94 protein-coding genes and 1 riboswitch (2 of these 95 running past the window's edge) are annotated in these 113,928 nt (G+C 73.4%); of the genes, 59 read left to right on the top strand and 35 right to left on the bottom strand.

Annotated elements, in window-relative coordinates; translation table 11 throughout:
• Positions 1–839, top strand: partial view of a carbohydrate ABC transporter permease gene (locus tag ACFYT9_RS26455; RefSeq protein ID WP_389167877.1) — the 3' portion only. The gene continues 70 nt to the left of window position 1, outside the view; only the last 839 of its 909 coding nucleotides appear in the window; its start codon lies beyond the left edge, outside the window; the stop codon is at positions 837–839.
• Positions 840–916: 77 nt separating this feature from the next.
• Here ACFYT9_RS26455 and ACFYT9_RS26450 read toward each other — a convergent pair whose 3' ends face one another.
• Positions 917–1,930 (bottom strand): NEW3 domain-containing protein, encoded by a 1,014-nt coding sequence (locus ACFYT9_RS26450; RefSeq protein WP_389167875.1) that lies wholly within the window; start codon positions 1,928–1,930, stop codon positions 917–919.
• 41 nt (positions 1,931–1,971) lie between these two features.
• Positions 1,972–3,402, bottom strand: coding sequence for a Gfo/Idh/MocA family protein (locus tag ACFYT9_RS26445; protein ID WP_389167872.1), 1,431 nt, complete (start codon positions 3,400–3,402; stop codon positions 1,972–1,974).
• Positions 3,403–3,667: 265 nt separating this feature from the next.
• Here ACFYT9_RS26445 and ACFYT9_RS26440 point away from each other — a divergent pair, with 265 nt between their 5' ends.
• The 3 genes from ACFYT9_RS26440 to ACFYT9_RS26430 are packed head-to-tail and all read left to right on the top strand — an operon-like array spanning position 3,668 to position 6,605.
• Positions 3,668–4,435, top strand: a complete 768-nt coding sequence (locus ACFYT9_RS26440) for a (Fe-S)-binding protein (protein ID WP_389167869.1) — start codon at positions 3,668–3,670, stop codon at positions 4,433–4,435.
• On the top strand, positions 4,432–5,979 hold the full coding sequence (locus ACFYT9_RS26435) for a LutB/LldF family L-lactate oxidation iron-sulfur protein (protein WP_387274060.1): 1,548 nt from the start codon (positions 4,432–4,434) through the stop codon (positions 5,977–5,979). The genes ACFYT9_RS26440 and ACFYT9_RS26435 overlap by 4 nt, the downstream gene beginning before the upstream one ends.
• Positions 5,976–6,605, top strand: a complete 630-nt coding sequence (locus ACFYT9_RS26430) for a lactate utilization protein C (protein ID WP_389167866.1) — start codon at positions 5,976–5,978, stop codon at positions 6,603–6,605. The genes ACFYT9_RS26435 and ACFYT9_RS26430 overlap by 4 nt, the downstream gene beginning before the upstream one ends.
• Before the next feature lie 130 nt (positions 6,606–6,735).
• Here the strand turns inward: ACFYT9_RS26430 and ACFYT9_RS26425 are convergent, their stop codons facing one another.
• The 3 genes from ACFYT9_RS26425 to ACFYT9_RS26415 form a co-directional block, all read right to left on the bottom strand.
• A complete protein-coding gene (locus tag ACFYT9_RS26425; protein ID WP_376601560.1) occupies positions 6,736–7,227 on the bottom strand; it encodes a GNAT family N-acetyltransferase in 492 nt (163 codons plus the stop codon).
• 142 nt (positions 7,228–7,369) lie between these two features.
• Positions 7,370–8,611, bottom strand: a complete 1,242-nt coding sequence (locus tag ACFYT9_RS26420) for an ATP-binding protein (RefSeq protein ID WP_389167863.1) — start codon at positions 8,609–8,611, stop codon at positions 7,370–7,372.
• A gap of 206 nt (positions 8,612–8,817) precedes the next feature.
• Positions 8,818–9,477: a response regulator transcription factor gene (locus ACFYT9_RS26415; protein WP_376601564.1), complete on the bottom strand. Its 660-nt coding sequence runs from the start codon at positions 9,475–9,477 to the stop codon at positions 8,818–8,820.
• A gap of 89 nt (positions 9,478–9,566) precedes the next feature.
• On the opposite strand from ACFYT9_RS26415, the gene ACFYT9_RS26410 reads away from it, so the two are divergent.
• Genes ACFYT9_RS26410 through ACFYT9_RS26395 form a run of 4 tightly spaced genes read left to right on the top strand, consistent with a single transcriptional unit; the run spans position 9,567 to position 13,316 of the window.
• Positions 9,567–10,064, top strand: a complete 498-nt coding sequence (locus tag ACFYT9_RS26410) for a hypothetical protein (RefSeq protein ID WP_376601566.1) — start codon at positions 9,567–9,569, stop codon at positions 10,062–10,064.
• The gene (locus tag ACFYT9_RS26405; RefSeq protein WP_389167861.1) at positions 10,061–11,254 is read left to right on the top strand and encodes a peptidoglycan-binding protein; all 1,194 of its coding nucleotides are present in this window, start codon (positions 10,061–10,063) and stop codon (positions 11,252–11,254) included. Before ACFYT9_RS26410 ends, ACFYT9_RS26405 begins: the two co-directional genes overlap by 4 nt.
• The gene (locus ACFYT9_RS26400; protein WP_389167859.1) at positions 11,254–12,072 is read left to right on the top strand and encodes an ABC transporter ATP-binding protein; all 819 of its coding nucleotides are present in this window, start codon (positions 11,254–11,256) and stop codon (positions 12,070–12,072) included. Before ACFYT9_RS26405 ends, ACFYT9_RS26400 begins: the two co-directional genes overlap by 1 nt.
• Complete coding sequence (locus ACFYT9_RS26395; RefSeq protein ID WP_387274051.1) at positions 12,072–13,316, top strand: ABC transporter permease; 1,245 nt, start codon at positions 12,072–12,074, stop codon at positions 13,314–13,316. Before ACFYT9_RS26400 ends, ACFYT9_RS26395 begins: the two co-directional genes overlap by 1 nt.
• A gap of 227 nt (positions 13,317–13,543) precedes the next feature.
• Here the strand turns inward: ACFYT9_RS26395 and ACFYT9_RS26390 are convergent, their stop codons facing one another.
• Together ACFYT9_RS26390 and ACFYT9_RS26385 are read right to left on the bottom strand one after the other, a co-directional pair.
• Positions 13,544–13,975 carry a VOC family protein gene (locus ACFYT9_RS26390; RefSeq protein WP_389167856.1) on the bottom strand — a complete coding sequence of 144 codons (432 nt, stop codon included), beginning with the start codon at positions 13,973–13,975 and terminating at the stop codon, positions 13,544–13,546.
• A gap of 29 nt (positions 13,976–14,004) precedes the next feature.
• Complete coding sequence (locus tag ACFYT9_RS26385) at positions 14,005–14,526, bottom strand: DUF427 domain-containing protein (protein WP_389167854.1); 522 nt, start codon at positions 14,524–14,526, stop codon at positions 14,005–14,007.
• Between the two features lie 232 nt (positions 14,527–14,758).
• Here ACFYT9_RS26385 and ACFYT9_RS26380 point away from each other — a divergent pair, with 232 nt between their 5' ends.
• The 5 genes from ACFYT9_RS26380 to ACFYT9_RS26360 all read left to right on the top strand — a co-directional run bounded on the left by ACFYT9_RS26380 (position 14,759) and on the right by ACFYT9_RS26360 (position 22,119).
• Positions 14,759–16,273, top strand: coding sequence for an APC family permease (locus tag ACFYT9_RS26380; RefSeq protein WP_389167851.1), 1,515 nt, complete (start codon positions 14,759–14,761; stop codon positions 16,271–16,273).
• A gap of 1 nt (position 16,274) precedes the next feature.
• Positions 16,275–16,691 (top strand): universal stress protein, encoded by a 417-nt coding sequence (locus ACFYT9_RS26375; RefSeq protein ID WP_376602757.1) that lies wholly within the window; start codon positions 16,275–16,277, stop codon positions 16,689–16,691.
• Positions 16,692–16,922: 231 nt separating this feature from the next.
• Positions 16,923–18,212, top strand: a complete 1,290-nt coding sequence (locus ACFYT9_RS26370; RefSeq protein WP_389167848.1) for a sensor histidine kinase — start codon at positions 16,923–16,925, stop codon at positions 18,210–18,212.
• Positions 18,209–18,832 (top strand): response regulator transcription factor, encoded by a 624-nt coding sequence (locus ACFYT9_RS26365; RefSeq protein ID WP_389167845.1) that lies wholly within the window; start codon positions 18,209–18,211, stop codon positions 18,830–18,832. Before ACFYT9_RS26370 ends, ACFYT9_RS26365 begins: the two co-directional genes overlap by 4 nt.
• 152 nt (positions 18,833–18,984) lie before the next feature.
• Positions 18,985–22,119 carry an AAA family ATPase gene (locus ACFYT9_RS26360; protein WP_389167843.1) on the top strand — a complete coding sequence of 1,045 codons (3,135 nt, stop codon included), beginning with the start codon at positions 18,985–18,987 and terminating at the stop codon, positions 22,117–22,119.
• 399 nt (positions 22,120–22,518) lie between these two features.
• On the opposite strand, the gene ACFYT9_RS26355 is transcribed toward ACFYT9_RS26360, so the two are convergent.
• The 10 genes from ACFYT9_RS26355 to ACFYT9_RS26310 all read right to left on the bottom strand — a co-directional run bounded on the left by ACFYT9_RS26355 (position 22,519) and on the right by ACFYT9_RS26310 (position 33,895).
• Positions 22,519–24,039 (bottom strand): ATP-binding cassette domain-containing protein, encoded by a 1,521-nt coding sequence (locus ACFYT9_RS26355; protein WP_389167840.1) that lies wholly within the window; start codon positions 24,037–24,039, stop codon positions 22,519–22,521.
• On the bottom strand, positions 24,036–26,819 hold the full coding sequence (lanKC, locus tag ACFYT9_RS26350) for a class III lanthionine synthetase LanKC (RefSeq protein WP_389167837.1): 2,784 nt from the start codon (positions 26,817–26,819) through the stop codon (positions 24,036–24,038). The genes ACFYT9_RS26355 and lanKC overlap by 4 nt, the downstream gene beginning before the upstream one ends.
• 226 nt (positions 26,820–27,045) lie before the next feature.
• On the bottom strand, positions 27,046–27,156 hold the full coding sequence (locus tag ACFYT9_RS26345; RefSeq protein WP_376605565.1) for a class III lanthipeptide: 111 nt from the start codon (positions 27,154–27,156) through the stop codon (positions 27,046–27,048).
• A 29-nt stretch (positions 27,157–27,185) separates the two neighbouring features.
• Complete coding sequence (locus ACFYT9_RS26340; protein WP_376605563.1) at positions 27,186–27,296, bottom strand: class III lanthipeptide; 111 nt, start codon at positions 27,294–27,296, stop codon at positions 27,186–27,188.
• Between the two features lie 43 nt (positions 27,297–27,339).
• Positions 27,340–27,450, bottom strand: coding sequence for a class III lanthipeptide (locus tag ACFYT9_RS26335; RefSeq protein WP_376605561.1), 111 nt, complete (start codon positions 27,448–27,450; stop codon positions 27,340–27,342).
• A gap of 150 nt (positions 27,451–27,600) precedes the next feature.
• Positions 27,601–28,752, bottom strand: coding sequence for a phosphoribosylaminoimidazolecarboxamide formyltransferase (locus ACFYT9_RS26330; protein WP_389167932.1), 1,152 nt, complete (start codon positions 28,750–28,752; stop codon positions 27,601–27,603).
• A gap of 37 nt (positions 28,753–28,789) precedes the next feature.
• Positions 28,790–28,874: riboswitch (ZMP/ZTP riboswitch) on the bottom strand.
• A 215-nt stretch (positions 28,875–29,089) separates the two neighbouring features.
• Positions 29,090–29,734 carry a LysE family translocator gene (locus ACFYT9_RS26325; protein ID WP_387274033.1) on the bottom strand — a complete coding sequence of 215 codons (645 nt, stop codon included), beginning with the start codon at positions 29,732–29,734 and terminating at the stop codon, positions 29,090–29,092.
• 214 nt (positions 29,735–29,948) lie between these two features.
• Positions 29,949–30,596 (bottom strand): fasciclin domain-containing protein, encoded by a 648-nt coding sequence (locus ACFYT9_RS26320; RefSeq protein WP_389167834.1) that lies wholly within the window; start codon positions 30,594–30,596, stop codon positions 29,949–29,951.
• A gap of 83 nt (positions 30,597–30,679) precedes the next feature.
• The gene (locus ACFYT9_RS26315; protein ID WP_389167929.1) at positions 30,680–32,263 is read right to left on the bottom strand and encodes a molybdopterin-dependent oxidoreductase; all 1,584 of its coding nucleotides are present in this window, start codon (positions 32,261–32,263) and stop codon (positions 30,680–30,682) included.
• A 123-nt stretch (positions 32,264–32,386) separates the two neighbouring features.
• Entirely contained in the window at positions 32,387–33,895 is a 1,509-nt protein-coding gene (locus ACFYT9_RS26310; RefSeq protein ID WP_389167832.1) for a glutamate synthase subunit beta, read from the bottom strand.
• Between the two features lie 444 nt (positions 33,896–34,339).
• Between ACFYT9_RS26310 and ACFYT9_RS26305 the strand changes: the two genes are divergently transcribed.
• The 18 genes from ACFYT9_RS26305 to ACFYT9_RS26220 all read left to right on the top strand — a co-directional run bounded on the left by ACFYT9_RS26305 (position 34,340) and on the right by ACFYT9_RS26220 (position 61,433).
• A complete protein-coding gene (locus tag ACFYT9_RS26305; RefSeq protein WP_389167829.1) occupies positions 34,340–36,922 on the top strand; it encodes a Pls/PosA family non-ribosomal peptide synthetase in 2,583 nt (860 codons plus the stop codon).
• Positions 36,919–39,387 carry an amino acid adenylation domain-containing protein gene (locus tag ACFYT9_RS26300; protein WP_389167827.1) on the top strand — a complete coding sequence of 823 codons (2,469 nt, stop codon included), beginning with the start codon at positions 36,919–36,921 and terminating at the stop codon, positions 39,385–39,387. The genes ACFYT9_RS26305 and ACFYT9_RS26300 overlap by 4 nt, the downstream gene beginning before the upstream one ends.
• Before the next feature lie 48 nt (positions 39,388–39,435).
• Positions 39,436–40,437: a TauD/TfdA family dioxygenase gene (locus ACFYT9_RS26295; protein ID WP_389167825.1), complete on the top strand. Its 1,002-nt coding sequence runs from the start codon at positions 39,436–39,438 to the stop codon at positions 40,435–40,437.
• Entirely contained in the window at positions 40,434–41,504 is a 1,071-nt protein-coding gene (gene sbnB / locus ACFYT9_RS26290; RefSeq protein ID WP_387274021.1) for a 2,3-diaminopropionate biosynthesis protein SbnB, read from the top strand. The genes ACFYT9_RS26295 and sbnB overlap by 4 nt, the downstream gene beginning before the upstream one ends.
• 48 nt (positions 41,505–41,552) lie before the next feature.
• Positions 41,553–42,572 (top strand): 2,3-diaminopropionate biosynthesis protein SbnA, encoded by a 1,020-nt coding sequence (gene sbnA / locus ACFYT9_RS26285; protein WP_387274019.1) that lies wholly within the window; start codon positions 41,553–41,555, stop codon positions 42,570–42,572.
• A gap of 174 nt (positions 42,573–42,746) precedes the next feature.
• Positions 42,747–43,616: a DUF4394 domain-containing protein gene (locus ACFYT9_RS26280; RefSeq protein WP_389167822.1), complete on the top strand. Its 870-nt coding sequence runs from the start codon at positions 42,747–42,749 to the stop codon at positions 43,614–43,616.
• 174 nt (positions 43,617–43,790) lie between these two features.
• Positions 43,791–44,075 carry a hypothetical protein gene (locus ACFYT9_RS26275; protein ID WP_389167820.1) on the top strand — a complete coding sequence of 95 codons (285 nt, stop codon included), beginning with the start codon at positions 43,791–43,793 and terminating at the stop codon, positions 44,073–44,075.
• Between the two features lie 450 nt (positions 44,076–44,525).
• Entirely contained in the window at positions 44,526–46,559 is a 2,034-nt protein-coding gene (locus ACFYT9_RS26270; protein ID WP_389167817.1) for an SPFH domain-containing protein, read from the top strand.
• Between the two features lie 100 nt (positions 46,560–46,659).
• A complete protein-coding gene (locus tag ACFYT9_RS26265; protein WP_389167816.1) occupies positions 46,660–51,522 on the top strand; it encodes a DNA repair ATPase in 4,863 nt (1,620 codons plus the stop codon).
• 344 nt (positions 51,523–51,866) lie between these two features.
• A complete protein-coding gene (locus ACFYT9_RS26260; protein ID WP_389167813.1) occupies positions 51,867–53,414 on the top strand; it encodes an alanine/glycine:cation symporter family protein in 1,548 nt (515 codons plus the stop codon).
• Positions 53,415–53,645: 231 nt separating this feature from the next.
• Positions 53,646–54,947, top strand: a complete 1,302-nt coding sequence (gene nhaA / locus ACFYT9_RS26255) for a Na+/H+ antiporter NhaA (RefSeq protein WP_389167810.1) — start codon at positions 53,646–53,648, stop codon at positions 54,945–54,947.
• Entirely contained in the window at positions 54,944–55,213 is a 270-nt protein-coding gene (locus tag ACFYT9_RS26250) for a hypothetical protein (RefSeq protein ID WP_389167807.1), read from the top strand. The genes nhaA and ACFYT9_RS26250 overlap by 4 nt, the downstream gene beginning before the upstream one ends.
• Before the next feature lie 229 nt (positions 55,214–55,442).
• The gene (locus ACFYT9_RS26245; protein ID WP_389167804.1) at positions 55,443–57,191 is read left to right on the top strand and encodes a DUF262 domain-containing protein; all 1,749 of its coding nucleotides are present in this window, start codon (positions 55,443–55,445) and stop codon (positions 57,189–57,191) included.
• A 34-nt stretch (positions 57,192–57,225) separates the two neighbouring features.
• Positions 57,226–58,506 carry a type II toxin-antitoxin system HipA family toxin gene (locus ACFYT9_RS26240; RefSeq protein ID WP_389167801.1) on the top strand — a complete coding sequence of 427 codons (1,281 nt, stop codon included), beginning with the start codon at positions 57,226–57,228 and terminating at the stop codon, positions 58,504–58,506.
• A 245-nt stretch (positions 58,507–58,751) separates the two neighbouring features.
• On the top strand, positions 58,752–59,177 hold the full coding sequence (gene panD, locus ACFYT9_RS26235) for an aspartate 1-decarboxylase (protein ID WP_376599912.1): 426 nt from the start codon (positions 58,752–58,754) through the stop codon (positions 59,175–59,177).
• Positions 59,178–59,194: 17 nt separating this feature from the next.
• A complete protein-coding gene (locus tag ACFYT9_RS26230) occupies positions 59,195–59,557 on the top strand; it encodes a GNAT family N-acetyltransferase (RefSeq protein ID WP_389167797.1) in 363 nt (120 codons plus the stop codon).
• Positions 59,558–59,675: 118 nt separating this feature from the next.
• Positions 59,676–59,870, top strand: coding sequence for a hypothetical protein (locus tag ACFYT9_RS26225; RefSeq protein WP_376599916.1), 195 nt, complete (start codon positions 59,676–59,678; stop codon positions 59,868–59,870).
• A gap of 126 nt (positions 59,871–59,996) precedes the next feature.
• Positions 59,997–61,433, top strand: coding sequence for a transglycosylase family protein (locus ACFYT9_RS26220; protein WP_389167794.1), 1,437 nt, complete (start codon positions 59,997–59,999; stop codon positions 61,431–61,433).
• On the opposite strand, the gene ACFYT9_RS26215 is transcribed toward ACFYT9_RS26220, so the two are convergent.
• Complete coding sequence (locus ACFYT9_RS26215; RefSeq protein ID WP_376599919.1) at positions 61,314–62,279, bottom strand: DMT family transporter; 966 nt, start codon at positions 62,277–62,279, stop codon at positions 61,314–61,316. The genes ACFYT9_RS26220 and ACFYT9_RS26215 overlap by 120 nt on opposite strands.
• 337 nt (positions 62,280–62,616) lie before the next feature.
• Between ACFYT9_RS26215 and ACFYT9_RS26210 the strand changes: the two genes are divergently transcribed.
• From ACFYT9_RS26210 to ACFYT9_RS26200, 3 genes are all read left to right on the top strand, one after another.
• Complete coding sequence (locus ACFYT9_RS26210) at positions 62,617–63,390, top strand: IucA/IucC family C-terminal-domain containing protein (protein ID WP_389167791.1); 774 nt, start codon at positions 62,617–62,619, stop codon at positions 63,388–63,390.
• Between the two features lie 63 nt (positions 63,391–63,453).
• Positions 63,454–64,929, top strand: coding sequence for an SDR family NAD(P)-dependent oxidoreductase (locus ACFYT9_RS26205; RefSeq protein WP_376605759.1), 1,476 nt, complete (start codon positions 63,454–63,456; stop codon positions 64,927–64,929).
• Between the two features lie 414 nt (positions 64,930–65,343).
• The gene (locus tag ACFYT9_RS26200; protein WP_387273998.1) at positions 65,344–65,511 is read left to right on the top strand and encodes a hypothetical protein; all 168 of its coding nucleotides are present in this window, start codon (positions 65,344–65,346) and stop codon (positions 65,509–65,511) included.
• A gap of 110 nt (positions 65,512–65,621) precedes the next feature.
• Here the strand turns inward: ACFYT9_RS26200 and ACFYT9_RS26195 are convergent, their stop codons facing one another.
• The 3 genes from ACFYT9_RS26195 to ACFYT9_RS26185 all read right to left on the bottom strand — a co-directional run bounded on the left by ACFYT9_RS26195 (position 65,622) and on the right by ACFYT9_RS26185 (position 68,556).
• Positions 65,622–67,031: a lipase maturation factor family protein gene (locus tag ACFYT9_RS26195; protein WP_387273996.1), complete on the bottom strand. Its 1,410-nt coding sequence runs from the start codon at positions 67,029–67,031 to the stop codon at positions 65,622–65,624.
• Between the two features lie 110 nt (positions 67,032–67,141).
• Entirely contained in the window at positions 67,142–67,681 is a 540-nt protein-coding gene (locus ACFYT9_RS26190) for a DUF1990 family protein (protein WP_389167788.1), read from the bottom strand.
• The gene (locus ACFYT9_RS26185) at positions 67,678–68,556 is read right to left on the bottom strand and encodes a YndJ family protein (RefSeq protein ID WP_389167785.1); all 879 of its coding nucleotides are present in this window, start codon (positions 68,554–68,556) and stop codon (positions 67,678–67,680) included. Before ACFYT9_RS26185 ends, ACFYT9_RS26190 begins: the two co-directional genes overlap by 4 nt.
• A 185-nt stretch (positions 68,557–68,741) precedes the next feature.
• Here ACFYT9_RS26185 and ACFYT9_RS26180 point away from each other — a divergent pair, with 185 nt between their 5' ends.
• The 7 genes from ACFYT9_RS26180 (at position 68,742) to ACFYT9_RS26150 (ending at position 77,285) form a co-directional block, all read left to right on the top strand.
• On the top strand, positions 68,742–69,971 hold the full coding sequence (locus tag ACFYT9_RS26180; protein WP_389167783.1) for a DUF6777 domain-containing protein: 1,230 nt from the start codon (positions 68,742–68,744) through the stop codon (positions 69,969–69,971).
• 172 nt (positions 69,972–70,143) lie between these two features.
• Positions 70,144–72,120: a SpoIIE family protein phosphatase gene (locus tag ACFYT9_RS26175; RefSeq protein ID WP_389167926.1), complete on the top strand. Its 1,977-nt coding sequence runs from the start codon at positions 70,144–70,146 to the stop codon at positions 72,118–72,120.
• Positions 72,121–72,177: 57 nt separating this feature from the next.
• Positions 72,178–73,050, top strand: coding sequence for an Fpg/Nei family DNA glycosylase (locus ACFYT9_RS26170; protein ID WP_389167780.1), 873 nt, complete (start codon positions 72,178–72,180; stop codon positions 73,048–73,050).
• A gap of 46 nt (positions 73,051–73,096) precedes the next feature.
• On the top strand, positions 73,097–73,858 hold the full coding sequence (locus tag ACFYT9_RS26165; protein WP_389167778.1) for a LytR/AlgR family response regulator transcription factor: 762 nt from the start codon (positions 73,097–73,099) through the stop codon (positions 73,856–73,858).
• Between the two features lie 76 nt (positions 73,859–73,934).
• Entirely contained in the window at positions 73,935–74,306 is a 372-nt protein-coding gene (locus ACFYT9_RS26160; protein ID WP_376599059.1) for a hypothetical protein, read from the top strand.
• Positions 74,307–74,325: 19 nt separating this feature from the next.
• Positions 74,326–76,077: a cation acetate symporter gene (locus tag ACFYT9_RS26155; protein WP_389167776.1), complete on the top strand. Its 1,752-nt coding sequence runs from the start codon at positions 74,326–74,328 to the stop codon at positions 76,075–76,077.
• Positions 76,074–77,285, top strand: a complete 1,212-nt coding sequence (locus ACFYT9_RS26150) for a histidine kinase (protein WP_387273013.1) — start codon at positions 76,074–76,076, stop codon at positions 77,283–77,285. The genes ACFYT9_RS26155 and ACFYT9_RS26150 overlap by 4 nt, the downstream gene beginning before the upstream one ends.
• Positions 77,286–77,289: 4 nt before the next feature.
• Here the strand turns inward: ACFYT9_RS26150 and ACFYT9_RS26145 are convergent, their stop codons facing one another.
• The 4 genes from ACFYT9_RS26145 to ACFYT9_RS26130 form a co-directional block, all read right to left on the bottom strand.
• Positions 77,290–77,763 (bottom strand): hypothetical protein, encoded by a 474-nt coding sequence (locus tag ACFYT9_RS26145; protein WP_376599065.1) that lies wholly within the window; start codon positions 77,761–77,763, stop codon positions 77,290–77,292.
• 93 nt (positions 77,764–77,856) lie between these two features.
• Positions 77,857–78,360, bottom strand: a complete 504-nt coding sequence (locus ACFYT9_RS26140) for a hypothetical protein (protein ID WP_389167774.1) — start codon at positions 78,358–78,360, stop codon at positions 77,857–77,859.
• 99 nt (positions 78,361–78,459) lie between these two features.
• A complete protein-coding gene (locus ACFYT9_RS26135; RefSeq protein ID WP_376599083.1) occupies positions 78,460–78,873 on the bottom strand; it encodes a PaaI family thioesterase in 414 nt (137 codons plus the stop codon).
• A 22-nt stretch (positions 78,874–78,895) separates the two neighbouring features.
• Positions 78,896–79,471 (bottom strand): sigma-70 family RNA polymerase sigma factor, encoded by a 576-nt coding sequence (locus ACFYT9_RS26130; protein WP_387273017.1) that lies wholly within the window; start codon positions 79,469–79,471, stop codon positions 78,896–78,898.
• Positions 79,472–79,752: 281 nt separating this feature from the next.
• On the opposite strand from ACFYT9_RS26130, the gene ACFYT9_RS26125 reads away from it, so the two are divergent.
• The 3 genes from ACFYT9_RS26125 (at position 79,753) to ACFYT9_RS26115 (ending at position 83,568) form a co-directional block, all read left to right on the top strand.
• Positions 79,753–80,964 (top strand): CapA family protein, encoded by a 1,212-nt coding sequence (locus tag ACFYT9_RS26125; RefSeq protein WP_389167771.1) that lies wholly within the window; start codon positions 79,753–79,755, stop codon positions 80,962–80,964.
• A gap of 130 nt (positions 80,965–81,094) precedes the next feature.
• Positions 81,095–81,970 carry a polysaccharide deacetylase family protein gene (locus tag ACFYT9_RS26120; protein WP_389167769.1) on the top strand — a complete coding sequence of 292 codons (876 nt, stop codon included), beginning with the start codon at positions 81,095–81,097 and terminating at the stop codon, positions 81,968–81,970.
• 323 nt (positions 81,971–82,293) lie between these two features.
• The gene (locus tag ACFYT9_RS26115; RefSeq protein WP_389167766.1) at positions 82,294–83,568 is read left to right on the top strand and encodes an extracellular solute-binding protein; all 1,275 of its coding nucleotides are present in this window, start codon (positions 82,294–82,296) and stop codon (positions 83,566–83,568) included.
• A gap of 22 nt (positions 83,569–83,590) precedes the next feature.
• On the opposite strand, the gene ACFYT9_RS26110 is transcribed toward ACFYT9_RS26115, so the two are convergent.
• Together ACFYT9_RS26110 and ACFYT9_RS26105 are read right to left on the bottom strand one after the other, a co-directional pair.
• On the bottom strand, positions 83,591–84,421 hold the full coding sequence (locus tag ACFYT9_RS26110; protein WP_389167764.1) for a DUF1206 domain-containing protein: 831 nt from the start codon (positions 84,419–84,421) through the stop codon (positions 83,591–83,593).
• Positions 84,422–84,546: 125 nt separating this feature from the next.
• Complete coding sequence (locus ACFYT9_RS26105; RefSeq protein WP_376599078.1) at positions 84,547–85,209, bottom strand: class F sortase; 663 nt, start codon at positions 85,207–85,209, stop codon at positions 84,547–84,549.
• 491 nt (positions 85,210–85,700) lie between these two features.
• Between ACFYT9_RS26105 and ACFYT9_RS26100 the strand changes: the two genes are divergently transcribed.
• On the top strand, positions 85,701–86,186 hold the full coding sequence (locus ACFYT9_RS26100) for a hypothetical protein (RefSeq protein WP_376599080.1): 486 nt from the start codon (positions 85,701–85,703) through the stop codon (positions 86,184–86,186).
• 100 nt (positions 86,187–86,286) lie between these two features.
• Here the strand turns inward: ACFYT9_RS26100 and ACFYT9_RS26095 are convergent, their stop codons facing one another.
• The 3 genes from ACFYT9_RS26095 to ACFYT9_RS26085 form a co-directional block, all read right to left on the bottom strand.
• Positions 86,287–86,847 carry a hypothetical protein gene (locus ACFYT9_RS26095; protein WP_376606052.1) on the bottom strand — a complete coding sequence of 187 codons (561 nt, stop codon included), beginning with the start codon at positions 86,845–86,847 and terminating at the stop codon, positions 86,287–86,289.
• Positions 86,848–87,011: 164 nt separating this feature from the next.
• Positions 87,012–87,776 (bottom strand): hypothetical protein, encoded by a 765-nt coding sequence (locus ACFYT9_RS26090; protein WP_387277735.1) that lies wholly within the window; start codon positions 87,774–87,776, stop codon positions 87,012–87,014.
• 69 nt (positions 87,777–87,845) lie between these two features.
• Positions 87,846–88,514, bottom strand: coding sequence for a hypothetical protein (locus ACFYT9_RS26085; protein WP_389167760.1), 669 nt, complete (start codon positions 88,512–88,514; stop codon positions 87,846–87,848).
• 521 nt (positions 88,515–89,035) lie between these two features.
• Here ACFYT9_RS26085 and ACFYT9_RS26080 point away from each other — a divergent pair.
• Complete coding sequence (locus ACFYT9_RS26080; RefSeq protein WP_376605004.1) at positions 89,036–89,848, top strand: SAM-dependent methyltransferase; 813 nt, start codon at positions 89,036–89,038, stop codon at positions 89,846–89,848.
• Complete coding sequence (locus ACFYT9_RS26075; protein ID WP_376605002.1) at positions 89,845–92,028, top strand: putative bifunctional diguanylate cyclase/phosphodiesterase; 2,184 nt, start codon at positions 89,845–89,847, stop codon at positions 92,026–92,028. Before ACFYT9_RS26080 ends, ACFYT9_RS26075 begins: the two co-directional genes overlap by 4 nt.
• A 160-nt stretch (positions 92,029–92,188) precedes the next feature.
• Here the strand turns inward: ACFYT9_RS26075 and ACFYT9_RS26070 are convergent, their stop codons facing one another.
• The 3 genes from ACFYT9_RS26070 to ACFYT9_RS26060 all read right to left on the bottom strand — a co-directional run bounded on the left by ACFYT9_RS26070 (position 92,189) and on the right by ACFYT9_RS26060 (position 96,244).
• The gene (locus ACFYT9_RS26070; RefSeq protein WP_389167758.1) at positions 92,189–94,363 is read right to left on the bottom strand and encodes a hypothetical protein; all 2,175 of its coding nucleotides are present in this window, start codon (positions 94,361–94,363) and stop codon (positions 92,189–92,191) included.
• Positions 94,364–94,525: 162 nt separating this feature from the next.
• Positions 94,526–95,770, bottom strand: a complete 1,245-nt coding sequence (locus tag ACFYT9_RS26065) for a cation:proton antiporter (protein WP_389167756.1) — start codon at positions 95,768–95,770, stop codon at positions 94,526–94,528.
• Positions 95,771–95,773: 3 nt separating this feature from the next.
• Positions 95,774–96,244: a cation:proton antiporter regulatory subunit gene (locus ACFYT9_RS26060; protein WP_376597062.1), complete on the bottom strand. Its 471-nt coding sequence runs from the start codon at positions 96,242–96,244 to the stop codon at positions 95,774–95,776.
• Positions 96,245–96,491: 247 nt separating this feature from the next.
• Between ACFYT9_RS26060 and ACFYT9_RS26055 the strand changes: the two genes are divergently transcribed.
• Both ACFYT9_RS26055 and ACFYT9_RS26050 read left to right on the top strand, forming a co-directional pair.
• On the top strand, positions 96,492–97,610 hold the full coding sequence (locus ACFYT9_RS26055) for a HAMP domain-containing sensor histidine kinase (protein WP_389167754.1): 1,119 nt from the start codon (positions 96,492–96,494) through the stop codon (positions 97,608–97,610).
• Complete coding sequence (locus tag ACFYT9_RS26050; RefSeq protein ID WP_387277747.1) at positions 97,610–98,278, top strand: response regulator; 669 nt, start codon at positions 97,610–97,612, stop codon at positions 98,276–98,278. Before ACFYT9_RS26055 ends, ACFYT9_RS26050 begins: the two co-directional genes overlap by 1 nt.
• Positions 98,279–98,288: 10 nt before the next feature.
• Here ACFYT9_RS26050 and ACFYT9_RS26045 read toward each other — a convergent pair whose 3' ends face one another.
• Positions 98,289–99,194, bottom strand: coding sequence for a LysR family transcriptional regulator (locus ACFYT9_RS26045; RefSeq protein WP_376597036.1), 906 nt, complete (start codon positions 99,192–99,194; stop codon positions 98,289–98,291).
• Between the two features lie 97 nt (positions 99,195–99,291).
• On the opposite strand from ACFYT9_RS26045, the gene ACFYT9_RS26040 reads away from it, so the two are divergent.
• From ACFYT9_RS26040 to ACFYT9_RS26020, 5 genes are all read left to right on the top strand, one after another.
• Complete coding sequence (locus tag ACFYT9_RS26040) at positions 99,292–100,020, top strand: succinate dehydrogenase (RefSeq protein ID WP_376597037.1); 729 nt, start codon at positions 99,292–99,294, stop codon at positions 100,018–100,020.
• Positions 100,021–100,022: 2 nt separating this feature from the next.
• On the top strand, positions 100,023–101,963 hold the full coding sequence (locus ACFYT9_RS26035) for a fumarate reductase/succinate dehydrogenase flavoprotein subunit (protein WP_387277750.1): 1,941 nt from the start codon (positions 100,023–100,025) through the stop codon (positions 101,961–101,963).
• Positions 101,960–102,703: a succinate dehydrogenase/fumarate reductase iron-sulfur subunit gene (locus ACFYT9_RS26030; protein WP_376597041.1), complete on the top strand. Its 744-nt coding sequence runs from the start codon at positions 101,960–101,962 to the stop codon at positions 102,701–102,703. Before ACFYT9_RS26035 ends, ACFYT9_RS26030 begins: the two co-directional genes overlap by 4 nt.
• 178 nt (positions 102,704–102,881) lie before the next feature.
• On the top strand, positions 102,882–103,541 hold the full coding sequence (locus ACFYT9_RS26025; protein WP_389167922.1) for a DUF5701 family protein: 660 nt from the start codon (positions 102,882–102,884) through the stop codon (positions 103,539–103,541).
• Between the two features lie 72 nt (positions 103,542–103,613).
• Complete coding sequence (locus ACFYT9_RS26020; RefSeq protein WP_389167751.1) at positions 103,614–105,125, top strand: NYN domain-containing protein; 1,512 nt, start codon at positions 103,614–103,616, stop codon at positions 105,123–105,125.
• A gap of 15 nt (positions 105,126–105,140) precedes the next feature.
• Here the strand turns inward: ACFYT9_RS26020 and ACFYT9_RS26015 are convergent, their stop codons facing one another.
• Positions 105,141–107,507, bottom strand: a complete 2,367-nt coding sequence (locus tag ACFYT9_RS26015; protein ID WP_389167750.1) for an ATP-binding cassette domain-containing protein — start codon at positions 107,505–107,507, stop codon at positions 105,141–105,143.
• A gap of 247 nt (positions 107,508–107,754) precedes the next feature.
• On the opposite strand from ACFYT9_RS26015, the gene ACFYT9_RS26010 reads away from it, so the two are divergent.
• The 5 genes from ACFYT9_RS26010 to ACFYT9_RS25990 all read left to right on the top strand — a co-directional run.
• On the top strand, positions 107,755–108,333 hold the full coding sequence (locus ACFYT9_RS26010) for a fasciclin domain-containing protein (RefSeq protein ID WP_389167747.1): 579 nt from the start codon (positions 107,755–107,757) through the stop codon (positions 108,331–108,333).
• Positions 108,334–108,400: 67 nt separating this feature from the next.
• The gene (locus ACFYT9_RS26005) at positions 108,401–109,957 is read left to right on the top strand and encodes an SDR family oxidoreductase (RefSeq protein ID WP_389167745.1); all 1,557 of its coding nucleotides are present in this window, start codon (positions 108,401–108,403) and stop codon (positions 109,955–109,957) included.
• A gap of 92 nt (positions 109,958–110,049) precedes the next feature.
• Positions 110,050–112,125 carry an MMPL family transporter gene (locus tag ACFYT9_RS26000; RefSeq protein ID WP_389167742.1) on the top strand — a complete coding sequence of 692 codons (2,076 nt, stop codon included), beginning with the start codon at positions 110,050–110,052 and terminating at the stop codon, positions 112,123–112,125.
• A 164-nt stretch (positions 112,126–112,289) separates the two neighbouring features.
• Positions 112,290–113,666: a cryptochrome/photolyase family protein gene (locus ACFYT9_RS25995; RefSeq protein ID WP_389167739.1), complete on the top strand. Its 1,377-nt coding sequence runs from the start codon at positions 112,290–112,292 to the stop codon at positions 113,664–113,666.
• Between the two features lie 163 nt (positions 113,667–113,829).
• Positions 113,830–113,928, top strand: partial view of a sigma-70 family RNA polymerase sigma factor gene (locus ACFYT9_RS25990; RefSeq protein WP_389167737.1) — the start only. The gene runs 576 nt beyond the window's last position; only the first 99 of its 675 coding nucleotides appear in the window; the start codon lies at positions 113,830–113,832; the stop codon falls past the right edge of the window.

Genomic DNA, 113,928 nt, shown 5'->3' with positions numbered 1-113,928 from the left:
GGCGATCCCCCCGGGTCCCGCGCCTGCCGCGCCCGCGCGTACTGCTCGTCGCGGCCGTCGCGTGGATGCTCGCCGCCGTGTTCCTGCTCCCGTACGTGGAGATGGTGGTCACCGCGCTCCGGCCGGCGGACGAACTCCGCGACGCCGGCTACCTGCCGAGCGCCTTCGCGTGGGGCAACTTCGTCGACGTCTGGCGCGAGTCGCACCTCGGGGACAACCTGCGCGTCACGCTGCTCGTCTCCGCCGGATCCACCCTGCTCGTCCTGCTGGTCGCGATCCCCGCCGCGTACTACACCGCGCGGATCAGGTTCCGCGGCCGGGGGCTCTTCCTGCTCCTGGTGCTCGTCACCCAGATGTTCCAGCCGACGTCCCTGCTGGTCGGTCTCTACCGCGAGTTCTACCAGCTCGGCATGCTCAACTCCGTCTGGACCCTGATCCTCTGCAACGCGGCCTTCAACCTGGCCTTCGCGATCTGGATCCTCACCGCGTACTTCTCCTCCATCCCCGAGGCGCTGGAGGAGGCGGCCATGATCGACGGCCTGGGCCGGGGCGGCGCCCTGCTGCGCGTCACCCTTCCGCTGGCGATGCCCGGAGTCGTGACCGCGATGATCTTCACCTTCATCGCCGCGTGGAACGAGTTCGTGATGGGCCTGACGCTCTCGACCGTTCCCGAGAGCCAGCCGCTGACCGTCGGCATCAACAGCTTCATCGGCAACTACACCGTCCAGTGGAACTACCTGTTCGCCGGCTCGGTCATCGCCATCGTCCCCGTCGTGATCCTCTTCGCCCTCATCGAGCGCAAGGTCGTCTCCGGACTGACCGCGGGATCCGTCAAGTAACCCGCCCGCACGGACGAGGGCCCCGGGGTGTCCCCGGGGCCCTCGTCCGCGTCAGGCGGTGGTCGGTGCCGTGCGCGTCACGGCGCGAGCGCCATGGCGAAGAGGTGGATGTTCGCGTTGGCCGGCAGGACCACGAACGAGACCTCCTTGGCGGGGTCGAGGGCGATCGCGTGGGCGAAGACGCGGTACGCGATGCCGGCGTTGCCGTAGCCGCTCGGCCGGTTGCGGCCGTCGCTCGACGCCACCAGGGTCGCCCCGTGGGCGTTCGCGGGGTCGAAGGACCAGTTCGGGAAGCCGAAGGTGCCCGAGGCGGTGGTGCCGTCCGTGTAGTGCACGGTGGCGCTGCCGGTGGCGCCGCTGCCCACGCCCGATCCCAGGAAGACGAGCTTGCCGCCCGAACCGGTGAGGGTCACGGCCTGGCCGGAGGAGGCGACGTTGTCCTTGCTGCCGGGAGCGACGTCCGGCCAGGTCAGACGGGCGCCGAGGGCGTCGACGGTGCCGCCCCGGGTGAGGCCGGCTGCGGCCAGCTTCTGCGCGGAGAAGCTGTTGCCCTCCCCGTCGTAGTCGCCCGGCGCGGTGTCGGCCTCGTCCGTGACCGCGACGTTGTTGTACGCGGCGGCGAGGGAGGCCACCGGCGTGCCGCTGAGCTCGGTGCGGGTGCCCGTGGCGGTGCCCAGGCCGTCGCCGCCCCGGTAGGTCGCCGTCGCGGTGAAGGTGCGGACGGTGAAGCCGGGGCGGCGCTCGGGCACCTGGACGCGGAAGGTGGCCCGGGCCGTGGCGCCGGTCGCGAACGTGCCGTCCACGGTCTGCGACGAGGGCTGTACCGCCCAGCCCACCGGCCCGGCGAAGGACACCTTCAGCGACCGCAGCCGGTCGGGTCCGGCGTTCCTGACCGTGACCTGCACGGTCGAGATGGCGGGGCCGTCGAGGTCGACGGCGGAGAGGGCGACCTCCGTCCTCGGCGCCGCCGGGCCGGCCGGCGCCGAGGACGCCGCCCGCGCGGAGGCGGAGGCGGGGGAGAGGGCCACGACGGCGGTCACGGCCGCGGCCAGGGTCCTGAGGGCGGTGCCCCAGTGGCGGGGATGTCTCATGTCTTCTGCTCCTGGTGAGGGGGAACGACCGGGTCGGCGCGTCAGGCGACGGGGGGCATGTCGGAGGGGCGGGAGTCGAGGCCCAGGCGCAGGTTGACCCAGTCGCCGCGGGTGAAGTCCGGTACGGCCACCGGCCGGCCCTCCTTCGCCAGGGACATGACACTCAGGGGTACCGGTGCGCACCAGGCGGCGGAGTCGTAGACGTCGATGTCGGGGACGATCCCGGCCCGCATCTGCTGGACGGTGCGCCACTGGAGGACGTAGTCCATGCCCCCGTGGCCGCCGTTGTTCGCGGCGTCGTCGCCGATCTTCTTCCACAGCCAGTGGTCGAACTCCTTGCGGTACGAACCGAAGTCCCGCCAGGAGTGGCCGCCGTGGTCGGGCTCCACGTAGATGCGTCCCCCGCTGGACGAGACCACGCCCGCGTAGTCCTCGAAGATGCCCCGGCTGCCGGCGAGGGTGTTGATGCGGCTGTACGGCCGGGGCGAGCTGACGTCGTGCTCGGCCCGGATGACGCGGCCCTGGGCCGTGTCGATGAGACACGTGACGAGGTCGCCGTTGACGTAGGTCTCGTTCCACGAGGGGTGCGAACGGTCCACGAAGCGGGCGCGGTAGTCGGCGAGACCCTTCGCCTCGGTGGCGGTGGCGCGCAGGGTGGTCATCCGGTCCCCGCGGTTGATGTCCATGGCGGCGGCGATCGGCGCGAGGCCGTGCATGGCGTAGAAGGAGGCGGTGCTGCGGGTGTGCCAGAGCCGCCGCCAGCTGTCGGTGTAGTACGTGTCGGAGAACAGCAGCGCGCGCAGGTCGTGCAGGTAGCCGCCGTGGCCGTTGGTGACCTCTCCGAACAGGCCCTCGTGCGCCATCTTCAGCATGGCCAGCTCGTTCCGGCCGTAGCTGCAGTTCTCCGCGAGCATCAGGTGCCTGCGGGTGCGCTCGGAGGTGTCGACGAGGTCCCAGAGCTCGTCGAGCTCGGTGGCGATGGGCAGTTCGACGATGACGTGCTTGCCGGCGAGGAGCGCGGCCCTGCCCTGCTCGTAGTGGAACTCCCAGGGCGTGGCGATGTAGACGAGGTCCACGTCGTCGCGCTTCAGGAGCTGCTCGAAGGAGGCGGCAGAGCCTCCGAGTTCGGCCGGGCGGGGCTTGCCCTTGGCGACGAGCTGGTCGGCGGTCCGCTTGGCCCGGTCGGCCCGGATGTCGCACACGGCGGTCACGACGCAGCCCGGCACCGCGGCCCAGCCCGGCGTCATGCTCGCGCCCCGGTTGCCGAGGCCGATGACGCCGACCCGGACGGTGGGGTAGGTGTCGTACGCGACGTTGATCATGGTCTTCTGCCCGGGCCGGCGGCGGGGCGTGCCGCTCGACGGTGCCGCGGCCGCCACCGGCGCCGCCGCCCCGAGCCCGGCCATGGCTGCTCCGGTGGCGACCGCACCTCCCATCAGTGAACGACGCGAGAGGGAAGGGAACTTGGGCATGACGCTCCTCGGTGCGAAGGCGGCTGGTATGGGGCACGACTCTGGCGCCGACCACGCCTCATGTCAATAGATGCTCGGAATGACGCCTTCATGGATATCTTCAATCAATCAATCTGCATGAATCGCGCAAGTGTCGGGCAGTGTCGGGGCGGGAACGGAGGTGAGCGCGGGTGCGGCCCGGCAGGGCCGGTGTCCATGCGGCCGGACCGCGACCGGTCGACCCGCGTAGGGTCGGACCGCAAAGCCCCCCGGCCCGGAGGAAGTCATGCGCATCGGCCTCTTCGCCACCTGTCTCGGGGACACCCTGTTCCCCGACGCGGTCCGGGCGACCGCCCTCCTGATCACCCGCCTGGGCCACGAGCTCGTCTTCCCGCCCGACCAGACCTGCTGCGGGCAGATGCACGTCAACACCGGCTACCAGCGCGAGCCCGTCCCCCTCGTGAGGAACTTCGCGGACCGGTTCGGCGACCCCTCGATCGACGCCGTCGTCATGCCCTCCGGCTCCTGCGCGGGATCCGTCCGGCACCAGCACGCACTCGTGGCCGAACGGTACGGCGACGCCGCGCTGCGCGCCGGTGTCGCGGTCGTGAAGGCCAAGACGTACGAACTCTCCGAGTTCCTGGTCGACGTCCTCGGCGTCACCGACGTCGGCGCCTGGTTCCCGCACCGCGTCACCTACCACCCGACCTGCCACTCCCTGCGGATGCTCAGGGTGGGGGACAAGCCGCTGCGGCTGCTGCGCGCGGTGGAGGGCATCGACCTCGCCGAACTCCCCGAGGCGGACGCCTGCTGCGGCTTCGGCGGCACCTTCGCCGTCAAGAACGCCGCCACGTCCACCGCCATGCTGCGCGACAAGCTCGACCACATCGCGTCGACGGACGCGGCCGTCTGCACCGCCGGCGACTCCTCCTGCCTCCTGCACATCGGCGGCGGGCTGTCCCGGATCCGCTCCGGCACGCGCACCCTCCACCTCGCCGAGATCCTCGCCGCCACCCGTACCGCTCCGTACGCACCGCTGGAGACCACCCCATGAGCAGCACCTTCCTCGGCATGCCCGCGCCCCCGCCCCGCTCCCCGTACGGGCAGGGGAACCTACGGGGCGAGCGGACGTTCCCCGAGGCCGCCGCGCACGAGCTCGGCGACGACCAGCTGCGCGCCAACCTCCACCGGGCCACCCGCACCATCCGCGCCAAGCGGCTCGCCGTCACCGCCGAACTCCCCGACTGGGAGGAGCTGCGCAGCGCGGGCGCCGCCGTCAAGAACGAGGCGATGAGCCGGCTGCCGGAACTCCTGGAGCAGCTGGAGGCGAAGGTCACCGAGGCCGGCGGCACCGTGCACTGGGCCCGGGACGCCGCGGAGGCCAACGCCCTGGTGACCGAGCTCGTCGCGGCCACCGGCAGCCGCGAGGTGATCAAGGTCAAGTCCATGGCCACCCAGGAGATCGGGCTCAACGAGCACCTGGAGAGCCAGGGCATCACCGCCCACGAGACCGACCTCGCCGAACTCATCGTGCAACTCGCCGACGACAAGCCCTCCCACATCCTCGTCCCCGCCATCCACCGCAACCGCGAGGAGATCCGCCGGATCTTCCTCGAAGGGATCCCCGGCGTCGACCCCGGCCTCGGCTCCGTCCCCGCCGAACTGGCCGCCGCCGCGCGGGCGTACCTGCGCGAGAAGTTCATGACGGTCCCCGTCGCCGTCTCCGGCGCCAACTTCGGGATCGCCGAGACCGGCACCCTGTCGGTGGTCGAGTCCGAGGGCAACGGCCGCATGTGCCTGACCCTCCCCAGGACGCTCATCACCGTCATGGGCATCGAGAAGGTCCTGCCCCGCCACTCCGACCTGGAGGTCTTCCTCCAGCTCCTGCCCCGCTCGTCGACGGGCGAGCGGATGAACCCGTACACCACCCTGTGGACCGGCGTCACCCCGGGCGACGGACCGCAGGACTTCCACCTCGTCCTCCTCGACAACGGCCGCACCGCCGCCCTCGCCGACCCGATCGGCCGCGAGGCCCTCCACTGCATCCGCTGCTCGGCCTGTCTGAACGTCTGCCCGGTCTACGAGCGGGTCGGCGGTCACGCGTACGGCTCCACCTACCCCGGGCCCATCGGCGCCGTCCTCACCCCCCAGCTCGCCGGCACCCACGCCGCGAAGGACGACCCCAACGCCTCGCTCCCGTACGCCTCGACCCTCTGCGGCGCCTGCTACGACGCCTGCCCGGTCAAGATCGACATCCCCTCGCTGCTCGTGGAGCTCCGCCACCAGACCACCGAACGCACCGGCCGCGGCGCGGAACGGCTCGCCATGAAGGCCGCCGCCGCCGTCATGGGCCGCCCGAAGCTCTACACGACGGCCCAGCGCGCCGCCGCCCTCGGACGGATCGCGGCCGGCCGGGACGGAAAGATCTCCCACCTGCCGCCCCCGCTCTCCGGCTGGACCGACAGCCGCGACGTCCCCGCCCCGCCCCGCCGGACCTTCCGCGCCTGGTACGCCTCCGAGGAGGGCCGGAGCGCCCTCGCGGCAGCCGCCGCCGAACACCGCGCGGCCACCGACGCCACCCCGGAGGAGGAGCGATGAACGCCCGCGAGACCGTCCTCGGCCGGGTACGCGACGCGCTCGCGCTCGCCCCCCGCCCCGCCGGCACCGTCCCCCGCGACTACCGCCGAGGACGCGAGCTGCCCGACGCGAACCGCCTGGCCCTCCTCGTCGACCGCCTCGCCGACTACAAGGCCCGGGTGCGGACCTGCACGGCGGCCGAGACCGCCGCGACCCTCGCCGAGGTGCTCACCGGCCTCGGCGCCGCCCGGGTCGGCGTCCCCCCGGGCCTCGACCCCGCCTGGCTCGCCGACTGGAGCGGCGCCCTCGTCGAGGACCGCCCCGACGTGCCGGCCCCGTCCCTGGCGGAGCTCGACGCGGTGGTGACGGCCTCGGCGGTGACCTGCGCGGAGACCGGCACGATCTTCCTCGACGGCTCCTCCGGCCAGGGCCGGCGCGCGCTCACCCTCGTCCCCGACGTCCACGTCTGCGTCGTGGACCTCTCCCAGGTCACCCCGGGCATCCCGGAAGCCCTGGCCCGCCTGGTGCCCGGGCGCCCGACGACCCTGATCAGCGGCCCCTCGGCCACCTCCGACATCGAACTCGAACGCGTGGAGGGCGTCCACGGCCCCCGCACCCTCGCCGTCGTCATCCGCACCGACCGCTGACCGGACCGGTGCGGAGGGGCTCTGACCGCCACCGGGAAGCCCGTCAGGCACCGGGGCGGGCCCGACGGTGCCGACGCGCCGGTCCGCACCCCGGCGGGCCGGTGGGTCACGTACCGCGGACGAGCCGGGTTCACGCCCCCGGCGAGAGGTCCTTGAAGTAGCGGGCCACCGGCCAGCGTTCGTAGCCGGCCGCCTCGTACGTGGCCCGTGAAGGGGCATGGCCCGGATCGCCGCCGGTCTCCACCATCATCATCGCCATGCCCGCCCGCTCCGCCCGCCCGGCGGCGTGCGCCATCAGCGCCGATGCCACGCCCCGCCGCTGGTGGGACGGGTCGACCGCGAGGACGTACACCTCGCCCATCCGGTCCTCCTCGTGCAGACGCGTGCAGACCCAGCCCAGGAGCTCGTCGCCGTCGACGGCCACGTCCACGGTGCCGGGTTCGCCGTCCAGGAGGGCGAGGATGTCGTCCGTCTGCCTCTTCTCCCAGCCGTCCGGATAGAAGTTGCCGTAGACGAACTCCGGCACCGCGGACCGCATCCGGTCGAAGACGGGCTGCCAGGCGCGCAGCGACAGCGCGAGCACCTGGCTCCTCAGCCCCTCGTCGTACGGCTCGATGAGCATGGCGTACCCCTTCCGGGTCCGGAGGGCGAAGGTCCGCCCGCCCGCGGTCGCCCGCGCGGCCATTGTGCACCGCACCCCCCGCCACGACCGCGCGGGCGCCGAGGCGGAACCAGGCCAAGACGCAGGTCGCGGTCGCGGTCGGTCAGAACACCACCCGCACCGTCAGGCCCCCGCCCTCGTCCTCCGGATGCGCCGTCGCCGTCGCGGTGGCGCCGTGCGCGCGGGCGATCGCGTCGACGATCGACAGACCGAGGCCGGCGCCCTCTCCCGGCGCGTGGGCGCGCTCGTTCAGCCGGCGGAAGGGCTCGAAGAGCAGGTCGACGGTGTCGGGCGGGACGACCGGGCCGGTGTTGGCCACCTCGATCCCGGTGCCCGGGCCGGTACGCACCTCGACCCGGCCGTGCGGCACGTTGTGCCGTACGGCGTTCGCCACCAGGTTGTGCAGCAGACGCTCCAGGAGCACCGGGTCCCCCTCCACGTCCAGCGGCAGCGCCCGCACGTCGAGGGTCACGCCCCGCTCCGCCGCCTCGTCCGCCAGCGCGCCCGCCGCCCGCCGCGCGAGCTCGTCCACCGCGACGGTCGCGCGTTCCCTGAGGCCCTGCTCGGAGGCGGCCAGGAGCAGCAGGCCCTCGATGATCCGCTCGCTGCCGTCCGAGACCTCGATCAGCTTCGCCCGCATCCGCGCCACCCGCTCGGGAGACGGATCGCCCGCGAGCCCGATCTCGGCGGCCGCCCGCTGAACGGCCAGCGGAGTGCGCAGCTCGTGCGCGGCGTTGGCGGCGAACCGCTGCTGGGCGGAGACCAGCCGCTCCATCCGGCCGAGCATCCCGTCGAAGGTGTCGGCGAGGCGCTTGAGCTCGCCGGGCGGCGCGTCGAGGGCGATCCTCTCGTGCAGGTTCTCCCCGGAGAGGCGGCGGGCCGTGTCGGTGATGACGGCGATCGGCCGGAGCACCCGGCCCGCCGTCCACCAGGCGAGCGCGACCGACAGGACCGCGTAGCAGAGGAGGACGGTGACGGAGACGGTGAGCAGCCGTTCGAGCGCGGCGGACTCCGCCGCGTCGCTCACCGTGCGCGTGATCGCCAGCGCCTCGCCCCGGTAGACGCCCGTCCCCGGACTGGGCAGGGGGCTCGCGGGCGCGACGCTCGACGGGCCGGTGGGGACGGCCGTCTCCCACGGGGCCGTCGGCCCGGTGAGGCGCCGCGCCGGGACGGCGGTGGTCACGGCCATGCTGATCGACGAGTACATGCCCTCCCGCACGAGCACGTACACGACGCCCGTGAGCAGCGACCCGGCGAGCACGAGCAGAGCGGCGTACAGCGCCGTCAGCCGCGCCCGCTCGCCGCGGAACGGCAGCAGGCGGGCGCCCGGCGCACCGGAAGCCACCGCCCGCGCCCACCGTGAGGCGAGCCGCCCGCGCACCCCGAGACCCGCCCCGCCCCCACCGCCCCGCACACCGCCCCGCACGTCGCGCTCCCCGGACGCGCCACCGCCACCGGCACCGCGCTCACCGCTCACGTCACCGCCGCCCGGCTCCCCGGGCGCGTCACCGTCACCGGCGCCCCGCTCCCCACGCCCGTCCCGCCGCCCCCTCATGACCCGATCCGGTAGCCCGCGCCCGGCACCGTCTCCACCACCGGTGGCTCGCCGAGCTTGGCGCGGAGCTTGCTGAGCGTCACCCGCACCGCGTTCGTGCGGTAGCTGGTGTGCTCCTCCCAGACCCGCTCGATCAGGTCCTCGCCGCTCACCACCGCGCCCTCGGCCCGCAGCAGCTCCTCCAGGACGCCGAACTCCTTGGGCGAGAGGTGGAGGTGCCGGCCGTCGCGGTCGGCCTGGCGGCGGGCGGTGTCCAGGACGATCCCGGCCCGTTCGAGGACCGGCGGCAGCGGGGGCCGGGCGCGGCGGCCGAGGGCCAGGACGCGGGCGAGCAGTTCGTCGTACGCGAAGGGCTTGGCCAGATAGTCGTCGGCGCCGAGCCCGAGGCCCTCGACCCGGTCCCGTACGGTGCCCGCCGCCGTCAGCATCAGGATCCGCGTCATCAGCCGCTGCTCGACCACCCGGCGGCACACCTCGTCACCGCGGATCCCCGGCAGGTCCCGGTCGAGGACGAGGACGTCGTACTCCCCGAGCTGGAGCTTCCGCAGGGCTTCGAGCCCGTCGGCCGCCACGTCCACGGCGAGCGCGTCCCGGCGCAGCCCTTCCGCGATCATCTCCGCGAGGAACGCCTCGTCCTCCACCACCAGTACGCGCATGACCCCTGTGTATCCGAAAGGGACCTTTCGCCGATGTAAGCGAAACCGCTGAGAGAACCGAAACACCCCCACGCGGCACCGTCATCGCCATGACGATTCGACGGATCATCCGGACGGCCGCCGCCCCCTCCCTGGCCGCGGCCCTCGCCCTCTTCGCCACCGCCTGCTCGGGCTCCGGGACCGGGGGGAAGGACGAAGGAGGCGCGAGCGACGCGGGCAAGAAGGCCGACCAGGCCTTCGAGCACCGCAAGTGCCTGCGCGAGCAGGGCCTCGACGTGCCCGAGCCGAAGCCGGGCGAGCAGGGCGTGGGACTGACCATCGGCGGCGACGGCATGTCGAAGGAGAAGATGGAGAAGGCGTTCAAGGCCTGCGCGGACAAGGCCGGCGGCGCCGGGTTCGGCAAGGAGCCGACGCAGGCCGACAAGGACAAGGCGCTCGCGTACGCGAAGTGCATGCGCGAGAACGGCTTCAACATGCCCGACCCGAGCTTCGACGGCGGGGCGCAGAAGGCCATGCCCATACCGCAGGGCGCGGAGAAGCAGAAGTTCGAGAAGGCCATGAAGGCGTGCGAAGGCGTCGCCCGATGAGCGGCGGCACGCCGGACCCCCGCACCGGCGGCACAGCGGACCCCCGTACCGGTGGCACGCCGGACCCGCGCGGCGGCGGGGCGCGGCCCCTGGGGCGCCGCAGGCTCGGGCTCGCCCTCGTGACGCTCCTCGTCCTCACCGGCGGAGGCGTCGCCGTCACCGCCCTCGCGACCCCGTCGAAGGCTCCGGCGGGCGACGCGGACGCCGAGCGGCTGCCGCCCGCCACGGCGCCGGTCACCCGCGGCGACCTCACGGACAGCTCCTCGCGCGACGGCACGCTCGGGCACCTGGGGGAGCGGAAGATCAACGCCGGCGGCCCCGGCGGCACCCTCACCTGGCTCGCCCCGGCCGGCTCCGTCGTGGAGCGTGACGAGCGGCTGTACGAGGTCGACGGCGAGGCCGTCCGGCTCATGTACGGCGAAGAGCCCATGTACAGGACCCTGAAGACCGGCGACAAGGGCAAGGACGTGCGGCAGCTGGAGGAGAACCTCGCCGCGCTCGGTTACACCGGATTCGACGTGGACGAGGAGTACACGGACAGGACCGCGGCGGCGGTCGAGCGCTGGCAGAAGTCCCACGACCTGAAGGAGACCGGCACCGTCGGCCCGGACCGGATCGCCTTCGCGGGCAGCGCCGTACGGGTCAAGGAGGCGGGCTCGGGCGCCGGCGCGGGCGACGGGGGAGGGGGCCGGATCGCCCCCGGTGACCGGCTCTCCCCCGGCACCCCCGTCCTCACCGTGACCGGCTCCGAGCGGGTCGTCACCTTCGCGGTCCCGGCCTCCGAGGCCGCGACCGCGAAGACCGGTACCAAGGTCACCGTGACGCTTCCCGACGGCACGCGGCTGCCGGGCAGGGTGTCCGCCGTCGGCAGGACCGCGACGGCGGGCGACGACCCGCAGGACAAGACCCCGAAGATCGACGTCACCGTCTCCTTCGACGACCCGGGCGAGGTCAAGGGCGTCGACCAGTCCCCGGTCACCGTCGAGCTCACCGGCGAGACCCGCCGTGACGTCCTCTCCGTGCCCGTCAACGCCCTCCTCGCCCTCCCCGACGGCGGATTCGGCGTCCAGGTCGTGGAGCACGGCACGACCCGGGACGTCAGGGTCGAACTCGGCATGTTCGCCCAGGGCCGGGTCGAGATCAGCGGCGCCGGCCTGAGCGCGGGCACGAAGGTAGGGGTGCCGTCCTGATGACCGGAACGCCCCACCCCGTCCACGGCCCCGGCCGGAACCCCGCCGCGTACGAGCAGCCGGAGCAGGCGCCGACGCCCGCCGCGTACGAGGGCCGGGAGCAGGCGCCGACGCCTCCCGCGCCCACCCCGACACCCGTCGTCGAGCTGCGGAAGGTCGTCAAGGAGTACGCGGGCGGCGTCCGCGCGCTCGACGGCGTCGACCTCACCGTGGAGGAGGGCGAGCTCGTCGGCATCGTCGGCCCCTCGGGCTCCGGCAAGTCGACCCTCCTCCACATCGTCGGCACCCTGGACCGGCCCACCACCGGCACCGTCGCGATCGCCGGCCATGACATCGCCGCGCTCACCGACCGGAAGCTGTCCGCGCTGCGCGCCCGCCACATCGGCTTCGTCTTCCAGGCCTTCCACCTGGCCCCGGGCGTCACCGCCGTGGACAACGTGGCCGAGGGGCTTCTGTACTCCGGACTGCCCCGGGCCCGCCGCCGCGCGCTCGCCGCGGAGGCGCTGGCCCGGGTCGGCCTCGCCGACCGCGCCCGGCACCGGCCGCACGAACTGTCCGGCGGACAGAAGCAGCGCGTCGCGATCGCCCGCGCGATCGTCGGGCAGCCGGACCTGCTCCTCGCCGACGAACCCACCGGAGCGCTGGACACGGCGTCCGGCGAGGCGGTCGTGGAACTGCTGCACACCCTGAACCAGGAGGGCGCCACGATCGCCGTGATCACCCACGACCTGGAGATCGCGCAGCGCCTGCCCCGGCGGGTCGGGATCCGGGACGGCCGGGTCGTCGCCGACTCGGCGCGCGGAAAGGCCGTGGTCTGATGCGCGGCAGGCGGAAGAAGGGACGCGCGCCCGCGGCGCCCGGGCGGCGCGCCGTGGCGCTCAAGGCCCGCAGGCTCGGCCCGCGCGACGTCCTGCACGTCGGCTCGGCCGGGCTGCGCAGCCGCCCCGTGCGGGTCGTCCTGTCGGCACTGGGCATCGCCATCGGCATCGCGACGATGATCGCCGTCGTCGGCATCTCGGCGTCCAGTCAGGCGCAGCTGCTCCAGCGGCTCGACGCGCTCGGCACCAACATGCTCGTCGCCGAGCCCGGCGAGGGGATGTTCAGCGGCCAGGAGGTGAAGCTGCCCAAGGACGCCGTCGGCATGGTCGGCCGCATCGAGGGCGTGGAGCGGGTCGGCGCGACCGGCGACCTCCGGCACTCGGTGCGCCGCTCGCGGCTGATCCCGGAGGAGGAGACCGGCGGCATCGCCGTGAAGGCGGCGACGGAGGGGCTCCTCGGCGTGCTGCGCGGCACGACGGCGTCCGGCACCTGGCTGAACGCCGCCAACGGCCGCTACCCGGCCGTGGTCCTCGGCCACGTCGCCGCCGAACGCCTCGGCATCGACCGGCCGGGCCGACAGGTCTGGATCGGCGACCGGTACTTCACCGTCGCCGGCATCCTCGACCCCCTCCCGCTCGCCCCCGGGATCGAGCGCTCCGCGCTCGTCGGCTGGGAGAGCGCCCAGCGGCTCCTCGGCTTCGACGGCCACCCCACGGCGGTGTACGAGCGGTCCACCGACGCCTCCGTCCGCCAGGTCCAGCGGCTCCTCGCCCCGACGATCGACCCGCGGAACCCGCAGAACGTCGCGGTGAGCGACCCGTCCGAGGCGCTGAAGGCGAAGGCGGCGACCGAGGGGGCCTTCTCCACGCTGCTCCTGGGGCTCGGCGGGATCGCCCTCCTCGTGGGGGGCGTCGGCGTCGCCAACACGATGATCATCTCGGTCCTCGAACGCCGCCACGAGATCGGCCTCCGCCGCTCGCTCGGCGCGACGAGGGGCCAGATCCGGATCCAGTTCGTCACCGAGTCCCTGATGCTCTCCGGTCTCGGGGGCGTCGCCGGGGTGGCCCTGGGCGCGGCGGCGACGGGCGTGTACGCGACCACCGGCGGCCTGCCCTGGGTGGTCCCGCCCTGGGCCGGGGGCGCGGGCTTCGCCGCGACGCTCGCGATCGGCACGGTCGCCGGCCTCTACCCGGCGGTCCGCGCCTCCCGCCAGCCACCGACCGCGGCCCTGGCGACGGGATAGCCCCCGGCCGCCGACCGCGCCCGGCCCGCCGCCGCCCGGCGGCGGCCCGGGCGGGACGCCGTCCCGGCCCGGCCCGGGCAGAACCCCCGGACGGGCGGAGCCCCTGGTCCTGCGGAGCTCCCGCCCAGGCGGAGCCTCCGCCCGGTCGGAGCTCCCGGACGGGCGGAGGCTCCGCCTGGGCGGGCCCCGGCGGGCGCACCGCACCGGCGTGTCGGCCGGTGGCGGGCTCAGCCGGGTCGGTACGTGCCGACGCTCCACTCGTGCCCCTCGGGGTCGAGGACCCGGGCGCGCCGGGCACCCCACTCCGTGTCCTCCGGCTCGATCACCGGGACCCCGCCCGCGGCCACCGCGCGGAAGTACCACTGGTCGACCGCGGCCGGGGCGGTGAGGCACAGGTACAGGCCGCTGCCCGTGCTGACACCGTGGAGCGCGGGTCTGCTGTACGCGGCGTGCGCGCCGGCCACCATCAGGACCGCGTCCCCGTACCGGATCTCGGCGTGGGCCGGCGAACCGTCCTCGTCGTCCTGGCGCCGCACGACGCGGAACCCCACCGCGGAGAGCCAGGCCAGCGCGGCCTCCGTGTCCCGGTAGCTCAGGTAGGCGTGCAGGTCCGCGCCCCCGGCCACATCGGCGTCCCGGTGGCTCCGCAGGCTGTCCATGACGATCCTCCTTCACCGCGGCGGACGGATCACCAGCCCCACGTGCCGGGACCGCCCTTGAAGGGGCCCTCGATCTCGCGGGTGATCCAACCGCCGTAGAAGTCGCCCTCCTGGGCCACCACCACCTCGCCGTCGACCGCGCAGCGCACCGCGGACGGGTAGAAGGCCAGGTGGCCGCGGAGGGCTTCGTACGGGTCGAGGGGCTCCTCGTAGCTCCAGGCGGCCCGGGGCACCACCACGTCGTCGAGGACGACGTCCCAGTAGGACGCCGTGCCCTTCCACTCGCAGTGGGTCCGGCCGGGCCGCGGGCGCAGGAACGACACGCGCACGTCGCGCCGGGGCACGTAGAAGACCGGCGGGTGGCTCGTCTCCAGGACCCGCAGGCTCGCGCGCGTGTCCGCCACCACGTGGGGACCCGCCGTGACCGTCACATGACGGTCGTCGGCGGTCAGCCCCGGGGGCCGCGGGTAGTCCCACACCGATTCCGCCGGCCGGGCCCCGGTCGGCGCGCGCCCTCGCGGGCCGCCCGCTCCGTCGTCCCTGTCGTCCATGGCCCCGTCCTCGCCCTCCCTGTGCCTGTCCGTGCCCTTCCTTCCCCCGCGGGACGGCCCACGGATGCGGGGCGGCCGCCCCGGGACGAAGGGCGGACGGGGCCTCCGCACGAGGGCGGCACCCGGCGGGCCGGACGGTGCCGGATGTCATGGCATGCGCGACCGGTCCGGCCTCCCTACGATGAAGGCGTAGGTCTCGCTGTTCTGACTGGCTCGTCGAGAGCGAGGGAACATGGCCGCCGAGGATGCCGCGCCCCCAGAGCGCCCCGTAGGTCTGAAGTCCAATGCGATCGGTTTCGTCGACGCGCTCGTCATCGGGCTCAACTCCACCTCTCCCGCGTACTCGCTCGCGGCCGTCATCGGCCCGATCGTCGCTCTCGTCGGCATCTACGCGCCGGGCGTGATGGTCGCGTCCTTCGTGCCGATGCTGCTGATCGCCTCGGCGTTCTACTACCTCAACAAGGTCGACCAGGACTGCGGCACCACCTTCTCCTGGGTCACCCGGGCCATGGGCCCCTGGGCCGGCTGGCTCGGCGGCTGGGCCATCGCGATGACCGGGGTCCTGGTCGTCGGCTCGCTCGCCGACGTGGCCGTGAGCTTCGGCCTGCTGGCCTTCGGCCTCGACAGCTGGGTGGACAACACCTTCGTACGCCAACTGCTCACCGTGCTGCTCATCCTGGTGATGACGGCCGTGTGCGTCATCGGCACCGAGCTGTCGGCCAAGGTGCAGAACGTCCTCATCCTGGCGCAGGTCGCCTGCCTGCTGATCTTCGTCGCCGTGGCGCTCTACGCCGTCTACGACGGCACGAGCAAGTACCCGTCGGCCGAACCCGAACTCAGCTGGCTCAACCCGTTCGGCGCCGGCGGCGCGGCACTGACCGGCGGGCTGCTGCTCGGTGTCTTCATCTACTGGGGCTGGGAGTCGGCGGTCAACCTCACGGAGGAGGTCAAGGACTCCGCGAGCGCGCCCGGAAAGGCGGGCCTCTGGTCGACCGTCGTCCTCCTCGTGACCTACGTGTCCGTGGGCTTCGCGGTCGTGGCGTACGCCGGTCCGGCCTTCCTGTCGGAGAACGCGGGCGAGGAGGAGTTCATCTTCGCCCAGCTCGCCGGGGACGTCCTGGGCGGCTGGGACTGGATCCTGCTGCTCGCCGTCTCCACCTCGGCCATCGCCTCCACCCAGACCACCATCATCCCGGCCTCGCGCACCGCGCTGTCCATGGCGCGCCGCCGGGCGCTCCCCGCGCACTACAGCCACATCAGCCCGCGCTTCCGCACCCCCGACGTCAGCACCTGGTGGGTGGCCGGCATCGCCATCGCCTGGTACCTCGTGGTGAGCCAGATCAGCGAGAACGCCCTGCTCGACTCCCTCACCGCGCTGTCGCTGCTGATCTCGTTCTACTACGCCCTCACCGGCCTGGCCTGCGCGGTCTACTACCGCCGCCACCTCTTCGAAAGCGTCCACAACTTCCTGCTGATCGGGCTCGGCCCCCTGGTCGGCGCCGGCCTGCTGGCCTGGCTCCTGGTGCGGTCGGTGTCCGACATGGCCGACCCGGAGAACTCGTACAGCGGCACGTCGTGGTTCGGGCTCGGTCCCCCGCTCGTCATCGGCATCGGCATCGCCGTCACCGGCGTGATCGTCATGCTCGTGTGGCGCCTGCGCTCGCCCGCGTTCTGGCGCGAGCGCCCGAGCGTGGCCGACCCCGATCTGGTCCACGGCCACGGACCCGGCCACGGCAAGGAGTCCTGAGATGTCGGTCGTTCTGGGCTATGACGAATCCCCCGGAGCCGCCCGGGCCCTGCGCATCGCGGTCGAGGTGGCCGCCGCCTTCGACGAGCGGCTCGTCCTGGTCTACGGAGCCGCGGCCCCCGGCCCGACGGGCGAGGAGTACGCCTCCCACCACGAGGCCATCCGCCAGGCGGGCCGCACCGGCCTGGAGCACGCGGTCGCGGAGGCCGACCGGGCGGGCGTGCCGACCGTCGTCGAGGTGATCGACGAGAAGCCCGCCCAGGCCCTGATCGAAGCGGCGAACCGCTACGCCGCCCGCGTCATCGTGGTCGGCAGCTGGGGCGAGAGCCCGATGCGCGGCGCCCTCCTCGGCTCGACACCCCACAAACTCCTGCACATGTCCTCGGTCCCCGTCCTCTGCGTCCCGCCCGAGGAGTGACCGCGACCGCCCCCGCTCCGCTCCGCCCCGCCGCCGCTGACCGGTCCGGCGACCGGAAGAAGTCGCGCGGAAGCCGGATCTTGGCGCAACTCGCACTGTCTGCAAGGGCGTTCCAGCGAATATACGTAGGAGCCTCGACAGATGTGGGTACCGTGGCCCGGCCCCCGCCGCGGCGCGTTCGGGACGACCACCGGGCTCCTGGCGGTGCCCCCGCGGAGGGGGGAGACGTCCATGGCGGAGACGTCCTGGTCAGTGGCGTTACGGGCGCTGCGCGGGGGCGCGCCGGGCGCCGCCGGGGCCCAGGGGGTGGGTTCCGGGCTCCAGCGCGCCCAGGCCTTCATGATCCTTGCCACCATGCTCTACCGGGCGAGCCATCTCGCCATCGGCCTCGTCGCCGTCGTCCAGCGCCATCGCGACCAGCCGGTGCAGTACGCGGCGGTGGCGGCGGCCGTCGGCCTGAGCGTCCTGGTCTACGGGACGGCCCTGCGCCGCGGCTGGTTCACCCGGCGGCACGTCTGGGCGGACGTCGTCGTCTGCGGCTGCCTGCTGCCGTTCGCGCTCTGGGCGTGGGGCGGGGCGCGGGAGTCGGCGACGCTGGGCTGGGCGATGATCCTGGGCGGTTCGGCGAGCGCGGCGGTCGCCGTGGCGCTCGACCGGGTCCAGGTCGCCGCCGCCGTCGTCCTGCTCGCCGGCACCCACGTCATCGGCTACCAGGCGGTCGGAGCGAGCCCCGCCGTCGTCCTCGGCCACCTCAACTCCCTGCTCTCGTCCGCCGTGATGGCCTGGGTGTTCTGGTGGTACCTGCGCCGCCAGGGACGGCTGCTCGACGACGCCAACGCCCGTACGCTGACCGCCGAGGCGCACCGGGCGCGCTACGAGGAACGCCTGGAGCACCACCGGGCGCTCCACGACACGGTTCTCGCCACGCTCACCACCCTCGCCGCAGGCGGCATCGACGCCAACGCGCCCGAGGTGCGCGAGCGGTGCGCCCGCGAGGCCGCGTACCTGCGCCGACTCGTCCAGCAGACCTCGGACGCGCTGCCCCGGCGCCAGATCGGCACGGCGCTGGAGGAGGCGGTCCGCGCGGCGGAGGGGCTGCGGCTGAAGGTGACGGCCCGCTACCACGCGCTGCCGCACGTCCCGCCCGAGGTGGCCACCGCGCTCGCCGACGCGGTGGCCGAGGCGCTCAACAACGTCCGTCGGCACGCCGGGACCGGCCACGCCTACCTCACCGCCGCGGTGAGCCACGAGGGCCACGAGGAGGGCCACGGCGCGGATCATGACGCGGGTCCCGGCGCGGGTTCCGGCGGGGCGGACACCGGGCCCGGCGGCGACGGGACGGGCGGCGGGGTGGTGGTGACCGTCGTCGACCGCGGGCGGGGCCTCGATCCCGAGCGGTACGCACCCGGGTTCGGGCTGCGGCGCTCCGTCCACGACCGGATGGCGGAGGTCGGCGGGCGCGCGACGGTGGACGGCGCTCCCGGCGAGGGCGTACGGGTGGAGCTGAGGTGGCCCGGGTGATCACGGTCGCCGTCGTCGACGACGACCGGATGCTCCTGGACGGGATGCGGTCCTGGCTGGGAGGGGTCCCCGAGCTCCGGCTCACGGCGACGGCGGCGACCGTGGACGGCCTCCTCCGTCCCGCCCCGCCCGCCGGCGCCCGGCCCGGACCGTACGAGCCGCCGGACGTGGTCCTGCTCGACCTGATGCTCCGGGACGGTTCCGACCCCGTCGACAACATCCGGCGGCTCGTACGGTCCGGGAGCCGGGTCCTGATGATCAGCACGGTCCCGGAGCCGGCACGGGTCATCGAGTCCCTGAGGGCCGGAGCCGAGGGGTATCTGACGAAGGACAACGAGCTGCCCGTGCTCGTGGCCGCCATCGTGGACGTCGCGGCCGGCCGGGGCGCGCACTCCCCGGAGCTCGCCTTCGCGTGGGCGTACGACACGGGCCGGGACCGGCCCCGGCTCTCGCCCCGGGAGCGACAGGTCCTGCTGGACTACGCGGCGGGCATGACGCTCAAGTCGGCCGCCCGGCGCGCCGGGTCAACACGGCCAAGGACTACCTGGACCGGGTCAAGGCGAAGTACCGCGAGGCGGGCCGGCCCGCGTACACGAAGCTGGACCTGGCGCGGCGGGTGAGCGAGGACGGCCTGGGCGGCGGCTGACGGAGCCCCGGCCGGCCCGGGGCGCAAGCCCCCCAAACGGGCGGCTACTGGGAGGCGTCGTTCCTCCCTATCGTCCATCCCGGCTGGACTCCCGCTTCCCCGCTGACCAGGAGAGGCAGACGAACGATGCTCCACGCGTGTACCAGGACGGGCGTCGAGGCCCGTCGGATCGGACGAGGGCGGCTCATCGGCCGGGAGACCGAGTGGGCGCGGGCCGCGGCGGCGCTGGGCGCGGCGCGGTCGGGGCGCGGCGGCGCGCTCTTCGTGACCGGCGAGCCAGGCGCCGGCAGGACCCGGTTCACCGAGGAGGCCGTGGCGGCCGCCACGGCGGCGGGGATGCTGACCGCCCGCGGACGGGCCGGGACGGTCGGCGCCGCCGTCCCGTACCGCCCGCTGGCCGAGGTCCTCCTCACCCTCGACCGGCAGACGCCCCGGTCGCCGGAGGGGCGATCGCACGACGGGGTGGTCGCGCGGCTGCTGAGCGGCGCCACCGTCGCGCCCCTCGCCGTCGCGGAAGCCATCCTCCAGAGACTCGCACCCCGCGCCCCCCACGACACCCTCCGCGCGGCGGGCCGGGGCGTACTCGGCGGCGGCCCGGTGGACGCTTTACGCGCGGCGGGCCGGGGTGGATTCGGCGACGGCCCCGTCGACACCCCCCGCTCCGCAGGCCGGGGCGCCCCCGCCGGCGGGCCCTCCGGTGTGCGCCTGCCCGACGCCGCCGGCCACCCGGGGACGCTCCTGGTTCTCGACGACCTCCACCACGCCGACCCGGGGACCCTGGCGGCCGTCGAGTACCTCCTCGACCATCTCGGCCGGGTCCCCGTCCTGCTCCTCCTCACCCTCGGCCCCGGCGGGCCGTCCGGTGCCGCGGCCGCGCTCCTCGCCGACCGGGCGCGCCGGCGCGGTGCCGCCACCGTGCTCGGTCTGCGCCCGCTCGGCCGGTCCGGGGTGCGCCGGCTCCTCGCGGACGGCCTGGGCGTCGAGCCGGCCGCGCTCGGCCGTGACCTCGTGGACCGGATGATGACCGCCGCCGCCGGACTTCCCTTCGTCGTGCGGGAGACGGCGCACGACCTCGCGGCCCGGTCCGCGGCGGCCGGGCGGCCCGGGCGGGTGCCCGAGGCGGACGAGGTACGGGTGCCGGCCGCCGTCGCCGACCGGGTGCGGCGCCTCGCCGCACCCCTGGGCCCCCTCGGGGCGGAGTTCCTCGGCACGGCGGCCCTCTTCGGGCACCGCTTCCCCGTGCCCGTCGTGCGGCACGCGCTCGGGCGCCTCGGTGACGCGGACGAGGAGCTGTCCGGGGTCCTGCGGGCCGCCGTCGACGCGTGCCTGATCGCGCCGGACGAGGAAGGCGGCGCGGAGCCCGGCTGGTACGCGTTCCGGTACGGCATGGCGGCGGAGGCGGTCCTCGCGGGCTTGGGCTCGTACGAACGCGCCCTGCGCGCCCGGCGGGCGGCCCGTTCGCTGGCGGCGCTGCATCCCGGTCTGCCGGGCGAGTGGCGGGCCCGGGCGGCCGCGCTCCACGTCCACGCGGGGGAGACCGGCGAGGCCGTGGACGCCTTCCGGGCGGCTGCCCGGCGAGCGGTCGCCGAGGGAGCGGTGGACCGGGCGCTCGCCCTCCTCGACCTGGCCCGCGGCTCGACCGGATCCGGTGCCGACCCCGAGCTGCGGGCCGGGGTCCTGGAGGAGCTGCTCGACACCGTGGCCCGCACCGCGCGTTTCGACCGGCTGCCCGGTCTCGTCGCGGAGGTCGAGGCGCTCGGCGGGCACGGCGTGCCGGGGCCGCGCAGGAGCGGGCTGCACGCCGGACTCGCGGGGATCGCCGCCCTGCGGGGCCGGCCCGAGGAGGCCCTGCGTCACCTGGACGTGGCCCGCTGGCTGCTCGGCGCCTCGCCCTCCGACGCGCACGCGGCCCCGGTGGACCTGGCGGCCGCCCGGCTGGCCCACGACCGCCCGGTGCGCGAACGCCACGGCTGTGCGGCGGAGTTGGCCCGCAGGGCGGAGGCGGCGGCGCGCCGCGCCGGCCTCCCGGCGGTGGCCTGCGACGCGGCCCTGCTGCTCGGAGAGCTCGCCGGGCACGACGATCCGGCCACCGCCGCCCGCCACTTCGAGGAGGCCCGCGCGCTCGCCGAGGCGCACCGCCTGCCCCTGCCGCGGCTCACCGCCGAGGTGCGGCTGGCCCGGCTCGCGGCCGCGCGGGACGGCCGTTCGGCCCGGGTCGAGCAGGCCCGCCGCGAGGCCCTGCGCACGGGCGCGGCGCCCCTGGCCCACCAGGCCGGTGTCGACCTGGCGCTCGACCACGTCCGGCGAGGCGCCTACGAGACGGCGGGGGAGCGGATCCGCGCGGACCTCGCGGACGCCGCGCGGCTCGGGCTCGGCCGCGCGCTGGCGCTGTCGCGGCTCGCGGAGGCGGTGTGCCACGCCCATCAGGGGCGACGGGCCCCGATGGAGGAGACCCTGGACCGTCTCGAACCGCTGCTCCCGGCGACGCCGGGGGTGCGGGCGATGGCGTACGGGCTCGCGCGCGGCGTCTGCGCCCTCCTGGAGGAGCGGCCGGACGAGGCACGGGACGCGTTCGCGGCGGCCCTCGCGTACGACGCGGAGGCCCCCGCCCCCGGCGACTTCGGGCGTCACGGCCCGCTCGCGCTCCTCGGCGTGGTCGGCGACTCCCACGGCCCCGGTGGGCAGCCGCCCGCGGAGCCGCCGGCGCCGACCGCGGGCGGCTCCCGCTGGGACGCGGTCTTCACCGGTCTGGCCCGGGCGGTCCTGCTGGGCCGGGCGGGCCGCCCCGCCGAGGCGACGGCCTCCGCCTCCGCCGCGCTCATGGCCGCGGAGCCGTACCCTCCGGCCCGGCACCTGGGGGTCCGGCTGGTCGCCCGCGCCGCGTACGAGGACGGCTGGGGCGATCCGGCGGGGTGGCTGTGCGAGGCGGAGGAGTACTTCCACGCGGCCGGCCTCACGGCGGTCTCCGGCGCCTGCCGGGCACTGCTGCGCGGCATGGGGGCGTCGGTCCGCCAGCGCCGCACGGGCTCCGAGCGGGTCCCGTCGGAGTTACGCCGCCAGGGCATCACGGTCCGCGAGTTCGAGGTGGCGCGGCTGCTCGCGGAGCGGATCGGGAACAAGGACATCGCGGGGCGGCTGCACATCTCGCCGCGCACGGTGGAGAAGCACGTGGCGAGCCTGCTGCAGAAGACGGGGCATCCGAACCGGGCGTCCTTCGCGACGGCCGCGCGCGACCTGATGGCCAGCGCGGCCCGGGGATAGACAGGGCCGGCCCGGACGCAGCCGCGAGCCCGCCGGGTGGGCGGGCCCGCGGCCTCCGGAGGTTCCGGACGGCAGCCGCGGGCGGCGGTGACGGACGGCAGTCGCGGGCGGCGGTGACGGACGGCAGTCGCGGAGGGCAGCCGCGGGCGGCGGTCACGGGCGGCAGCCACGGGCGGCGGTCATGGCCGGCGGTCACGGGCGGCAGCCACGGACGGCGGTCACGCACAGCGGTCACGGACGGCAGTCCCGGGCGCCAGTCCCGGACAAGAGCCGGGCGGCGCCCGAGGGACGTCCTCGGTACGGCGCTGCTCCGAGGACGTCCCTCCCTCGCTCCCGGGGCCCGCCCCGTCGTCGGGCCCCGCGTCCCGGCCGCGCGGCGGCCGGGAGTCCGACGGCGGCTCAGATCAGGGCCACCGCACCCTTCAGGGTCACCACCCGGTCGAAGCCGCGGTCCAGGTCCTCGTCGCCGTGGTGCACGACGAGCAGGGCCCGGCCCTCGGTGCGCCGGCGGAGCGCCGCGAGCACAAGGTCGCGGCCCGTCTCGTCCAGGTTCGCGAAGGGCTCGTCCGCGAGGTACGCGTCGGCGTCCTGGCTCAGCAGCGCGGCCACGCCGACCCGCTGGCGCTGGCCCGAGGAGAGTTCCGAGGGCTGGTGGCCGGCCAGGGCCGTCAGCCCCATGGCGGCCCGCAGCTCCGGGTCGGGGACCAGCTCCCGTACCGGCAGCGGGGGCAGCAGGACCGGGCTGGTGAGGCTCGCCACCCGGGGCGGGCGGGTGACCGTGCCCGCGTCGGGGGCGAGCGTGCCCGTCACGATGTGCAGGAGGGTCGTCTTGCCGCAGCCGTTGGGCCCGCGCAGCAGGACGTGCTCGCCGGCGCCGAGCGCGAAGTCCGCCAGGACGACGTCGGTGCCGTCGCCGTGCACGATCCGGGCCCCCGTGACCCGGACCGCCGGACCTTCCTCGTGGTACGGCAGCGCCTCCGCCGTGCGCAGCGCCTCGATCCGCTTGAGGACCGCCGTGCTGCGGCGGGCCTGCGGGATCATGTTGACGAGGTCGAAGATGCCGGTGACCGCCCGCCAGAGCGAGTTCACGAAGGCGAGGAAGCTGCCGAAGGACATCCGCCCGGAGAAGACGAACAGCGCGCCGACGACCATGGAGGCCGTGTCCGAGAGGTTCATGACCAGATCGCTGAGGGTCCGCTGGCGCTGCGTCAGGCGGTAGTTGACGAAGGTGAGGTCGAGGAAGCCGCGCAGCGCGCCCGCGTTCGCCTCGCGGGTGGCCGGGCGCAGCGAGGGCAGGCCGCGCAGCGCGTGGAAGGCTTCGAGGGTGCGGGTGAGACGGTTGATGTACTGCGCCTCGCCCTCGCGCTCGGGATCGGTGTTGTTCTCGATCCTCCGGGCGAGGCGGTTGCTCACGTATACCAGCGGCGGCACGATCACCAGCAGGATGAGGCTGGCCTGCCAGGAGAGGTAGAGCAGCACGCCGAGGAAGGCGAGCGAGGAGACGGACTGGCGCGCGATGCGGATGGTGACGTCGATCGCCGGCAGCACGCCCTCGTGGACGTCCTGGTGGATCCGGCTGACGTACGAGGCGTTGCCCGCCTCCGCGACCTTGCGGCCGTCGAGCCCGAGGGTGCGGTCGAGGAGCTCGGTCTCCAGACGGAGCCGGAAGTCGTTCTCGTACCGCTTGCGGCGGCAGGCGATCCCGTACGCGGCGGTGTTCAGACCGAGGCCGAGCACCAGGTAGCACCCGCCGAGGAGGAGGAAGGCCCCCAGGTCGGCGGCGAGGATCGCCTCGTCGAACAGGGCCTTGAGGAGCAGGGGGTGGAGGATCGCCTCCAGCCCCCCGGCGAGGGCGTCGGCGGCGGCGATGCCCGCGAAGCCCGCCCGGTGGCCGCGCAGGGTGTGCCAGAGGTGGCTCACCGCGCCCGACCGCCCTGGTCCGCGCCCGGGTCGGTGAGGTCCAGGGCGGTGCCCGCGCCGCCCAGCCGGCCCAGCTCGTCGAGCAGGAAGTCGGCCGTGCCCCCGTGGTGGGCGCGGTGCAGCACCCGCAGGATGCCGGCCGAGCCGGACAGGTAGTCGCAGGCGCAGCGGAGCAGCCCCTCGCCGGGCACGGCGAGCGGGACGACGCCGTCGGGGTGCGGGATCCGGAAGCGTTCCGCCGGCTCGAAGAGGAAGGTCCGGCGGACGAAGTCCAGCTGGCGCAGGGCCTGTCGGCGGTAGTCCGGGTCGCCGGTGACGGCGGTGGCGTCGAGGAGGGCGTCGGCGATGCCGCTCATCCCGAAGCCGAAGGCGGGCAGGACGGTCTGGCGGATGTCGAGCGCCCGGAGGATCGTGCGGGCGTCGTCGAGCCTGCCGTACCGCAGCAGCACCTTGGCCACCCCGGCGGAGCCGACCTCGACGTACGGCTCCATGGTGCCCTCGTGCTCGAACATGACGAGGCCCTCGTCGTCGCCGAGCGGCTCGGCGTGGGCCAGCTCCCAGTCGAGCGCCGCCCCGCCGAGCCGGAGCCACCGCGGATCTCCGGTGACCTGGTGTATCCGCAGCAGGAAGAGGGCGACGCCGGCCTGCCCGAAACCGAGGCCGGTGAGCGGGCCGTCCTTGGCGAAGTCGTTGACCCAGTGGACCAGGCCGCCGTCCCTGACGGCGGTCGCGTCGAGGGCCCGCGCGCACTCCAGGGCCGAGGCGAGATGGGCCGGGTCGCCGTCGCGCAGGTGGAAGTGGAGGTCGGTGGTGCCGAGCCCGGCGAGGCCGTAGAAGAAGGTCGGGTCGCCGGCGTGGAGGGCCCGCCGGTTGGCCGTGGCGAGCAGCTCCCGGGCCTCCGCGCGCAGCCCGAGCGCGTCGGCCGTCCAGGCCAGGCCGGCGAGGCCGCTCATGAGCCCGTCGGGGTACTCGGCCGGGTCGAGGCCGGTGAGGCGGTCGCGGAGCCAGTCCCGCCACTCGGGTCGTACGGGCCGGCCGGAGGCGTGCAGCGCCCAGAGCACGCCGGTGGCGCCGGCGCCGAGGCTGAGCGGGTTGGTGACGTGGGCGAAGGGGTCGACGGGGAAGAGCGTGGCCCGGCCGGGGTCGGCGACGGCCTCGGCGAAGGCGGCGACCCCGGCCGCGGTCTCGGCCAGGCGCAGGCTCTCCTGGACGACGGCGGGGCGCCGCGGGGCGGCCACCTCGGCGAGCAGCGTCTGCTCGTGGGCCTCGTCGAGGGCGGCGAGGACCTCGGGGAGGGTGATCCGGGCGGCGGCGAGGTCGGTGATCAGCCGGTGGAGGCGCCGGGGCCATCCGAGGTCGTCGAAGAAGCCCCGGTACAGGTCGAGGACGTCCTCCCGGAGGTAGGACATCGCGGCGATCGGGAAGACGAAGTAGGCCATCGTGGAGGCGAGGGCGAAGAGGTCGCCCTCGGTGCCGGTGAGCTCGAAGCGGGACCGGGAGAGGCTGAAGCCCGGGGTGTAGAGCTCGACGGGCCGGCCGAGACCGGCGTCCGCCGCGTCCGCGTCGCCGTCGGGCGCCTGGATGAGCCGGCAGGCCTCCAGGTCGACGATCCGCACGTCGTACGTGTCGCGGTCGACGAGCAGGTTGGAGGCGGTGAAGTCGACGAGGAGGACGTTGTTCTCGTGGGCCGCGTGGATGGCGCGGGCGAGGCCGCGGCAGACCCGGATCCAGATGCGCAGGAACTCCCGCGCGCGCTCGACGTCGTAGCCGGGGTGGGCGAGCGGGTTGTGCTCCAGGAGCACGGAGCGGATGTCGGAGCCCTCGATGAACTCCTCGACGATGTAATGGTGTTCCCACTGGCGGAACGCGGTGACGGGGGCGGGGTAGCAGCCGGTGCCGGCCAGGCGCCGGAGGAACTCCCACTCGCGGGCGAGCACGTCGACGGCGTCGTACCCCTGGCGGGGGTTGGCGTTGGTGTGCGGCCTCGCCTCCTTGACGACGACCTCGCGGTCGCCGTCGTGGGTGTCCTCGGCGGTGTACACACCGCCGCTGTTGGAGAACTGGATGGCCCCGGTGACGCGGAAGCGGCCGCCGAGCAGCCCGTCGCCGTCGTCCCCGCCCTCGTCCCCGCCGTCCGGCGTCCAGTCGGTGAACGGCCAGGGCTGCCACTCCGGCCGGAACTCACCGATGGAGCGGTCGTCGCGGACCGGACCTCCGGGGCCCTGGATGTGCGGGACGCGGCGGCCGAGGACGTCGACGGTGTGGGTGTCGAGGAGCTGGCCGTAGCGGAAGTAGAGCGCCTTGTGGTCGCGGTACCGCAGGTCGGAGAGGACGTAGGCGCCCTCGGCGCCCTTGAGGAGACGGGCCAGGTCGTCCAGGCAGCGGCGGAACTCCTCGTCGTCACGCGGGTAGACGGTGATGAGCTTGCCGCCGCTGCCGCGGGACATGCCCTTGGAGTTGAGCATCTCGTAGACGTTGAGGTCGAGCGCGATCTTGAAGTCGATCTCGTTCCCGGTGAGGTACGCGAGCGAGGTGCGGACGACCTCGCCGACGGAGGCGAAGCCCGCCGAGATATGGATCTTCCAGCCCTGGCTCGGGAGCTCGGGGTTGAGCCGGTGGCTCCACCAGATGCCGCTGCGCACGAAGCGGGCCCGGACGCGATCGTCGAGGTCGGCGATGAAGTGGTCGGGCCGGGGCTCGTAGGAGACGTCGAGGGGGTCGAAGAAGAGCGAGTCGTTCCAGGCGAAGAGGAAGCGGTTGACCCATCGTTCGTTGCGCATGTCGGCCTCTTGGGTTCGTCCGAGGGGGCTGCGGGGCGTACGAGAGCGGGAGAGACGTGCACGGGCAGGACCACGGGCACGGAACCGGGCCGGGGCCGGGGGCCGGGGGCCGGGGGCGGAGAGCGGTGACGGGAACGGTGACGGAAAACGGGCCGGGCGGGGGCGCGGAGGGCGCCCCCGCCCGGGGTGATCAGGTGACCGGCGACCAGCGACCGGCGACCGGCACTCAGACCGGCGGCTTGTTGCAACAGTGGCTGGCGCTGCTGGTACAGCTGGCGACGCCGGAACTGTTGGCGACGACGGTCGGCCGGATCGTCTGAAGGCTGAGAACGGCCATGGAGATCACCTCTTCCCCGCTCGGACGGATCAGACCGGGTCGTGGATGCAGCAGCTGCTGTTGCTGCTCGTGACGCTGACGACGGCCGCGCCGCTGGTGACGGCGGTCGGCTGCATCGTCTGAAGCTTCAGGACGGCCATGGATTCACCTCCCCCCGGTCCGGTACGGCACGGGATCCGTCGGTCAGACCGGCTTGGTCTGGCAGCAGGTGCTGCCGGAGCTGGTCACGCTGATGACGGCGGCACCGCTGGTGACGGCGGTGGGCTGGATCATCTGGAGCTTGAGAACGGCCATGGGTTTCACCTCCCTGTTCGGTCGACGTGGCCTCAGTCAACGCCCTCGGCCGGGGGCCGCACATGGGAGATCGCCCCCCATAATTCCGGGCCCGGACCCGTAGGTACGCGCCGGAGACCGGGAGGCCCGGAGCCGGGGGAGAGGCGGGCTTCAGTGGTGGAAGAGCCGCAGACCGGTCCGGGCGAGGGCGATGCCGGACTCGCGGCAGGCGTCCTCGACGTCGCCGGAGCGGATGGAACCGCCCGGTTCGGCGATGCACGTCACCCCGTGCCGGCGGGCGTGGTCGACGTTGTCCCGGAAGGGCAGCGAGCCGTCCGACACGAAGGACACGCCGGTGAGCCCCGCGAGCCAGGCGTCCCGCTCGGCCGCGTCCAGCGTCCCGGGTTCCAGCTCGACCGCCTCGCGGAAGCGGGCGCGTTCGTCGTCGGTCAGGTCGCCCTCGACGAAGCGGACCTGCCAGTTCACCCGGTCCTGGCGGCGGACGCCCGGACGGAACTCCAGCGCACGCGCCAGCGGGTGCCGGCGCAGCCACCAGGTGTCCACCTTGGCCCCGGCGAGCCGGGTGCAGTCCACCCGGGACTGCTGGCCCGCGCCGATCCCCAGGGTCTGCCCGTCCCGCACGTAGCAGACCGAGTTGGACTGCGTGTGGCGCACCACGGCCAGGCCGAGCAGCAGGTCGGAGCGGTTCTGCTCGGAGAGGGAGCCCACGCGCACGTCGGCGAGGAGCGCCCCGGAGAGCTCGACCCGGTCGCGCTCCTGGACGAGTCGCAGGCCGAAGACGTCCCGCGACTCCTCCTCCGGCGGCTCGAACGCGGGGTCGGCCTCCATCACGAGGAAGGCGCCGTTCTTCTTCCTCGCCAGGATCTCCAGCACGCCGGGGGCGTACCCGGGGGCCACGATCCCGTCCGAGACCACCCTGGTGAGGAGTTGGGCCAGCTCCACGTCCACCTGGTGCGAGACCGCGACGAAGTCGCCGTACGAGGACTTCGGGTCGGCGTCCCGGGCGCGCAGGTAGGCGCTGGTCAGCTCGCCCACGGAGGCCGCGTCCACGCCGTACGGGCGGGCGGTCGCCTCGTCGACCGGGCCCGCGAGGGCGGCACCGGCGGGGGAGACGTGCTTGAACGACGCGGCGGCGGGCCGGCCCAGGGTCCGCGCCGCCTCCCGCACCAGCTGCCAGGAGTTCAGCGCGTCCAGGAGGTTGATGGAGGAGGGGCGGCCCTGGAGCACCCGGAGCGGCACGCGCTCCGGGTCCACCGGTACGGCTCTGGCCGCCGCCTGCTGGGGATTGATTCCGTACCGCATGTCCACGCCGGGACTCCTCGGGGTGCTGGGGAGGCCGGAGGGACGCCCAGGCGGTCGGCGTCGGATCCGAGGAGAGGTCGCTTCCCTGTGGTGCTCCACGTGCGCCAGTCACGACCGGGAGGATCGTATCCACGACGGCGGACGACCGGCAACGCGCGGTCGTTTCATGGCCGTTCACCCGTGGGTCAGGATCAGCGGCAGGGCGTCCGGTTCGGGCGAGCGCACGTGCAGGATGCACCCCGCCGACGCCGACACGGCAGAGAGCGGCGGCCACGAGCAGGCCCCCGTGTCACACGGGCGACGTGCTCGATGAGGTCGCCGCGGACTCGGCGCGGGCTCAGGCCGAGGCGGGTGTACGGGACAGGGCCGTGCGGATCGCGAAGAAGCCGAGCAAGCCGCCTGCCGTGATCCGCTGGGCGGCCATCACACGGGGGCGGGCGGCCAGGAACCCGGAGACCCGTGCCGCACCCAGCATGATCAGACCGTTCACCGAGATCCCCACGATGATCTGCACCGCACCGAGCTGGAGCAGTTGAGCCCAGGCGGGACCCGCCTGCGGATCCATGAACTGGGGCAGCAGGGCGGCGTACATGAGAGCGATCTTGGGGTTGAGGAGGTTGGTCAGGAGCCCCATCGAGAACAGACGGGCGTCGGAGACGGGAGGCAGGTCCCGCGCCGGGGCGAAGGGGGAGCGGCCGCCGGGCTTGAGCATGCTCCAGGCCAGATAGGCCAGGTACGCGGCCCCGGCGAGCTTGACCACCGTGAACGCGAGGGGCACGGCGGCGAACAGCGCGGACAGGCCGGCGGCCGCGGCCAGCAGGTAGCACACGAATCCCACGGCGGTCCCGCTCAGGCTGACCAGCCCCGCCCTGCGGCCCTGGGTGATCGCGCGGGAAGCGAGGTGGATCATGTTCGGTCCCGGAGTCAAGGCCATGCCCAGTTCGACCAGGGCCACTCCTCCCGCCGCGGCCCAACTGATCACTGGTCAACTCCCCCTCGTCGGCCAGGCACTTGCTCCCGGGCGCAGGCCGGCGCTCATCGCGTCGGATGTCCACGACGCCTCCGCAGGGCCCGCGCCGTCACCTCAGGATACGTCCCCGCCGATCGGAGCCGGGGTGCACCCCGGCTCCGATCGGCAGCTCGCCCAACCGCGCTTCGGACACCGGCGGACCGCGCGGACCTGCGGAGGGATTCGGCTACTTGGGCATCAGGACCGTGTCGACGATGTAGACGTTGGCGTTGGCGGTCTTGACGTTGCCGCAGACGACCTTGGAGGAGTCGTTCACGGTGTACTCCTGGCCGGAGCCCTTGGTGGTGATCATGCCCTTCTGGAGGGTCTCGAAGGAGCCGTTCTCCAGCTGCTGGGGAGCGAGCTTCTCGCCGACGACGTGGTAGGTGAGGATCTTGGTGAGGGTGGCCTTGTCGGCGAGCACCTTGTCGAGGTCGGCCTTCGGGATCTTGGCGAAGGCGTCGTTCGTCGGCGCGAAGACGGTGATGTTCTCGGCGTTGTTGAGGGTGTCGACCAGGCCGGCCTGCTTGACCGCGGTGACGAGCGTGGACAGGGCCGGGTTGTTGGACGCGGCGGTCGCCACCGGGTCCTTCGCCATGCCGTCGAAGGAGCCCGCGCCGTCCTTCGGCACGCCGGCACACGCCGGGCCGAAGGGCTGGTCCATGGTCATGGAGTCCTCGGTGGGAGCCTCGTCGGCCGTGCTGGAGGCGGCGGCGGAGGAGGGCGCGGACGCCTTGCTCTCGTCACCGGAGTCCGAGCAGGCGGCGAGGGAGAAGGGGAGGACGGCGGCTGCGGCGACGGCGACGGCGCCACGACGGAAACGGAGAGAGTTCATGGTGTGTGCTCCTTCTATGGATGATCGGGATCTGTACGACAGGGCTGGTGGTGCTCCGTGGGCGCGGTCGCGCCGACGGTGGTCTAGGTGACGGTGACGAACACGCTGTGCCGGCCGCTCGCGCCGTCGGGGACGGTCCTGGTGCGCTGTTCGGTCTGGACCCGTCCCGTGCCGTCGGTTGCGCGGACGGTGAGGTTGTGTCCGCCGGGGGTGGCCTGCCAGCGGTAGGACCACTGGCGCCAGGTGTCGACGGTGTCCTGTGCGGCGAGGTCGGCGTCCTGCCAGGGGCCGTCGTCCACCTGGATCTCGACGCGGGTGATGCCGCGGCGCTGTGCCCAGGCGACTCCGGCGACGGTCACGGTGCCGGCGCCGGGCCGCGCGAACGGCTTCGGCGTGTCGATCCGGGACTGCGTCTTGACCGGGGCCCGGCGAGCCCACTTCCGCTTGACCCAGTAGGCGTCGTAGGCGTCGAACGTGGTGAGCTCGATGTCCTCGATCCACTTGCAGGCCGACACGTAGCCGTACAGGCCGGGGACGACCATGCGGACGGGGAAGCCGTGGTCGAAAGGCAGCGGTTCGCCGTTCATACCGACGGCGAGGATCGCGTCGCGGCCGTCCATGACGTCCTCGACCGGTGAGCCGAGCGTCATGCCGTCCACGGAACGGGCCACCAGCTGGTCGGCCCGGCCCCCCGCCGAAGGCGGTTTCACCCCGCACTCGGCCAGCAGGTCCGAGAGGCGGACCCCCAGCCATCGCGCATGGCCCGCGTAGGGGCCGCCGACCTCGTTCGAGACGCAGGTCAGCGTGATGTCCCGTTCGACGAGAGGCCGGGCCAGAAGGTCGTCGAGCGTGTAGGTCCGGGCGCGGGCGACCCCCTTGCCGTGGATCCTCAGCCGCCAGGTACCCGCGTCGACCTTGGGCACGACGAGCGCGGTGTCCACACGGTAGAAGTCGTTGTTGGGGGTCGTGAACGGAGTGATGCCGGGGACCTTGAGCTGGACTCCCTTCGGCAGCGGCCGGGCCGGCGACGCCGGCGCGGGAAGCACGAGGCCCTCGCGAGAGGCGACGGCTCCCTGTGCCTGACGGCCGGTGAGGTACCGGCCGAGCAGCCCGGCCGCCCCCGCACCGACGGCGGTGACGCCGGCCGCGACGAGAAAGCCACGCCGGTTCCAGCCCCCTCCGCCCGCGCTGCCCTCGGGGACAGCGGACCGGGAGGCCCGGCCCGCCAGTACGTAGAGGACCAGGGCGCCCGCCGACGCCCCGAGGAGCGACGGCAGGATGTCGCCGATGCCCCGGGAGTCGGGGCGACTCGCGGCAGCCGCCGCCCCGATGAGCCCGAACAGCAGGACACCGCACGAGCCCGCCCGCCGGTGCCGGACGGCGATGACACCCAGCGCGGCCGCGATCAGGGCCAGGACCGCGAGGATGCCGAGCTGGAGGACCGTCTTGTCGTCCTCGCCGAACGTGCGGATCGCGAAGTCCTTCACCGCGGCCGGAGTCCGGTCGATGACGGCGCCGCCGACGACCGTGACGGGCCCGGCCGCGGGCCGGACCAGACCCGCGACCAGCTCGGCGACGGCCAGCGCGGCGAAGCCGGCGAGAAGCCCGGCCGACGCGCCCGGCACGGTGCGGGAGAGGGTGCTGCGAAGTCTGCTCACGAGCGGTATTCGGCGAGCCCCGCCGAACGGATTGGTCTGTCACCCGGATCGGTGACCACTTGACGGTCTGTCCGACTCGGTTTCGTGCGGCGCCGGTTGCGGACACGCCCGCGCCGCCGGCCCGGGCGGGCGTCAGCGGAGCGGGCGGTCCGTGGCCCGGATCGGCGCGGGGAGCTCGGTGGCTCCGCGCAGGAAGCGGTCCGTCGCGGCGGCGGCCGCCCTGCCCTCCGCGATCGCCCACACCACGAGCGAGGGGCCACGCCCCGCGTCGCCGGCGACGAAGACGCCGACGGGCGCCCCTTCCTCCGGCCCCGGCGCGGGTGACGGCGGGAGTGCCGCGAAGGACGGAGTGCGGGCGAAGGTGCCCTCGGCGTCGGAGGCGAGCCCGAGAGGGCCGAGCAGACGGGGATCCAGACGTGGGCCACTGAACCCGAGCGCGAGCAGCACGAGTTGAGCCGGGAGTTCGCGCGCCGAATCCGGCAGGGGGTTCCTGCTGCCGGGCTCCACCTCGCTCAGGACCAGGGCCCTGACCCTTCCCGACGGATCGCCGTCGAAGCGCACCGCGACGGAGGAGAAGGCTCTGGGGTCGCTGCCGTCACGGGTCCACGCCTCCTCGTGGGCATGGGACGTCCGGAAGATCTTCGGATGGACGAGCGGCCACGGCTCCCCGGCCGTACGGTCGCGATCCGGCCGCGGGTGGACGTCCACCTGGACGACGGACGCCGCGCCCTGCCGCAGCGCGGTGCCGAGGCAGTCGGATCCCGTGTCCCCTCCGCCGATGACGACCACATCCCTGCCCCGCGCCGAGAGCGACGGGGGAACGGGGCTGGACGGTGTGGCGCGGTTGGCCGCCTCGAGGTACTCCATCGCCTGATGCACACCCGCCAACTCCCGCCCCCGGCATGACATTTCTCGCGGTACGGTCGCTCCCGTGGCGACCACCACCGCGTCGAACTCGGCCTTGACCCGGGCCGCGTCCACGGAGCCCCCGACCTCCGCGCCGGGACGGAACCGCGTGCCCTCCTGCGCCATCTGCGCGATCCTGGCGTCCAGTACGTCCTTCGACATCTTGAAGTCGGGGATGCCATAGCGAAGGAGTCCGCCGATCCGGTCCGCCCTCTCGTAGACCGTGACGGCGTGGCCGGCGCGGGTGAGCTGTTGGGCCGCCGCGAGGCCCGCCGGCCCGGAACCCACGACCGCGACCGAGCGCCCCGACGCCTGGGCCGGCCGCAGCGGACGTACGTATCCGCGTGCCCACGCCTCATCGGCGACGGTCTGTTCGATGCTCTTGATCGTCACGGGATCATCGGTGAGCGCGAGGACGCAGGATTCCTCGCACGGCGCGGGGCAGAGCCGTCCGGTGAAGTCGGGGAAGTTGTTCGTCGCGTGCAGCCTTTCCGAGGCGGTGGCCCAGTCCCCGTGGGCGGCGTACGCGTTCCATTCCGGGATGAGGTTGCCGAGCGGGCAGCCGCCGTGGCAGAAGGGCACGCCGCAGTCCATGCAGCGCCGCGCCTGCCCGGAGACCACCGGCAGCAGCGGCCTGCCGGCCCGCAGCTCGTCCCAGTCCCCGACGCGTTCGCCGGGTGGCCTGGACTGCGCGGGTCGCCGCGGTATGTGCAGAAAACCTGCGGGGTCGGTCATGGTGCCCTCGGCGGGGCTCTGGGAGATACCGGCATGAAAGACACCTCATCGTACGTCCGCCGGCCCCTTCGGACCGCCCCGGCCGACCGCCCGGCCCGCTCCTCCCCGCCGCGGCCGGAAGCGAGCACAGCGAGCACCAGGACCGCCGCCTCCGGCGACGGATCCCGGAAAGTCCCCCGTCCTGCCATCCGGCCGGGCGACGGGCCCGAACCACCTGTAGGAGGGCAGACCACCGCCCACCGGCCACCGCTCACCGGCCACCACCTAGCGGCCGGCGACCACGGGCCGGCGCTTACAGGCCACCGCTCACCGGCCACCACCTGACGGCCGGCGACCACAGGCCGGCGCTCACCGGCCACCGCTCACCGGCCGGTGCGGCTCGGGGCGGTCCACGCCCTCCGGATTCTCCGGCGCACGACAGAAACCCTTCAGGGGAGCGACCTCATGAGAGGCAATCCGCCAGAGGCAAGGGCCACCCGCCTGGACGACCGAACGCCCCCGGGCCGGACCGACACCGCCGGCGTGGAGGAGCTCCTGAGCCGCCTCCTTGCGGAGGCCGCGCGGCTGGACTCCGTGCCGCCGGACAGCGACTTCTTCCGTGAGCTGGGCGCCGACTCGATGATCATGGCGCAGTTCTGCGCGAAGGTCAGGAAGCAGACCGGGCTGCCCTCGGTGTCGATGCGGGACGTGTACCGGTACCCGACCATCCGCGACCTGAGCGCGGCTCTGTCGGGGCGGATCGGCGCGGAAGCTCCCGGCGCCCCGCCACCCGCTCCCGAGGCGGCCTCCGCAAGGCCCGTGAGCGAGGCGGCCGCCGCCGTCCCCGTGGGCGAGGAACCCGGCACTCGCCCCACTCCCTCCGGCCGCCCCCGAGTCCTCCTCTGCGGACTGATCCAGCTGCTGAGCTATCTCGGCTACGCCCTCCTCGTCGCCGTCATCATCACGCGCGGCTACACATGGATAGCGGCGGGCGACGGCCCGGTCGACGACTATCTGCGCTCGGTCGTGTTCGGAGCGGCCGTCCTCGCGATCCTGTGCGCCCTGCCCATCGTCGCCAAGTGGCTGCTCGTCGGGCGGTGGAAGCCGGTACGGATCCGGGTCTGGAGCCTCGGATACGTGCGGTTCTGGCTGGTCAAGACCCTGGTCCGGGTGAATCCGCTGGCGCTGGCCGTGGGGACGCCCCTGTACTCGTTCTACCTGCGCGCGCTCGGCGCTCATCTGGGCCGCGGCGTCGTCGTCCTGTCCCGCAGCGTGCCCGTCTGCACCGATCTGCTCTCCATCGGGGCCCATACGGTCGTCCGGAAGGACTCGCTCATCAGCTGCTACCGCGCCCGCGACGCGGTGATCGAGACCGGCCCGGTCACCCTCGGCCGGAGTGTCGTCGTCAGCGAGTCGACGGTGCTCGACATCCGGACCGCGATGGGCGACCACTCCCAGCTCGGTCACGCGTCCTCGCTCCACGCCGGTCAGTCGGTGCCCGCGGGGGAGAGCTGGCACGGGTCTCCCGCGCAGCCTTCCGGCAGCGACTTCCACGGCGTCGAGGCCGCCCGCTGCGGTGCGCTGCGGCGCGCCGTCCACGGGATCGGGCAGGTCGTGGTCGCCACCGCGGTCGTCGCGCCCCTCGCGGTCGGCGGGCTGGACGTCCTGCTCTCCAGGACTCCGCAACTCGCGGCCGTGCTGGAACCCGGCGCCGCCGCCCTCTCCGACCTCGGGTTCTACGGCGGCCTGCTGGTGCTGACCGCCCTCGTGTTCTTCGGAGGGATCCCCGTGGCCCTGCTGCTCCTGGCCGGCGTCTCGCGCCTGGCCGGCCGGATCGTCGTGCCCGGACGCGTCTACCCGCTCTACGGCCTCCACCACACCGTCCACCGGCTGACGACGGTCCTCACCAACCGGAGGAGCCTGAACCGGCTCTTCGGCGACAGCTCGGCCGTCGTCCCCTACCTGCGGTGGATCGGATACGACCTCTCCCACGTGGAGCAGACCGGATCGAACTTCGGGACGGTCGTGAAGCACGAGAGCCCTCTGATGAGCCAGGTCGGCAGCGGGACGATGGTCGCCGACGGCCTCTCCCTCATGAACGCGGACTACTCCAGCACCTCGTTCCGCGTGTCCCCCACACGTGTCGGGGCCCACTGCTTCCTCGGCAACCTGATCGCCTATCCGACGCGTGCCAGGACGGGAGACAACTGTCTCCTCGCCACCAAGGTCATGGTTCCCGTGGACGGGCCCCTCAGGGAGAACGTCGGACTGCTGGGTTCCCCCAGCTTCGAGATCCCCCGCTCGGTGCTCCGCGACAGCACCTTCGACGAGGTCCGCTCCGGTGCGGAGCTGTCCCGTCGTCTCTCGGCGAAGAACCGGCACAACGCCGTGACCATGGCCTGGTACCTGACCACCACGTGGCTCCACCTCTTCCTGGTCACCGTGCTCCTCGCCGCCGCCGCGGACCTGTACGGACAGGCGGGCGTGTGGGCGTTCGCCCTGGCCAACGCCCTGCTGCTCCCGCTGACGATCGCCTACTACGTGCTGGTCGAGCGGATCGTCACCGTGTTCGCGCCGCTCGGACCGCTGTTCTGCTCGATCTACGACGTCCGGTTCTGGAGGCGGGAACGGTACTGGAAGGTGCCGTCCGAGACGTACCTGCGCGTCCTGAACGGCACGCCGTTCAAGACGGTCGTCTGGAGGTTGCTGCGCGTCCGGGTCGGCAGGGGCGTCTTCGACGACGGCTGCAGCCTGCCCGAGCGGTCGATGGTGACCATCGGCGACGGCTGCACGCTCAACGCGGGCACGGTCGTCCAGTGTCACTCCCAGGAGGACGGCGCGTTCAAGTCGGAGCCGAGCGTGCTGGGCCCGGAGACCACGCTGGGGGTCGGTGCCTTCGTCCACTACGGGGTGGGGATCGGTGCGCGGGTGCTCCTGGAGACCGACTCGTTCCTGATGAAGGGCGAGACGGTTCCCGACGACGGCCGCTGGGCCGGCAACCCCGCCCGGCCGGCCGACCACCCCGAGTACGGAGGCGGCTTCCGATGACGCTCACCCATGACGTGCTGCCCGGGGAGACGGCGTCCGCGACCGGATGGACCCCGATCCCCCACTGGACGACGACACCCGTGCGGGGCGTGGCCGACCGTGCGAGCGAACTCCCGGACGGCACGGAGGCCCTGCTGCGGCTTCGCGCCCGGGAGCTGCGCGTGACGCCTTCGGCGCTGCACCTCGCCGCGCACGCCAAGGTCCTCGCGGCGCTGTCCGGGGAGACGGCGGTGACCTTCGCCCGCACGACCGGGCGAGGGCGGTACCTGCCGTGCCGGCTGACGGTCGCACCGGGCACCTGGCGGGAGCTCGTACGGGCCGCCGCCCGGGCGGAGGACCTCCTCCGTACCGAGCCCCCCGACCAGCTGCCGGCGAGCCGGCGGAGCCGCCCCGAAGCCGTGTGCGACCCGGAAGGGCACGGGCCCGACCTGCCCTCCGGCGCGGTCCTCTGCGTCTCCGTACGGGAGGACGCCGGACGACCGGTCCTGATGCTGCGCTTCCGTACCGACGCCCTGGACGCCGACGCCGCCGACCGGATCGCCGGCTACCACCTCGTGGCGCTCCGAGGCATCCTGACCGATCCCGACGCCCGCCACGACCACCAGTGCCTGCTGTCGGAACCGGAGCTACGGTTCCAGACCGACGGCCTCGCCGGACCCCCGCGAACCCTGCCGGACAAGCGGCTCCACGAGCTGTTCGAGGAAGGGGCGCGCCGGCATCCGGACAGCGTCGCCGCCGTGCACCGGGGGCGACGGTGGACCTACCGCGACCTGAACGTCAGGGCCAACCGGCTGGCGCGGGCCCTGCTGGCCCGCGGGACGCGGAGCGAGGACGTCGTCGCCGTGGTGCTGCCCCGGGACCTGTCCTGGATGGCCGCCGTCCTCGCCGTCTTCAAGGCCGGGGGCACCTACCTTCCGGTGGACCCGGACTACCCGCCGGAGCGCATCGCCACGATGCTGGAGCGCGCCTCGTGCCGCGTCGTCCTCACCGAGCCGGGCAGCGCCGGACACCTCGCCGGGATCCTCGCCACGGCAGCGGGACCGGACGTCATCGACGCCCCCGAGGTCACGGAGAGCGGAGCCGACGGCAGCGACCCCGGCGTCCCCGTACCGTCCGACGCCCTCGCGTACGTCTTCTTCACGTCGGGCTCGACCGGCGAACCGAAGGGAGCCATGGTCGAGCACGCCGGCATGCTGAACCACCTGCTGGCCAAGACCGACGACCTGCGCATCGACGCCGGGTCCGTCGTGGCCCAGACGGCCTCGCAGTGCTTCGACATCTCGCTGTGGCAGCTCCTCGCCGGCCCCCTCGTGGGCGGACGGACCCTGCTGGTGGAACAGGACGCGGTCCTGGACGCGCACCGGTTCCTCGACCTCGTCGCCGAGGAGCGGGTCAGCGTGCTCCAGGTCGTACCGTCCTACCTCGACATCCTCGTCCAGGCCCTCGAACGCACACCGCGCGCGCTGCCCGCCCTGAAGTGCGTCTCGGCGACCGGGGAGGCCCTCCGCGCCGAACTGGCCAGACGGTGGTTCGGCGTCAGCCCCGGCACCAGCCTCGTCAACGCGTACGGGCTGACCGAGACCTCGGACGACACCAACCACGAAGTGATGCGCGAAGCGCCCCGGCGGGACCGGATCCCCCTGGGACGGCCCATCCACAACGTGCGCCTCTACGTGATGGACGACAACCTGACGCCCGTCCCGCTCGGTGCGCCCGGCACCATCGCCTTCTCCGGCGTGTGCGTGGGCCGCGGCTACGTCAACGACCCCGACCGCACGGCCGAGTCCTACCGGCCCGATCCCCTCCGTCCCGGAGAGCGCCTCCACCTGGGCGGAGACCTCGGCCGCTGGCTGCCCGACGGAAGACTCGAATTCCTGGGACGCCGCGACTCACAGGTCAAGATCCGGGGCTTCCGGGTGGAGATCGGCGACGTCGAGTCGGCTCTGCTGCGGGTGCCCGGAGTCCGTGACGGCGCGGTGGTCGTCACCGGGGCGGAGGGGCGCGGGCCGGACCTCGTCGCCTTCCACAGCGGCGACCCGACGCTCGGCTCCGACCGGCTGCGGCTGCTGCTGGGCGAGTTGCTGCCCGCCTACATGGTCCCGACCTCGTGCCACTGGCAGGACACGCTGCCCCTCACCCCCAACGGGAAGATCGACCGCAAGGCCCTCGCCGCCCTCGCCGAGACGTGGGGAGCCGGTGCCGGCCGGGGCGAGGCACCTCGCCCCGGCACGGAGGAGCGGCTGGCCGAGGCATGGGCGGCGGTGCTCGGCACCGATCCCTCCACGATCAGGAGGGGTGACGCGTTCTTCGACCTCGGCGGCACCTCCCTCACCGCCGTGGAACTCGCCGTGGCGCTCGACAGGGTCGTGACCCCGCGCGACCTGAGGACCGCTCCGACCCTCGCGGCCCTGGCCGAGCTCATCGACGCACGCGGAGGTGAGCGCTCCGACGCCGACCGTCCGTAGGCCGAGACCAGCCCCTCCGACACGCACGGAACGAACCAGGAGAACGACATGAGGACCGCACTGTTCCGAGGACACGACACACCGGTTCCGACGGCCCCACCGGAGATCGAGAGTTCGGCGGGAGCGGCGGCGGCGCCCGCCTGGGTGGCGGAACACCACGACGAGCTGCTCGGATCCGTCGCCGAGCACGGAGCGGCCGTCGTGACCGGTCTCGGTCTGCGCACCGTCTCCGACGTCGTCGCCGTCCTCACCGCGCTGGGAGCGAGCCCGGCCCGGGACACCGAGGGCTTCGCCCCCCGCACCCCCTACGCCGACGGCGTCTACTCGTCGGCCGCCTGGCCGCCGCAGCGCCCGATGTGCATGCACCACGAGTTGAGCTACGCCGGACGGTTCCCCGGCCTCCTCTGCTTCGCGTGCCTGGAGGCACCCGCCGCGGGAGGAGCCACCGCACTGGCCGACGCCGCCGCCGTGCTCGAAGCCCTGCCCGAGGACGAGGTGGCCCGCTTCGAGCAGGAGGGCTGGATCCTCACCCGGGCCTACCACGACGAACTCGGCGCCACCCTCTCCCAAGCCTTCGGCAGCACGGACCCCGCCGCGATCGACGCCTACTGCCGCGCCAACGGCATCGAAACGGACTGGCAGCCGGACGGATCCCTGCGGACCCGACAGCACCGCCAGGCCGTCGTACGGCATCCGGAGACGGGCCGGCGCTGCTGGTTCAACCAGATCGCCTTCCTCAGCCGGTGGACGATGGACCCCGAGGTGCGTGAGTTCCTCGTCGAGGAGTACGGCCCCGAGGGACTGCCCTTCGACACCCGCTACGGCAACGGCGACCCCGTCCGGGCCGGCACCGTCGAGGAGATCAACCGCGTGTACGAGGCGCACACCGTCCGCCGCGCGTGGCGGGACGGCGACCTGATGCTCGTCGACAACATCCGTACCGCGCACAGCAGGGAACCCTACGAGGGGTCCCGGCAGGTGGTGGTGGCCATGGCGGACCCGAAGAGGCAGCCGACCCCCGGCGAGCGGTGGAGGAGCGCGGCGACATGAACACCCTGCACACCCTGCCCGAACCGGTCCTGCCGCCGGAGGACGTCTCGGTACCCCCGTTCGCCGTCGTCCCCGGCCGGCAGGTGAAGCGGGTCCTCGACGGCGAGGAGACCACCGTGAAGGGCCTCGTCGAGTCCGCGTACCACCTGCACGCGGCGGGGCGGACGGTGAATCCCGCGTCGACCTTCCTGCGGTTCCCCGACCGGTCGACGGCACGCATCATCGCCCTGCCGGCCTCCCTCGCGGGCGACTCCCGCGTCGACGGGCTCAAGTGGATCTCCAGCTTCCCGGCGAACGTCAGATCGGGGATCCCCCGGGCGTCCGCGGTCCTCATCCTCAACGACCCGGTGACCGGCTACCCCTTCGCCTGTATGGAGAGCTCGGTCATCAGCGCCGTCAGGACGGCGGCGTCCGCCGCCTCCGCCGCCGACTGGCTCAGCCGGGGGAGGCCACGGGCCACCCGCGTGGGATTCGTCGGAACGGGCCTGATCGCCCGCTACATCCACACCTATCTACGGGGCACCGGCTGGTCCTTCACCGACATCGGCGTCCACGACCGCTCCCCCGAGAGCGCCGCGGGCTTCAGGACCTATCTCGAACAGTCCGGTGCCGAGGGGTACATCACCGTCCACGCCGGGCCCGAGCAACTCGTGCGCAGCAGCGACCTGGTGGTCTTCGCCACCGTGGCGGCCACTCCGCACATCACCTCGCCCGCCTGGTTCGACCACCGTCCGGTGGTCCTCCATGTCTCGCTGCGCGACCTCGCCCCCGAGATCCTGCTGTCGGCGACGAACGTCGTCGACGACGCGGAGCACTGCCTGCGCGCCCGGACCTCCCCGCACCTCACCGAGATGCTCACCGGCAACAGGGACTTCGTCGCCGGCACGCTGGCCGACGTGATGTCCGGCCGGGTGTCCGTGCCGGCGGACCGGACCGTGGTCTTCTCCCCGTTCGGTCTCGGCGTCCTCGACCTCGCCGTCGGCAAGTACGTCTACGACCGACTGGCGAGGTCCGGCGAACTCGTCGTCGTCGACGACTTCTTCGCCGAGCTGGACCGCTACGGATAGGCGTCCCGAGGTCCCACCGGCCCCCGAGCCCGAAGAGGAGAGAGCACCGTGCCGGTCATCACCGCAGCTCACCAGTTCAACGAGGACGACCTCTACGTCGACCTGATGCCGACGCTCGGCCGGCCGCTCTTCCTCAAGTGCGAGGGCTTCAACTTCGCGGGCTCCATCAAGATCAAGGCAGCGGCCGAGATGGTCGAATCGGCCGAGCGGAACGGAGTGCTCACCGCGGATTCGATCCTGGTGGAGTCCTCGTCCGGCAACCTGGGCGTGGCCCTGAGCGTCATCGCCGCCGGCAAGGGGTACAGGTTCGTCTGCGTCACCGACTCGCGATGCAACCTCACGACACGTCTCATGATGGAAGCGCTCGGCGCCCACGTGCACGTCGTGTCGGACCCCGGCGACCGCAGCCTGCTGGCCGCCCGGCTGAACATGGTCCGCGGCCTCTGCGCCGCCGACCCCCGCTACACATGGCTCAGCCAGTACTCCAATCCGGACAACTGGAAGGCCCACTACCTCCGGACGGCGCCGGCGATCGCCCGGGCGTTCCCCCGGATCGACGTCCTGTTCGTCGGCGTCGGCACCTCGGGCACTCTGATGGGCTGCGCGCGGTACTTCCGGACCTGGAACCGGCCCGTGCGCATCGTCGCCGTGGACACCGTCGGGTCCGCCATCTTCGGAGACCCCCCGGGGCGCCGGATGATCCCCGGACTCGGCATGAGCATGCGACCGCCTCTGCTCGACCCGTCCTACGTGGACGAGGTGGTCCGGGTCGAGGAGTCCGAGACGATCCGCACCTGCCGCGCCATGGCCGCGCGGGGTTTCCTCCTCGGGGGATCCACGGGGACGGTCGTCAGCGGCGCGACCGACTGGCTCGACACGCACCAGGAGGAGGACCTCACCTGTGTGGCGATCTCCCCGGACCTCGGGGAGCGCTACCTCGACACCGTCTACCAGTCGAACTGGGTGCGGTCCCTCTACGGCGACGACGTCCTGGACGACGACACGGACACGGACGCGGTGCGGCAGCACGAACCCGCGGGGTTCCCGGCCCGCCGATCGCCGGTCTGAGAACCCGCCGGCGAAGAGGCCGCACGCGGTCGTGTCACCCGGCCGGCGCACCCGAGGCGGAATCCGCTGAGCCGTGCGGGTGGCTTTCCCACCGGGCACCGGTCCGCCGCGACGCCGGTGACGAAGCCGTCACGAGTCCCGGCCGTCCGGCAGGGGACCCGAACAAGGAGTGACATGCGCAACCGCACCCTCACCGCGGCTTCCGTGGCCGTCCTGGCCGCCCTGTGCGCGGCGCCGGCGCTGGCGGCTTCCAGCCCCGCGCCCCAGGCCCGGCCCGCTCACGACCACAAGGCCCTGCACGCGATCGGCCTGACCGGGGACCAGCGCCTCGTCGAGTTCGACGTGCGCAAGCCCGCGAAGACCTGGTCGCTGGGCAAGGTCTCGGGCCTGTCCGGTGACACCAGGCTCGTCGGGATCGACTTCCGGGTCCAGAACGAGAAGCTGTACGGCGTCGGCGACAAGGGCGGCGTCTACACCCTGAACACCACCGACGCCAAGGCCAGGAAGGTCTCCCAGCTGACCGTCGCCCTGACCGGCAGCACGTTCGGTGTGGACTTCAACCCCGCGGCCAACCGCCTCCGGGTCATCTCGAACACCGGCCAGAACCTGCGGCACAACATCGACGACCCGGCGGCGCCGCGCACCACCACCGCCGACGGCACCCTGACCAACCCGACGACGCCGCCGTCGACCGCCATGGGCGTCACCGGCGCCGCGTACACCAACAACGACCTGAACACCGCGACCGCGACCACCCTGTTCGACCTCGACACGATGGCCGACCGGATCTCCCTTCAGTCCCCGGCCAACGCCGGCACCCTCGCCCCCACCGGCAACCTGGGCGTGGACGCCGCCCTCGACGCCGGTTTCGACATCTACTACAACGCCGCCGCCGGCACGAACCACGGTTTCGCGACCATCCGCAACGGTTCCTCCTACCGCCTCCACGCGGTCGACGTACTGACCGGCAAGGCCACCGGCCAGGGCGCCTTCCCGGCCAGGTACCAGGTCACCGACCTGGCTCTGCCCATCGACCAGAAGTAGCGGCACCCCGGTCGTGCCGGTGGCCCCGGGTCCTTCGGGGAAGGACCCGGGGCCACCGCCGACGAGGGGGCGGACGCGGCGCGTCACCGCTCCGCCCCGACGATATGATCATGCGCCGGTGAGCCGGAACGTCTGGACGTCACTGCCTTCCGTCCGACCCGAGAGAGCCCGGCCGTGCCCCTCACCCTGATCCCGATCGCCCTGTTCGCCCTCGCCTTCCTGGTCTTCACCGTCGCCCTGTGCGTGCGGGTGGCGAGGATGGGCGAGCTGCCCCGGTGGCGACGGTTCCTCCCCGCACTGCTGCTGTGCGCGGCGCTCGCGACGAGCACGGGCCGCGCGTGGGGCGTCACCGCGGCCGCCGAGGCCGTCGCCTTTCCGCTGAGCGCGGCCACGGCGCTGCTCGGGATGTACGAGGTGGACAGGCGGCGTCGGCGCGAGCGTCGCGCTGGCGCCGTATGAGCACGTCGCGGAGCCGGCGACCCGTCGTCGGGGGAGCGACCGGGCTCGCGTCCTTCGCGGCGGCGGTGGCCGTCGACCGCCGGGCATCACCGGCGGCGCGTCGGACCGGGAGCGCCTGCCCGGCGAGGGCGGCCTGAAGCGCGCGGCACGGCCGTGACGGTGCGGCTCGCCGGACAGGAGGGCGTACCCGACCCGGCATCAAGAACCCGTCAAGATTGCCCGACTCCGGCAATGCGGCTTCCCGTACCGGCCCGTCAGAATGGCCAGCGCGACGGCGGCGCCACGCCACGGATGCCGGAGTCCGGAAGCTCTAGCGGGGGAGGCCGGCGACGTCGAACGCGGTGCTCCCGCGGCCGTCGGGCCGCTGTCGGCGGCGTGCCCGGACCGCATTCCGCGCGTGACTCCGCCTGAGCCGGTACGTCCTTTCTTCGATCGACACGGGGTTCTTCTATGGATGCCATCACCTCGGGCTTCGGCGTGCTCGTCGCCGTCGTCCTGCTCGTCGCCGTCGCGGCGCTGTTCATGGTCGGCAGACTGTTCCGCAAGGTGGAGCAGGGCAAGGCGCTGATCGTCTCCAAGATGCGCAAGGTCGACGTCACCTTCACCGGGCAGGTCGTGCTGCCCGTGCTGCACAAGGCCGAGGTCATGGACATCTCGGTGAAGACCATCGAGATCTCGCGGACCGGCCGGGACGGTCTGATCTGCCGGGACAACATCCGGGCCGACATCCGCATCTCGTTCTTCGTCAGGGTCAACAAGACGGTCGAGGACGTCATCAAGGTCGCCCAGGCCATCGGCACCGCCCGCGCCAGCGACCAGGGCACGCTCCAGGAACTGTTCAACGCCAAGTTCTCCGAGGCGCTCAAGTCGGTCGGCAAGCAGATGGACTTCACCGACCTCTACACCAAGCGCGAGGAACTCCGCTTCCGGATCATCGAGTTGATCGGCATCGACCTCAACGGCTACAGCCTGGAGGACGCGGCGATCGACTACCTGGAGCAGACCCCGCTCACCCAGCTCGACGCCGGCAACATCCTCGACGCCCAGGGCATCCGCAAGATCACCGAGCTGACCGCCGCCGAGAACGTGCGCACGAACGAACTGCGGCAGCACGAGCAGAAGGAGATCACCCGGCAGAACGTGGACGCCCGCGAGGCGATCCTGGAGCTGGAGCGCCGTCAGGCGGACGCCGAGATCAAGCAGAAGCGCGAGATCGAGACGGTCAGGGCCCGCGAGGAGGCGGAGACGGCGAAGGTCGTGGAGGAGGAGCGGCTGCGGGCGCAGAGCGCGTTCCTGCGGACCGAGGAGCAGCTCGGCGTACAGCGGGAGAACCAGGCGCGCGAGGTCGTCGTCGCGCAGAAGAACCGCGAGCGGGTCATCGCGATCGAGAACGAGCGGATCGAGAAGGACCGGCTCCTCGAGGTCATCGCCCGCGACCGGGAGACCGAGTTGACCCGGATCGCCGCGGAGAAGGAGGTCGAGGCCGAGCGCCGGGACATCGCCGAGGTGATCCGGGAGCGGGTCGCCGTCGACCGGACGGTGGCCGAGCAGGAGGAGTCCATCAAGCGGCTGCGGGCCGTGGAGGAGGCCGAGCGGGAGCGGCAGGCGCTCGTCATCGCGGCCGAGGCCGAGGCCCAGGAGAAGCTGGTCAAGGACATCAAGGCCGCCGAGGCCGCCGAGCAGGCGGCGATCCACCGGGCCGCCGAGGAGCTCACCCTCGCGGAGGCCCGCCACAAGGCCGCCGACATGGACGCCCGCGCCAAGATCCGGCTGGCCGAGGGAGTCCAGGCCGAAGCCGCCGCCGAGGGCCTCGCCGCCGTCCAGGTGCGCGAGAAGGAGGCGGACGCCGTCGCGAAGGCCGGCCGGGCCGAGGCCGACGCCACCGAAGCCCGTCTGCGTGCGGAGGCCGAAGGGCTGCGGGCCAAGGCGCTCGCCGAGGCCACCGCCATCGGAGAGAAGCTCAAGGCCGAGGCCGAGGGACTCAACCAGAAGGCGATCGCCGTCGCCGCGTTCGACGAGGCGTCGCGCACCCACGAGGAGTACCGGCTCCGGCTGGAGGCGGAGAAGGACATCCGGCTCGCGGGCCTCGACGTCCAGCGGCAGGTCGCCGAAGCCCAGGCCACGGTGCTGGCCACCGGTCTGGAGAACGCGGACATCAGCATCGTCGGCGGCGAGTCCGTCTTCCTCGACCGGCTCGTCGGGTCGGTCGCGCTCGGCAAGTCCGTCGACGGCTTCGTCGACCACTCCACGACGGCCCGCGCACTGGCGGGTCCGTGGCTGAACGAGGCAGGGGCCTTCACCGGGGACCTCACGACGGTGCTCGGCTCCCTGTCCAGCACCGACGTGCAGAACCTCAGCGTCTCCGCACTGCTCGCCAAGGTCATGAAGTCCGGCCTGCTGGACGCACCCGCACCCGTACCCGCACCCGCACCGGCCACCGAGCCGGCGGAGGCCGCTGCGCTGAACGGCGCGGCCACGAGCTGACCGCCCACGGGGGTGCGGTCAGAACGGGCCCGGTGCCGGCGAACGGGGGAGTCACCGGCGCCGGACCCGTCCATCACCACGCTACAAGGAGCGCACGAGGATGAGCAGCGGAATCGACCAGGACACGTACACGGTGCTGCGCGACCGCCTCACCGCCCAGGCCGCCGAACTCGCCCGGCGCGCCGAGACGCTGAACGAGGCCCGGATCGCGGAGTTCGGCTCGGGCGAGATGACGCCGGCGGCCACCCTCCGCCTTCGCACCGAGCGGGCCTGCCTGCTCCGGGACGTCATCGCCGTCGGCGACGGCCTGCTGCTCCTCGGTCGCCACACGCCGACGGCGGACGGCGCCGACGTGACGGTGGCCGACGTCTTCGCCCTGTACGACCGGGACCTGAACCCGCTGCCCGAGGACGCCGTGCCCGGCCTCCTCGACGATCCCGGCTTCCGGCGGGAGTTCGCGGCCCTGCACCGCTACTTCCGCGGCGCCCGCCTGCTGCGGATGCGGCGCCTGGAGGGACGCCTCCTCGCGGTCTTCCAGACCGGGGAGAAGAGCGATGACCTGCGTGTTCTGCGCTGGTCGACCGACCTCTCCGGCGCGACGCGGTTCCTGGACGCCCAAGGAGAACGGGACCACGTCCTTCCCCGGTCCCAGGAGGTCGAGTGGGCGGACGCGACGCGCGAGGACCACGTCCCGGGCCGGTTCCCGCACATCGCGATCGACGGCCGCCTCTACATCTCCACGGTCGGCGGCAGCCTGACCGTCAAGACGGAGAACGACACGGAGACCGCCGAAGGCATCCACACCGAACCGGTGGACGAACCCCTCCAGTCCCTGGCCGACGCCGAGGTCGCCCACGCCACCGTCGGCCCCCTGACCGTCGTCCGCGTCCGCCCCTACAAGGAGGAGACCCGCCGGCACCTCGTCTTCAACACCCTGACCGGAACGGTGGCCCGGCTCGACGGCCTGGAACAGGCGTGCCTGCGGCTCCCCGACGACGCCGGCCTCGTCTTCCCCGGCGGATACTGCCTCGCCTCCGGGCCGTCCAAGACCTTCGACACGCAGACCACCGGTCTCGCCTTCGACCGCGCCGTCACGTCCCCCAACGGGGAGGACCTGCTCTTCGTCTTCCACGCGCAGTCCGCGGGCCGCACCCTCCTGCTCCCCTACAACCTCGTCCGCAAGGAGATCGCCCACCCCGTCTCCTGCCACGGGCACGCGTTGCTCGACGACGGCACGATGGTGGCCCTGCGGACCGGCGACGGCGAGCCCGGGCGCGTCCACCCGGTGCAGCTCTGGCGGACGCCCTACGTCGCCGACACCCACACCACGCCCCCGGACGGCGGGCCGCTGGGCCGCATCGGCAACCCCGACCTCGTCCGCGGAATCTCCGACTGCCTGTCCCTCGCCCGGCAGGCCACCGAACTCACCCCCGCGGGCGAGGTGTACGAAGCGCTGCTCGCCGCCTGCGTCCGCGCGGCCGACGTCCACCACTGGCTGGCAGAACCGGAGACCGGGGACCTGCGCGCCCCGCTGGACGAGCTCCGCGGCACGCTCTCGCAGGTGCTCGCGGAGTTCGAGACCGTGGAGACGCTCCACCGCCAGGCCGCGGAGGCGCTCGCCGCGTCCGCCGAGACGATCGCCCGGCTGGTAAGGCGCGTCCGCGGCGAGGCTCCGGCGACGGCCGAGGAGTGGATCTCCCGGATCACCGAACTGCGCCAGGCACAGGGACACCTGCTGACCCTCAAGGAGCGGCGGTACGCCGACACCGACGCCATCGACGCGCTGGCCGCCGACGTCGAGGCCGACATCGCCTCCGCCGCCCGGCGAGCCGTCTCCTTCCTCGGCCGCGACGACGCCTTCACCGCCCACCACGCCGAGGCCGAGGCCTTGGCGACGCGGGCCGGGGAGCTCACCACCGCGGCGGAGACGGGCGCCGTCGGCGACCGGATCGACGAACAGACCCACGCGCTGCGGACCCTCGGTGAGATCATCGCCGGCCTCGACATCGCCGACGCCACCGTCCGCACCGCGATCCTCTCCCGGATCGCCGACGTCCTCGGCGCCCTGAACCGCGCACGCGCCGTCCTCACCACCCGGCGGTCCGAACTCCTCGCGCGGGAGGGCGCGGCGGAGTTCGCGGCCGAGCTCGCCCTCCTCGGCCAGGCGGTCACCGGCGCACTCGCCGCGGCCGGCACACCGGACGAGTGCGACGACCAGCTCGGCCGGCTGACGGTCCAGCTGGAGGACCTGGAGGCGCGCTTCGCGCGGTCCGAGACCTTCCTGGACGCCCTCGCCGAGAAGCGCGCGGAGGTCCACGACGCCTTCACCGCGCGCAGGCAGTCCCTCCAGGACGCCCGCGTCCGGCGGGCGGAGCGGCTCGCCGGATCCGCGGGCCGCGTGCTGGAGGCGATCGGCCGCCGCTCGTCGGCCCTGACCGGTCTCGACGAGATCCACACGTACTTCGCGTCGGACCCGATGGTCGTCAAGATCAGGCGTACGGCGAAGGAACTGCGCGAACTCGGCGACCAGACCCGCGCGGAGGAACTGGAGAGCCGCCTCGCCACCGCCCGCCAGGAGGCCGGCCGCGCCCTGCGGGACCGCGCGGAGCTCTACTCCGACGCCGGTGACACGATCCGGTTCGGCCGGCACCGGTTCGCCGTCGGCCGCCAGACTCCCGAGCTGGTGCTCGTCCCGTCGGGAGACACCCTCGTCCTCGCGCTGACCGGCACCGACTACCGCGCGCCCGTCACCGATCCGGTCTTCGCCGGTACCCGCCGCTTCTGGGACCGGCCCCTGCCCTCGGAGTCGGCGGACGTCTACCGCTCCGAACACCTGGCCGCCCGCATCCTCGCAGACCACGGGGCCGACCGACTCGCCGGAGTGGACCTTCACGCGCTCGCGCGGCGGACGGCCGAGAGCGCGTACGACGAGGGGTACGAGCGCGGCGTCCACGACCACGACGCGGCGGTGATCCTGGAGGAGATCCTCGCGCTGCACGCCACCGCCGGCCCGCTCGGACACTCCGGCCGGGCCCGTGCGGCGGCGCAGCTTCACTGGGGCCTCGTCGCCACCGCCGCCGACCGCGCCGAGTGGGCCGGGCGGGCGATCTCCCTGACGAGCGCCCGCGACCTGTTCGGCGCACCCTCCGCGCTCGACGGGCTGCGCCGCGCGCTCGCCGAGCGGATCGGGGATCCCGCCGCCGCCGCGTACCTGGTGGAGGAGATCGCCACCGCACCCGCGGGCTTCGCCCTGTCCGCGCCGGCCCGCACGCTGCTGGAGAAGTTCCGCCGGGCCGTCGGCACCTCCCGGTACGACGACTCCCTGGCCGCTCTCGTCGCTCCGGACACGCGCCGGCAGCATGTCGAGGCGTGGCTCGCCGCCTATCTGTCGGCGTCGGGCGAGACCCACGACGAGGACGTGTTCGCCGAGGCGGTCGCCTTCGAGCTCTGCCCCGGCCTCGAACGCTACGAGGCCGAGGGCACGACCACGGCGAAGGCCACCGGCCTCCTGGGCACCCACCCCCGGATACGGGACCGCGCACTGGACCTCCGGCTCGACGACTTCCTGGCCCGGACCGAGGCGTTCGCCCGTGACGACGCGCCCGCCCACCGTGCCTACCACCAGCGACGCACGGCCTTCGTCGCCCAGGAACGCGAACGGCTCCGCCTGGAGGAGTACCGCCCCCGGACGATGGCGTCCTTCGTCCGCAACCGGCTCGTCGACGAGGTCTACCTCCCGCTGATCGGGGACAACCTCGCCAAGCAGCTCGGCGCGGCGGGCGACGCCAAGCGGAGCGACTCCCACGGCCTGCTGCTGCTCCTGTCCCCGCCCGGATACGGGAAGACCACGCTGATCGAGTACGTCGCCGACCGCCTCGGCCTGCTCCTGGTCAAGATCGACGGCCCGGCGCTCGGCCAGCGCACGGTCTCCCTCGACCCGGACGAGGCCCCCGACGCCACCGCCCGCCGGGAACTGGAGAAGATCGCCTTCGCCCTCGCGGCGGGCAACAACGTCCTGCTGCACCTCGACGACATCCAGCACTGCTCGCCGGAGTTCCTGCAGAAGTTCATCCCCCTCTGCGACGCCACCCGGACCCTGAACGGGCGCGACCTGCGCGGCAAGCGCTTCGCCGTCTGCATGGCCGGCAACCCCTACACCGAGTCGGGGCACGCCTTCCGCGTCCCCGACATGCTCGCCAACCGCGCCGACGTGTGGAACCTCGGCGACGTCCTCACCGGCAAGGAGGACGCCTTCGCCTTCAGCTTCGTGGAGAACGCCCTCACCTCCCACCCCCTCCTCGCCCCGCTGGCCGGCCGCGACCGCGCCGACGTGGACCTCCTCGTCCGTCTCGCGGCCGGAGACCCGACCGCCCGCCGCGACCGGCTCACCCACCCCTACGCCCCTGCCGAGGCCGACCGGATCCTGGCGGTCCTGCGCCACCTGCTGACCGCCCGCGAGACCGTCCTCGCCGTCAACGCGGAGTACATCGCCTCCGCCGCCCGATCCGAAGAGGCCCGCACCGAACCGCCCTTCCGGCTCCAGGGCTCGTACCGCACCATGAACAAGATCGTCGCCCGTCTTTCGCCCGCCATGAACGGCGCCGAACTCGCCGCGGTCATCGACGACCACTACACCGCCGAGGCCCAGACCCTGACCACCGACGCCGAGGCCAACCTCCTCAGGCTCGCCGGCCTCCGCGGCACCCTGACCCCGGCGCAGGCCGGCCGATGGGCCGAGATCACCGCCGCCCACCTCCGCACCCGGACGCCGGGCAGCACCTCCGACGACCCTCTGACCCGAGCGGTCGCCGCCCTCGGGCTGCTCGCCGACCGCATCGCCGCGGTCGAAGCGGCGATCGACCGGGCGACGGACCCCCGCCACCTCCTCACCCGCCCCACCGGACGGCACGCGGCACAGCCCGAGGCCCCCGCAGACAGGGCCCAACGCTCTCCACGCTCCTGACGTGCGGAAATAGATGCCCTCTGAACGGATACCCGTGTCCGGATAACGGTCACGTCACGGCCGCTGGCGATTCTCCGCATTACTGCGCGTGAGGTGATTTGGGTCACAGGCTCATGGGTGTGGTCTGTGTTAGGAATGCGCAACTCCGCAGGTGGCACCACCCCTCGTCGCCTTCGCGGAGTGCCGGGCCAGGCCCGGCCGTACGACCGAGGTGATCACGCTCCGAGTCCGCGGACAGCGATCACCCCGCTCGCCGAACGGACAACGGCGTTCGCTCACAGACCGCACCCCCACACCGGTCACGCCTCCCGCAAGGCCGGTCCTGCGCACCTGAGGTCCCCACCGTGTCACTCGATTCCTTCACCCAGTCCGTCGACGAGGCCGTCAGCGGATTCTTCGAACCGATAGCCGGCTGGCTCGGCGACGTCGTCTTCTACTCCGTGCCCGTCGCCGGCACCCAGCTCCCGCTCATCGTGGCCTGGCTCGTCGTCGCGGGTCTGGTCTTCACCGGCTGGTTCGGCTTCGTCCAGCTGCGCAAGTTCCGCCTCGCGGTGGACGTGGTGCGCGGAAAGTACGACGAGAAGGGATCGGCCGGAGAGGTCAACCACTTCCAGGCGCTCACCGCCGCCGTCTCCGGAACCGTCGGCCTCGGCAACATCGCCGGCGTGGCCGTCGCGGTGTCCATCGGCGGCCCCGGCGCCACCTTCTGGATGATCCTGTGCGGCCTGCTGGGCATGGCCACCAAGTTCGTCGAGGTCACCCTGGGCGTGAAGTACCGCGAGGTGCACGCCGACGGCACCGTCTCCGGCGGCCCCATGCACTACCTGCCCAAGGGCCTCGCCGAGCGCTTCGGCAAGAACGGCAAGACCCTCGGCAAGGTCCTCGCGGTCCTGGCCTCCTTCATGGTCCTGTTCTTCGGCCTCTTCGGCGGCAACCTCTTCCAGGTCAACCAGTCCTACGCCCAGCTCGTCTCCGTGACCGGCGGCGAGGACGGGATGATGGGCTCCTCGGCGGGCGCCCTGTTCTTCGGCATCCTGATCGCCGCGCTCGTCGGCATCGTGCTCCTCGGCGGCATCCGCTCGATCGCCTCCGTCACCAGCAAGCTCGTCCCCGCCATGGCCGGCATCTACATCGCGGCCTGCCTCGTCGTGATCGCGGTCCACATCACCGCCGTCCCCGCCGCGGTCTCCACGATCATCGAGGGCGCCTTCAACCCCCAGGGCGTCGCCGGCGGTGTCCTCGGCGCGCTGATCATCGGCTTCAAGCGGGCCGCGTTCTCCAACGAGGCCGGTCTGGGCTCCGCCCCGATCGCCCACTCCGCGGTCAAGACCAAGCACCCCGCCAGCGAGGGCCTGGTCGCCCTGCTGGAGCCCTTCATCGACACCGTCGTCATCTGCACCATGACCGCGCTGACCATCGTCATCGCCAACCCCGCCAGCTGGGCCGAGGCCCGCGCGGGCGAGTCCATCGGCGGCGTCACCATCACCTCCGACGCCTTCGGCACGGTCCTGCCCTGGTTCCCGTACATCCTCACCATCGCGGTCATGCTGTTCGCCATCTCGACCGTGCTGACCTGGGGCTACTACGGCCTCAAGGCGTGGACGCACCTCTTCGGCCGCAGCCGCGCCAGCGAGCTGACGTACAAGGTCGTCTACACCGTCTTCGCGGTCGCGGGCTCGCTCCTGACCCTCCAGACCCTGATCGACATGGCCGACGCCGTGCTCTTCATGCTCGCCGTCATCAACATCATCGGCCTCTACCTCCTCGCCCCCGTCGTCAAGCGCGAGCTGAACACCTTCCTCGCCTTCGTCAAGCGCCGCGACGCCGGCCTCGACACCGACGACGACACCGACGAGGACACCGACCGGGAGCCGGTGAGGACCACCGTCTGACCCGCCCCCGGCGGCCCGGCTCCGGAAGGACCCTGCTCCCACCTCGCGCCTTGGTGAGAGCAGGGTCCTTCACCCTGTTCCCGCAGCTCAGCGACGCCCTGGTGAGACCCGCGCACACCCGTTAGGGTGTTAAGAACGCATCAAGAAGCACGATGCCGGTGTGCCGGGAAGTCTGGTCGGCGTCCGAGGGCCCGTGTGCCCGTTCAGCGACACGCCCCGGAAGGTTCCCCCATGGCCCAGGCACGCTCACGCAAGACCGTCTTCGGCCTCCTGCCCTGGCCCGAACGCCAGGCGATCGCCGAGTCCCTGCGCACCGAGACCGTCGGCGGACTCGTCCTCCTGGCCGCCGCCGTGATCGCCCTCGTGTGGGCGAACAGCCCCTGGAGCGGAGCCTACGAGGCCGTACGCGACGTCCACTTCGGCATACCCGCCCTCGGTCTCGACCTCGCCGTGGGCCACTGGACCGCCGACGGCCTCCTCGCCGTCTTCTTCCTCGTCGCCGGCATCGAGCTCAAGCGAGAACTCGTCGTCGGGGAACTCCGCACCCCCGCCACCGCCGCACTCCCGGTCGTCGCCGCCCTGTGCGGCATGGCCGTCCCCGCCGTCCTCTACGTCCTCACCGCGAAGGCGGGCGGCGGCTCACCGGACGGATGGGCGGTGCCGATGGCCACCGACATCGCCTTCGCCCTCGCCGTCCTCGCCGTCATCAGCACCCACCTCCCCTCCGCCCTGCGGGCCTTCCTCCTCACCCTCGCGGTCGTCGACGACCTGGGCGCCATCCTCATCATCGCGATCTTCTTCACGAGCGACCTCAACTTCTGGGCCCTCGGAGGAGCGTTCGCCGGCCTCGTCCTCTTCTACGCCCTCCAGCGCCTGCGGGTCCGCGGCTGGTGGTGGTACGTCCCCCTCGGCATCGCCGTCTGGGCGCTGATGTACAACTCCGGCGTCCACGCCACCGTCGCCGGCGTCGCCATGGGCCTCATCCTGCGGACCACCCGCGACAAGGGCGAGACCGCCTCTCCCGGCGCTCGCGTCGCCCACCTCGTCCACCCCTTCTCGGCAGGCGTCGCCGTCCCCCTCTTCGCCCTCTTCGCCGCCGGCGTCAGCGTCTCCGGCGCGTCCCTCCGGCACGTCTTCACCGACCCCGAACCCCTCGCCGTCCTGATCGGCCTCGTCGTCGGCAAGATCGTCGGCATCTTCCTCGGCACCTACCTCGCCGCCCGCTTCACCCGCGCGCAGCTCAACCCCGACCTCGCCTGGGCCGACGTCCTCGGCCTCGCCACCCTCGCCGGCATCGGCTTCACCGTCGCCCTCCTCATCGGCGATCTCGCCTTCCCCGACCCCGCCCAGGCCGAACACGTCAAGGCCGCCGTCCTCATCGGCTCCCTCACCGCCGCCGCCCTCGCCGCCCTCCTCCTGCGCCGCCGCAACCGCCTCTACAAGCAGCTGTACGAAGCCGAGAACCGCGACGACGACGGCGACGGCATCCCCGACTGCTACCAGACCGACGTCCCGGCGGGCAGCGGTCGGTGACGAGCACGTCCTTCGCCTCGGCCCTGCTGGCGACAGCCGTGATCGTGGCCGCCCTCGTGATCCGTACGGCCGTGCGCGAAACCAGAGAGCCCGGCAGCGCCCGCAAGGCATGGGCGTTCCTGCCCGAGCCCCGCGCGCTGGCGAGCGGGCTCGTGGTCGCCTCCGGGCTGTCCGCCGTCGCCTGGACTGCCGCGGGGCCCGCCTACCTGCCCTGGGCCTGGCTCGCGGGCCTGTTCGCGGCGCAGATCCACTCGCGGATGCGGTGAGGCCCTCGCGCCGGGTCGATATTGGGTGTGGAGAGGGGCGCGACTCACTAAACTGATCAGCTCGTGCACGTAAGAACGGTGAGGCGTCGACCTTTGGAGGAGGCCGCCGTCCGCAGGGCAGGCGAGGCAGGCCATCTACTGCGACAACGGCGCCCTTTTCCGTCCGGCAGGCGCCATGTCTGAACGGATCCGCCGTGCGCCCCTCAGCACCTCCCGACAGGAGCAGGAATTGTCCGAGACCACCCCGGGCCTCACGACACAGCCCACCGCCAACACTTTCGAACTCGGTGAGGTTGTGCCATGGGCCTGGCAGGGCCGGATCAGGGTGCCGCACTTCCAGCGCGACTTCCGCTGGCAGGCCAAGGACGTGCTACGGCTCTTCGACAGCATCGTGCGCGGCTACCCAGTGGGCAACCTGCTGCTGTGGGTGCGGAAGTCGCCTGCTGACAAGATCAAGCTGGGGCAGTTGGTCATCGAAGCGCCGGCACACGACGAAGTGATGTGGGTGGTCGACGGCCAGCAGCGCCTGACCAGCCTCGCCAACGCGCTGCACCCCGAGGGCAACAAGCACGAGCCGTTCCGCGTGGTCTATGACCTGGCAGGCGACGAGTTCATCGAGACGCCCCGGCACGGCCTTGAGCCGTATCACATCGACGTCCCCACGCTCTTCGATGGCCGCCGTTTGCTGAGCTGGTTCCGCACCCAGGGCCCGGAGGTGGAGGACTACTACAACAAGGCGGAGGAGGTTTCCACGAGGCTCCGCCAGTACAAAGTCCCCGCCTATCTGGTGCGTCAGGACGACCTGCACGTCCTGACGCAGATCTTCGACCGGATGAACAACTACGGTCGGCGGCTGAACCGGGCGGAGATTTTTACGGCTCTGAACTCCGGTACAGAGGAGGGCTTCGAGGCCCGACTGAACTTCTCCCGCATCGCGGACAATGTGGCGGCCCGCACATTGTTCGGGACCATCGACGTCAACACCATCCTCGCGGCGTTCCTCGCGCGGCGAGGCCCTGACCCCATGCGGGATATCAGGACCGAGTTCAGTACCGACTCCCGCCGCTCCCAGCTCGAGTTCATGGAGGATGAGCAGACGGCCTACCGGGAAGCGGAAGAGGCGCTGGTGCGCGCCGTGATGTTCCTGATCGAAACCGCAGGGGTGCCGCACATCGCCCTACTTCCCTATCGGGCTCAGCTCGTCGTGCTCACGCGGTTCTTCGCGCACTTCCCGGATCCCAACCCGAACAGTCTGCGATTGTTGAGGCGGCTCTTCTGGCGCCTGTCGATCGCCGGCCCCTCGGTCTTCAGGGGGAGCTTCACGCAGTTCAGCCGTACTCTGAGCAACAAGATCAAGCCCGGTGATGAAGAGGGGTCCCTGCAAGCGCTTCTGGAGACGATGAGGGGCGCTGTATACGCTCGTCCCAACCCAGACCGCTTCCGTACGAACGAGGCCACCACGAAGATCGTTCTCAGCGCATGGTGGTCCTTGCGGCCCCGTTCCCTCGACACGGGTTTTCCTGCGGACGTTCAGAGCTTGTCCAGTGTCTTGGGCGACGAGCAGACACCGGTCGGCGCAACTCCTTATGTTTTTCCCCGCCTCAACGATCCGGGTGAGAAGGATAAGCGGCTGTGGGCGGCGAACCGGATTTTCCTGCCGTTCGGTGAGGACCTGTCCTCCGAGGTTTTCCGTTTGCTTGCGGAGCCTCGTATCGACCTCGATGAGACCACCTGGCGAGAGCTCATCGCATCGCACCTCATCGACGACGATGCCCTCGACGCGTTGACGCGCGGCGACCGGATCGGTTTTCTCGAAGCGCGCCAGTTGCGCGTTCGTGCTCACCTCGACGACTTCCTCGCCCGTATGACCGAATGGAATTATGAGGACACCCCGTCGCTCGACGGACTGGACTTCGACGACAACGACGAAGATGAGAGGGAGCCGGAGATCGAATTCTCCGACGACCAGCTTCGTTAGCCGTACAGCGCTCACATCATCGGAAGGGCTGGCCATGACTGGTCGTCTACCGGAGGTCTTTCACGCCGTGCTTCTCCACGGTGTTCGCGTGGGCACGCTCTGCCAGCGCGGTGACCACACACGCTTCGTCCTCAGGCAGTCTTACGTGGAGAACCCCTCCAGGCCGGTGCTCGGCCTGCGCTTCGAGGAGGACCTGACCGGATCGTACAATTCTGCTTTGCGGTTGCCCCGCTGGTTCTCCAACCTCCTTCCGGAAGGCCCTCTGCGGCAGTGGATCGCCCAGGACCGGGGGGTCTCCCTGGACCGTGAGATGGAACTGCTCGCCCAGGTCGGACACGACCTGCCGGGCGCGGTCCAGGTCCTTCCCGCGGACGGCCCCGACGACGGTTGGGAATGGAGCGAGGCCGGTATCGCGCGGAAGGCCGGGGAACGGGCACGCGCCGCTGGAGGCGAGTCCCTCTGGAGGTTCTCCCTGGCGGGTGTCGCGCTGAAGTTCTCTTTGCTGGCCCGAGGTGACCGCCTGACAGTACCGGTGGGTGGGGAACTGGGAGACTGGCTGGTCAAGTTCCCCGATTACCGTCATCCGCAGGTACCGAGCAACGAGTTCGCGATGATGTCGCTGGCCAAGCGGGTGGGCCTTGACGTGCCAGACATCCGGTTGGTGCACCGGGACGAATTGGACGGTGTCCCCGACCGCATGTGGCCGAACCGAGAGGAGTGGGCTTACGCGGTAAGGCGATTCGACCGGTCCCCGCAGCCGGGCCGTGAGCGCATCCACATTGAGGACTTCGCCCAGGTGAAGGATATCTATCCGATCGACAAATACAACTCGTCCTTCGAGACCATCGCCTCCTTCGCCTACCGTGGCCACGACACGGTGGCGTTGCAGGAGGCGGCCGGACGGATCGCCTTCTCCGTCATCGTCGGCAACGGTGACGCGCATCTGAAGAACTGGTCACTGATTTACCGCGACCAGATCACCCCGAACCTGTCACCCGTCTACGACCTGGTGTCGACCATTCCCTACACGCCTTCCGGCGAGGTCGAGGACCTCGGCCTCAAGCTGGGCGGCAGCAAGCGGTTCGAAGCGGTGACCGCGGCTTCCTTCGCGCGACTTGAGCGCCGCCTCGACCATCGTTTCGGCGCCACGGGAGCCGAACTCGAAGAGATCGCCTTGCGAATGGCGCAGAAGGTGCTGCAGGAGTGGCCGGCGCATGAGCACCTGCTGAGCGAGGTTCCGGACATCCAGCGGTCGGTAACCGCTTGGATTCAGGAGTCCACCGCCCGGCTCGAAAATGTTTCGTCCACGTCCTGAGAGTCCTGTGTCCCCCTGAGGGCTTCCCTGTACGACCGCTGCCAGGCAGCTCCTGGTGCGGATATGGGCCCGGGGAGGGGGATGCGGTGGCAAACCATCCTCACGGAAGCATGGGCGGAGAGTCTTTTTACGGGAGCCAAGGGATGTTCCTCACATCCGTCGAGCCAGGAGCATGCAAGTTGTACAGTGAGGACCGCCCTTGACCTGCACAAAGCAGGCAGGGAGCCGTCTTCGAGGAGTCCACAGTGCTGCGCACTCTGTTCAAGTCCAAGATCCATCGTGCCACCGTCACCCAGGCGGATCTCCACTACGTGGGGTCCGTGACCGTCGACGCCGATCTGATGGACGGTGCCGATCTGCTGCCCGGCGAGCTGGTGCACATCGTCGACATCACCAATGGCGCCCGGCTGGAGACGTACGTCATCGAGGGGGAGCGGGGGTCCGGGGTCATCGGGATCAACGGTGCCGCCGCCCATCTGGTCCACCCCGGTGACCTGGTGATCCTGATCAGCTACGCGCAGATGGACGACGCCGAGGCGCGTGCGTACGTGCCGCGTGTCGTGCACGTCGACGACGCGAACCGCATCGTGGAGCTGGGCGCCGACGCCTCGGCGCCCGTGCCCGGCACCGACACCGTGCGTCCGCCGCACGCGGTGCCGGCACCCGCCTGACCGAGGGAGCGCAGCGCATGGCAGAGCAGCAGCGGGCGGCCGAGCCGACCCTCCGCGACGACCGGGAGAAGGGGCGCCTGGAGGCGTACGCCGACGACGTCTTCGCCGGCGTGATCGTCTACTTCGCCCTCGACGAGGAGCCGCACGCCCTCGTCGCCGTGCACACGGTCGTGGACGCCGACCACGAGGGCCGGGGGATCGCGGGCGCGCTGGTGCGCGAGTTCTACGCGATCGCCGCCCGTGAAGGCGTTCCCGTGGTGCCGCTCTGCCCCTACGCCGCCAAGTGGGCCGCGCGCCACCCCGACGAGGCCCCGCCGGCCTCCGACGAGGTGGTCCACGCGGCGAGGCGGCAGCTGGGCGCCACCCCCGGCCTGTGGTGAGCCGCCGCCCCCGCCCGTGACCCGGACGGGGGCGTGTGCGGAGCCGGTACGGCGCCTCCGGTGCCACCCTGGAGGGAGTAAGGGAGATCGCGGGGGGCCGTCGACCGGGAGGTCCGTCATGACCCATCCGTACCCCGACCCGCTGCCGCCCTCGCCCATCCCGTCCCCGGAGCCGTCGCCCCCGCCGGTGCCGCCGCCCAACCCGGTGCCCGCCCCGCCCGACCCCACCCCGCCCGGCCCGCCGCAGCCCGGCGGCCCCGTGCCGCCTCCGGAGCCGCAGCCCCAGCCCGGACCCGCCGGGCGTCGGGAGTAGCGGGGGGCGTCAACGACCCGGCGACGTACGGGAGTCCGCCGACCTGGCGGACTTCCGCATCCGGCTTGTCACACAGTGTGCAACCCCCGTAACTTGGTCCGCTGTCGCTGTGTTCTAGGGGGGCCCATGGCCGTACGCGGACGTCACCGCCGCCACCAGCCGAGCCGGATCAACCGAGCCTCGCTCACCGCCACCGTCGGAGGCGGCATCGCGCTGCCGCTGATCGGCGCCGGAGCCGCCGAAGCGGCCTCGCTCGACGTCTGGGAGAAGGTCGCGTCCTGCGAATCCTCCTCCAACTGGCGCATCAACACCGGCAACGGCTACTTCGGCGGCCTCCAGTTCAGCCAGTCCACCTGGGAGGCGTACGGCGGCCGCGAGTTCGCGCCCCGCGCCGACCTGGCCTCCAAGGACCAGCAGATCGCCGTCGCCGAGCGGGTCCTCAAGGGCCAGGGGCCCGGCGCCTGGCCCGCCTGCGGCAGCCGCGCCGGACTCGCCCGCGGCGGCCCCGCACCGGAGCGCTCCGACGACGGTGGCGGCGGTGGCCGCGGTGGCGGAGGGAACGACGTACGGACCACCTCGCTGCCCGCGCAGCGCGCCCTGCCACGGACCGAGCCCGCCAAGGCCGGCCCGACCACCGTCCCCACCGTCCGCGAGATGTACACCGTCACCCCCGGCGACTCGCTCTCCGCGATCGCCCGCGAGGAGCGGGTCGGCGGCGGGTGGCAGCGCCTGTACGAGATCAACCGCAAGGTCGTCGGGGAGGACCCCGACCTGATCCTGCCCGGCCAGCGCCTCACCCTGCGGATCGCCGCCCCGCCCCGCCCGAGCGCCCGCCCGACCGACCCCCAGGCCCCGCCCTCCGCCAAGGTGACGGCCCCGAAGCCGCCGGCCACGGCCGCCCCGAAGCCTCCGGCCGTCAAACCCGCAGCGGAACGCCCCGCCGCGAAGCCGGTCTCGCGGCCGCAGTCCAAGCCCCCGATCAAGGTGGCCCAGGCACCTGCCAAGCCCGCCACGAAGCCCCAGAACCAGACCAGGCCCCAGAACCAGGCCGAGCCGCAGGCCAAGCCGAAGCCGCAGAGCAAGCCGAAGCCCAAGCCCCAGGAGCAGGCCAAGCCCAAGCCGAAACCGCAGGCCAAGCCCGCCGCCGCGCCCCGCGAGGACCGCTACTCCGCCCCCGTCTCCGCCGGCGTCGGCACCCGCTACGGCAAGCCCGGCTCGTCCTGGTCCAGCGGCTACCACACGGGCGTCGACTTCCCCGTCCCCACCGGCACCACCGTCAGGTCCGTGTCCGACGGGCGGATCGTCTCCGCCGGCTGGGGCGGCGCGTACGGCTACCAGATCGTCGTCCGGCACGACGACGGCCGCTACAGCCAGTACGCCCACCTCTCCGCGCTCTCCGTCCGCGAGGGCCAGCGGGTCACCGGCGGTCAGCGCATCGGGCGCTCAGGATCGACCGGCAACAGCTCGGGGCCGCATCTCCACTTCGAGGTGCGGACGGGTCCCGGGTACGGCTCGGACGTCGACCCCCTCGCCTACCTCAGGGCCCGCGGCGTCTCCATCTGACGCCGAGGGCCCGCCGTCGCCGGGGCGGGTCATCCGGTCGAGCGTCAGCTCGACGAGCCCGCCCGCGGCGACCGCGCCGCAGACCAGCGCCGCCACGGTGCCCGCCGCCCCGTACCGGAACCCCTCGCCGAAGAGGGTGAGTCCGACGGTGGCGGCCACCACCGGGTTGACCACCGTGACCGTGGCGAGCGGGGCGGCGAGCCCGGCACCCCGGTAGGACGCCTGGGAGAGCAGCAGGCCGGTGACCGCGAGCGCCGACAGGACCAGCGCCGGGCCCCACTCGGCCAGCGGCGCGTCCGCCGACCACTCCTCGGCCACCGCCTTGGTGAAGACCGACGCCACCCCGAAGGCCACACCCGCGCCGGCCGCCAGCGCCACCCCGCGCAGCGCCGGCCGGCGCACGAGCCGTGCCAGGACGAAGAGCGCCGCCACCGCGGCGAAGGTGGCCCCGGCCAGCAGCCAGCGCTCCCCGCCGTCGGGCGTACGGCCCTCGGTGCCGTCGGTCACGCTCAGCAGACCGGCCAGTCCGGCGGTGGCCATCAGCGCCCCGTGCCAGGCCCGCCGCCCCGCCGGGCGCCGTACGAACAGGGCAGCCATGGGCAGCGCGAACACGATGGTGAGGGCGCCCAGCGGCTGCACCACGCTGAGCGGCCCGTAGGCGAGGGCGACCACGTGCAGGGCCGCGCCCACGCCGTTGAGCAGCACGGCGCCCCACCAGACGGGATTGCGCAGCGGGGCGTACGCCGGCCCGGCGGCGGCCGCGACCCGTTCCTGCACGATGGCCGCGCCCGCGTACGCGACTGCGGAGACCAGTGACAGGACGACGGACAGCAGCAGCGGACTCATAACCTCCACGATCTCTCGCCGAGCCGTTCCCGTCGTCAGACCAGGGAACGCCTTCACCGGTACCGCCGTCGTAGTACACGGCGGACCCGTACACCCGGAGGCGTACGCCACCGCAGGTCAGAACGGTGCGAACAAGGTGAAATGCCCGTCAGGCCCGGCGTCCGCCCCGAACCCGCCCCGCGAACGGGAGCCACATCCTGAGCCAGTCGCCCTCCGGGCGGGTCCACTTTGGACCGGAAGATCGCCGCTCGCCCACGGGATCCGCCGCCCGCCCGCGGCGATACGGTGGGCCCGCGTCGCCGGGGCCGCACCGGCGACGGGAGCCCGAGGGGGAACGGTGGAACCCGAGAAGAGCCCGCAGGACGCGGCCCCGGCGTACAGCGCCGCCGAGGCCGCCGAGACGGCTTCCATCGGCGGCTTCTTCGCCCTCCGGACCGCCCCTCCGCCCACCGGCGGCGACCACCGCCCGTTGGCCCGGCTCTACGCCGGTGAGGACCCGGACGGAGACGCACCCCTCCACGCGCGCGTGGACCGGGTCGCCGCCCGGCTCGGCGCGCCCGAGCGGCGCGTCGGCGCCTCCGTCGCCCACCTCGGGCTCGCCGCCCGCCTCTGGTCCACGGCGCTCGGCCCGGCCGCCCTGTACGGCCGCTTCCCCGTCCTCGACCCCGCCGACCTGTACTGGGATCCGTCCCTCACCTCACCCGACGACCTGTGGTGGGCAGGCGACGGCACCCGGCCCGCCACCGTCGCCGCGCTCCGCGAGGCCGTCCAGGAGGCGCACCTCGTCCCGCTGCACGCCGCCTTCGCCCGCGACGGGCGGATCTCGCCCCGGCTGCTGTGGGGCAACGCCGGCTCGGCCCTCGCGGGCGCCCTGCGCGAGCTGACGCGCTGGGCCCGCGCCCACGACCGGCCCGGGGCCGCCGACCGGGCCGCCGCCCTCGTCCGGGACCTCTTCGACCACCCCGACCTGGCCCGCACCGTCCGGGGCCCCGCGCTGCGCCGCACCAGCTGCTGCCTCTACTACCGCTGTCCGTCCGGCGGCCTCTGCGGCGACTGTGTGTTCGACCACGCTCCGGGAACGGGTTTGGAGCGGCGGGCCCCCGCTCCGTAAAGTTGCTTCTTCGGAGACCCCGGCGGCATCCCGCCCGCGAGCGATCGAGGAACGACGAAGGCCATGACGGTGACTGAAGAATTCCAGGAGTACGGGCCGGGCATCGACCCCGAGCGCCTGGCCGTCTGCCTGGGCGTGCTCGACGAGCTGGAGAAGATCGAGGTCGACCACCCCGACGCCATCGCCGTCCGGCGCGCCACCGCGGGCATCTACCGCATGGTCAAGCAGCGCCGCCGCCAGGAGCGCCGGGCCGCCAAGACCGCCCACGACCGGGCCGTCACCGAGGCCACCGCGACCGGCTCCGCCCAGCGCATCGACGACGAGACCGAGGGCATCCTGCCCTCCTCGGTCACCGAGGCGGGGCGGATCGCGGGCATACTCCAGCGCCCCCGGTCCTGCTACACCTGCAAGACCCGGTACGTCGAGGTCGACTACTTCTACCACCAGCTCTGCCAGGAGTGCGCGGCCCTCAACCGCTCCAAGCGGGACGTCCGCGCGGACCTCACCGGCAAGCGCGCCCTGCTCACCGGCGGCCGGGCCAAAATCGGCATGTACATCGCGCTGCGGCTGCTCCGGGACGGCGCGCACACCACGATCACCACCCGCTTCCCGAAGGACGCCATCCGCCGCTTCAAGGCGATGGAGGACTCGGCGGACTGGATCCACCGCCTGGAGGTCGTCGGCATCGACCTGCGCGACCCGGCCCAGGCCGTGGCCCTCGCCGAGCAGGTCGCCGCGGCCGGCCCGCTGGACATCCTGATCAACAACGCCACGCAGACCGTGCGCCGGCTGCCCTCCGCCTACGCCGCCCTGGTCGACGGCGAGTCCGCGCCGCTGCCGGCCGGCGAGCTGCCCGCCTCCCACGTCATCGGCGCCTTCAACTCCGGCGCGGTCGACGGCCTCGCCGCGCTGCCCGTCGGCACCAGCGGCCTCGACGCCCAGAAGGTCGCCGACCTCGCGCTCGTCGCGGGTAACGCCGGCCTTGAGCAGTACCAGGCGGGCACCGCGATCGACGCCGGCGGCCTCCTCCCCGACGTGGTGGAGTCCAACACCTGGGTCCAGACCATCGACCAGATCTCCCCCGTGGAGCTCCTGGAGACCCAGCTCTGCAACTACACGTCGCCGTTCATCCTGATCAGCGCCCTGCGCCCGTCGATGGCCGAGGCCGCCGCCAAGGCCGCGAGCGGCCGGGCCTACGTCGTCAACGTCTCCGCCATGGAGGGCGTCTTCTCCCGCGGCTACAAGGGCGCCGGGCACCCGAACACCAACGCGGCCAAGGCCGCGATGAACATGGTGACGCGGACCAGTGCCGAGGAGATGTTCGAGGCCGACCGGATCCTCATGACCTCGGTGGACACCGGCTGGATCACGGACGAGCGTCCGCACTTCGAGAAGCTGCGGCTCGCCGAGGCCGGCTTCCACGCGCCCCTGGACCTGGTCGACGGTGCCGCCCGCGTCTACGACCCGGTCGTGCGCGGCGAGGCGGGCGAGGACCTGTACGGCGTCTTCATGAAGGACTACGCCCCCGGCAAGTGGTAGGCGGGATGCCCTGACAGGGGAGCCCCTGCCCTGACAGGGGAGCCTCTGCCCTGACAGTGGCGCCCCCCCGGGTACCCGCGCCCCTGACGGGGGAGCCCCTGCCCTGACAGGGAAGCCTCTGCCCTGACAGGGGCGCCCCCCTGTACCCGCGCCACGTCAAGAGCGCCCTTTCCCCCGGAAAGGGCGCTCTTTCGGCCTCCGTCACCCGAACGCATCACACTTTTGAGCCCGGTAGAGCGCATGCGCGCTCATTTGGTTACTCTGATGTCCACGGTCGGCCACCGGAGCGACACCCGCTCCACAGCTGATCAGGGGACTGGCCACCCACCTCGGCCGCGGTCCCGCCCACGACCGGCGCCACCGCGACCGAACGGCCCTACGTCCTCGACTGAACGCGACACAAAGGAGTGCGCGGTGACCCCCGAACTGACGAAGCAGGAACCGCCGTCGGAACCTTCCGAACGACAGCGGCGCAAGGGCGAGCTGGGAAGCCTCGAAGTCTGGGCCAGGTCGGCCCCGATCCGGCTCGCGGGCTACGAGGACGACCTCGCCGAGCCCCACATCCTGCCGGGCATCGACTGATACCGCTGCCCCCGACGCTGTACGTCGTCCCCGGGCCGCCCTCGGCGGCCCCCGTACGGCTCCGGTGCCCCCGGTCCCCTCCCGGACCGGGGGCACCGTCGCGTCCGGTCTCAGTCCCGCAGCCGGACCGGCGGCAGGTACTCGCGCAGCAGCCGCCGCTGCCACCACGCCCCCGTCGCGCGCAGCTCGCGCCAGGTGGAGAAGCGGTACCGGTAGAGCCGGGCGCGGACGTGGACCGGCGGGGCGTCCGGGAAGGGGTTGTGCGCCAGCAGCCGCAGGGTGTCCCGGTCCCCGGCGAGCAGCCGCTCCACGAACGGCCCGAACCACTCGCGCGCGTAGCCGGGGGAGAGCGCCGCGAACCACATCAGCCAGTCGAGCCGCAGGTGGTACGGGGCGAACTGGCGCGGGAGGCGGCGGGGGTCGCCCGGCTTGCCCTTGAAGCCGTACTCCCGCCACTCCGTGTCCGGTCCCGGCACCGGGTCGCTCGTCCCCTCCACCACGATCTCGTCGCGGACCCGGCCGACCGTGCCGAAGGCTCCGTAGGTGTTGACCAGGTGGAAGGGGTCGTACGAGCGGTTCATGGCCTGGTGGCGGGAGAGCAGGTTGCGGACCGGGCCGTGGCTGCGGACCAGGACCAGGGCGGTGAGGGCGACGACGAGGACGACGTACCAGAGCGGGGGGTCGGGGCGGGGGTGCTCGCCGGTGAGGGCGGAGAGGTCGAGGACGGAGGCGGCGAGGACGATCGTCAGCCAGTTGAGCCACGCGAAGTTGCCGGAGAGGACGAGCCACAGCTGGGTGGCGATCATCAGGCCGGCGGCGATCGAGGCCACCGGCTGCGGGACGAAGAGGAGGAAGGGGACGCCGAGCTGGACGACGTGGTTGGCGGCGGCCTCGACGCGGTGCAGGGGGCGGGGGAGCCGGTGGAAGAACCAGCTCAGCGGGCCGGGCATCGGCTGGGTCTCGTGGTGGTGGCAGAGGCAGGTGAGCTTCCGCCAGCAGGCGTCGCCGCGGATCTTGATGAGGCCGGCGCCGAACTCGACGCGGAAGAGGAGCCAGCGGAGCAGGAGGAGGACGAGGAGCGGCGGGGCCACGTCGTCGTTGCCGAGGAAGACCGCGAGGAAGCCGGTCTCCAGGAGCAGGGACTCCCAGCCGAAGCCGTACCAGGTCTGGCCCACGTTCACGATCGACAGGTACAGGCCCCAGAGCAGCAGCCACAGCGCCATGGCGACGGCGAGCGGCACCGCGTCCCCCGCGCCGGCGGCCAGCGCCGCGGCGAGCACGACGCCGGTCCACGCGACCGTCGCGAACAGCCGGTCCGAGTAGCGCCAGTGGAAGAGCGAGGGCGAGCGGAGCGGGGTGGTCCGGCGCAGGTACGCGGGCACGGGGAGCATGCCGCGCTCGCCGATCAGCGCCCGGAACTGCAGGGCGGCCGAGAGGAAGGCCACGCAGTACAGCACGGCCAGGCCGCGCTGGAAGACGGTCCGGGCCGGCCACAGCTCGGGGGCGGTGAACCACTCCATCGTCTCCAGTATCGGCCCGGAGGCCCCACCGGGGCTTCCCGGTGGGGCCTCGCGGCGGGCCTTGGAGCGGGGATTCCGGCGAGCCCTGGAGCGGGGCCTCCGGGCGGGTCTCAGCCGGCGGCGAGCCTGGTGAGGACGCTGCCGAGCCGGCGGGCGTACGCCAGCTGGAGGCGGGGGACCACGGGGCCGGCGAGCCGGGTGTACCAGGCGGCGGGGCGGCTGAAGGCCGTGACGGTGAAGCGGACGGTGCCGTCGGGCTCCAGCTCGACGAGGAAGGACTCCTCGCCGGACTCCGGATGCCCGGAGAGGGTGCCGTACGCGAAACCGGCCCGGTGCTCCTCCTCGGGCACCCAGATGACCTGGCAGGGGACGCCGTAGGAGAGCGGGCCCACGCCGAGGGCGACCTCCAGGGTGACGCCCGGCGCGGCCCGGCCGGCCGCGGAGCGGACCCGTGCGCCGGTGGCGCGGTGCATCCCCCAGGTGGTGACGGCCTCGGCGGCGGCGCGGAAGGCGGCGGGGCCGTGGCCGACCGGGGTGCTGTGGCGCAGGTGCTGGTAGCCCGAGGGGAGCGCGTCGGGGGTGCGGGTGGCGCCGACCTCGCGGTAGGTGAGGGTGCGGCGCGGGGTCAGGTCGCCGAGGATGCGGGTCATGCCGGGAGCTCCGTTCGCGGGAGGGGGGCCGGGAGGCGGGGGTCGGTGGGGCGGAGCCTGCGGTGGGCGAGCAGGGCGCAGACGGCGAAGCCGAGCGCGTTGCCGAGGCCGTGCGTGGCCGCCATCCAGGTCAGCGTGGGGTGCGGCAGGCCGGTCGCCTCGCCCAGGGCCCACCAGAGCGCGAGCGCCATGGTGGCGACGAGGACCAGGGCGGAGACCCCGAGCAGCGCCCGGGTGGCGCGGTCGGCCGCGAGTGCGCGCCGCTCACGCAGGGTGAGCACCGCGACGGCGGCCATGCCGGCGGTGAGGACGACCGCGCCGGCCAGCTCGGTCCAGTCGTCGACGAAGTAGCCGATCAGGACGAGGAGGGTGCCGGCGGGGACGCTGAGCGCCGCGGTCCTGGCCAGGGCCCCCTCGTCGGAGGCGCGGCAGAGCAGTCCGGCGACCAGGGCTGCGGCGAAGCCCGCGAAGTGGAAGTGCGGCACGGTCAGCGCCAGCATGTCGAGCTCGAAGCCGAAGAGCGGGTACGCGGCCCGCTCGGCGACCAGCGCCACTCCGGCGACGGACGGGGAGACGAGGGCCGTGAGGACCGCGATCTCACCCGGCCGCAGCGACCTCGTGAGGACCAGCCGGGCGGGGGCCTGGAGCGCGAGCGCCAGGGTGGCGAGCGCGTAGCAGGCCGCGAGGGCGGTGGCGGTGTCGGAGCGGGGGAGCCAGAGCGAGACCGCTCCGGGCAGGGCAAGGAGGGGCCAGGCCCGGCGCAGCGCGTCCCAGCCTGGTGGCCTGGGCCCCTCGACGAGGGCGAGCCCGGTGGGCACCACCCACAGCATCCCGATCGTCACGACCGGGACCACGAAGGCAGACAGCGTGCTCATGGCGTCCATCCCCCCGACTTGAACATGTTCAACGGCGACGGGACCGAGCGTAGGGCTTCTCTTGAACGTGTTCAAGTCCGGCCGTCCGGCGGATCGGCCGCCCGGTCGGACGCGCTCCGCTTGCCGCCCGTCACCCGCTGCGACAGAACGGGAGGAACCCACCCGAGCCGACCGGGAGAAGCATCGTGCGCCTCACGCAGCGCCGGACGCGGACCACCCCCGCCGTCCGCCCCGCCCCCGGAGCCGCCCACCACCAGGGCCGCACCGCCCTCGCCGCGACGCTCGGCGCCGCCCTCTTCCTCGCCGGCTGCTCCTCCGAAGGGACCGGCGGCGCCGGCGGCCGGGCCGCCATCGGCGCCGCCCACGAGGTGCACCTCCAGCCGGTCGCCGCCCAGGGCCCCGACCCCTTCACCGCCTCCACCGCACGCGGCGCGGGACTCCGCGCCCTCCAGCAGGCGGACCCGGCGGCCCGGCCCGTCAGCGCCCCCGGCATCCGCGAGGTCACCGGCTCCACCCCCGGCCTCTACGGCGGCACCCGCGCCGAGGCCAGCTGCGACGTCGAGCAGCAGGTCGCCTACCTCGCCGCCGAACCCGCCAAGCTCACCGCCTTCGCCGACGCCGCCGGCATCCCCGAGGGCGGCGCCGCCGACTGGCTGCGCGAGCTCACCCCCGTCCTGCTGCGCGCCGACACCCGCGTCACCAACCACGGCTTCCGCGACGGCCGCGCGGCCGCCTACCAGTCCGTCCTCCAGGCAGGCACCGCCGTCCTCGTCGACCCCTACGGCACCCCCCGGGTCCGCTGCGCCTGCGGCAACCCGCTCCGCGCGCCCGTCAGCGTCTCCGGCGCCGTCCACCAAGGCGACCCCTGGGCCGGCTTCGACCCCGACCACGTGATCAGCGTCAAGCCCACCACCACCGTCGTCACCAGCCTGGTCATCGTGAACGTCTCCGACGACAGCTGGATCGAGCGCAAGGCGGGCAGCGACGGCGACCAGGACCGCAAGCCCGACACCGAACCCGCCTGCGACCCCGCCACCTGCGCCCTCAGCGACCCCGTCACCCCCGACGCCCCGGACGGCGCCACCTCCCGGCCGCCGACGGAGCGCCCCGCGACGCCCTCCCGTCCGGCGACGCCCGACGCCCCCGCCGCGCCGGACACCCCGCCCGCCCCCGACACGCCGACGGCACCGGAGAACCCCGCGTCGCCGGACGCACCCCCGGAGCCGCACCCCGAGCCGGACGCGCCCCCTGCCGACCCGTACACGGACCCGTACGCCGAACCGGACCCGTACACCGACCCGTACACCGACCCGGAGCCCGACCCCTACGCCGAGCCCGACGGCGGCTACCCCCTCCCCGAGGACCTGCTGCCCGTCGATCCCGGGCCCACCCAGCCCGACACCTTCGCCGGCTGAAAGATCGTTCCTGGTGCGCGAGGAACCCGCCGGCCCTAGCGTGGCTCCCATGAGCGTGGGCAGCGGGGGAGCGGACACGGAGGGCGGGCCGGGCGCGGCGGCCACGGGCGGCGCGGCGGCCGCGGACGGCGCCGCGGCGCCGATCCTCAGCGCGTTCGGAGCCGCCTTCCGCATGGGCGGCTTCGACTGGGACCTGACCACGGGCGCCATGAAGATGGACGAGGCCGCCCTCGACGTCTTCGACCTCGCACCCCACGAGTACGACGGGCGCCCCGAATCGCTCGGCATCCGCGTGCTGCCCGACGAGGGCCGCCGCCTCGACACCCTCGTCGCCCAGGCCCTCAAGGAGGGCAGCGACCAGTACGGCGCCTACTTCCGCATCCGCCGCCGCGACGGCTCCCAGCAGTGGACCCACACCCAGGGCATCGTCCACCGCGACCCCACCGGCCGCCCCGTCCGGATCATCGGCGTCCTGCGCGACGCCACCCACGAACTCACCGAGTCCGCGGCCCGCCTCGGCCTCGACGAGGGCCGCAGGCAGCGCGCAGGGGTCGTCGAGGGAACCACCGCCGCCCTCGCCCACGCCCGCACCGTCAAGGACGTCATCGACCTCCTCAACGACTCGCACGCCCTGGAGCACTTCGGCGCCGCCAGCCTCGTCATGGGCCTCCTGGAGGCCGGCCGCATCCACCTCGTCGCCGAAGGACCCCACGGGGCCTTCGTCCCCGGCACCCGCTTCACCCGGGTGGACGAGCCCTACCCGATGAGCGAGGTCATCCGCACCCTCAGACCCCGCTTCATCGACACCGCCGAGGACTTCGCCGCCTCCTTCCCCGTCCTCTGGCCGCACATCAGCGGCCTCGGCATCACCGCCGCCGTCTACCTCCCGCTCATCGCCCAGGCGCGCCCCATCGGCGCCCTCGGCCTGCTCTACAGCGACCGGACCGGATTCAGCGAGGACGAGCGGACCCTCCTCGTCGCCCTCGGCAGCAGCATCGCCCAGAGCCTCCAGCGCGCCATGCTCTACGAGCAGGAGCACGACCTCGCCGAAGGGCTCCAGCAGGCGATGCTGCCCCGCCGGATCGCCGACGTCCCCGGCGCCCAGATAGCGGTCCGCTACCGCTCCGCCCGGCTCGGCCGGGACATCGGCGGCGACTGGTACGACGTCATCCCGCTCCCCGGCGGCCGGGTCGGCGCCGTCATCGGCGACGTCCAGGGCCACGACACCCACGCCGCCGCCGTCATGGGCCAGCTGCGGATCGTGCTGCGCGCCTACGCCGCCGAGGGCCACACCCCCGCCACCGTCATGGCCCGCGCCTCCGTCTTCCTCCACGAACTCGACACCGAACGCTTCGCCACCTGCACCTACGCCGAGGCCGACCCCGGCACCGGAGTCGTCCAGGTGGTCCGCGCTGGCCACGTCGACCCGCTGGTCCGCGAGGCCGACGGCAGCAGCCGCCGGGTGCCCGTCGAGGGCGGACTCCCGCTCGGCCTCTCCGCCGAGTTCGGCCGCCTCGACTACCCCGTCACCACCCTCGAACTCGACCCCGGCCAGACCCTGATGCTCTACACCGACGGCCTCGTGGAGAAGCCCGGCGCCGACCTCGACGAGGGCCTCGAATGGCTCTCCGCCCTCGTCCGGCGCGGCCCCTCCGACCTCCAGGAACTCGCGGACCTCCTCTGCGAGGTCGTCGCCGAGCGCGGCGGCGAGGACGACGTCGCCATCCTGCTGCTCCGCCGCCTCGGCGCGTACACCCCCAACGGCGGCCGCTTCCGCCAGCACGTCGCCCAGAGCGACCCCGAGGCGCTCAGGGCCGCCCGCCACATGATCCGGGCCGCCGTCCGCGCCTGGGGCGCCGGCTCCCGCGCCGACGAGATCGAGCTCGTCGCCGACGAACTCATGACCAACGCGCTCATGCACACCGACGGCGGCACCATCGTCACCCTGCGCAAGCTCCCCGGCGCCGAACGCCGGCTGCGGGTCGAGGTCGAGGACCGCTCCAGTGCCCTCCCCCGCCGCCGCGAGGCGGGCGAGGCGGGCGTCTCCGGCCGGGGGCTCCTCCTCGTCGACCAGCTCTCCGACAGCTGGGGCGTCGAGTCCCGCGGCGGCGGCAAATGCGTCTGGTGCGAGTTCGCGGTCCCCGACTGACCCGCACCCCGCCGGTGTCCGCGCGCGGCGCGCACCGCCGTGCGGCAGGGTGGGGACATGCCCGAACTGCCCGAGGTGGAAGCCCTCCGCGCGTTCCTCGGCGAGCACCTGGTCGGCAAGGAGTTCGCCCGTGTGCTGCCCGTCGCGATCAGCGTGCTCAAGACGTACGACCCGCCACTCGGCGCCCTCGACGGCGCCGAGGTCACCGGCGTCGACCGGCACGGCAAGTGGCTCGACATCACCGCCGCCACCGGCGGCGGACCGCTGCACCTGCTCGTCCACCTCGCCCGGGCCGGCTGGCTGCGCTGGCAGGACCCGCTGCCCTCGGGCCCGCCCAAGCCGGGCAGGGGCCCGCTCGCCCTGCGCGCCGCCCTCACCGGCGGCGACGGCTTCGACCTCACCGAGGCCGGCACCACCAAGCGCCTCGCCGTCCACCTCGTCCACGACCCCCACGAGGTGCCCGGCGTCGACCGCCTCGGCCCCGACCCGCTCGCCGAGGACTTCGGCCCCGAGGAATTCGCCGCCCTCCTCGCCGGCGAACGACGGCAGATCAAGGGCGCCCTGCGCGACCAGAGCCTGATCGCCGGCATCGGCAACGCCTACAGCGACGAGATCCTGCACGCCGCGAGGATGTCCCCCTTCAAACCCACCGCCACCCTCGGTCCGGACGAGACCACCGCCCTCTACGAGGCGATGCGGACCACCCTCCACGACGCCGTCGACCGCTCCCGCGGCCTCGCCGCCGGCGAGCTCAAGGCCGAGAAGAAGACCGGCCTGCGCGTCCACGGCCGCACCGGCGAACCCTGCCCCGTCTGCGGCGACACCATCCGCGAGGTCAGCTTCTCCGACTCCTCCCTCCAGTACTGCCCCACCTGCCAGACCGGCGGCAAGGTCCTCGCCGACCGCCGCATGTCCAGGCTGCTCAAGTAGCCACGGCCCGACCGGCCGGGTCCGCCCCTGAAGTAGGCTCCCGCGCATGCTGCGCGTACTGGCCGTCGACGACGAGGAACCCGCCCTCGGGGAACTCCTCTACCTGCTGCGCGCCGACCCCCGGGTCAGGACCGCCGAGGGCGCCGGCGACGCGACCGCCGCGCTGCGCCGGATCGGGCGCGCGCTGGAGTCGGGGCCGGACGGCGAGGAGACCATCGACGTCGTCTTCCTCGACATCCACATGCCCGGCCTCACCGGCCTCGACGTGGCCCGGCTGCTCGCCGGCTTCGCCCGCCCGCCGCTCGTCGTCTTCGTCACCGCCCACGAGGGCTTCGCGCTCCAGGCCTTCGACCTCAAGGCCGTCGACTACGTCCTCAAGCCGGTCCGGCGCGAGCGACTCGCGGAAGCCGTGCGGCGCGTCCACGAGCTGGTCCACGCCACCGCGCCCGCCCCGGCCCCCGCGCCGGCCCCCGCGCCGGAACAGATCCCGGTCGAGCTCGGCGGCGTCACCCGCTTCGTCACGGTCGACGACATCGCCTACGTCGAGGCCCACGGCGACTACGCCCGCCTCCACACCGACCAGGGCAGCCACCTCGTCCGCATCCCGCTCTCCACCCTGGAGGAGCGCTGGGCCGACCGGGGCTTCGTCCGCATCCACCGCAGCCACCTCGTCGCCCTCGACCGGGTCGAGGAGCTCCGCCTCGACGGCGGCGCCACCTCCGTCCGGGTCGGCGCCACCGACCTCGCCGTCAGCCGCCGGCACGCCCGCCACCTGCGTGACCTGCTGATGCGCCGGGCCGGCGGCTGACCGGCGGGCCCTACCGGCGACCGGCCCGTTCCGCTTACACTCCACGGGCCCACCCGCCCGTCAGAGAGCGACGCCGATGCCGGAGCACCCCGAGCCGCGCCGGCCCCGGCGCGAGACCGTCACCTACGCCACCGCCGTGGGCGGCCGCCCCGCGCCCCGCCCGGCACACCCGCCCGCCCGCTCCGAGATCGACGAACAGACCACCCTGGGCCACACCTACGTCCGCTCCCTGATGCGCAGCCAGCTCCGCGCCGCCCTCACCGCGCTCGGCGCCCTCGCCCTGCTCGTCGGCACCCTCCCGCTGGTGCTCGCCCTGCCCGCCCCCGAGGCGCTGGTCTGGGCGGCCCTCGGCGTCGGCGTGTACCCCGTCGTCTGGGCCGTCGCCCGCTGGTACGTCCGCCGCGCCGAGCGCAACGAGCGCGACTTCACCGGCCTCGTCGAGCGCTGAGCCCCGTGGACCGCCCCGCATGAACCAGACCTACGCGGTCGCCGCCGTCACCGCCGTCGTCCTCGCCACCGTCCTCATCGGCGCGCTCGGCCTGCGCGTCTCCCGCACCACCTCCGACTTCTACGTCGCCTCCCGGACCGCCGGGCCCCGGCTCAACGCCGCCGCCATCAGCGGCGAGTACCTCTCCGCCGCCTCCTTCCTCGGCATCGCCGGACTCGTCCTCGTCCAGGGACCCGCCATGCTCTGGTACCCGGTCGGCTACACCGCCGGCTATCTGGTGCTGCTGGTCCTCGTCGCCGCCCCGCTGCGCCGCTCCGGCGCGTACACCCTCTCCGACTTCGCCGAGGCCAGACTGGAGTCCCCGCAGGTCAGGCGGCTCGCCAGCCTCTTCGTCGTCGGCATCGGCTGGCTCTACCTGCTGCCGCAGCTCCAGGGCGCCGGGCTCACCCTGGAGATCCTCACCGGCGCCCCCGACTGGGTCGGCGGCCTCCTCGTCGCCGTCGTCGTCACCGGCACCGTCGCCGCCGGCGGCATGCGCAGTATCACCTTCGTCCAGGCCTTCCAGTACTGGCTGAAACTCACCGCCCTACTGGTGCCGGCCTTCTTCCTGGTGACCGCCTGGCACGGCGACGGCGCGCCCCGGGCCCGCTTCGACGCCCCCGCCGTGCTCCGCGAGCACACCGTCGTCCGGGTCGCCGACACCGTACGCCTCGGGCTCGACACCCCGCTCACCCTCACCGTCACCGGCACCGTCGACGCCGTCCGGTACGAGGACCGGTCCGTGACCCTCGACCCCGGCACCCACCACGTGAAGGGCGGCACCGTCCTGGCCCTCCCGCCCGGCACCCCGCTCCCCGAGCGGCACGTCGGGGGCGCCGACCCCCTCGGCTGGTCCCAGCCGCTGGCGGGCGGCCGCGACGGACACCAGCTGTACGCCACGTACGGGCTGATCCTCGCCACCTTCCTCGGCACCATGGGCCTGCCGCACGTCGCCGTCCGCTTCTACACCAGCCCCAACGGCCGGGCGGCCCGCCGCACCACCCTCGTCGTCCTCGGACTCGTCGGCGCCTTCTACCTGCTGCCGGGGGTGTACGGGGCGCTCGGGCGGATCTACGCCCCCGAGCTCGCCCTCACCGGCTCCGCCGACGCCGCCGTCCTCGTCCTCCCCGACCGGATCGTCGGCGGCGCGCTCGGCGACCTCCTCGGCGCCTTCCTCGCCGGCGGCGCCTTCGCCGCCTTCCTCTCCACCGCCTCGGGGCTCACCATGTCCGTCGCCGGGGTCCTGGCCCAGGACGTGCTGCCCTCCCGCGCCGTCCGGCACTTTAGGCTGGCGACCCTGCTCGCCGGCGCCGTCCCGCTCGCCGTCGGCTTCGCCGCCTCCAAGGTGCCCGTCGCCGACGCGGTCGGGCTGGCCTTCGCCGTCTCCGCCTCCTCCTTCTGCCCGCTGCTCGTCCTCGGCATCTGGTGGCGGCGGCTCACCCCGCCCGGCGCGGCCGCGGGCCTTCTCCTCGGCGGCGGCTCCGCGCTGGCCGCGGTGATGGCCACCCGGGCCGGACTCGCCCCGCCGGGCTGGCCGCACACCCTGATGGCCTGGCCCGCCGTCTGGTCCGTCCCGCTCGGCTTCCTCACCATGGTCCTGGTCTCGCTCGCCACCCCGCGCAGCGTCCCGCCCGGCACCGCGGCGACCCTCGCCCGGCTCCACCTGCCCGAGGAGTTCACCGCGCCCCGGGAGTTCACCGCCCCCGCCCCCGCCCGGGAGGCCCGCCGGTGAGCGGCATCGTCCTGGCCGCGGCGAGCGCCGCCGGCGCCGTCCTCCTCGCCGCCGGCGTCGTCCTCGGCCGGGTCACCGCCGGGCGCGGCGACCGCTCCGCCGACCTCGACCTGGGCACCCCCGTCGAACGCGCCACCTTCCACACCCTGCACACCGCCTCGCTCGCCGCCCCGCCGTTGCGCGCCGGACTGACCGAGGAGACCGCGCGCAGGGCCGCCCGCCCGCTCCGCTCGCTCCTGGGCACCGAGGCGCTCTGTCTCACCGACGGCTCGGCGGTCCTCGCCTGGGACGGCCCCGGCGAGGAGCACCACCACGCGGGCGTGCCGGAGCTCGCGGCGGCGACCCTGGAGACCGGCCGCAGCCGCTCCGCGCCCACCGGCTGCGACGACCCGGGCTGCGCGCTGCGGTGGGCGGTGACCGCCCCGCTCACCGGCGAGGAGGGCGTCCTCGGCGCGCTCGTCGCCTACGGCCCCCGGGAGTCGGCGGTGCTGGTCAGGGCCGCGACCGAGGTCGCCCGCTGGGTCTCGGTCCAGCTGGAGCTGGCCGAGCTGGACCGCTCGCGGACCCGGATGGTGGAGGCGGAGATCCGCGCGCTGCGCGCCCAGATCTCCCCGCACTTCATCTTCAACTCCCTCGCCGCGATCGCCTCGTTCGTCCGCACCGATCCCGAGCTGGCCCGGGACCTCCTGCTGGAGTTCGCGGACTTCACCCGCTACTCCTTCCGCAGACAGGGCGAGTTCGCCCAGCTGGCCGACGAACTCCGGGCGATCGAGCAGTACCTGGCACTCGCCGGGGCGCGCTTCGGCGACCGGCTCAAGGTGACGCTCCGGATAGCCCCCGAGGTGCTGCCGGTCGCGCTGCCCTTCCTCTGCCTCCAGCCGCTGGTGGAGAACGCCGTGAAGCACGGGCTCCAGGACCGCGCGCGGGGCTGCCGGGTGACGATCGCCGCGCGGGACGCCGGTGCCGAGGCGGTGGTCACCGTCGAGGACGACGGCGTCGGCATGGACCCCGAGCGGCTGCGCGCGGTGCTGCGCGGCGAGCATCCGGGCGGCTCCGGCATCGGCCTGTCCAACGTCGACGAGAGGCTGCGCCAGGTGTACGGGCCGGAGTACGGCCTCGTCATCGAGACCGGCGTCGGCGCCGGCCTCAAGGTGACCGCGCGCTTCCCCAAGTACCGTCCCGGGGTGCACCCTTCGCCCACCCGCTGACCGGTCAGGAGAGCCAGACGGCGAGGTGGGCGAGGGGCAGCCCCAGCTGCCAGGCGGGCAGCCAGGCACGGGCCGCCTCGTCGACCGGCACACCGGTCCCGGCGGCCGGCGCGCCGTCCAGGTCGGCCGCGTGCACCCAGGTCTCGCGCAGCGCCCGCCAGGTGTCCCGGGCGAGCGCCAGGTCGGCCCCGCCGGGGTCCTCGGCCTCCTCGGCGGCGAGCCGCTCCTCCACCCACTCCGGCCACCCCGCCTCGTGAGCGGTGAGGTGCAGCCACTCGTCGGCCGCGGGCTTCCCGGACAGATGGACGGTGAGGGCCAGCGCCCGCAGGGAGGCGCGGTGTTCGAGCGAGCCGGGGTCGGCCAGGCCCGCCGCGGTCAGATACTGCTCGGCCAGGTACTCGGCGCACAGCCAGGCCATCGGGACGGCCAGACCCCCGCCGCTCCTGCGGCCGGCGCCGTTCGTGCTCTCGGGCGACAACGCTCCCACCTTCTCCGGACGTCGGGGACCCGCGGTTCTCGGGACCCGGAGCAGAGCCTCCTCCGCTCGGGGCGTCCGCGTGGACCGCTTTGCTCAACTCGCGGGTGTGGTTTCGGATACGTTCCCCGGCCGGATCGGTGCCGAGGGGACCGGTGGTGCGGAAGGGGCGGAAGGGGCGGGGGAGGGGCGGCGCCGGAGGAGCGAGGCGAGTGCGGTGACGGCGACGACGAGCGCGAGCGACGGCAGGGGGAGCATCGCGCCGAAGGAGTCGTCGAGTCCGTCGATCCCGTTCCAGACGACGGCGACCCATCCCGTGCTCCCCACCAGCAACATCGCCCCCAGCTTCCGCTCCCCGCTCAGCCGCATCCCGGCCCAGAGCACCAGCGGCATGACCAGCGCGGTGTTGACCAGCGCGGTGGTGAAGACCTGGGCGGTGCCGTACCCGGTGGGCGCACCGAGGGTGGCGGACGCCTGCCCCACGAGCGCGAACCGCATTGTGTCGGAGAGCACGACGTGCGCGGCGCCGACGGCGACCGCGCCGACGATGACGCCCTTGAACAGGCGGGGGAGGGCCGGGGTGTGAGGTCGTGAAGCCATGGAGGCGACTATACGCACCATGTATACATGGGGTGTATAGAGCCCCGGACCTCCACGCCGGCCCGGGGCCGCGGGAGGGGTGGAGAGGGCGGGGGGCGGTCAGCCCAGCAGGGCGTAGACCGCGGTGGCGTGGGCGGCCGGTTCGGCGGTGCCTTCGGCGGTCATCGTGATGTCGGCGAAGGCCATGCGCTTGCCCAGCTTGGTGAGGCGGGCGCGGATCAGGACGTCGGCGCCGAGGACCGCCCGCTGGAAGCTGGTGGACTGCTGGACGGTCGTCATGGGGACGAAGCCGCCGCGGGCGGCGGAGACGGCGATCACCGTGGCGGTGTCGGCCGCCGCCATCAGGGCCTGGCCGGAGATGCCGCCGCCCTCGCGCGCCAGCCGATCGGACCAGGGGAGGCGCAGGACGGCCTCGTGGCCGTCGACGGAGTCGACCGTGAGCCCCAGATCCAGGACCCAGGGGGCGAAGTTGTCGGCGAGGATCTTCTCGGCGGCGGCGGGCGTCAGCGCCACGGTGTCATTGAGCGTCACGGCGTCATTGTGCGGCGGCGGTCCGGGGCCGGGCAATGGCGCCGCGGCGGGGCCGGTAGCCGGGCAGTGAGCGGCCGAGCTGCCGAAGGGCGTAGTGGGAGCGGGACTTGACCGTGCCGGCCGGTATCCCGAGGTCCACGGCCGCCTCGTTGACGGTGAGCCCGTGGAAGTAGAGCCGGACCAGCACCGCCCGGTGTTCCGGGCTCAGCTCGCGCACCGCCGCCCGTACGTCCAGTGCCGCCTCGGCCGACTCGGTGGCGTCCGAGGGGTCGGGGGTCACCGCGAGCACCCCGTCGCCGATCTCGGCCGGCCGGGCCAGGCGGGAGCGGCGGGCGTCGATGGCGAGGCGGCGGGCCACGGTGAAGAGCCAGGGCCGCATCGAGGCGTAGGCGCCGCTGAACGCCTCGGGGTGGAGCCAGGCCCGGACCAGCGTCTCCTGGGCGAGGTCCTCGGCGCGCTGGCGGTCGCCGTAGGTCAGTCCCAGGAGGAAGGAGAGCAGGGCGGGGCCGTGCTCCCGCTGGAGTTCCTGGAGCGTCCGCTCGTCGGTCGTCCCCGCCGCCGCCATCGTCGCCGCCGTCATGAGAGCACCACCCTTCCCCGCCCGCTCGGCGGTTCGTCGTCCGCGCCGTATACGAACGCATCCGGGCGGACGGGGGACAGGGAGCGGACAGCCGTGTGCGACGAACGGTCGTAACGAGCGGCGAATGGCACGCCGAACGGTCGGGCGGCGGTCGGGTGCGGGGCGTACGTCCGATTCGGTGGGGTTCGCCGCCGACCCGGCCGGGTCCCTTGACTGCGGCCCTCCCGGAGGATGAATTCGGCAGATCAGATGTTCTTCCTATGATCGGGGTGGTAGTCGTCATGACCGCTGGCAACAGACCGGTACGCGCCCGACTCGCCCGCGTCGGCTCCACCGTCCTCGCGGGCTCCCTGCTCGCCGTCGTCGCCGCGTGCAACCAGGGCGGCCTCGACGGCGACCCCCGCTCGTCCGGCGGTGCGCCCGGCTCCACGGCGCCCCGGCCCCCCGCGCCGCCCCGGCAGGCCGGCTTCACCCTGGTGGCCTCCGGCGACGTGCTGCCGCACGACTCGATCATCCGCCGCGCCGCGTCCGACGCGGGCGACGGCGGCTACGACTTCCGCCCCATGTTCGCGGGGGCGAAACGTATCGTCTCCCGCGCCGACCTCGCGATCTGCCACATGGAGACGGTCTACGGGGAGAACGGCGGGCCCTACACCGGCTACCCCGCCTTCAAGTCCCCGCCCGAGGTCGCCACCGCGCTGAAGGCCACCGGCTACGACTCCTGCTCCACCGCCTCCAACCACACCCTCGACGACGGCGCGGCCGGCCTCGCCCGCACCCTCGACGCCCTGGACGCCGCCGGGGTCAGGCACGCCGGCTCGGCCCGCACCGCCGCCGAGGCCGCCCGTCCCACCCTGCTCAAGGCCGGCGGCGCCACCGTCGCCCAGCTCGCCTACACCTACGACACCAACGGCTACCCGCTCCCCGCCGGGCAGCCCTGGGCCGTGAACCTCCTCGACGAGGACAAGGTGATCGCCGACGCCCGGGCGGCCCGCGCCGCCGGCGCCGACGTCGTCGTCGTCAGCGTCCACTGGGGCTCCGAGTGGGAGACCGCCCCCGACGACCGGCAGTTCTCGCTCGCCCGCTCGCTCACCGCCTCCCGGACGGCCGGCCGGCCCGACATCGACCTGATCATCGGCACCCACGCCCACGTCCCCCAGGCGTACGAGAAGGTCAACGGCACCTGGGTGATCTACGGCATGGGCGACCAGATCGCCGGTGACATGATCAACCACCAGGGCGTCTCCGACCCGCGCGGCAACCAGAGCAGCATCGGCCGCTTCACCTTCGCGCCGCCGAAGAAGGCCGGGGCGCGCTGGGAGGTGACCGAGGCCGAGTTCCTGCCCCAGTGGTTCGACACCGGGCGCGGCCGGATCGTGGACCTCACCGCCACCGACGGCACCGACCCCCGCCACGCGGAGATCCGCGAGACGATCCGCCAGGTGGTGCTCGGCCGGGGTGCGGACAAGGACGGTCTGAAGCTCGGCGGATGACGGGCTCTCGACGCGCGGCGCCGGTCGCCGAGGGGCGCGGAGCCCCGCCGTATCGGCCCATCGGGTGCATTCGGGCGGCGGGCCGGTGTCGGTCGGCGGCCCGGGGCGCTCCCCGCACGAACTATTAGTCATGAAAAACGATCAGCTGCCCACGGGGCGGAGGTCGGTGCTACGCCTGGCCGCCGCCCTCGGTGCCACTGTCGCGGCCGGCGCCTTCGCCCTCGAACGGATCGGCACCGGCGGGAGCGCCGGGGGTGCGGGAACCGCCACCGCGCCCCCGGGGCCGCCCGCCGCCGGGGGCCCCGCCGCCGGGCCGCCCGCCTCCGCGCCCCGGCTCCGCCCCTCCGCGTACCGGCTCCAGCCCATGACCGCCTACGCCCCCGCCGCACGCCCCCGATCCCTCCCTCCGGTCCGGCAGCGGCCCTTCCTCTCGCTCACCGGCGTCGGCCGCTCCATGGTGCTCACCTTCGACGACGGACCCGACCCCCGCTACACCCCCGCCATCCTCGCCACCCTGCGCCGCCACGGCTGCCGGGCCATGTTCTTCGTCTGCGGCGAGATGGCCGTGGAGAACCAGGACCTGCTCCGGGAGATGGCCGACGACGGGCACGTGGTCGGCAACCACTCCTGGTCCCACCCGCTCGTGCCCAAGCTGCGGCCCTCCCGCATCCGCGACGAACTCGGCTCCACCAGCGAGGTGGTGGAGCGCGTGCTGGGCGCCGCTCCGCTCTGGTACCGGGCCCCCTACGGCGCCTGGAACCGGCACTCCTTCGAGATCGGCGCCGAGTTGGGCATGGAGCCGCTGGCCTGGTCCGTGGACACCCTCGACTGGAAGGAACCCGGCACCGGCACGATCGTCCGCCGCGTGCTCGACGGGGCGGGGGACGGCGTCATCGTCCTCTCCCACGACGCCGGCGGGGACCGCTCCCAGAGCGTCGCCGCCCTCGACCGCTACCTCCCCGCGCTCCTCGACGCCGGCTACACCCTCACCGTGCCGCGCCGCTGACGGCGGGGACCTCTTCGGGGCGAGGCGGGGCGAGGCGGGGCGAGGCGGGGCGGGGTGGGGCCGGACGCCGCCCGGCCGCCGGGCGGAGGTCCCGGGGGCGCGCGCGGTGTTCCGGTCCGCGAACACCCGGACCGCTCGAACCGGCGCCCGTCCCTCCCGGTCCGGACCGGCACGGCTGCGGTCCGGACCATCGTCTGGTCGAAGACACCAGGCCGGGAGCGCGTGGTTGGAGCAAGGGCCACAACCTGTCGGCGCATGGCGCCATATGCCCCGGGGCAGGGCAGAATTCCGGACGCCCTGTCCAAAAGCAAAGAGGAACATCCGTGCGACCAAGACTCTTCGGCGCGACCGCCTGCGTGGCCGCACTCGGCCTGCTGGGCCCCCTCGTCACCGCCTGCGGCTCCTCGGCGGAAAGCGACGGGACCACCCTGCGCCTGGTGGCCGCCGAGTACGGCAGCGGCCCGGCGAACAGCTCCCAGGCGTACTGGGACAAGCTGACCGCCGCCTTCACCGCCGCCCACCCCGGCAAGGAGGTCGAGGTCACGCTCTACCCGTGGGACGACGTCGACCGAGAGGTCACCCGCATGGTCGAGGAGGGCAAGGCCCCCGACGTCGCCCTGATGGGCGCCTACTCGGACTTCGCGGCGCAAGGCCGCCTCTACACCGCCGGCGAGCTGCTGTCGATCAGGACGGAGGCGAACTTCCTGCCACCGCTCGCCGAAGCGGGATCGATCGACAACGCCCTCTACGGCCTGCCGTTCGTGGCCAGCAGCCGGTTGCTCTTCTACAACGAGGAGCTGTTCGACAAGGCCGGAGCGAAGCCGCCCCGGACCTGGGCCGACCTCAAGGAGGCGGCCGGCGAGCTGAAGAAGGCGGACGTCCCCTATCCGTACGCCCTGCCGCTGGGACCCGAGGAGGCGCACGCCGAGGCGCTGATCTGGCTGCTGAGCAACGGGGGCGGATACGCGGGCAGTTACGGCGGCTACAGCATCGCCTCCGAGGAGAACACCCAGACCCTCCGCTGGATCAGGGACAACCTGGTCAAGCCCGGCCTGACCGGTCCGGTCCCGCCGGGCGAACTCAACCGGAAGGACGCCTTCGCCGCCTTCCTGCGCGGCCAGGTGGGCATGCTCAACGGCTACCCGTCGCTCCTGGAGGAGGCCAGGGCCAAGGGGATCAAGGTCGGCACCCTCAGCATGCCGGTCTCCGGCACGCTGGAGGAGGGGCAGGTACCCCCGGCGGCGGGCGTGGCCGACTGGATGATGGCCTTCAAGCGGGACGGCAACCGTGAACTGGTCGGCTCCTTCCTGGAGTTCGTCTACGAGGACAAGAACCTCAACGAGTTCGCCGACCGCTACGACCTGCTGCCCTCCACGGTCTCGGCCAACCAGGCGTCCAGGGGCACGACGACCGACGCCGGCGACACCCAGTTCCTCGACGCCCTGCGCGGCGCCGAGCTCTACCCGGTCAACGAGCCCTCCTGGCTTCAGGTCAGCGACACGGTCAAGCGGAACATCGGCAAGGCCGTCGCACCCGACGCCGACCCCAAGGTGGTCCTCGAGGACATCGCCGGCGACGTCGAGGACATGACGAAGTAGCCGTAGGGGCGGCCGGAGCGGGTCAGACCTCGCGCCACTTGGCCTGGCCGAAGGAGAAGACGCCGAACAGCACGAGCCCGACCGCCACGGCGACGAGCAGCCACGGCCCGGCCGGGGTCTGGGCGAACGAACGGATCGTGTCGTCCATGCCCTTGGCCTCGGCCGGGTCGAAGGTGTACGCCGCCCTGACACCGAACCAGCCCGCCGCCGCGAAGACGAGCCCGCGCCCGACGCCCCCGGCGATGCCGGTGGAGTCCATGAAGAGCCGGGCCCCGCGGGACATCCGCCCCCACTCCAGGTGCTTGCGGTACCTGCGGGCCACGGCGCTGCCCGCCATCCACAGGCCCGCCGCCGCGAAGCCGACGGCGGCCGCGCCGACCCACCACTGCCCGCCCGGCAGGGCGAGCAGCCGGCCGGTGACGTCCCGGCTCTGCCGGTCGCTCGAACCGGCCCCGCTGCCGCCCGCGCCGGCGGCGAAGGAGAACACCAGGAAGGAGCTCACGCCGTAGAACACGCACCGGGCCCCGGACATGGCCCGCTTGCCCGCGCCGTCGCCCTCCGGGCCCGCGGCACCGAACACCGCCTCCGACAGCCGCCACAGGGCCATGCCGGCCAGCCCCAGTCCCAGGGCCCACAGCAGCACGGCGCCGAACGGGGTCCCCGCGACCTCGGCCAGGGCCCCGCCCCGGTCGGCCTGCTCACCGGTGCCCGTCAGGCCGATCCGTACGGCCAGTGCTCCCACCAGCAGGTACAGCACTCCGCGCGCCATGAAGCCCATCCGGGCTCCGACCCGCACGGCGCCACCGCGCGCCGTCCGTCCCACCACCGTCGCCGGCGAACTCGCCGTGGTCATGTCCGCTCACTCCCCTCCAGGTCGAGGAGCTTCGGGTTCCCCCGGTCCAGCGCCCCAATCCCCGAACGTCGTCCCGGCCCCGGGCCCCGGATGCTCCCCGGGGCCCGGTCCGCGCCTGCGGAGACTCAGCGGGAGCCGACCATCCGGGCGTAGACGACCACGTTCCCCGCGTACCCCTTCGCCCGGGTGTAGCCGCCGCCGCAGGTGATGACCCGCAGCTCCGGGTGGCCCGTGTCGCCGTAGACCTGCGGGCCGGGGAAGTCCTCCTTGGAGTAGACCTCGATGCCGTAGATCTCGAAGACCGCCACCCGCCCGTCGTACCGCTCGACCTCGACGTGCTGGCCCTTCTCCAGCGAGCCGAGGCCGTAGAAGACCGCCGGACCGCTGTTGTTGTCGACGTGCCCGACGATCACCGAGGTGCCGCGCTGGCCGGGCGCGATGCCGTTCTGGTACCAGCCGGCCAGATTGGCGTCCTGCGGGGGAGGGGCCGCCACCCAGCCCTCCGCGTCGATCCCCACGTCCATGATCGGGGCCGCGACGTCGATCGCCGGGATCCGGATCCGCGAGGCGGGGGCGAAGGGCAGCGGCTGGACGCCCGCCGAGGCCTCCGCGGGCGGCGGGACGACCGGACGGGCCACCGGGCGGGCCGCGGCGGCCGGCTGCGGCGGCCCCCCGGCGACGTCCACGCCGTTGCGCAGCATCGCGAGTCCGGACAGCATGGCGAGGGCCAGGACGCCCCAGGGTTGACGTCTCCTGCGCTCAGGGACGCGGAAGTCCTTCGGGGGCATGGTTCTCCCTTCGTGGCGACGTGTGAACGGTAAGGGCGACGCCGCACCCCTGCGCTCCGGGCGGCCCGAACGGGTAGCCCGCCGCCGCCGTCCGGGTGGCGAGGCGCCGACGGACCGTCCCCGGAGCGCCGACGGACCGTGCCTGGGGCGCCGACGGACCGTGCCTGGGGCGCCGACGGACCGTGCCCAAAGCGCGCGCTCGTCCGACTCTCCGTCAGAAACGTTTCGGACGCCGCCCCTCGGGCTTTCGCTGCTCGCCCGGGTGACCGCGCGCTGACCCATCCGAGTACTCGTCAGACAATCATTTCGCACGCCTCTGACCTGCGAAGGTGTGGTCCCGCGCAACTCGATCGGCGGCATGGGGGCTCACCGGACCGGCCCAGCGCCGAGGTGCAGGGAAGGGTCCGAGTTGTGATGGTTCGTCATGGAAGGCGTACTCGTCGAATCTCCCGGAGCACCGCTTCGGGGCGTCTTCCACTGGAGGTTCAACCATGCGTGCTGCACGCACTCTGGCGGTGACCGCCACCGCGTTCGCGGCGGTCGCCCTGGCCGCGCCCCTCTCCGTCGCCACCAGCGGTCCCAGCGACGTCACCGTCAATCCCTACGACGTCCACGCGGGGTCGACGCTCACGATCACCGCCAGGGGCTGCGGCCACGGCGGCACGGTCACGTCCAACGCGTTCCCGGAGACCAACCTCTCGGTGAACTCCAACGGCCTCTCCAGCGCGACCGCCCGGGTCTACAACAACGCCACGCCCGGCAACTACAACCTGGCCGTCCGGTGCAGTGACAACCGCCGGGTCGTCACGGCACCGTTCCGCGTGCTCGCGGGCCGCGGTGCCCAGGGTGGTCTCGGCGGTTCGCTGGCGCCCAGCTCCACCGAGATGGCCGTCGGCGGCAGCCTGGTCGCCGCCGCGGCGCTCGGCGGCGGTGTCTTCGTCCTCCGTCGCCGCCGCATGACCGGTACGGGTGCCTGACCGGCCGAACCTCCCGGTCGGCCCACCGTGCCCGCCGCCCCCGCGTCCCGGAAGGGACCCGGGGGCGGCGGGCTGTCCGCCCCCGGAGAGGGGGGCCGGGTCAGTGCCGGCGGGAGGCCGTGCGGCGCCGGATCGCGTACGTCGAGCCGGCCGCCGCCGCGAGCACCAGCGCCGTACCGGCCGCCAGTTCCGCGGAGCCCAGGCCGCTCTGCGAACCGCCGAGACCGCCCTGCACCCCGCGCGAGGGCAGCAGCACCGTCGAACCGGTCGTCGGCGTCGCCGTGACCACCCCGCTGATCGTCAGGTCGACGGTGTCCTGCACCCCGCCCGAGCAGTTGAACGCCACCGTGTACACGGCGCCGCGCCGGGCGTCCGTGTCCACGGTGGCGGTGACCGACGAGCCGGGCGCGATCTGGACGGTGTCGAAGATGCCCGCCGTCGCCGTCGCCGTACTGGCGCAGCCGGGGGCGCTGAGCGTCACCCGCCCGCCGGGGGCGACGAGCGAGGGGGAGACGACGAAATCGCCCGGGGCCTTGGCGCCCCGCACCCGCGGGTTCGGCGCGGGCGCACCGTCGGCCGCGTGGGCGACGGTGACGGGGGCGGCCAGGGCGAGGGCGGCCGCCCCCAGCAGGGCGGTGGAAGCGGCACGTATCGCGCGCATGGTGGTTCCTCCGGGTCCCGAGGGCCGGCCGCGGCGGTCTGGCCGCGAGAAGCCTGCGTACACCTCGTTGCCCGAAACGCTAGGAGCGCACTACCACAGCCGCGATCCCAGACGCGCGAATGGGGCACGGATGTCCCCCGGGCGGCTCAGCCCCGCCCGCCGCTTCACTCCGTGACCTGCGGGAACAGCGCGGTGAACGGCGCGTCGGTGGCGGCCAGGCCGCGCCCGAACGGCGCGTCGAAGTCCCAGATGAGGAAGAGCAGGAAGGCGATCAGGGCGCTGTAGAGGCCGGCGAGCAGCACCTCGCGGCCGGTGCGCCGGATCTGGAGCGTGAAGATCAGCCCAACCGAGACCAGGGCGCCGATGATCAGGCCGAACCAGACGACCCCCGGCATGGTCTCCCCGGCGCTCTGGCCGCGGGCGCCGCGGGCGTCGTCGGCGACCATCACCTGGTCGACGAGCGGCTGGTACGCCTGCCCCTCGAAGTCGTTGGCGGGCTGGTAGTCGGTGACGCTGCGGCGCACCTGGCCGAGCAGGGCGTCGCCCTCCTCGGTGGTCTCGCCCTCCTCCGCCATGTGCGGGAACTCCTCGTTGACCACGTAGGAGACGTACGCGTCGACGTCGGCGCGGATCTGGCGGCGGACCGGCTCCGGGTAGACCTCCACCCGCTCGGAGATCTCGTGCATCGCCTGCGCCTCCTGGCGCACCACCTCCTGGGCGGCGCCGCGCGCCTCCCAGACCCCGGCGATGGCGAGACCGAGGACGATCGCGTAGATCACACCGATCATCATCGTCATGTACTCGATGACGTCGGGCGTCTCGTTGGGGTCGTCGTCCTCGGGGATCCGGCGCTGGTTGATGACGACGATGGCCAGGACGACGCCGCAGGCGGCGGCCATGGCCAGGGTCAGGACGAGCCATTCGGACATGGTTGTTCGGTCTTCCTCACGGGGTGGGGAGCTCGACGGGAGCTCGGACTTCGGGTGGTGCGGGGGTGGTCAGCGGGACGAGCGTGGACGCAGGACCGCGGTGGCGAGCACGGCGGGCGCGACGAGCAGGAGCATCGTGGTGACGGGTGACCGGGTGCCCTTCGGCTGGGGCCGGGTGGTCCGCTGGTAGTGCGGGAGCGCGACCGGGGCCGCGGGGGCGGGACGCGGAGCCGCCGCCGGCGGCGCGGGCGGCGCGACCGGGGGAGCGGGGGCCGGTGGTCGCCCCGGCGCGGAGGCGACGGGTGCGGGGGTCGACGGGGCGGGAGCCGGGGTCGGCCGGGTCTCCGGGGGGACGGGGGCCGGCGCCGGAGCGGGAGGGGAGGGCACCAGGGGGACGGGGGCCGGCGGCGGGGTCGGCGCGGGGCGCCCCGGCGGCGACGGGCGCGTCGGCACGGGCGGCAGCACCGGCGGCTCCGGGGGAGGCGGCGGCAGCGGGGGCAGGGTGGGCGGCAGCGGATGGAACGGGGGCGGGGCGGGCTTGGGCTTCGGCTTCGGGTGGGGCTTCGGTTTCGGCGAGCACGCGTCCGGGCCGATGACCGCCACCGAGGTGTTCGAGCCGTCCGGCCCGCTCGTGGCGTAGGCGCAGGAGTCGGCGGCCGCCGGCGCGGGCGCGGCGAGCAGCCACACCAGTGCGGCGGCGGCCAGCGACCGCGCGAGGGGTGATCCGTACAGAGACACGCCGACGAGCTTGAACACATGGACGCCGAACCGGGGCCCGAATGCGGGTGGATTCCCCGGATGGTGGGGATCTTGTGGCGCGCGATTTGACGAATCTCCGGGCGGAGACCCGAATCACCGAGGTGGAGCGCGGGGGAAATGGCCGACGGGAGCCGCCCCGGGGTCCGTTCGGAAGAACTGTCCGGTTGTCGCCCTGTCGCCGGCCGCGATCTTCCGCGTGGACCGGTCCCGTGAGAAGGTCCGCACGGGCCGACAGCCGAGGTGCGGAGGGGTGTTCAGGCCGTGTGACCAGGGTGACGGCGGTGGCCGGAGAGCCGACGCACGCTCAGATGCACGTGAATATGCACGACCTGAAGGCGTGAACTCTCCGTTCCGCACGCACGTGCCAAAGGCGTGTGACCAAGAACGGATCGCGAATTTCCGTTTCCACTCGCTCTCTCGGCGGGCGATCAGTAGCCTCACCTCGAACACGGCCGCGAACACCGGGCCGCATCCCCCATGGCGACTTGTTGGAGACATTGATGGAGCGTCCCGCCTGGGCTCCGCCGGGTATCGACATCTCGGTACCCAGCGTGTCCCGTATGTACGACTTCTATCTGGGCGGCTCGCACAATTTCGAAGTCGACCGGGAAGCGGCCCGCAAGGCCATGGAGTTCCTGCCGGGCCTCCCCAAGATCATGCAGGCGAACCGGGCGTTCATGCGCCGCGCCGTCCGCTTCGCCGTCGACAACGACGTCACCCAGTTCCTCGACATCGGCTCCGGCATACCGACCTTCGGCAACGTGCACGAAGTCGCCCAGGCCGCCGACCCCGCCGCCCGGATCGTCTACGTCGACCACGACCCCGTCGCCGTCGCCCACAGCCGGGCCGTCCTGGAGGGCGTCGGCGGAGCCGCCGTCGTCCCCGCCGACCTCCGCAAGCCGGCCGACATCCTCCGCAGCCCCGAAGTGACCGGACTGCTCGACCTCGACCGCCCGGTCGCCCTGCTCCTCGTCGCCGTCCTGCACTTCCTGGAGGACGCCGACGGCCCGCGCGAGGCCGTCGCCGAACTCCTCGACGCGCTCGCCCCCGGCAGCCTCCTGGTCGTCACCCACGCCTCGTACGAGGGCATCCCCGTGGACCAGGAGCGGGCCGGCGGCACCGTCGAGGTCTACCGCTCCACCCGCAACCCGCTGGTGATGCGCTCCCGGGAGGAGATCACCCGCTTCTTCGACGGCACCGCGGTCGTCGAGCCCGGCATCGTCTCGATGCCCCTCTGGCGGCCGGACAGCCCGGCCGAGGAGGAGGATCCGTACGCCTTCTCCGGGTTCGCAGGTGTGGGGCGCAAGGCGTGAAGGTGCCGTCGCAGCCGTCCGGGAACGCCGCTGAAGCCGACGGCCCGGAGGACAGACTCAGGCGGTTCGTCACCATCTGGGGCCGGGCCATCTTCCCGGTGACCGCCACCTCCCTCACCCGCGCCGAGTTCGAGGGCCACCTCCTCCCGCTCGCCCGCCTGTTGTGCGACGCGCTGCTCGCCCGGCCCTTCGACACCGCCCCCGCCCAGCGGGCCGGCGCCGGCCTGGTCGAGGCCCACTGCACCGACCCGGACGCGCTCGGCCGCAGCCTCGGCGTCGTCGACGCGTACCTCGTCCTCTACTGCGGCACGGACCCCGAGCTCACCGCCGAGGAGCTGCGCGCCCGCTGTGCCCGCCTCCAGCACGCCATGGCCACTGGCTACGCCCAGGCCCTGCGCGAGCGCACCCGCGCCGAGCAGGAGGCCATCGCCCGCTCCGCGCTCTCCGCCCGCAGCGCCGCCGAGATCGCCCTGCACGCCACCGAGAGCCGCTTCCGGGCCGTCTTCGACGGAGCCGCCATCGGCATCGGCATCGCCGATCTCGAAGGCCGGCTGGTCGAGATCAACGACACCATGACCCGCATGTTCGGCGGCGTCGAGGCCCACGTCCGCAGCCGCAACGTCAGCGAGTGGGTCCACCCCGAGGACGGACCGCACGTCTGGCGGCTCTACGAGGAGCTGGTGCGCGGCGAACGCGAGCAGTACCGGGTGGAGAAGCCGTACTACCGGGGCGACGGCACGGTCCTGTGGACCAACCTCACCGTCTCCCTGCTCCGCGACGCCGAGGGCCGGCCCCAGTACCAGCTCGCGCTGATGGAGGACATCACCGAACGGCGCCTGCTCCACCTGCGGCTGCGGTACGAGGCCACTCACGACGCCCTCACCGGGCTGCCCAACCGGACGCTGTTCTTCGAACGCCTGGAGAAGGCCCTGGCCCCCGGCACGGCCGGCGAGGACGCCCGCTTCGGGCTCTGCTACCTGGACCTCGACGGCTTCAAGGCCATCAACGACAGCCTCGGGCACTCGGTGGGCGACCGGCTCCTCGTCGAGGTCGCCGACCGGCTCCAGGCGTGCGCCACCGGCCCCGGCGAGATGGTCGCCCGGCTCGGCGGCGACGAGTTCGTCGCCCTCACCACCAACGCCGGCACCGACGGCGAACGCGACGCCGCCGCGCTCGCCGACCGCATCCTCGCCGCCCTCGCCACCCCCGTCGGCGTCGACGGCCGCGAACTCACCGTCCGCGGCAGCCTCGGCGTCGTCGAGGGACCGGCCGGCGAACGCACCGCCGCCGAGGTGCTGCGCAGCGCCGACATCACCATGTACCGGGCGAAGTCCGCCGGCGGCAACCGCTTCGAGCTCGCCGACCCCGAGGCCGACGCCCGCGCCATCACCCGGCACGGCCTCACCACGGCCCTGCCGACCGCCCTGGAGCGCGGCGAGTTCTTCATCGAGTACCAGCCGCTCGTCCACCTCGACGACGGCAGCGTCCACGGCGCCGAGGCCCTCGTCCGCTGGAGCCACCCCCAGCACGGCGTCCTCGGCCCCGACCGCTTCATCCCGCTCGCCGAGGACACCGGACTCATCGTGCCGCTGGGCCGCTGGGTCCTCCAGGAGGCCGTCCGGCAGGCCCGCTCCTGGCAGCTCGACGACCCCGGCACCCGCACCCCGCTCCGTATCAACGTCAACCTGTCCCCGACCCAGCTCCACCACCCCCGGCTGGTCGCCGACACCGTCGACGTGCTGGAACGCTCGGGCCTCGCCCCCGGCGCGCTCTGCCTGGAGGTCACCGAGTCCGCCCTGATCGGCGCCGACGAGGACCTCCTCAAACCGCTGCGCCAACTCGCCGAGATGGGCGTCGACATCGCCCTCGACGACTTCGGCACCGGCTACTCCAACCTGGCCAACCTCCGGCGCCTCCCGGTCAGCGTCCTCAAGCTCGACCGCTCCTTCACCCGGGGCATGCAGCAGCATCCGGTGGACCCGGTCGACCTGAAGATCGTCGAAGGCATCGTCTCCCTGGCCCACAGCCTCGAACTCGCCGTCACCGTCGAGGGCGTCGAGACCGCCGCCCAGGCCGAACGCCTCCGCGAACTCGGCTGCGACACCGCCCAGGGCTGGTACTACGCCCGCCCCGGAGCCCCGGACCGCATCCACTCGCTGGTGCTGGCCGACGCGGTGTGAGCACACGGGTGCGGGCCCGGTCCTCCTGAGGACCGGGCCCGCATCGTGAAGAGCTGAAGAGCTGAAGAGCTAAGGGGGGCGAGGAGAGCGAAGGGGCTATGTCATCAGGAGTATGAGAAGGAAGCCCCTCCATGGCCTCGCCCCGGGACGACCGTAACACTCAGGCGGGGATCAGGTCGCGCAGATTTTCCGGCGTCACCACCCGGGAGCCCGGCGCCAGCCCCACGGGCCGGTCGAGGCCGAGGTACGTCACCGGCTCCTCCGGCACCGCACCACCGGACCACTCGGTGATCTCGGCCCCCGACTCCCGCAGCAACTCGATAATATGACGTACCGTCACCGGCTGGTGCTCGACCACTCCGCGCAGCAGGACCGCCAGCGACACCCGGTGGTCCTCGACGCGATTGGCCGACGGGGTGCCCCGCAGGCACAGGTGGAGCCAGTGCGCGTGCCACCGCCCCTCCTCGTCCCGCCGGAAGGCCACCGGCAGCGCCACCCGCCCCGCCCCGCGCAGCTCCGACTTCATCCGGACCGTACGCGGCTCGAAGGGACGCCCGCCCTGCTCGCCCTCGCGGAGCATGTACCCGAAGAAGGACTCGGCGACCTGCTCGAAGTTCTCGCCGGCGTACACGTGCACGTGCGGCACCACGAACGTGCCGCGCACCGCGCCGAGCCGCAGCTCGATGAACTCCGAAGCCCCGTCGGGGGCTTCGGTCACGTCCCCGGAGTGCCGGCCCTCCACCGTGGTCAGCTCGGTGTACGACAGCCAGGAGATCGTCGCGTACCGCTCGTCGAGGAGCAGCGCCGACAGGTCCAGGTCGGTCCTCTGCCGCGCCTCCTTCCAGTACATGAAGAACCGCAGCAGCTCGCCGTCGACCGCGGAGACCGAACCGCGCGGCAGCACCCCGAAACCGCCCGAGGAGGCCCGGCCGCTCAACGGCAGCGCCACGTCCAGGATCCCCGGGTCGACCAGGACGCGGCCCGTCGCGGGAAGCCGCCGCCGGATCTCCCCGTCGAGCAGCGCGAGCAGCCGCCGCTGGACCTCCCTCGGCAGGTCCCGACGGGTGTCCGCCGTCACCCACGCGCTGCCGTTCCGGTTCACGAACAGACGCCGGGGCGCCCCCGACCGGTCGTGCCGGTTCAGCAGGTGCTCCCGTACCGACAGCACCACCCGGCCCGCGACCCGGGGCGCCACGCGCTCCGCCGCCGCGAGCACCGCCTCCCGCCCGGCCCCGTCCGCCGCCGTACGCAGCAGCCGGTCCAGCGCCCGGAAGAGCTGCCCGGGCGCCGCCGCCAGCAGCTCCACCGCCCCCGGCACGTCGTCACGGGCGAGCAGCGCCTCCACCCGGGAGTCCAGGGACGGCGCCCGCACCTCGCCCCGGGCCACGGCGAACACCTCCGCCGCGTGCGGCCACGCCGGGTACTCGTGCGGATGCAGCCGCTCCCCGAGCCGCTTCCACGCCTCCCGGTGCCGGCCGGCGTCGGCCGACTTCTCCGGAGCCGCCGCCACCACCGCGTCCAGGCCCGCGAGCAGGGCGCGCCGCAGCGGCCGGGACAGCGCGCGGAAGCGGGTCGGCTCGCGCAGCGTCACGTCGCCGTCCGACAGCGCGCACGCCAGCCGCAGCACGTCCGTGACCGTGTCGAGCAGCGGCGCGGAACCGGCGCGCAGCCGGGCCGCGTTGACCACGGCCCGGTTCTCCCGGACCGGGATCTCCGCCGGCTGCGGCCCGTCCGCGCAGTGCGCGGCGAGCACCGCCAGGTCGGCCAGATGTTCGTCGCCCAGCGGCGTCACGGAGCCCGCCAGCGACCGGTAGAGGGCGCCGATCTCGTCCTCGAAGGGGCCGCCGAGGTGGAGCACGGTCAGCCGGTCGCCGCTCGCCGGGGTCAACTCCGCGTGCGCCGCGCGCAGTTCCTCGTACGTGTGCTGGTAGCGCCCGTAGGCGGGCAGCGTCAGCAGGTTCAGCACCCCGGCGCTCAGCTGCGCCTCGACCTCCTCCCGCACCTCGGGGTCCTCCAGCGCCTTCAGGACGCACGAGAGCCAGAACTCGTGCGTGTCGGGGACGTTGTGGGGGAAGTCGATGAAGTACGCGTTGTGCCGGACATGGTCGCCGACCCGCTCGCGGACCGCCTCCAGCGCCCATCGGGCCAGCTCGACGACGGTCTCGGCCGAGCGCCCGGACAGCTCCCTCAGCAGCGGGTGGGCGAGGGCGAATCCCGCCGTCCGCAGCGCGGCGTCGAACCGCAGGGCGGCGGCGGAGCCGTCCCCGGCGGGACCGGAGGGAGCGGGCAGCCGCAGGGTGTGCCGGACGAGCAGGCGTTCGAGAGCGTGGTCCATCCCGTGATGCTCGCAGCCCGCCCGACCGGTCCGCACGCGGATTTCGGAGGGTCGGCGCCGGTGCGTGACAGCCTCCGGCCCGGCCGCCCGCGCGGCTTGTGCCACCTCGGCTCTCGTGCCGCCCGGGACGGCTCGCGTCCCTTCCCCGGTGGCGGAGCCGCCTCAGCTCTCGTGCCGCACGGGCTCGGCGAGCGGCAGCCGCTCCTCCGCGGGCCCCGGTCCCGGCTCCGGTGCCGCGACCCGGCCGCCGCGCCGGGCCGTCACCCAGGTCGCGACGGGCTCCGTGTAGCGGGCGGTGAGCGGGCCGACGACGACCAGGATGAGGACGTACGCGGTGGCCAGCGGGCCCAGCGAGGGCTCGATCCCGGCGGAGACGGCCAGGCCCGCGATGACGATGGAGAACTCGCCGCGCGCGACCAGCGTCCCGCCGGCCCGCCAGGCGCCCTTCGCGGAGATGCCGTTGCGGCGAGCCGCCCAGTATCCGGTGGCGATCTTCGTGCCGGCGGTGACGACGGCCAGCGCGAGCGCGGGCAGGAGCACCGGCGGGATGCTCGCCGGGTCGGTGTGCAGCCCGAAGAAGACGAAGAACACGGCGGCGAAGAGGTCCCGCAGCGGGCTCAGCAGGTGGTGCGCGCCCTCCGCGACCTCACCGGACAGCGCGATGCCGACGAGGAACGCGCCGACCGCGGCCGACACCTGGAGCTGCTGCGCGATGCCCGCGACGAGCAGGGTGAGACCGAGCACCACCAGGAGCAGCTTCTCCGGGTCGTCGCTCGACACGAAGCGCGAGATCACCCGCCCGTACCGCACGGCGACGAACAGCACGAGCCCGGCGACGCCCAGCGCGATCGCGAGGGTGGCACTGCCCGCGGCGAGACCGACGCCGGCGAGCAGCGCGGTCACGATCGGCAGGTAGACGGCCATCGCCAGGTCCTCCAGGACCAGGATGCTCAGCACCACGGGAGTCTCCCGGTTGCCGAGCCGCCCCAGGTCCCCGAGCACCTTGGCGATGACCCCGGACGACGAGATCCAGGTGACCCCGGCCAGCACCACCGCCGCCACCGGCCCCCACCCGAGCATCAGCGCCATCGCCGCCCCGGGCAGCGCGTTGAGCGCTCCGTCGACCAGTCCGGCCGGGTACTGAGTCTTGAGGTTGGTGACCAGATCCGTCGCCGTGTACTCCAGACCGAGCATCAGGAGCAGGAGGATGACCCCGATCTCGGCCCCGATGGCGACGAATTCCTCACTCGCCCCCAGCGGCAGCAGCCCCCCTTCCCCGAACGCGAGCCCGGCCAGCAGATACAGGGGTATGGGCGAGAACTTCAGCCGCCCGGCCATCCGGCCGAGCAGGCCGAGGCCGAGGATGATCGCTCCGAACTCGATGAGGAATACGGCGGACGAATGCACCGATCACTCCCTTCCAAGGATCGCGGCGGCGGCGTCGACGCCTTCGTGGGTGCCGATGACGATGAGGGTGTCCCCGCCGGCGAGGCGGAAGCCGGGGCCGGGGGAGGGGACGGCGTCGGCGCGGCGCAGGACGGCGACGATCGAGACGCCGGTCTCCGTGCGCATGCGGGTCTCGCCGAGGGTCCGGCCGTTCCAGTGGGAGGCGGAGGACAGCTCGATGCGTTCGGCCACCAGGCCCAGCTCCGTGGTGTGGAGCAGGTTCGGGCTGTGGTGGGCCGGCATCAGCGCGTCGATGAGCGCGGCGGACTCGGCGGAGGTCAGGTGCAGGGACTGGAGGCAGGCGTCGGGGTCGTCGGAACGGTAGACGTTGACGCTGCGCGTGCCGTCGCGATGGGCGATCACCGACAGGTGCCGGTGTTCCCGGGTGGTGAGGTCGTACTGGACGCCGACGCCGGGCAACGGCGTCGAGCTCATCCGTGAAGTGGGCACGGCCCGGACTCCTCGTGTCGTCTCTGCTGGGGCGCGCGGCGAGGAGGCCGGTGCCCCTCCGCACGGGCGGGCGGGCCGGGGCCGCGGCCGGTCCATGCTGCCATCCCGACGGGCCTTCGCACATGGGTGCCGGCACGGATGGACAGGGGCCCCGGCCGACCCGGAGGATGAAGCGGCGAATAGGCTTCTGCGCAGGTCAGGCGGGTGAGCGGAGTCAGGGGAGAGCGGGACGGTGTCACTGTACGGACGGATCTTCCTGCTCAACGCGGCCGTGCTCGTCCTCGCCGCCGGGCTCCTCCTCGGCCCCGTGACCGTCTCCACGCCCGTCCTCCTCGGCGAGGCGATCGTCGTGGTCTGCGGACTCGTGCTGATGCTCGTGCTCAACGCGGTGCTGCTGCGGGTGGGCCTCGCCCCGCTCGGACGGCTCCGGCGCGCGATGGCGACGGCCGACCTGCTCAAGCCCGGTGCCCGCCCGGAGGCCACCGGCCGCGGCGAGATCGCCGACCTGACCGGTGCCTTCAACGCCATGCTCGACCGTCTGGAGACCGAGCGGGCCACCAGCAGCGGCCGCGCCCTCACCGCGCAGGAGGCCGAGCGGCAGCGGATCGCCCGCGAGCTCCACGACGAGGTGGGGCAGACCCTCACCGCCGTGCTCCTCCAGCTCAGGCACACCGCCGACCACGCCCCGCGGGAGCTGCGCGAGGACCTGCGACAGGCGCAGGAGACCACCCGGGCCGGCCTGGAGGAGATCCGCCGGATCGCCCGCCGGCTGCGCCCCGGCGTCCTGGAGGAACTGGGCCTGCACAGCGCGCTGCGCTCCCTCGCCGGGGAACTCTCCACCCCGGGCCTGCGGGTGACCACCCACCTGGCGCCCGGCGCCGCTCCGCTCGATCCCGCGACGGAACTCGTCGTCTACCGGGTCGCCCAGGAGAGCCTGACCAACGCGGCCCGGCACGCCGGCGCCGGCCACGTCGAGCTCCGCCTCGGCCCCGGCCCAGACGGCGGCACCCGTCTCCTCGTCCGCGACGACGGGCGCGGCACGGACGGCGCCGCCGAGGGCGCCGGCATCGGCGGCATGCGGGAGCGCGCCCTGCTCGTCGGTGCCGCACTGCGGGTGGGCCCGGGGGAGTCGGGGGGTACGGAGGTGTGCCTCGACCTGCCGCCGCGGGGGCCCGTGTCCCCGGCGCCCGGGGCGGCTCCGGCCGACGCGCCCGGGGGCGTACGCCTCCCCGTCCCCGTATCCGTACCCGTGCCCACGCCGGTGCGCGACTCCGTACGCGATCCCGTACCCGCGCCCGTACCCGAACCCGTACGCGACCCCGTGCCGAAACCGACTCCTGGACACGAGTGATGACCTCCCCCGTACGCCCGCCCGCCCGGATCCTCCTCGTCGACGACCACGCGCTGGTACGGCGGGGGGTCCGGCTGATCCTCGACGCCGAGCCGGACCTGGAGGTGGTCGCCGAGGCCGGGGACGGGGCCGAGGCCGTCGCCGCGGCGCGCGGGGACGGGGGGCTCGACCTGGCCGTGCTGGACATCGCGATGCCCCGGATGACGGGGCTCCAGGCGGCCCGGGAGCTCGCCCGGCTCCGGCCGGGGCTGCGGATCCTGATGCTGACCATGTACGACAACGAGGAGTACTTCTTCGAGGCGCTGCGGGCCGGCGCCAACGGGTACGTGCCAAAGTCCGTCGCCGACCGGGATCTGGTCGAGGCGTGCCGGTCGGCGCTGCGTGACGAACCGTTCATCTACCCGGGCGCGGAGACCGCGCTGATCCGCAGCTACCTCGACCGGGCGCGGTCCGGCGCGGGGCTGCCCGAGCGGCCGGTGACCGAGCGGGAGGAGGAGATACTGAAGCTGGTCGCGGAGGGGCACACTTCCCGGGAGATCGGCGACCTGCTCTTCATCAGCCCGAAGACCGTCGAGCGGCACCGCGCCAACATCCTCCAGAAGCTCGGGCTGCGCGACCGGCTCGAACTGACCCGCTACGCGATCCGGGCCGGGCTCATCGAGCCCTGAGACCGCCCCCTCAGGGGGCGTCCGGGACCGGCTTTCCGCGCCGTGAGGCCATCAGCAGGCGCTGGAGTTCGCGCGCGGCCCGGGGCGGGGCGACGTCGCTGCGGTGCGCCAGGGCGATCGTGCGGCGCAGGCCCGGCCGGGCGAGGGCGGTGACGCGCAGGTCCCGGCCGGCGCGGGCGGCGACCATCGCGGGGACGACCGCGAGGCCGAGCCCGGCGCGGACGAAGCCGAGGACCGCGTCCAGCTCGCCGCCCTCGACCGTGAAGGACGGCTCGAAGCCGGCCGCCCGGCAGGCGCCGACGGTCAGTTCCCGCAGGTCGTAGCCGTGCCGGAACATCACCAGCGGCTGGTCGCGGAGGTCGGTGATCCGCACCGGGCGGCGCGGCGGCGGCGCGGACGCGGCCGACACGACGACCAGGTCCTCGCGGAGCAGTTCCACCGTGGTCAGCGCCGGTGAGGGGCTCGGCAGCGGGAGCACGACGAGCGCCAGGTCCAGCGCGCCGCGGGCCAGCTCCCGTACGAGGTCGTGCGAGCCGCCCTCCTCGATCAGCAGCTCGATGCCCGGGTGCAGGTCGTGGAAGGCGCGCAGGACGTCGGGGAGGAGGCCGGTGCAGAGGCTGGGGGTCGCGCCGAGCCGCACCCGGCCGCGCTTGAGCTGGGCCAGCTCCTGCACCTCGCGGCGGGCCGTCTCGGTGTCGGCGAGGATCCGGCGGGCCAGCGGCAGCAGCGCCTCGCCCGCGTCGGTGAGCGCGATGTTGCCGCGAGCCCGGCTGAAGAGCTCCGCGCCCAGCTCCTGCTCCAGCGCCTTGATCTGCTGGGAGAGCGAGGGCTGCGAGACGTGGACGCGTTCGGCGGCCCTGGTGAAGTGCCGGGTCTCGGCCACGGCCACGAAGTAGAGGAGCTGCTGGAACTGCATGGATCCCACCCTAGGGCAAAGTCATAGCTTCAGCCTATGGAGATCAGCTGGACCATGTCTTGGACCTCTCGGGCCCTTCGGCCCTAGCGTCGAGGGCATGGCTCTGGCATCCAGCAAGGACACGGCGGCACCCGCCCGCCCGCCGTCCCGCACCCCGTCCCGCGGCTTCTGGTCGTCGACCATCGGCAAGAAGACCGTGATGGCCGCGAGCGGCCTGATCATGCTCGCCTACCTGGTCGCGCACGTGGCCGGCAACCTCAAGGTCTTCTTCGGCCCCGAGGAGTTCAACGGCTACGCGCACTGGCTGCGCGTGATGGGCGCCCCCGTCCTGCACCACGAGTGGGGCCTGTGGCTCGCCCGGATCGTGCTCCTCGCCGCCGTCTTCGCGCACGCGATCTCCGCGTACCAGCTCAGCCGGCGCGACATCAGGGCGCGCCCGACCCGGTACGCCCACAAGCGCAAGGGCTCCTCCTACGCCACCCGGACCATGCGCTGGGGCGGGATCATCCTCGGCCTCTTCATCGTCTGGCACGTCCTCGACCTCACCACCGGGACCGTCCACCCCGGCGGCTTCGAGGAGGGCAAGCCGTACCAGAACGTCATCGACACCTTCTCGACCTGGTACGGCAACCTCATCTACATCGTCGCCATGCTCGCCGTCGGCCTCCACGTCCGGCACGGCTTCTGGAGCGCCGCCCAGACCCTCGGCGTCGGCAACGCCCGGCGCGAACGCGCCCTGCGCCTCACCGCGAACGCCCTCGCGCTCGCCCTGACCGCGGGCTTCATCGCCGTCCCCGTCGGCGTCATGACCGGAGTGGTGAACTGACCATGAGCTACCTCGACTTCCGCACCGGCGACCCGATCGCCGACACCAAGGCCCCGGCCGGACCGATCGCCGAACGGTGGGACACCCGCCGCTTCGAGGCCAAGCTGGTCAACCCCGCCAACCGGCGCAAGCACCGCGTCATCGTGGTCGGCACCGGCCTGGCCGGCGGCTCCGCCGGCGCCACCCTCGCCGAACAGGGCTACCACGTCGTCCAGTTCTGCTTCCAGGACTCGCCGCGCCGCGCCCACTCGATCGCCGCCCAGGGCGGCATCAACGCCGCCAAGAACTACCGCAACGACGGCGACTCCATCCACCGCCTCTTCTACGACACCGTCAAGGGCGGCGACTTCCGCGCCCGCGAGTCCAACGTCCACCGGCTCGCCCAGATCTCCGTCGAGATCATCGACCAGTGCGTCGCCCAGGGCGTCCCCTTCGCCCGCGAGTACGGCGGACTCCTCGACACCCGCTCCTTCGGCGGCGTCCAGGTCTCCCGCACCTTCTACGCCCGCGGCCAGACGGGACAGCAGCTCCTCCTCGGCGCCTACCAGGCGCTCTCCCGGCAGATCGCCGCCGGCAACGTCGAGATGCACGCCCGCACCGAGATGCTCGACCTGATCGTGGTCGACGGCCGGGCGCGCGGAATCGTCGCCCGCGACCTGATCACCGGAGCGATCTCCACCCACTACGCGGACGCCGTCGTCCTCGCCAGCGGCGGCTACGGCAACGTCTTCTACCTGTCCACGAACGCCATGAACTCCAACGCGACCGCCGTCTGGCGGGCGCACCGCCGCGGCGCGTACTTCGCCAACCCCTGCTTCACCCAGATCCACCCCACCTGCATCCCGCGCACCGGCGACCACCAGTCCAAGCTGACGCTGATGAGCGAGTCGCTCCGCAACGACGGCCGCATCTGGGTCCCCAAGGCCAAGGGCGACCACCGCCCCGCCGCCGAGATCCCCGAGGACGAGCGCGACTACTACCTGGAGCGGATCTACCCCTCCTTCGGCAACCTGGTCCCGCGCGACATCGCCTCCCGCGCCGCCAAGAACGTCTGCGACGAGGGGCGTGGGGTCGGCCCCGGCGGCCAGGGTGTCTACCTGGACTTCGCCGACGCCATCGCCCGGATGGGGCGCGCCGCCGTCGAGGCCAGGTACGGCAACCTCTTCGACATGTACGCGCGGATCACGGCGGAGAACCCGTACGAGGTCCCCATGCGGATCTACCCCGCCGTCCACTACACGATGGGCGGCCTCTGGGTGGACTACGACCTCCAGACCACCGTGCCCGGCCTCTTCGCCATCGGCGAGGCCAACTTCTCGGACCACGGCGCCAACCGGCTCGGCGCCTCCGCCCTCATGCAGGGCCTCGCCGACGGCTACTTCGTCCTGCCCGCCACCATCAACGACTACCTCGCCCGCCACCCCAAGTCGGAGCCCGTCACCGACGAGCACCCCGCCGTCCGCGAGGTGCTGGCCGAGACCGAGGACCGGCTGAACCTCCTCCTCGCCGTCGACGGCGACCGCACCCCCGACTCCTTCCACCGCGAACTCGGCGAGGTCATGTGGGAGTTCTGCGGGATGGCCCGCACCGACGAGGGGCTGCGCACGGCACTGCGCCGCATCCCGGAGATCCGCGAGGAGTTCTGGCGCCGCATCAAGGTCCCCGGCACCGGCGAGGAGTTCAACCAGTCGCTGGAGAAGGCCAACCGGATCGTCGACTACCTCGAACTGGCCGAGCTGATGTGCCTCGACGCCCTGAACCGCGAGGAGTCCTGCGGCGGCCACTTCCGCGAGGAGTCCCAGACCCCGGACGGCGAGGCCGCCCGCCACGACGAGGAGTTCTCGTACGCGGCGGCCTGGGAGTTCACCCCGGGAGCCCCCGTCCTCCACAAGGAAGTCCTCGACTTCGAGTACGTCCACCCCACCCAGCGGAGCTACGCATGAAGCTCAACCTGCGCGTCTGGCGCCAGAAGAACACCGGCGCCGAGGGCACCATGGCCACCTACGCGGTGGACGGGATCTCCCCCGACATGTCCTTCCTGGAGATGCTGGACACCCTCAACGAGGACCTCATCCTGCGCGGCGAGGACCCGGTCGCCTTCGACCACGACTGCCGCGAGGGCATCTGCGGCGCGTGCAGCCTCGTCATCAACGGGGACGCCCACGGCCCCGAGCGCACCACCACCTGCCAGCTCCACATGCGCTCCTTCAGCGACGGCGACACCATCGACGTCGAGCCCTGGCGCGCCTCCGCCTTCCCGGTCGTCAAGGACCTGGTGGTGGACCGGACCGCCTTCGACCGGATCATCCAGGCCGGCGGGTACGTCACGGCCCCCACCGGAGCGGCGCCCGAGGCCCACGCGACCCCGGTGCCGAAGGCGGACGCGGACTCGGCCTTCGAGCACGCCGAGTGCATCGGCTGCGGCGCCTGCGTCGCAGCCTGCCCCAACGGCTCGGCGATGCTCTTCACCTCGGCCAAGGTCAACCACCTGAACGTGCTGCCCCAGGGCGGCCCGGAGCGCGAGACCCGGGTCCTCGACATGGTCGCCCAGATGGACGCCGAGGGCTTCGGCGGCTGCACGCTCACCGGGGAGTGCGCCACGGCCTGCCCGAAGGGCATCCCGCTGCCGTCGATCGCCGCGATGAACAAGGAGTGGCTGCGGGCCCGTCGCAAGGCGAGGTGAGCGCCGGAGCCGGGGTGCGGCGCTTGCTGAGGTGAGCGCCGGAGCCCGGGCGCGGAGGCGGCGCGGAAGTGGGATGAGGCATTCCGCGCCGGGCGGGAACAATGCGCCGGCCCGGGCCGTTCTCCCCGGGCCGACGCCATCCCGACAGAGGAGAGCTTTGCCCGACGCACAGCGCACCATCCCGTCCGCCGACGCCTACACCAGCGCGTTCCCGCTGCCGTCGCTCGCCGACCAGGCCGAGCGGCTGATCGACCTCGGGGTCCCCGCCCTCACCGGCATCGACGCCGGCGAACTGAGGTCCTTCGCCGAGAAGGCCGCCGTGGACGCCCCGGCCGGAGCCCTGCTGGCCGTCCACCCGGACGCCGCGCCCGCCTCGGCTCTCGCCCCGCTGCTGAGCCTCGCGGACAAGCCCGGCTTCCTCGTGGTCGACATGGAGGACGTGGACGCCTTCACCCCGCAGGGCGTCGACCTTCCCGACGGGCCGTTCTACCTCGTCCACGACCTGGACCGGGGTGACCACATGGGCAATTGGAGCCCCGAGGAGGCCCTGCCGGCCCTCACCGCCGTCGGGCGGACGCCCCTCCTCCTCACCGAGGGCATCCACTGGCTGCTCCAGCGGCCCGAGGTCCTGGAGCGCAACAAGTGCTTCATGACGATCGGTTCGCGCCTGCGCAAGCCCAACGGGAGCTTCGACGCCCGCACTCCGGCGATCTGGATCAGCAACGGCACCGGCCGGGACGGCAAGGAGCGCAAGGGCGCCCCCAAGGTCGGCTGGTGCTGGTGGAACAACCGCCACACCTGGCTCGGCTTCGGCTCGACCACCGGCCGCGACGGCTGATCCGCCCCCGCGCCACGTCACTCATCGCCCGCCGCGTCCGGACGCGGCGGGCCTACCGGAGGTGGGAGCAGGGTGAACGACTCGTCGTACGGTGGACGGACCGGGCCGCGGAAGGCCGCGCTGTTCGTCGACTTCGACAACATCTACCTGGGACTGCGTGACTTCGACGCGGAGGCGGCGGACGCCTTCGCCAGCCGCCCGGCCCAGTGGGTGAACTGGCTGGCGACGGCCGGCACGACCGGCACGGACCAGCCGGGCGGGGACCGAAGGTTCCTCGTCCGCAACGTCTATCTGAACCCGGTGGCCTTCGGGCGCTACCGGGCCGTCTTCACGCGCAGCGGGTTCCGCGCCATCGACTGCCCGCCCCTCACCACCCAGGGCAAGAACAGCGCCGACATCTCCATGGTGCTCGACATCATGGACGCGCTGGTGAACCCCACGCGCTACGACGAGTTCGTCATCCTGTCCGGGGACGCCGACTTCACCCCCGTGCTCCAGCGGCTCCGGGCACAGGACCGCTGGACGACGGCGGTGACGGCGGGGATGACCGCCGCGGCCCTCCGCGCCAACTGCGACACGCTCGTCACGCCTGAGCAACTGGCGGCGGCCGCGCTGGGAGTGCACGAGTCCGACGGGACGCCGCTCGGCTACGTCCCCGCCGCCTCGTTCGTGGCCCCGCGCACTCCTCAGGCCGCGCAGTCCTCGGGGGCGACCTCGGAGATTGGCGCGGCTTCGGGGGCCCCGGGTGCCCCGGAGACCTCGGCCGCCCCGGGGGCCGAGCCGGCCGTCGTACGGCCCAGAGCGCAGGGGCCGGCGCAGCCGGACGCCGACATCGCCGGAGTCGCCGAGGCCATCCGGAGCGCGGTCCGGGCCACCGACCAGCCGCTCCCCTCCGCCGCGGCGGCGGGGGCGGCCCTCCGCGTCGCCCCGGGGATCAAGGAGTCCAACTGGCACGGCACCGGCTCCTTCCGGGCCTTCCTGACGCTGCACCTCACCGATCTCCGCTACGAACCGACCGCACCCGGCTTCGTGCTCGACCCGGAGCGGCACTCGGCGGACGGCATCCTCGGGGACGAGCGGAACAGGATCGCCCCCCTGCTCCAGCAGGTGAGCACGGTGACCGGTGTGCCACCGCTGTCGTCGCAGGCGTACCGCGCGCTCTTCACCGCCCTCGCCGAGGACCTGCAGCGGAACCCCTTCGCCCTCTACCCGACCTCGAAGCGGGTGCGCGACCGGACGGAGGACCTGGGCACGCCGGTGCCCCGGGCCGCCGTCAACTACGTCATCCAGGGGCTCAAGTACACGGGGCAGCAGCTGACGCCCGCCGTCACCGCCGACGCGCTCGCCGAGGCGTGGGCGAACAACACGTGGGCGCTCGGGACCAACGCGCAGATGCAGCTGACCGAGGACGACCGCCGGACGATCCGGGGCTGGATCATCGGCACCGACACGGAGACCGCTGCCGGTGAGGAGACCGGCACGGGTGAGGGGGCCGGCACGGGTGAGGAGACCGGTACCGGCGAAAAGACCGGTACCGGCGTGACGGACGGCGAGGCGGAGGGCGCCGGCGCTCGCGTGGGGTGACGCCGTCCGCGCCGGTCATCCGTCGCCGAGGCCCAGGGCCCGGGCCAGATAGGGAGCGGTGCGGCTGCCGGCTGCCCTGGCCACCCGGGCCGGAGGGCCCTCGGCGACGATCCGGCCGCCGGCCCCGCCGCCGCCCGGGCCGAGGTCGATCACCCAGTCGGCCCCGGCCGCGACGTCCATGTCGTGCTCCACGACGACCACGGTGTGGCCGCCGTCGACCAGGCCGCGCAACTGGCGGACCAGGACCTCGGCATCGGCCGGGTGCAGCCCCGTGGTGGGCTCGTCGAGGACGTACAGGGTGTGCGCGCGGCGCGGGCGCTGGAGCTCGGAGGCGAGCTTGATGCGCTGGGCCTCGCCGCCGGACAGCTCGGTGGCGGGCTGGCCGAGCCGGAGATAGCCGAGGCCGACGTCGAGGAGGGTGGTGAGGCTGCGGGCGGCCGCGGGGACGTCCGCGAAGAAGTCCGCCGCCGACTCGACGGTCAGGTCGAGGACCTCGGAGATCGTCAGCCCGCGCAGCCGCACCTGGAGGGTCTCGGCGTTGTAGCGGGCTCCGTGGCAGTCCGGACAGGGCGCGTACGTGCTCGGCAGGAACAGCAGCTCCACGGAGACGGAGCCTTCGCCCTGGCAGGTCTCGCACCGGCCGCCGGGCACGTTGAAGGAGAAGCGCCCGACCCTGTAGCCCCGGGCACGGGCCTCCTCGGTCTCCGCGTAGAGCTTGCGCACCACGTCGAAGAGGCCGGTGTAGGTGGCCAGGTTGGAGCGCGGGGTGCGGCCGATGGGCTTCTGATCCACCGTCACCAGCCGTCCCACTCCCTCTCCTTCCTCGGAGAGCGCGCCGACGAGGGTGGACTTGCCGGAGCCGGAGACGCCGGTGACGGCGGTGAGGGCGCCGCGGGGGAAGGCCGCGTCGACGCCGTGCAGGTTGTGCCGGGTGACGGGTCCCGTGCGCAGCCACCCGTCGGGCACGAGGGGCGGCCGTTCGGGCACCGGCGCCGGGTCGAAGAGGAAGCGACGGGTGGCCGACTCCTCGACGTGCGCCAGGAGTTCGGGCGGCCCGCTGTGCAGGACCCGGCCGCCGTGATCGCCGGCGAGCGGGCCGACGTCCACGAGCCAGTCCGCGTGCCGGACGACGTCGAGGTGGTGCTCGACGACGAAGACCGAGTTGCCCGCCGCCTTCAGCCGGTCGAGGACCACGAGCAGGGCCTCGGTGTCGGCCGGGTGCAGGCCGGCGGACGGCTCGTCGAGTACGTACACGACGCCGAAGAGGCCGGACCGGAGCTGGGTGGCGAGCCGCAGCCGCTGGAGCTCGCCGGTGGACAGGGTGGGGGTGGCCCGGTCGAGACCGAGGTAGCCGAGGCCGAGTTCGGTGACGGTGGCGATCCGGGCGAGCAGGTCCTCGGCGAGGACACGGGCGGTCTCCGGGGCGCCCGGTGCTGCGGACGGGGCGAGCACTTCGGCCAGCGCGGTCAGCGGCAGGGCCGCCAGTTCGGCGATCGTCCGGCCGGCGAAGGTGACGGCCAGCGCCTCGGGCCGCAGCCGGGTGCCGCCGCACACCGGGCAGGGGGCGCTGGTGAGGAAGCGTTCCGCCTTGGCCCGCAGCGCGGGGCTCCTGGAGTCGGCGTAGGTGCGCAGGACGAGCCGGCGGGCCCCGGTGTACGTGCCCTGGTACGGGCGCTGGATCCGGCCGGCCTCCCGCACCGGGTGCACGGTGACGACGGGCCGCTCGTCGGTGAAGAGGATCCACTCCCGGTCCTTCGGGTCCAGCTCGCGCCAGGGCCGGTCGACGTCGTGGCCGAGGGCGGCGAGGACGTCCCTGAGGTTCTTGCCCTGCCAGGCGCCGGGCCAGGAGGCGACGGCGCCCTCGCGGATCGAAAGACCGGGGTCGGGGACGAGCAGTGCCTCGCTGGTGTCGTGGATCAGGCCGAGGCCGTGGCAGGACGGGCAGGCGCCTGCCGCCGTGTTGGGGGAGAAGGCGTCGGAGTCGAGACGGGGAGCCCCGGCCGGGTAGTCGCCGGCGCGCGAGTAGAGCATGCGCAGCGAGTTCGACAGGGTGGTGACCGTGCCGACGGAGGAACGGGCGCCCGGGGCGGCGCGCCGCTGTTCGAGGGAGACCGCCGGGGGCAGTCCGGTGATCTCCCCGACCTTCGGGGCGCCGATCTGGTGGATGAGCCGGCGGGCGTAGGGCGCGACGGACTCGAAGTAGCGGCGCTGGGCCTCCGCGTAGACCGTCCCGAAGGCGAGCGAGGACTTCCCCGAACCGGAGACGCCGGTGAAGACGGTGAGGGTGTCGCGGGGGATGTCGACGTCCACGCCCTTCAGATTGTGCTCGCGGGCACCGCGGACACGGACGAAGGGGTCATGGGAGGAGACGGGATCCAGCATTCGGAGATTTTATCCAATATCCGGTTCTGCGCCGGTCTGGTTCTGCGCCCGTCCGGTTCTCCGACGGTCCGGTTCTTCGCCGGTCCGGGGCGCGGCCGGTCCGGGCCCGGCCGCGCCCCGGGAGAACCTCCGAAGAAATCTTCCGCCGACCCCATCCGAAAGGGCCCGTCGAGCGGAATGTCGTGGTGAGAGGTCAACCGATCCACGGCCGAGGGGCCTCGGCATCCGGCCGGTGGGAGGAGAGCTCATGAACACCACGCGCAACCTGCGCCGTGTCCCCGCCGCCCTGGCCGCCGCGGCCCTGGCGTTCTCGCTCGGGGCCCTCGCGCCTCCGGCGTCCGCCGACGTCGTCGCCGCTCCCTTCGGTCCGGGCTGCGCCTCGGTCCCGAAGGAGGGCGAGGGCTCGGTCGCCGGAATGGCCGACGACCCGGTGGCGACCGCCGCCTCGAACAACCCCGAACTCTCGACCCTGGTCGCCGCCGTACAGAAGGCCGGCCTGGTCGACACCCTGAACGACGCGGAGGACATCACGGTCTTCGCGCCGACGAACGACGCCTTCGCCAAGATCCCGAAGGCCGATCTGGACAAGGTCCTCGCCGACAAGGCGACGCTCACCAAGATCCTCACCTACCACGTGGTGGACGAGCCGGTGGAGAAGGCGGACCTCGCCGACGGCTCGTTCAAGACCCTCCAGGGAGGCATGATCACCACGGACGGGTCGGGCGACACGTACAAGGTGAACGACTCCGCCTCCATCGTGTGCGGGGACGTGGAGACGTCCAATGCCACTGTGCACCTCATCGACACCGTGCTGATGCCGAAGTGAGGGACGTCAGGACAGGGACCCGGCCGCGGCCGGGTCCCTGCGCCGCATCCGTGAAAGGGAACACCACATGCCCAGGTCCGCACCGTCCGCGGCCCCGCTCTGTCTCGTCACCGGCGCCAGCGGCTACATCGGCGGCCGCCTGGTCCCGGAGCTGCTCGACGCCGGGTACCGCGTGCGCTGTCTCGCCCGCCACCCGGAGAAGCTCCGCGACTTCCCCTGGGCCGACCGGGTGGAGACCGTACGGGGTGACGTCACCGTCGCCGAGAGCCTCCGCGACGCGTTCGACGGCGTCGACGTCGCCTACTACCTCGTCCACTCCATGGGATCGACGTCCCGGTTCGAGGACGCCGACCGGCGCGCCGCCCGCGCCTTCGCCGCCGAGGCGGGCTCGGCGGCCGTGCGGCGCATCGTCTACCTGGGCGGTCTGACCCCGCGCGGGGTGCCGGAGGACGAGCTCTCGCCCCACCTGCGCTCCCGCACCGAGGTGGGGCGCGTCTTCCTCGACTCGGGCGTCCCCACCACCGTGCTGCGGGCCGCCGTCGTCATCGGCTCCGGCTCGGCCTCCTTCGAGATGCTCCGCTACCTCACCGAGCGGCTGCCCGTCATGGTCACCCCCAGCTGGGTCGGCACGCGGGTCCAGCCCATCGCCGTCCGCGACGTGCTCAGGTACCTGGTGGGGAGCGCCGGCATGCCCGCCGACGTCAACCGGGCCTTCGACGTCGGGGGCCCCGACGTGCTCACGTACCGGGACATGATGACGCGGTACGCCGAGGTCGGAGGACTCCGCAAGCGCCTCATCGTCCCCGTGCCCGTCCTCACCCCGAGGCTCTCCAGCCATTGGATCGGCCTCGTCACACCCGTGCCGGCGTCCCTGGCGCGCCCCCTCACCGAATCGCTCCGGCACGAGGTGGTCTGCGCCGAGCGCGACATCACCGCCCACGTCCCCGACGGCCCCGGCCGGCCCATCGGCTTCGACGAGGCGCTCAGGCTCGCCCTCCGCCGTGTCCGCGAGGCGCGGGTCACCACCCGCTGGTCCACCGCCTCACCGCCCGGCGCGCCGAGCGACCCGCTGCCGACCGACCCGGACTGGGCGGGCGGCAGCCTCTACACGGACGAGCGCTCCCGCACCGTCGACGCGAGTCCCGAGGCGCTGTGGCGCGTCATCGAGGGGGTCGGCGGCGAGAACGGCTGGTACTCCTTCCCGCTGGCCTGGGCCGTCCGCGGCTGGGCGGACCGCCTCGCCGGGGGAGTGGGGCTGCGACGCGGCCGCCGGGACAGGCAGCGGCTCAGGGTCGGTGACGCGCTCGACTTCTGGCGCGTCGAGGCGATCGACCGCGGACGCCTGCTGCGCCTCCGCGCCGAGATGCGACTGCCGGGCCTCGCCTGGCTGGAGATGTCCGTCGACCGGGACGCGCGGGGCCGGACCACGTACCGCCAGCGCGCCCTCTTCCACCCCCGTGGCCTGGCAGGGCAGGCGTACTGGTGGGGCGTCACGCCCTTCCACGCCGTGGTCTTCGGCGGCATGGCCAGGAACATCGCCAGGACGGCGGAGACGGAACGGAAGGGCCCGGCGGGCCCGGCGGGCGCGGCGGAGGCGGCGGACGTGGCACCGCGCCGCGGGTGACCTCCCGGTGGCAAGCGGCGTCGGGCACCATGCTTCAATATCTCTCGATCATTGAGATAGTTGATGAATGAGAAAGATTCGGGGAGTTCTTCATGTCCACACCCGCGCGATGGCTGAGCAGGCTGCTGCCACTGCTGGTGCTCGTCGTCTGGCTCGCCATCGGAGGAGGGCTCGGCCCCTACGCGGGGAAGCTCGGCGAGGTGGCCACCAACGACCAGGCCGCCTTCCTGCCCCGCAGCGCCGAGTCGACCCAGGTGCTCCAGGCCCAGGAGGCGTTCCGCCAGGAGGAGACCCTCCCCGCCCTGGTCGTCTGGACCACCGAGGGCGGCGGCCCCGTCGACCCCTCGGCGCAGGCGGCCGCCACCCAGGCCCTCGCCTCCCTCAAGGGCACCCCGGGAGTGGTCGGCGCACCGTCGCCGGCTCTCCCCTCCGAGGACGGCGAGGCCCTGCGCGGCATCGTCCAGCTCCGCCCCGACCTCGGTGAGGAGCTGCCCGCGACCCTGGAGCGCGTCGAATCCGCCGTCTCCGACGTGCCGGGGACGGAGACCTGGCTGGCGGGCCCCGCGGCGACCCAGGCCGACCTCGGCGACGCGTTCGCGGGCATCGACGGCCTGCTGCTGATGGTCGCCCTGGTCACGGTCCTGGTGATCCTGCTCCTGGTCTACCGGAGCGTCCTGCTCCCGCTGCTGATCATCCTCGGCGCCGTCTTCGCCCTCGGCCTGGCCTGCGCCGTCGTCTACGTCCTCGCCGACCACGACATCGTCCGGGTCGACGGCCAGGTCCAGGGCATCCTGTCGATCCTGGTCATCGGAGCGGCCACCGACTACGCCCTGCTGCTCGCCGCCCGCTACCGGGAGGAGCTGGCCGCCCGCGAGGGCGCGCGGGTGCCCGCCATGCGCGCCGCCCTCAAGCAGTCCTTCGGGCCGATCGTGGCCAGCGCCGCCACCGTCGCCCTCGGCCTGCTCGCGCTGCTCTTCAGCGACCTCACCAACAACCGCGCACTCGGCCCCGTCGGAGCCATCGGCATCGTCTGCGCCGTCCTGAGCGCGGTGACGTTCCTCCCCGCCGTCCTGGTGCTGCTCGGCCGCGCCGCGTACTGGCCCGCACGGCCGAAGGCCACGCCCGACGGCGAGGCGGCCCACCCGGTCTGGCGGAAGATCGCCGCCCTCGTCGACCGCGCGCCGCGCAAGGTCTGGGCCGGCTCCCTCGCCGCCCTGCTGGCCTGCGCCGCCTTCTCCTTCACGCTCGACTCCAAGGGCGTCCCCTTCGACGAGATCTTCGTCAAGGACGCCCCCTCCGTGGCCGCACAGGAGCGGCTGAGCGAGCACTTCCCCGGCGGCGCGGGCAACCCGGCCGTCGTCATCGCCGACGCCGACGCCGCGGAGCGGGTGCGGACGGCCGCCGAGGGCGTCGACGGCGTCGACTCGGCGACCCTCTTCGCGACCCCCGGCACCTCGCGGCCGCTCGTCGCCGACGGGCGCGTCCGGATCGACGTCACCCTCACGGACGCCGCGGACTCCGACCCCGCCAAGGACACCGTCGCGGCCCTGCGCACCACCCTGCACACGGTCCCCGGCGCCGACGCCCTCGTCGGCGGCTCCACCGCCCAGCAGTACGACACCCAGGTCACCGCCGAGCGGGACCGCAAGCTCATCGTGCCCGTCGTGCTCGTCATCATCCTGGTCATCCTGGTCGGCCTGCTGCGCTCGCTGCTGCTGCCCGTCCTCCTGGTGGCGACGGTGGCCCTCAACTTCCTCGCCACCCTGGGCGTCTCCGCCCTGGTCTTCGAGCACGTCTTCGGCTTCACCGGCACCGACGCCGCCGTGCCCCTGTACGGCTTCGTCTTCCTGGTCGCCCTCGGCGTCGACTACAACATCTTCCTGATGTCGCGGGTGCGCGAGGAGACGGAACTGCACGGCACCCGCGAGGGTCTGCGCCGGGGCCTGGTCGCCACCGGCGGGGTCATCACCTCCGCCGGCGTCGTCCTCGCCGCCACCTTCGCGGCGCTGGGCGTGATCCCGCTGGCGTTCCTCGTCCAGATCGCCTTCATCGTCGCCTTCGGCGTCCTGCTCGACACCCTCGTGGTCCGCTCGCTCCTGGTGCCCGCGCTCGTCCGCGACATCGGCGCCCGGGTCTGGTGGCCCGGCGCCCTGCGCCACCGGCCCTGAAACCCGCGGGCGGCCGGCCGGGTGACCGGCCGCCCCGGGTTCCCCCGGACCGTCGCGCATCCGGCGCGCCCCAGAAGGCGGAACCGCGGATGCAGGAGTACCGTCCGGGTGCCCCGGAACGGCGTCGTGCGTACGTGACCGGGGCCGAGCAGGGAGAGAGCGCGATGACCGTCGCCGTCGTTCTGTACACCTCCGACCTCAGGGTCCACGACCATCCACCGCTCAGGGCAGCCGCCCAGGGAGCGGAGGAGGTGGTCCCGGTCTTCGTCCGCGACCCGGCCGTCGACCGCACCGGATTCGCCGCCCCGAACCGGCTCGCCTTCCTCGCGGACTGCCTGGAGGACCTCGACCGGGCGCTGAAGGAGCGCGGCGGCCGCCTGGTGGTCCGGGACGGGGACACGGTGACCGAAGTACGCGAACTGGTGCGCAGGACGGAGGCCGACGAGGTCCACATGGCGGCCGGTGTGACGGCCTTCGCCCGGCGGCGGGAGGCCCGGCTGCGCGAGGCGCTGGAGGAGGACGGCCGCCGCCTGTACGTGCACGACGGCGTGGTCACCGTCGTCCCGCCCGGCGACGTCCTGCCGCAGGGATCGGACCACTTCGCCGTCTTCACGCCCTACCACCGGCGCTGGGCCGCCCAGCCGCTCCGGAACCCCTTCGCCGCCCCGAGGAGTCTCAGCGTCCCCTCGGACGTGCGCTCCGAGCGCGTCCCCCGGCGCTCCGACGTCGCGGACGTCTCGCCGGCCCTTCCCGCGGGAGGCGAGAGCGAGGGCCGCAAGCGGCTCGGATCGTGGCTGACGGCCCACCTCGACCCGTACGAGGATCGCCACGACGACCTGGCGGGCGACGTCACCTCCCGTCTCTCGCCCTACCTCCACTTCGGCGCCCTCTCCGCCACCGAGGCGGTGCACCGGGCGGCCAAGCGGGGCGGGGCGGGCGCCGACGCGTTCGTACGGCAGCTCTGCTGGCGCGACTTCCACCACCAGGTGCTGGCCGCGCGTCCCGAGGCGTCCGGGGCCGACTACCGCTCCCGGCCGGGGCGCTGGCGGGAGGGGCCGGACGCCGAGGCGGACCTCGCCGCCTGGCGGGAGGGCCGCACGGGCTACCCCGTCGTCGACGCCGCCATGCGCCAACTCGCCCACGAAGGGTGGATGCACAACCGGGGCCGGCTGATCACGGCCTCGTTCCTGTCGAAGACGCTCTGCGTCGACTGGCGCGAAGGGGCGCGCCACTTCCTCGGCCTTCTGGTGGACGGCGACGTCGCCAACAACCAGCTCAACTGGCAGTGGGTGGCGGGCACCGGCACGGACACCCGCCCCAACCGCGTCCTCAACCCCGTGGCGCAGGCCAAGCGGTACGACCCCGACGGCGCGTACGTACGCCGCTGGGTCCCGGAACTCGCGGGCCTGGACGGGGCGGCCGTCCACGAGCCCTGGCGGCTCACCGGCCTCGACCGGGCCGCCTACGACTACCCGGACCCGCTGGTCGAGCTGCCCGAGGGGCTGGAGCGCTTCCGGCGGCTCCGGGGCTCCGCCGCCTGAGCCGCGCGTTTATCGATGCGGAAACGATGCGAGTTGTGACGGGGGGTGCGTCGGCCGGACCGTGAAGTGGTACGGGGTCGCTCAGGTCCCGGAGCCGCCGCTCCCGCAGCGACGGCGGCACACCCGGTGGACACGCGCGCCACCGCACGGAGGAGGAAGCGCCATGAACGCACACCGGACGACCGCGGGGCTCACGGCCCCCTCCGTCCCCTCCGCCCCCGTCGCCACCGTCCCCACGCACCCCGGCGCCGTCCCCGGCGTC

The sequence above is a fragment of the Streptomyces sp. NPDC004435 genome, assembly GCF_042873895.1.
Classification (GTDB): domain Bacteria; phylum Actinomycetota; class Actinomycetes; order Streptomycetales; family Streptomycetaceae; genus Streptomyces.
The sequence above is the reverse complement of the archived record's forward strand: the minus strand, read 5'-3'. Positions and strand labels throughout refer to the sequence as shown.

Excerpts from the sequence above, each read along its gene's own strand:
- ACFYT9_RS26015 (WP_389167750.1), bottom strand. The coding sequence starts at position 107,507 with ATGCTGGATCCCGTCTCCTCCCATGACCCCTTCGTCCGTGTCCGCGGT.
- ACFYT9_RS26000 (WP_389167742.1), top strand. The coding sequence starts at position 110,050 with ATGTCCACACCCGCGCGATGGCTGAGCAGGCTGCTGCCACTGCTGGTG.
- sbnB (WP_387274021.1), top strand. The coding sequence starts at position 40,434 with ATGAACACCCTGCACACCCTGCCCGAACCGGTCCTGCCGCCGGAGGAC.
- ACFYT9_RS26100 (WP_376599080.1), top strand. The coding sequence starts at position 85,701 with ATGCGTGCTGCACGCACTCTGGCGGTGACCGCCACCGCGTTCGCGGCG.
- ACFYT9_RS26265 (WP_389167816.1), top strand. The coding sequence starts at position 46,660 with ATGAGCAGCGGAATCGACCAGGACACGTACACGGTGCTGCGCGACCGC.
- ACFYT9_RS26105 (WP_376599078.1), bottom strand. The coding sequence starts at position 85,209 with ATGCCCCCGAAGGACTTCCGCGTCCCTGAGCGCAGGAGACGTCAACCC.
- ACFYT9_RS26445 (WP_389167872.1), bottom strand. The coding sequence starts at position 3,402 with ATGCCCAAGTTCCCTTCCCTCTCGCGTCGTTCACTGATGGGAGGTGCG.
- ACFYT9_RS26165 (WP_389167778.1), top strand. The coding sequence starts at position 73,097 with ATGCTGCGCGTACTGGCCGTCGACGACGAGGAACCCGCCCTCGGGGAA.
- ACFYT9_RS26140 (WP_389167774.1), bottom strand. The coding sequence starts at position 78,360 with ATGGCTTCACGACCTCACACCCCGGCCCTCCCCCGCCTGTTCAAGGGC.
- ACFYT9_RS26310 (WP_389167832.1), bottom strand. The coding sequence starts at position 33,895 with ATGACCGACCCCGCAGGTTTTCTGCACATACCGCGGCGACCCGCGCAG.
- ACFYT9_RS26370 (WP_389167848.1), top strand. The coding sequence starts at position 16,923 with ATGGCGGAGACGTCCTGGTCAGTGGCGTTACGGGCGCTGCGCGGGGGC.
- ACFYT9_RS26125 (WP_389167771.1), top strand. The coding sequence starts at position 79,753 with ATGACCGCTGGCAACAGACCGGTACGCGCCCGACTCGCCCGCGTCGGC.
- ACFYT9_RS26160 (WP_376599059.1), top strand. The coding sequence starts at position 73,935 with ATGCCGGAGCACCCCGAGCCGCGCCGGCCCCGGCGCGAGACCGTCACC.
- ACFYT9_RS26430 (WP_389167866.1), top strand. The coding sequence starts at position 5,976 with ATGAACGCCCGCGAGACCGTCCTCGGCCGGGTACGCGACGCGCTCGCG.
- ACFYT9_RS26280 (WP_389167822.1), top strand. The coding sequence starts at position 42,747 with ATGCGCAACCGCACCCTCACCGCGGCTTCCGTGGCCGTCCTGGCCGCC.
- ACFYT9_RS26230 (WP_389167797.1), top strand. The coding sequence starts at position 59,195 with ATGGCAGAGCAGCAGCGGGCGGCCGAGCCGACCCTCCGCGACGACCGG.
- ACFYT9_RS26195 (WP_387273996.1), bottom strand. The coding sequence starts at position 67,031 with ATGGAGTGGTTCACCGCCCCCGAGCTGTGGCCGGCCCGGACCGTCTTC.
- ACFYT9_RS25995 (WP_389167739.1), top strand. The coding sequence starts at position 112,290 with ATGACCGTCGCCGTCGTTCTGTACACCTCCGACCTCAGGGTCCACGAC.
- ACFYT9_RS26400 (WP_389167859.1), top strand. The coding sequence starts at position 11,254 with ATGACCGGAACGCCCCACCCCGTCCACGGCCCCGGCCGGAACCCCGCC.
- ACFYT9_RS26060 (WP_376597062.1), bottom strand. The coding sequence starts at position 96,244 with ATGAGCTCGACGCCGTTGCCCGGCGTCGGCGTCCAGTACGACCTCACC.
- ACFYT9_RS26320 (WP_389167834.1), bottom strand. The coding sequence starts at position 30,596 with ATGAACTCTCTCCGTTTCCGTCGTGGCGCCGTCGCCGTCGCCGCAGCC.
- ACFYT9_RS26450 (WP_389167875.1), bottom strand. The coding sequence starts at position 1,930 with ATGAGACATCCCCGCCACTGGGGCACCGCCCTCAGGACCCTGGCCGCG.
- ACFYT9_RS26300 (WP_389167827.1), top strand. The coding sequence starts at position 36,919 with ATGACGCTCACCCATGACGTGCTGCCCGGGGAGACGGCGTCCGCGACC.
- ACFYT9_RS26435 (WP_387274060.1), top strand. The coding sequence starts at position 4,432 with ATGAGCAGCACCTTCCTCGGCATGCCCGCGCCCCCGCCCCGCTCCCCG.
- ACFYT9_RS26110 (WP_389167764.1), bottom strand. The coding sequence starts at position 84,421 with ATGACCACGGCGAGTTCGCCGGCGACGGTGGTGGGACGGACGGCGCGC.
- ACFYT9_RS26185 (WP_389167785.1), bottom strand. The coding sequence starts at position 68,556 with ATGAGCACGCTGTCTGCCTTCGTGGTCCCGGTCGTGACGATCGGGATG.
- ACFYT9_RS26345 (WP_376605565.1), bottom strand. The coding sequence starts at position 27,156 with ATGGCCGTTCTCAGCCTTCAGACGATCCGGCCGACCGTCGTCGCCAAC.
- ACFYT9_RS26305 (WP_389167829.1), top strand. The coding sequence starts at position 34,340 with ATGAGAGGCAATCCGCCAGAGGCAAGGGCCACCCGCCTGGACGACCGA.
- ACFYT9_RS26045 (WP_376597036.1), bottom strand. The coding sequence starts at position 99,194 with ATGCAGTTCCAGCAGCTCCTCTACTTCGTGGCCGTGGCCGAGACCCGG.
- ACFYT9_RS26360 (WP_389167843.1), top strand. The coding sequence starts at position 18,985 with ATGCTCCACGCGTGTACCAGGACGGGCGTCGAGGCCCGTCGGATCGGA.
- ACFYT9_RS26035 (WP_387277750.1), top strand. The coding sequence starts at position 100,023 with ATGAGCTACCTCGACTTCCGCACCGGCGACCCGATCGCCGACACCAAG.
- ACFYT9_RS26295 (WP_389167825.1), top strand. The coding sequence starts at position 39,436 with ATGAGGACCGCACTGTTCCGAGGACACGACACACCGGTTCCGACGGCC.
- ACFYT9_RS26425 (WP_376601560.1), bottom strand. The coding sequence starts at position 7,227 with ATGCTCATCGAGCCGTACGACGAGGGGCTGAGGAGCCAGGTGCTCGCG.
- ACFYT9_RS26385 (WP_389167854.1), bottom strand. The coding sequence starts at position 14,526 with ATGGACGACAGGGACGACGGAGCGGGCGGCCCGCGAGGGCGCGCGCCG.
- ACFYT9_RS26415 (WP_376601564.1), bottom strand. The coding sequence starts at position 9,477 with ATGCGCGTACTGGTGGTGGAGGACGAGGCGTTCCTCGCGGAGATGATC.
- ACFYT9_RS26095 (WP_376606052.1), bottom strand. The coding sequence starts at position 86,847 with ATGCGCGCGATACGTGCCGCTTCCACCGCCCTGCTGGGGGCGGCCGCC.
- ACFYT9_RS26130 (WP_387273017.1), bottom strand. The coding sequence starts at position 79,471 with ATGACGGCGGCGACGATGGCGGCGGCGGGGACGACCGACGAGCGGACG.
- ACFYT9_RS26005 (WP_389167745.1), top strand. The coding sequence starts at position 108,401 with ATGCCCAGGTCCGCACCGTCCGCGGCCCCGCTCTGTCTCGTCACCGGC.
- ACFYT9_RS26170 (WP_389167780.1), top strand. The coding sequence starts at position 72,178 with ATGCCCGAACTGCCCGAGGTGGAAGCCCTCCGCGCGTTCCTCGGCGAG.
- ACFYT9_RS26030 (WP_376597041.1), top strand. The coding sequence starts at position 101,960 with ATGAAGCTCAACCTGCGCGTCTGGCGCCAGAAGAACACCGGCGCCGAG.
- lanKC (WP_389167837.1), bottom strand. The coding sequence starts at position 26,819 with ATGCGCAACGAACGATGGGTCAACCGCTTCCTCTTCGCCTGGAACGAC.
- ACFYT9_RS26405 (WP_389167861.1), top strand. The coding sequence starts at position 10,061 with ATGAGCGGCGGCACGCCGGACCCCCGCACCGGCGGCACAGCGGACCCC.
- ACFYT9_RS26215 (WP_376599919.1), bottom strand. The coding sequence starts at position 62,279 with ATGAGTCCGCTGCTGCTGTCCGTCGTCCTGTCACTGGTCTCCGCAGTC.
- ACFYT9_RS26340 (WP_376605563.1), bottom strand. The coding sequence starts at position 27,296 with ATGGCCGTCCTGAAGCTTCAGACGATGCAGCCGACCGCCGTCACCAGC.
- ACFYT9_RS26205 (WP_376605759.1), top strand. The coding sequence starts at position 63,454 with ATGACGGTGACTGAAGAATTCCAGGAGTACGGGCCGGGCATCGACCCC.
- ACFYT9_RS26270 (WP_389167817.1), top strand. The coding sequence starts at position 44,526 with ATGGATGCCATCACCTCGGGCTTCGGCGTGCTCGTCGCCGTCGTCCTG.
- ACFYT9_RS26040 (WP_376597037.1), top strand. The coding sequence starts at position 99,292 with ATGGCTCTGGCATCCAGCAAGGACACGGCGGCACCCGCCCGCCCGCCG.
- ACFYT9_RS26120 (WP_389167769.1), top strand. The coding sequence starts at position 81,095 with ATGAAAAACGATCAGCTGCCCACGGGGCGGAGGTCGGTGCTACGCCTG.
- ACFYT9_RS26010 (WP_389167747.1), top strand. The coding sequence starts at position 107,755 with ATGAACACCACGCGCAACCTGCGCCGTGTCCCCGCCGCCCTGGCCGCC.
- ACFYT9_RS26440 (WP_389167869.1), top strand. The coding sequence starts at position 3,668 with ATGCGCATCGGCCTCTTCGCCACCTGTCTCGGGGACACCCTGTTCCCC.
- ACFYT9_RS26190 (WP_389167788.1), bottom strand. The coding sequence starts at position 67,681 with ATGACCCGCATCCTCGGCGACCTGACCCCGCGCCGCACCCTCACCTAC.
- ACFYT9_RS26175 (WP_389167926.1), top strand. The coding sequence starts at position 70,144 with ATGGGCGGCTTCGACTGGGACCTGACCACGGGCGCCATGAAGATGGAC.
- ACFYT9_RS26410 (WP_376601566.1), top strand. The coding sequence starts at position 9,567 with ATGACGATTCGACGGATCATCCGGACGGCCGCCGCCCCCTCCCTGGCC.
- ACFYT9_RS26220 (WP_389167794.1), top strand. The coding sequence starts at position 59,997 with ATGGCCGTACGCGGACGTCACCGCCGCCACCAGCCGAGCCGGATCAAC.
- ACFYT9_RS26090 (WP_387277735.1), bottom strand. The coding sequence starts at position 87,776 with ATGTCCGAATGGCTCGTCCTGACCCTGGCCATGGCCGCCGCCTGCGGC.
- ACFYT9_RS26380 (WP_389167851.1), top strand. The coding sequence starts at position 14,759 with ATGGCCGCCGAGGATGCCGCGCCCCCAGAGCGCCCCGTAGGTCTGAAG.
- ACFYT9_RS26080 (WP_376605004.1), top strand. The coding sequence starts at position 89,036 with ATGGAGCGTCCCGCCTGGGCTCCGCCGGGTATCGACATCTCGGTACCC.
- ACFYT9_RS26070 (WP_389167758.1), bottom strand. The coding sequence starts at position 94,363 with ATGGACCACGCTCTCGAACGCCTGCTCGTCCGGCACACCCTGCGGCTG.
- ACFYT9_RS26395 (WP_387274051.1), top strand. The coding sequence starts at position 12,072 with ATGCGCGGCAGGCGGAAGAAGGGACGCGCGCCCGCGGCGCCCGGGCGG.
- ACFYT9_RS26335 (WP_376605561.1), bottom strand. The coding sequence starts at position 27,450 with ATGGCCGTTCTCAAGCTCCAGATGATCCAGCCCACCGCCGTCACCAGC.
- ACFYT9_RS26240 (WP_389167801.1), top strand. The coding sequence starts at position 57,226 with ATGACTGGTCGTCTACCGGAGGTCTTTCACGCCGTGCTTCTCCACGGT.
- ACFYT9_RS26330 (WP_389167932.1), bottom strand. The coding sequence starts at position 28,752 with ATGCGGTACGGAATCAATCCCCAGCAGGCGGCGGCCAGAGCCGTACCG.
- ACFYT9_RS26225 (WP_376599916.1), top strand. The coding sequence starts at position 59,676 with ATGACCCATCCGTACCCCGACCCGCTGCCGCCCTCGCCCATCCCGTCC.
- ACFYT9_RS26050 (WP_387277747.1), top strand. The coding sequence starts at position 97,610 with ATGACCTCCCCCGTACGCCCGCCCGCCCGGATCCTCCTCGTCGACGAC.
- ACFYT9_RS26155 (WP_389167776.1), top strand. The coding sequence starts at position 74,326 with ATGAACCAGACCTACGCGGTCGCCGCCGTCACCGCCGTCGTCCTCGCC.
- ACFYT9_RS26390 (WP_389167856.1), bottom strand. The coding sequence starts at position 13,975 with ATGGACAGCCTGCGGAGCCACCGGGACGCCGATGTGGCCGGGGGCGCG.
- nhaA (WP_389167810.1), top strand. The coding sequence starts at position 53,646 with ATGGCCCAGGCACGCTCACGCAAGACCGTCTTCGGCCTCCTGCCCTGG.
- ACFYT9_RS26375 (WP_376602757.1), top strand. The coding sequence starts at position 16,275 with ATGTCGGTCGTTCTGGGCTATGACGAATCCCCCGGAGCCGCCCGGGCC.